Source organism: Micromonospora sp. NPDC049891 (genome assembly GCF_040660295.1).
Lineage (GTDB): Bacteria > Actinomycetota > Actinomycetes > Mycobacteriales > Micromonosporaceae > Micromonospora.
Genome location: NZ_JBFAML010000007.1, coordinates 111480 through 226822 on the forward strand (window position 1 = coordinate 111480; position 115343 = coordinate 226822).

The 115343-nt window shown below is 71.2% G+C and carries 103 protein-coding genes, 2 tRNA genes, 1 other RNA gene, 3 pseudogenes and 1 riboswitch (2 of these 110 cut by a window edge); of the genes and pseudogenes, 38 read left to right on the forward strand and 71 right to left on the reverse strand.

Annotation, left to right across the window (positions count from 1 at the left end; genetic code table 11):
• The 7 genes from AB0I71_RS11840 to AB0I71_RS11870 form a co-directional block, all read left to right on the forward strand.
• Positions 1 to 597: the 3' portion of a hypothetical protein gene (locus AB0I71_RS11840; RefSeq protein WP_357583582.1), read on the forward strand. 18 nt of this gene lie to the left of the window's left edge; the window shows 597 of its 615 coding nt (coding positions 19–615); its start codon lies beyond the left edge, outside the window; the stop codon is at positions 595 to 597.
• 2 nt (positions 598 to 599) lie between these two features.
• An RNA gene (locus AB0I71_RS11845) (hammerhead ribozyme type II) lies at positions 600 to 676 on the forward strand.
• Positions 677 to 698: 22 nt separating this feature from the next.
• Positions 699 to 1127 carry a hypothetical protein gene (locus AB0I71_RS11850; protein ID WP_357583584.1) on the forward strand — a complete coding sequence of 143 codons (429 nt, stop codon included), beginning with the start codon at positions 699 to 701 and terminating at the stop codon, positions 1125 to 1127.
• Between the two features lie 83 nt (positions 1128 to 1210).
• Positions 1211 to 1390 carry a hypothetical protein gene (locus AB0I71_RS11855; protein ID WP_357583586.1) on the forward strand — a complete coding sequence of 60 codons (180 nt, stop codon included), beginning with the start codon at positions 1211 to 1213 and terminating at the stop codon, positions 1388 to 1390.
• Positions 1387 to 1611 (forward strand): hypothetical protein, encoded by a 225-nt coding sequence (locus tag AB0I71_RS11860; RefSeq protein ID WP_357583588.1) that lies wholly within the window; start codon positions 1387 to 1389, stop codon positions 1609 to 1611. Before AB0I71_RS11855 ends, AB0I71_RS11860 begins: the two co-directional genes overlap by 4 nt.
• Complete coding sequence (locus tag AB0I71_RS11865; RefSeq protein ID WP_357583590.1) at positions 1608 to 2294, forward strand: DUF2637 domain-containing protein; 687 nt, start codon at positions 1608 to 1610, stop codon at positions 2292 to 2294. The genes AB0I71_RS11860 and AB0I71_RS11865 overlap by 4 nt, the downstream gene beginning before the upstream one ends.
• Before the next feature lie 11 nt (positions 2295 to 2305).
• The gene (locus tag AB0I71_RS11870; protein ID WP_357583592.1) at positions 2306 to 2806 is read left to right on the forward strand and encodes a helix-turn-helix domain-containing protein; all 501 of its coding nucleotides are present in this window, start codon (positions 2306 to 2308) and stop codon (positions 2804 to 2806) included.
• Between the two features lie 66 nt (positions 2807 to 2872).
• On the opposite strand, the gene AB0I71_RS11875 is transcribed toward AB0I71_RS11870, so the two are convergent.
• From AB0I71_RS11875 to AB0I71_RS11895, 5 genes are all read right to left on the reverse strand, one after another.
• A tRNA-Ile gene (locus AB0I71_RS11875) sits at positions 2873 to 2946 on the reverse strand.
• 151 nt (positions 2947 to 3097) lie between these two features.
• On the reverse strand, positions 3098 to 4795 hold the full coding sequence (locus AB0I71_RS11880) for an insulinase family protein (protein ID WP_357583594.1): 1698 nt from the start codon (positions 4793 to 4795) through the stop codon (positions 3098 to 3100).
• Complete coding sequence (locus tag AB0I71_RS11885; RefSeq protein WP_357583596.1) at positions 4792 to 5742, reverse strand: hypothetical protein; 951 nt, start codon at positions 5740 to 5742, stop codon at positions 4792 to 4794. Before AB0I71_RS11885 ends, AB0I71_RS11880 begins: the two co-directional genes overlap by 4 nt.
• 46 nt (positions 5743 to 5788) lie before the next feature.
• On the reverse strand, positions 5789 to 7024 hold the full coding sequence (locus tag AB0I71_RS11890; protein ID WP_357583832.1) for an NAD(P)/FAD-dependent oxidoreductase: 1236 nt from the start codon (positions 7022 to 7024) through the stop codon (positions 5789 to 5791).
• 297 nt (positions 7025 to 7321) lie between these two features.
• Positions 7322 to 7394 (reverse strand) — tRNA-Asn (locus tag AB0I71_RS11895).
• Between the two features lie 276 nt (positions 7395 to 7670).
• Here AB0I71_RS11895 and AB0I71_RS11900 point away from each other — a divergent pair.
• Both AB0I71_RS11900 and AB0I71_RS11905 read left to right on the forward strand, forming a co-directional pair.
• Entirely contained in the window at positions 7671 to 8054 is a 384-nt protein-coding gene (locus AB0I71_RS11900) for a hypothetical protein (protein WP_357583598.1), read from the forward strand.
• A gap of 176 nt (positions 8055 to 8230) precedes the next feature.
• Positions 8231 to 9409 carry an ROK family transcriptional regulator gene (locus AB0I71_RS11905; RefSeq protein WP_357583600.1) on the forward strand — a complete coding sequence of 393 codons (1179 nt, stop codon included), beginning with the start codon at positions 8231 to 8233 and terminating at the stop codon, positions 9407 to 9409.
• Positions 9410 to 9550: 141 nt separating this feature from the next.
• Here AB0I71_RS11905 and AB0I71_RS11910 read toward each other — a convergent pair whose 3' ends face one another.
• The 3 genes from AB0I71_RS11910 to AB0I71_RS11920 form a co-directional block, all read right to left on the reverse strand.
• Entirely contained in the window at positions 9551 to 10558 is a 1008-nt protein-coding gene (locus tag AB0I71_RS11910; protein ID WP_357583602.1) for a sugar phosphate isomerase/epimerase family protein, read from the reverse strand.
• A gap of 247 nt (positions 10559 to 10805) precedes the next feature.
• The gene (locus tag AB0I71_RS11915) at positions 10806 to 12527 is read right to left on the reverse strand and encodes a ThuA domain-containing protein (RefSeq protein ID WP_357583604.1); all 1722 of its coding nucleotides are present in this window, start codon (positions 12525 to 12527) and stop codon (positions 10806 to 10808) included.
• 75 nt (positions 12528 to 12602) lie between these two features.
• Complete coding sequence (locus tag AB0I71_RS11920) at positions 12603 to 15443, reverse strand: carbohydrate-binding protein (protein ID WP_357583834.1); 2841 nt, start codon at positions 15441 to 15443, stop codon at positions 12603 to 12605.
• Positions 15444 to 15842: 399 nt separating this feature from the next.
• On the opposite strand from AB0I71_RS11920, the gene AB0I71_RS11925 reads away from it, so the two are divergent.
• The gene (locus tag AB0I71_RS11925; protein ID WP_357583606.1) at positions 15843 to 16358 is read left to right on the forward strand and encodes a hypothetical protein; all 516 of its coding nucleotides are present in this window, start codon (positions 15843 to 15845) and stop codon (positions 16356 to 16358) included.
• 256 nt (positions 16359 to 16614) lie between these two features.
• Positions 16615 to 20598: a hypothetical protein gene (locus tag AB0I71_RS11930; RefSeq protein WP_357583608.1), complete on the forward strand. Its 3984-nt coding sequence runs from the start codon at positions 16615 to 16617 to the stop codon at positions 20596 to 20598.
• A gap of 162 nt (positions 20599 to 20760) precedes the next feature.
• On the opposite strand, the gene AB0I71_RS11935 is transcribed toward AB0I71_RS11930, so the two are convergent.
• The 14 genes from AB0I71_RS11935 to AB0I71_RS12000 all read right to left on the reverse strand — a co-directional run bounded on the left by AB0I71_RS11935 (position 20761) and on the right by AB0I71_RS12000 (position 37302).
• Positions 20761 to 21828, reverse strand: coding sequence for a polyprenyl synthetase family protein (locus AB0I71_RS11935; RefSeq protein WP_357583610.1), 1068 nt, complete (start codon positions 21826 to 21828; stop codon positions 20761 to 20763).
• Positions 21825 to 23213 (reverse strand): nucleotide pyrophosphatase/phosphodiesterase family protein, encoded by a 1389-nt coding sequence (locus AB0I71_RS11940; protein ID WP_357583612.1) that lies wholly within the window; start codon positions 23211 to 23213, stop codon positions 21825 to 21827. Before AB0I71_RS11940 ends, AB0I71_RS11935 begins: the two co-directional genes overlap by 4 nt.
• A 58-nt stretch (positions 23214 to 23271) precedes the next feature.
• Positions 23272 to 24519 (reverse strand): metabolite traffic protein EboE, encoded by a 1248-nt coding sequence (gene eboE, locus AB0I71_RS11945; RefSeq protein WP_357583614.1) that lies wholly within the window; start codon positions 24517 to 24519, stop codon positions 23272 to 23274.
• Positions 24519 to 25370, reverse strand: coding sequence for a TatD family hydrolase (locus AB0I71_RS11950; RefSeq protein ID WP_357583616.1), 852 nt, complete (start codon positions 25368 to 25370; stop codon positions 24519 to 24521). Before AB0I71_RS11950 ends, eboE begins: the two co-directional genes overlap by 1 nt.
• Positions 25370 to 25987, reverse strand: coding sequence for an EboA domain-containing protein (locus AB0I71_RS11955; protein ID WP_357583619.1), 618 nt, complete (start codon positions 25985 to 25987; stop codon positions 25370 to 25372). Before AB0I71_RS11955 ends, AB0I71_RS11950 begins: the two co-directional genes overlap by 1 nt.
• Positions 25988 to 26057: 70 nt before the next feature.
• Positions 26058 to 27119 (reverse strand): sugar phosphate isomerase/epimerase family protein, encoded by a 1062-nt coding sequence (locus tag AB0I71_RS11960; protein WP_357583621.1) that lies wholly within the window; start codon positions 27117 to 27119, stop codon positions 26058 to 26060.
• Complete coding sequence (locus AB0I71_RS11965; RefSeq protein ID WP_357583623.1) at positions 27116 to 28069, reverse strand: SCO3242 family prenyltransferase; 954 nt, start codon at positions 28067 to 28069, stop codon at positions 27116 to 27118. Before AB0I71_RS11965 ends, AB0I71_RS11960 begins: the two co-directional genes overlap by 4 nt.
• Entirely contained in the window at positions 28053 to 29213 is a 1161-nt protein-coding gene (locus AB0I71_RS11970) for an inositol-3-phosphate synthase (RefSeq protein ID WP_357583625.1), read from the reverse strand. Before AB0I71_RS11970 ends, AB0I71_RS11965 begins: the two co-directional genes overlap by 17 nt.
• Before the next feature lie 502 nt (positions 29214 to 29715).
• A complete protein-coding gene (locus tag AB0I71_RS11975; protein ID WP_357583627.1) occupies positions 29716 to 30924 on the reverse strand; it encodes a Gfo/Idh/MocA family oxidoreductase in 1209 nt (402 codons plus the stop codon).
• A gap of 21 nt (positions 30925 to 30945) precedes the next feature.
• Positions 30946 to 31998: a substrate-binding domain-containing protein gene (locus AB0I71_RS11980; RefSeq protein ID WP_357583629.1), complete on the reverse strand. Its 1053-nt coding sequence runs from the start codon at positions 31996 to 31998 to the stop codon at positions 30946 to 30948.
• A 93-nt stretch (positions 31999 to 32091) separates the two neighbouring features.
• Positions 32092 to 33213 (reverse strand): ABC transporter permease, encoded by a 1122-nt coding sequence (locus AB0I71_RS11985; protein WP_357583631.1) that lies wholly within the window; start codon positions 33211 to 33213, stop codon positions 32092 to 32094.
• Complete coding sequence (locus AB0I71_RS11990) at positions 33210 to 34817, reverse strand: sugar ABC transporter ATP-binding protein (protein WP_357583633.1); 1608 nt, start codon at positions 34815 to 34817, stop codon at positions 33210 to 33212. The genes AB0I71_RS11985 and AB0I71_RS11990 overlap by 4 nt, the downstream gene beginning before the upstream one ends.
• Positions 34814 to 35992 carry an ROK family transcriptional regulator gene (locus AB0I71_RS11995; RefSeq protein ID WP_357583635.1) on the reverse strand — a complete coding sequence of 393 codons (1179 nt, stop codon included), beginning with the start codon at positions 35990 to 35992 and terminating at the stop codon, positions 34814 to 34816. Before AB0I71_RS11995 ends, AB0I71_RS11990 begins: the two co-directional genes overlap by 4 nt.
• A gap of 182 nt (positions 35993 to 36174) precedes the next feature.
• On the reverse strand, positions 36175 to 37302 hold the full coding sequence (locus AB0I71_RS12000; protein WP_357583637.1) for a YihY/virulence factor BrkB family protein: 1128 nt from the start codon (positions 37300 to 37302) through the stop codon (positions 36175 to 36177).
• Positions 37303 to 38074: 772 nt separating this feature from the next.
• Between AB0I71_RS12000 and AB0I71_RS12005 the strand changes: the two genes are divergently transcribed.
• The 5 genes from AB0I71_RS12005 to AB0I71_RS12025 all read left to right on the forward strand — a co-directional run bounded on the left by AB0I71_RS12005 (position 38075) and on the right by AB0I71_RS12025 (position 45077).
• A complete protein-coding gene (locus AB0I71_RS12005; protein WP_357583836.1) occupies positions 38075 to 40159 on the forward strand; it encodes a TRAP transporter fused permease subunit in 2085 nt (694 codons plus the stop codon).
• 17 nt (positions 40160 to 40176) lie between these two features.
• Positions 40177 to 41196, forward strand: a complete 1020-nt coding sequence (locus AB0I71_RS12010; protein ID WP_357583639.1) for a TAXI family TRAP transporter solute-binding subunit — start codon at positions 40177 to 40179, stop codon at positions 41194 to 41196.
• A 63-nt stretch (positions 41197 to 41259) separates the two neighbouring features.
• Entirely contained in the window at positions 41260 to 43686 is a 2427-nt protein-coding gene (locus AB0I71_RS12015; RefSeq protein ID WP_357583641.1) for a nitrate- and nitrite sensing domain-containing protein, read from the forward strand.
• Positions 43687 to 44112: a roadblock/LC7 domain-containing protein gene (locus AB0I71_RS12020; protein ID WP_357583643.1), complete on the forward strand. Its 426-nt coding sequence runs from the start codon at positions 43687 to 43689 to the stop codon at positions 44110 to 44112.
• Positions 44109 to 45077: a TAXI family TRAP transporter solute-binding subunit gene (locus AB0I71_RS12025; RefSeq protein ID WP_357583645.1), complete on the forward strand. Its 969-nt coding sequence runs from the start codon at positions 44109 to 44111 to the stop codon at positions 45075 to 45077. The genes AB0I71_RS12020 and AB0I71_RS12025 overlap by 4 nt, the downstream gene beginning before the upstream one ends.
• Before the next feature lie 150 nt (positions 45078 to 45227).
• On the opposite strand, the gene AB0I71_RS12030 is transcribed toward AB0I71_RS12025, so the two are convergent.
• The 9 genes from AB0I71_RS12030 to AB0I71_RS12070 form a co-directional block, all read right to left on the reverse strand.
• Positions 45228 to 46037, reverse strand: coding sequence for an ABC transporter permease (locus AB0I71_RS12030; RefSeq protein ID WP_357583647.1), 810 nt, complete (start codon positions 46035 to 46037; stop codon positions 45228 to 45230).
• A 9-nt stretch (positions 46038 to 46046) separates the two neighbouring features.
• Positions 46047 to 46841, reverse strand: a complete 795-nt coding sequence (locus AB0I71_RS12035) for an ABC transporter permease (RefSeq protein ID WP_357583649.1) — start codon at positions 46839 to 46841, stop codon at positions 46047 to 46049.
• A gap of 24 nt (positions 46842 to 46865) precedes the next feature.
• Positions 46866 to 47798 (reverse strand): ABC transporter ATP-binding protein, encoded by a 933-nt coding sequence (locus AB0I71_RS12040; protein WP_357583651.1) that lies wholly within the window; start codon positions 47796 to 47798, stop codon positions 46866 to 46868.
• Between the two features lie 143 nt (positions 47799 to 47941).
• The gene (locus tag AB0I71_RS12045; protein ID WP_357583653.1) at positions 47942 to 48478 is read right to left on the reverse strand and encodes a hypothetical protein; all 537 of its coding nucleotides are present in this window, start codon (positions 48476 to 48478) and stop codon (positions 47942 to 47944) included.
• Positions 48479 to 48480: 2 nt separating this feature from the next.
• Complete coding sequence (gene dnaG, locus AB0I71_RS12050) at positions 48481 to 50346, reverse strand: DNA primase (protein WP_357583655.1); 1866 nt, start codon at positions 50344 to 50346, stop codon at positions 48481 to 48483.
• A gap of 142 nt (positions 50347 to 50488) precedes the next feature.
• A complete protein-coding gene (locus AB0I71_RS12055; protein WP_357583657.1) occupies positions 50489 to 52138 on the reverse strand; it encodes a BCCT family transporter in 1650 nt (549 codons plus the stop codon).
• Positions 52139 to 52271: 133 nt separating this feature from the next.
• On the reverse strand, positions 52272 to 53117 hold the full coding sequence (locus AB0I71_RS12060; protein ID WP_357583660.1) for a siderophore-interacting protein: 846 nt from the start codon (positions 53115 to 53117) through the stop codon (positions 52272 to 52274).
• A 52-nt stretch (positions 53118 to 53169) separates the two neighbouring features.
• Entirely contained in the window at positions 53170 to 54411 is a 1242-nt protein-coding gene (locus AB0I71_RS12065) for a deoxyguanosinetriphosphate triphosphohydrolase (protein WP_357583662.1), read from the reverse strand.
• Entirely contained in the window at positions 54408 to 54761 is a 354-nt protein-coding gene (locus AB0I71_RS12070) for a VOC family protein (protein WP_357583664.1), read from the reverse strand. Before AB0I71_RS12070 ends, AB0I71_RS12065 begins: the two co-directional genes overlap by 4 nt.
• Positions 54762 to 55051: 290 nt before the next feature.
• On the opposite strand from AB0I71_RS12070, the gene AB0I71_RS12075 reads away from it, so the two are divergent.
• Positions 55052 to 55552: a roadblock/LC7 domain-containing protein gene (locus AB0I71_RS12075; RefSeq protein WP_204005693.1), complete on the forward strand. Its 501-nt coding sequence runs from the start codon at positions 55052 to 55054 to the stop codon at positions 55550 to 55552.
• 192 nt (positions 55553 to 55744) lie between these two features.
• Here the strand turns inward: AB0I71_RS12075 and ppdK are convergent, their stop codons facing one another.
• Positions 55745 to 58480: a pyruvate, phosphate dikinase gene (gene ppdK, locus AB0I71_RS12080; RefSeq protein WP_357583667.1), complete on the reverse strand. Its 2736-nt coding sequence runs from the start codon at positions 58478 to 58480 to the stop codon at positions 55745 to 55747.
• Positions 58481 to 58792: 312 nt separating this feature from the next.
• Here ppdK and AB0I71_RS12085 point away from each other — a divergent pair, with 312 nt between their 5' ends.
• The gene (locus AB0I71_RS12085; protein WP_357583669.1) at positions 58793 to 60613 is read left to right on the forward strand and encodes a beta-N-acetylhexosaminidase; all 1821 of its coding nucleotides are present in this window, start codon (positions 58793 to 58795) and stop codon (positions 60611 to 60613) included.
• On the opposite strand, the gene AB0I71_RS12090 is transcribed toward AB0I71_RS12085, so the two are convergent.
• Entirely contained in the window at positions 60558 to 61262 is a 705-nt protein-coding gene (locus AB0I71_RS12090; protein WP_357583671.1) for a TetR/AcrR family transcriptional regulator, read from the reverse strand. The genes AB0I71_RS12085 and AB0I71_RS12090 overlap by 56 nt on opposite strands.
• A gap of 115 nt (positions 61263 to 61377) precedes the next feature.
• On the opposite strand from AB0I71_RS12090, the gene AB0I71_RS12095 reads away from it, so the two are divergent.
• Both AB0I71_RS12095 and AB0I71_RS12100 read left to right on the forward strand, forming a co-directional pair.
• Complete coding sequence (locus AB0I71_RS12095) at positions 61378 to 62166, forward strand: DUF998 domain-containing protein (RefSeq protein WP_357583673.1); 789 nt, start codon at positions 61378 to 61380, stop codon at positions 62164 to 62166.
• 543 nt (positions 62167 to 62709) lie between these two features.
• Entirely contained in the window at positions 62710 to 63366 is a 657-nt protein-coding gene (locus AB0I71_RS12100) for a C39 family peptidase (protein WP_357583675.1), read from the forward strand.
• Positions 63367 to 63621: 255 nt separating this feature from the next.
• Here AB0I71_RS12100 and dusB read toward each other — a convergent pair whose 3' ends face one another.
• From dusB to AB0I71_RS12125, 5 genes are all read right to left on the reverse strand, one after another.
• The gene (gene dusB / locus AB0I71_RS12105) at positions 63622 to 64770 is read right to left on the reverse strand and encodes a tRNA dihydrouridine synthase DusB (protein ID WP_357583838.1); all 1149 of its coding nucleotides are present in this window, start codon (positions 64768 to 64770) and stop codon (positions 63622 to 63624) included.
• A gap of 54 nt (positions 64771 to 64824) precedes the next feature.
• Positions 64825 to 65676, reverse strand: a complete 852-nt coding sequence (locus AB0I71_RS12110; RefSeq protein ID WP_357583677.1) for a hypothetical protein — start codon at positions 65674 to 65676, stop codon at positions 64825 to 64827.
• A 136-nt stretch (positions 65677 to 65812) separates the two neighbouring features.
• Positions 65813 to 67192 carry a glycine--tRNA ligase gene (locus AB0I71_RS12115; protein ID WP_357583679.1) on the reverse strand — a complete coding sequence of 460 codons (1380 nt, stop codon included), beginning with the start codon at positions 67190 to 67192 and terminating at the stop codon, positions 65813 to 65815.
• A 112-nt stretch (positions 67193 to 67304) separates the two neighbouring features.
• The gene (locus AB0I71_RS12120) at positions 67305 to 67817 is read right to left on the reverse strand and encodes a hypothetical protein (RefSeq protein WP_357583840.1); all 513 of its coding nucleotides are present in this window, start codon (positions 67815 to 67817) and stop codon (positions 67305 to 67307) included.
• A 220-nt stretch (positions 67818 to 68037) separates the two neighbouring features.
• Positions 68038 to 68379, reverse strand: a complete 342-nt coding sequence (locus AB0I71_RS12125) for an antibiotic biosynthesis monooxygenase (protein ID WP_099850506.1) — start codon at positions 68377 to 68379, stop codon at positions 68038 to 68040.
• A gap of 29 nt (positions 68380 to 68408) precedes the next feature.
• On the opposite strand from AB0I71_RS12125, the gene AB0I71_RS12130 reads away from it, so the two are divergent.
• From AB0I71_RS12130 to AB0I71_RS12160, 7 genes are all read left to right on the forward strand, one after another.
• Positions 68409 to 68666: a hypothetical protein gene (locus AB0I71_RS12130; protein ID WP_357583682.1), complete on the forward strand. Its 258-nt coding sequence runs from the start codon at positions 68409 to 68411 to the stop codon at positions 68664 to 68666.
• A gap of 54 nt (positions 68667 to 68720) precedes the next feature.
• The gene (locus AB0I71_RS12135) at positions 68721 to 69725 is read left to right on the forward strand and encodes a metal ABC transporter substrate-binding protein (protein WP_357583684.1); all 1005 of its coding nucleotides are present in this window, start codon (positions 68721 to 68723) and stop codon (positions 69723 to 69725) included.
• Positions 69722 to 70486, forward strand: a complete 765-nt coding sequence (locus AB0I71_RS12140; protein WP_357583686.1) for an ABC transporter ATP-binding protein — start codon at positions 69722 to 69724, stop codon at positions 70484 to 70486. Before AB0I71_RS12135 ends, AB0I71_RS12140 begins: the two co-directional genes overlap by 4 nt.
• Positions 70483 to 71352: a metal ABC transporter permease gene (locus tag AB0I71_RS12145; protein WP_357583688.1), complete on the forward strand. Its 870-nt coding sequence runs from the start codon at positions 70483 to 70485 to the stop codon at positions 71350 to 71352. The genes AB0I71_RS12140 and AB0I71_RS12145 overlap by 4 nt, the downstream gene beginning before the upstream one ends.
• A 37-nt stretch (positions 71353 to 71389) precedes the next feature.
• A complete protein-coding gene (locus tag AB0I71_RS12150) occupies positions 71390 to 71689 on the forward strand; it encodes a metalloregulator ArsR/SmtB family transcription factor (RefSeq protein ID WP_093407467.1) in 300 nt (99 codons plus the stop codon).
• Between the two features lie 148 nt (positions 71690 to 71837).
• Complete coding sequence (locus AB0I71_RS12155; RefSeq protein WP_357583690.1) at positions 71838 to 72236, forward strand: transcriptional repressor; 399 nt, start codon at positions 71838 to 71840, stop codon at positions 72234 to 72236.
• A 156-nt stretch (positions 72237 to 72392) separates the two neighbouring features.
• Positions 72393 to 73004, forward strand: a complete 612-nt coding sequence (locus AB0I71_RS12160; protein ID WP_357583692.1) for a hypothetical protein — start codon at positions 72393 to 72395, stop codon at positions 73002 to 73004.
• 105 nt (positions 73005 to 73109) lie between these two features.
• Here AB0I71_RS12160 and AB0I71_RS12165 read toward each other — a convergent pair whose 3' ends face one another.
• The 8 genes from AB0I71_RS12165 to AB0I71_RS12200 form a co-directional block, all read right to left on the reverse strand.
• Positions 73110 to 75023: an acyl-CoA dehydrogenase family protein gene (locus tag AB0I71_RS12165; protein WP_357583842.1), complete on the reverse strand. Its 1914-nt coding sequence runs from the start codon at positions 75021 to 75023 to the stop codon at positions 73110 to 73112.
• A 213-nt stretch (positions 75024 to 75236) separates the two neighbouring features.
• Positions 75237 to 75737: a DUF6328 family protein gene (locus tag AB0I71_RS12170; protein WP_357583694.1), complete on the reverse strand. Its 501-nt coding sequence runs from the start codon at positions 75735 to 75737 to the stop codon at positions 75237 to 75239.
• Between the two features lie 161 nt (positions 75738 to 75898).
• Complete coding sequence (locus AB0I71_RS12175; RefSeq protein WP_357583696.1) at positions 75899 to 76729, reverse strand: alpha/beta fold hydrolase; 831 nt, start codon at positions 76727 to 76729, stop codon at positions 75899 to 75901.
• Between the two features lie 57 nt (positions 76730 to 76786).
• On the reverse strand, positions 76787 to 77566 hold the full coding sequence (locus AB0I71_RS12180; RefSeq protein ID WP_357583698.1) for a MerR family transcriptional regulator: 780 nt from the start codon (positions 77564 to 77566) through the stop codon (positions 76787 to 76789).
• A gap of 44 nt (positions 77567 to 77610) precedes the next feature.
• Positions 77611 to 78372, reverse strand: a complete 762-nt coding sequence (locus AB0I71_RS12185) for an ABC transporter permease (RefSeq protein ID WP_357583700.1) — start codon at positions 78370 to 78372, stop codon at positions 77611 to 77613.
• Positions 78369 to 79166, reverse strand: a complete 798-nt coding sequence (locus AB0I71_RS12190) for an ATP-binding cassette domain-containing protein (protein ID WP_357583703.1) — start codon at positions 79164 to 79166, stop codon at positions 78369 to 78371. The genes AB0I71_RS12185 and AB0I71_RS12190 overlap by 4 nt, the downstream gene beginning before the upstream one ends.
• Positions 79167 to 79268: 102 nt before the next feature.
• On the reverse strand, positions 79269 to 80135 hold the full coding sequence (locus tag AB0I71_RS12195; RefSeq protein ID WP_357583705.1) for a TIGR03943 family protein: 867 nt from the start codon (positions 80133 to 80135) through the stop codon (positions 79269 to 79271).
• On the reverse strand, positions 80132 to 81073 hold the full coding sequence (locus AB0I71_RS12200) for a permease (protein ID WP_357583844.1): 942 nt from the start codon (positions 81071 to 81073) through the stop codon (positions 80132 to 80134). Before AB0I71_RS12200 ends, AB0I71_RS12195 begins: the two co-directional genes overlap by 4 nt.
• Positions 81074 to 81451: 378 nt before the next feature.
• Positions 81452 to 81557: riboswitch (TPP riboswitch) on the forward strand.
• Between the two features lie 72 nt (positions 81558 to 81629).
• On the opposite strand from AB0I71_RS12200, the gene AB0I71_RS12205 reads away from it, so the two are divergent.
• The 5 genes from AB0I71_RS12205 to AB0I71_RS12225 all read left to right on the forward strand — a co-directional run bounded on the left by AB0I71_RS12205 (position 81630) and on the right by AB0I71_RS12225 (position 86935).
• On the forward strand, positions 81630 to 82220 hold the full coding sequence (locus AB0I71_RS12205) for an ECF transporter S component (RefSeq protein WP_357583707.1): 591 nt from the start codon (positions 81630 to 81632) through the stop codon (positions 82218 to 82220).
• Positions 82221 to 82320: 100 nt separating this feature from the next.
• Positions 82321 to 83757, forward strand: coding sequence for an ABC transporter ATP-binding protein (locus tag AB0I71_RS12210; protein ID WP_357583846.1), 1437 nt, complete (start codon positions 82321 to 82323; stop codon positions 83755 to 83757).
• Positions 83754 to 84554, forward strand: coding sequence for an energy-coupling factor transporter transmembrane component T (locus AB0I71_RS12215; protein ID WP_357583708.1), 801 nt, complete (start codon positions 83754 to 83756; stop codon positions 84552 to 84554). The genes AB0I71_RS12210 and AB0I71_RS12215 overlap by 4 nt, the downstream gene beginning before the upstream one ends.
• A gap of 168 nt (positions 84555 to 84722) precedes the next feature.
• On the forward strand, positions 84723 to 86432 hold the full coding sequence (locus AB0I71_RS12220) for a PHP domain-containing protein (RefSeq protein WP_357583709.1): 1710 nt from the start codon (positions 84723 to 84725) through the stop codon (positions 86430 to 86432).
• Positions 86393 to 86935, forward strand: a complete 543-nt coding sequence (locus tag AB0I71_RS12225) for a hypothetical protein (protein WP_357583711.1) — start codon at positions 86393 to 86395, stop codon at positions 86933 to 86935. Before AB0I71_RS12220 ends, AB0I71_RS12225 begins: the two co-directional genes overlap by 40 nt.
• Before the next feature lie 100 nt (positions 86936 to 87035).
• On the opposite strand, the gene AB0I71_RS12230 is transcribed toward AB0I71_RS12225, so the two are convergent.
• The gene (locus tag AB0I71_RS12230; protein WP_357583713.1) at positions 87036 to 87263 is read right to left on the reverse strand and encodes a hypothetical protein; all 228 of its coding nucleotides are present in this window, start codon (positions 87261 to 87263) and stop codon (positions 87036 to 87038) included.
• A gap of 399 nt (positions 87264 to 87662) precedes the next feature.
• On the opposite strand from AB0I71_RS12230, the gene gndA reads away from it, so the two are divergent.
• Positions 87663 to 89108, forward strand: a complete 1446-nt coding sequence (gene gndA / locus AB0I71_RS12235; protein ID WP_357583715.1) for an NADP-dependent phosphogluconate dehydrogenase — start codon at positions 87663 to 87665, stop codon at positions 89106 to 89108.
• A gap of 115 nt (positions 89109 to 89223) precedes the next feature.
• Here the strand turns inward: gndA and AB0I71_RS12240 are convergent, their stop codons facing one another.
• The 3 genes from AB0I71_RS12240 to recO all read right to left on the reverse strand — a co-directional run bounded on the left by AB0I71_RS12240 (position 89224) and on the right by recO (position 91219).
• Positions 89224 to 89409 (reverse strand): hypothetical protein, encoded by a 186-nt coding sequence (locus tag AB0I71_RS12240; protein ID WP_093407489.1) that lies wholly within the window; start codon positions 89407 to 89409, stop codon positions 89224 to 89226.
• 89 nt (positions 89410 to 89498) lie between these two features.
• Positions 89499 to 90275 carry an isoprenyl transferase gene (locus AB0I71_RS12245; RefSeq protein ID WP_204006151.1) on the reverse strand — a complete coding sequence of 259 codons (777 nt, stop codon included), beginning with the start codon at positions 90273 to 90275 and terminating at the stop codon, positions 89499 to 89501.
• A gap of 32 nt (positions 90276 to 90307) precedes the next feature.
• Positions 90308 to 91219: a DNA repair protein RecO gene (gene recO, locus AB0I71_RS12250; protein WP_357583718.1), complete on the reverse strand. Its 912-nt coding sequence runs from the start codon at positions 91217 to 91219 to the stop codon at positions 90308 to 90310.
• A 126-nt stretch (positions 91220 to 91345) separates the two neighbouring features.
• Here recO and AB0I71_RS12255 point away from each other — a divergent pair, with 126 nt between their 5' ends.
• Positions 91346 to 92209 carry a DUF4097 family beta strand repeat-containing protein gene (locus AB0I71_RS12255; RefSeq protein ID WP_357583720.1) on the forward strand — a complete coding sequence of 288 codons (864 nt, stop codon included), beginning with the start codon at positions 91346 to 91348 and terminating at the stop codon, positions 92207 to 92209.
• On the opposite strand, the gene AB0I71_RS12260 is transcribed toward AB0I71_RS12255, so the two are convergent.
• The 13 genes and pseudogenes from AB0I71_RS12260 to hrcA form a co-directional block, all read right to left on the reverse strand.
• The gene (locus AB0I71_RS12260; RefSeq protein WP_357583722.1) at positions 92196 to 93428 is read right to left on the reverse strand and encodes an acyltransferase; all 1233 of its coding nucleotides are present in this window, start codon (positions 93426 to 93428) and stop codon (positions 92196 to 92198) included. The genes AB0I71_RS12255 and AB0I71_RS12260 overlap by 14 nt on opposite strands.
• A gap of 171 nt (positions 93429 to 93599) precedes the next feature.
• On the reverse strand, positions 93600 to 94487 hold the full coding sequence (era, locus tag AB0I71_RS12265; protein WP_357583725.1) for a GTPase Era: 888 nt from the start codon (positions 94485 to 94487) through the stop codon (positions 93600 to 93602).
• Positions 94488 to 94542: 55 nt separating this feature from the next.
• On the reverse strand, positions 94543 to 94920 hold the full coding sequence (locus AB0I71_RS12270) for a cytidine deaminase (RefSeq protein WP_357583727.1): 378 nt from the start codon (positions 94918 to 94920) through the stop codon (positions 94543 to 94545).
• Positions 94913 to 96319, reverse strand: coding sequence for a hemolysin family protein (locus AB0I71_RS12275; protein ID WP_357583849.1), 1407 nt, complete (start codon positions 96317 to 96319; stop codon positions 94913 to 94915). Before AB0I71_RS12275 ends, AB0I71_RS12270 begins: the two co-directional genes overlap by 8 nt.
• Positions 96295 to 96768: an rRNA maturation RNase YbeY gene (gene ybeY / locus AB0I71_RS12280; RefSeq protein ID WP_357583729.1), complete on the reverse strand. Its 474-nt coding sequence runs from the start codon at positions 96766 to 96768 to the stop codon at positions 96295 to 96297. The genes AB0I71_RS12275 and ybeY overlap by 25 nt, the downstream gene beginning before the upstream one ends.
• 15 nt (positions 96769 to 96783) lie before the next feature.
• Positions 96784 to 97140 (reverse strand): annotated as a pseudogene (locus AB0I71_RS12285) (PhoH family protein); the annotation flags it as partial.
• A gap of 261 nt (positions 97141 to 97401) precedes the next feature.
• Positions 97402 to 98223, reverse strand: a pseudogene (locus AB0I71_RS12290) (LAGLIDADG family homing endonuclease); the annotation flags it as partial.
• Positions 98212 to 98907 (reverse strand): annotated as a pseudogene (locus tag AB0I71_RS12295) (PhoH family protein); the annotation flags it as partial. The pseudogenes AB0I71_RS12290 and AB0I71_RS12295, both read right to left, overlap by 12 nt.
• 169 nt (positions 98908 to 99076) lie before the next feature.
• The gene (locus AB0I71_RS12300; protein WP_357583731.1) at positions 99077 to 100465 is read right to left on the reverse strand and encodes a serine hydrolase domain-containing protein; all 1389 of its coding nucleotides are present in this window, start codon (positions 100463 to 100465) and stop codon (positions 99077 to 99079) included.
• The gene (locus AB0I71_RS12305; RefSeq protein ID WP_357583733.1) at positions 100462 to 100821 is read right to left on the reverse strand and encodes a histidine triad nucleotide-binding protein; all 360 of its coding nucleotides are present in this window, start codon (positions 100819 to 100821) and stop codon (positions 100462 to 100464) included. Before AB0I71_RS12305 ends, AB0I71_RS12300 begins: the two co-directional genes overlap by 4 nt.
• A gap of 45 nt (positions 100822 to 100866) precedes the next feature.
• Complete coding sequence (locus tag AB0I71_RS12310) at positions 100867 to 101601, reverse strand: 16S rRNA (uracil(1498)-N(3))-methyltransferase (protein ID WP_357583735.1); 735 nt, start codon at positions 101599 to 101601, stop codon at positions 100867 to 100869.
• Position 101602: 1 nt separating this feature from the next.
• Positions 101603 to 102748: a molecular chaperone DnaJ gene (dnaJ, locus tag AB0I71_RS12315; RefSeq protein ID WP_357583737.1), complete on the reverse strand. Its 1146-nt coding sequence runs from the start codon at positions 102746 to 102748 to the stop codon at positions 101603 to 101605.
• A 73-nt stretch (positions 102749 to 102821) separates the two neighbouring features.
• Positions 102822 to 103844, reverse strand: coding sequence for a heat-inducible transcriptional repressor HrcA (gene hrcA / locus AB0I71_RS12320; protein ID WP_204005598.1), 1023 nt, complete (start codon positions 103842 to 103844; stop codon positions 102822 to 102824).
• A 210-nt stretch (positions 103845 to 104054) separates the two neighbouring features.
• On the opposite strand from hrcA, the gene AB0I71_RS12325 reads away from it, so the two are divergent.
• Entirely contained in the window at positions 104055 to 104648 is a 594-nt protein-coding gene (locus AB0I71_RS12325) for a DUF4870 domain-containing protein (protein WP_357583739.1), read from the forward strand.
• Between the two features lie 26 nt (positions 104649 to 104674).
• Here AB0I71_RS12325 and hemW read toward each other — a convergent pair whose 3' ends face one another.
• Complete coding sequence (gene hemW, locus AB0I71_RS12330; RefSeq protein ID WP_357583741.1) at positions 104675 to 105898, reverse strand: radical SAM family heme chaperone HemW; 1224 nt, start codon at positions 105896 to 105898, stop codon at positions 104675 to 104677.
• Positions 105899 to 105918: 20 nt separating this feature from the next.
• Between hemW and AB0I71_RS12335 the strand changes: the two genes are divergently transcribed.
• The 3 genes from AB0I71_RS12335 to AB0I71_RS12345 all read left to right on the forward strand — a co-directional run bounded on the left by AB0I71_RS12335 (position 105919) and on the right by AB0I71_RS12345 (position 108910).
• Positions 105919 to 106707 carry an enoyl-CoA hydratase-related protein gene (locus tag AB0I71_RS12335; RefSeq protein WP_357583743.1) on the forward strand — a complete coding sequence of 263 codons (789 nt, stop codon included), beginning with the start codon at positions 105919 to 105921 and terminating at the stop codon, positions 106705 to 106707.
• Between the two features lie 119 nt (positions 106708 to 106826).
• Positions 106827 to 107786: a hypothetical protein gene (locus tag AB0I71_RS12340; protein ID WP_357583851.1), complete on the forward strand. Its 960-nt coding sequence runs from the start codon at positions 106827 to 106829 to the stop codon at positions 107784 to 107786.
• Between the two features lie 218 nt (positions 107787 to 108004).
• Positions 108005 to 108910: a phytanoyl-CoA dioxygenase family protein gene (locus AB0I71_RS12345; RefSeq protein WP_357583745.1), complete on the forward strand. Its 906-nt coding sequence runs from the start codon at positions 108005 to 108007 to the stop codon at positions 108908 to 108910.
• 98 nt (positions 108911 to 109008) lie between these two features.
• Here the strand turns inward: AB0I71_RS12345 and AB0I71_RS12350 are convergent, their stop codons facing one another.
• The 7 genes from AB0I71_RS12350 to lepA all read right to left on the reverse strand — a co-directional run.
• Positions 109009 to 109653 carry an MOSC domain-containing protein gene (locus tag AB0I71_RS12350; protein ID WP_357583747.1) on the reverse strand — a complete coding sequence of 215 codons (645 nt, stop codon included), beginning with the start codon at positions 109651 to 109653 and terminating at the stop codon, positions 109009 to 109011.
• 34 nt (positions 109654 to 109687) lie between these two features.
• Positions 109688 to 110518: a carbohydrate ABC transporter permease gene (locus AB0I71_RS12355; RefSeq protein ID WP_357583853.1), complete on the reverse strand. Its 831-nt coding sequence runs from the start codon at positions 110516 to 110518 to the stop codon at positions 109688 to 109690.
• A 38-nt stretch (positions 110519 to 110556) separates the two neighbouring features.
• On the reverse strand, positions 110557 to 111543 hold the full coding sequence (locus tag AB0I71_RS12360) for a sugar ABC transporter permease (protein ID WP_357583749.1): 987 nt from the start codon (positions 111541 to 111543) through the stop codon (positions 110557 to 110559).
• A complete protein-coding gene (locus tag AB0I71_RS12365; protein WP_357583751.1) occupies positions 111540 to 112826 on the reverse strand; it encodes a sugar ABC transporter substrate-binding protein in 1287 nt (428 codons plus the stop codon). Before AB0I71_RS12365 ends, AB0I71_RS12360 begins: the two co-directional genes overlap by 4 nt.
• A 193-nt stretch (positions 112827 to 113019) precedes the next feature.
• A complete protein-coding gene (locus tag AB0I71_RS12370) occupies positions 113020 to 113307 on the reverse strand; it encodes a GlsB/YeaQ/YmgE family stress response membrane protein (RefSeq protein ID WP_357583753.1) in 288 nt (95 codons plus the stop codon).
• Between the two features lie 194 nt (positions 113308 to 113501).
• Positions 113502 to 113792, reverse strand: coding sequence for a GlsB/YeaQ/YmgE family stress response membrane protein (locus AB0I71_RS12375; RefSeq protein ID WP_155220781.1), 291 nt, complete (start codon positions 113790 to 113792; stop codon positions 113502 to 113504).
• 159 nt (positions 113793 to 113951) lie between these two features.
• Positions 113952 to 115343, reverse strand: the 3' portion of a protein-coding gene (gene lepA / locus AB0I71_RS12380) for a translation elongation factor 4 (RefSeq protein ID WP_357583756.1). Its footprint extends 483 nt past the window's final position; the window shows 1392 of its 1875 coding nt (coding positions 484–1875); its start codon lies off the right edge, out of view — the gene reads right to left on this strand; it ends in the stop codon at positions 113952 to 113954.

Below are 115343 nucleotides of genomic sequence, written 5' to 3' on the forward strand. Positions count from 1 at the left end.
ACGGACCCCCGCGAGCGTCTGGCCGAGATCGGCCTGGACCTGGACACGATCGTCGACAACATCCTGACCGTCTGGAAGCGGGCGACCCCGTCCGACATCGTGGCCGGTGAGCGGTGGTACGGGAACGCCGGGCAGCTCTGCTCCGACCTGGCAGCCGAGACCCCGTACAGCCGGGAGACCTGCGCGGCGGCCATCTCCCACCTGTCCCCCCGCACGTCCTGGACCCGCAACGTGGCCGGTGCGGTCTCTCTACTGCACGGCGGCGACGCTGCCGGTTGCCTCGGCGAGAACGTCAAGCGGGCGCGGCGTGCCATGGCCAGCACCACCCCGCTCGACACGTTCGGGGAGACCGCTCCCAAGACCACCCGCTTCGCCCGCAACATCCTCGGCGACCGCGAGCAGGTGACCGTCGATGTGTGGGCCGCCCGGATCGCGTTCGGTCCTGACTTCACCGGCGACGCTGAGGCCACCCTCGACCGGAAGAACGTCTACGCCGCAGTCGAGCACGCCTACCGGCTCGCCGCCGGCCGCGCTGGGGTCGACCCCACCACCATGCAGGCCACCACCTGGGTGGTCATCCGAGGCAAGGCCGACTGACCCGCCGAAACGGGGGGTCGGGCGACCGGCTCCCCCGTCCGGTCCGGGTTGTGCCGGGCCGCTGATGAGGCAGCTACCTCGATCGATCCCAGGAGGATCCCGTGACCGTCTACGCCGCGCCCACGTCGCGATTCCTGACCACGCTGAACGGCACCCTGGAGGGCATCCCGGCCGCATGGCGGGTGGAGCGCCAGTACCTGCCCGCTACCACCTGGAACCCCGCCGAGACCGTCTACGCCCTCTACGTCGCCACCGATGCCCCGGCATGGGAGGGACTGGCCGACGTGGTGACCAGCCTGGAGGCCGCGGCCGAGTACCTGGTCGACGTCGCGCAGGCGTTCACCACCTGCGACTGGTGCTGTGAGCAGGCCACCCACCGGGTGATCGACAGCACCGATGAGCTGATCTGCACCGGCTGTCTGGCCGACCACCGGGGCGGCACCCCGGCCCGCGAGTACGCCCGGAAGCTGACCCGCAACCAGCGCGTGGCCGTCCTGCTCGCCGACCTGATCGCGCGGGACGCCGACTGACACCGGAGGTGGGGGCGGCACGCCGTCGCCCCCCACACCCCGGACCTGACATCCCCTTCATCGTCCAGAGAGGACGCCTTGACATGACCACCCTGTCGCCGGCTGTCGCCCGCGCCGTCCGTTCCCTGCTCGCCTTCGGCCCGATGTGGCGTGACCAGGCCGCCGGGCTGCTGTCCGCCTACGTCAACCGGTGGGAGCTGACCGCCGCTGACGTGGCCCTGATCCTCGACGCGTACCCGGTCCGCCCGGCGGTGGACCAGTGAGCGCGTTCAGTCACTCGCGCGGTGACCACCGGGACCTGATCCGGGACCTGGTCCGCAGCGGGTGGATCTACACGCCCGGCCGGAAGGGCAACCACGGCAAGCTCCGCAGCCCGCAAGGGCGGCTCGTGGTCATCGCGAACAGCGCCTCGGATCACCGGGCGCTCAAGAACACCGTCTCGATCATCCGCCGCATTCAGCGCATCGAAGGGAACGACCAGTGAACACCTCGACCATCAGCCGGATCACCACCGGGATGGTTGCCCTGATCGCCGGGGCCGCGAGCTACACCCACGTCTACGAGGTGGCCGTGACCGCCGGGGAGCACCCCTACGTCGCGGCTGCCCTGCCCCTGGCCGTGGACGGGCCGGTGGTGGTCGGCACCCTGGCCATCCTGGCCGATCGACGCGAGGGACGCCGGCCACGGTTCGCGGCTCGCCTGGCTATCGCGTTCGGGGTGGTCGCCACCCTGGCCTGCAACATCGGCTCGGCAGAGCCCACCCTGACCGCTCGACTGGTCGCGGCGGTGGCACCGCTCGCGTTCCTGATCAGCGTTGAGGTGCTGGTCCGGCGCGGCAAGCTGATCGCCGACGACCAGCCGGTGACGGTGCCGCAGTCGGTGCCGGCGATCCCGCCGCAGCCGGTCGCGGTGACGGTGCCGACGCCTCGGGTGGAGCCCACCCCGCAGCCGGTCGCCAAGCCGGTCGCGACGGCGAAGCGGGCGACCAGCCGCAAGCCGAGCACCGGTCGCATCGGACGCGAAGAGATCGTGTCGCGCCTGGTGGCCGCGTACCGGGAACTGGGGGAGGGTGCGACCAACGCGGCCGTGGCCGCCAAGGCTGGCGTGGGAGTCACCTCGGTCAAGGCGTACAAGGGTCAGGCACTGGCTCTGGCTGGTGCCCAGTGAGCGTGCGCTGCATGTCCTGGGTGTGGGACCACTCGCCGGTCGGCGGCACCGATCGGCTGGTCCTGCTCGCCATCGCCGACTGCGCTGCCGACGACGGCACCGACGCGTGGCCGAGCATCGCCACCCTGGCCCGGAAGACCCGCGTGGACACCCGGACCGTGCAGCGGGTGATCCGTCGCCTGGTCGAGGGTGGGCACCTGATGGTCGACACCACGGCGGGCGGCCGGAAGTCCAACACGTACACCGTCGTGATGAGCGAGTCGGACCCCCGGCAGAATGCCACCCCTGGCAGTACGCCACCCCCGGCAGAGAGCCAGGGCACCCCCGGTGCCACGCCACCGCAGCCCCGGCGCAGCTATGCCACCCGAACGTCCTTTAACCGTCCTGTACCCACCCAGCGGGGTGCGGCTCTGCCGGTATCAAGCAAGGCACCTGATCGGTGCCCGAACCATCCCGGCCAGTACGCCCGCTGGTGCGGGCCCTGCCGCAGCGAGGCCGTCGGCTCCGCGTAGGTGGGGAGTATGTGGGGAGCGAGCCTGATCGCATCCCCGGCACACCGGACCTGACCTGCACTAACGTGGGGCGGGCGGGACTCGAACCCGCGACCGAGGGATTATGAGTCCCCTGCTCTAACCGGCTGAGCTACCGCCCCGGTACCGGCCGGATCTTATCCCGCCCAGTCGATCACCGGCCAATGAACCTTCCCGACCTTCCGTTGCGGTCCGACGGACCGCCGGGTCGGACACGGTACGCGAGCGCCGTGCGGTGCACGTCGAAAGGAACTCCGTGCCGACGGCCTCTCCTTACCGGCGTCGCCCTCGGGCCAGCAGCACGATGGGCAACGCGAGGATAACAGTGAGCAGCCAGCCGATCACGACCGCACCCCACAGGACGGTGACGTCCTCCTCGGCGGTGGGGCTGATCAGCATGCCGATGGTCAGCAGCAGCGTGAACCCGCCCACCACCAGGGTGGCGAGGCCGCAGAGCACCATCAGCAGGACCTCCCACCCGGCCCGCTTCGGCCGGGCCAGGTGCTGGCGGGCCTCGCGGAGGGCACATGGTTGCGGGATGTGCTCCGGGTCGCGCGGGGGCATCCGGATCTGCCGGTCGACGGGTACTCCGCTGTCGATGACGTGCATCGCAGCCGGGTGCGTGTCGAACAGGGTCGGCTCGATGTGCAGCACGATCGCGTCGTGACCGATGAGCTGTCGGGCGCCGTCCGGCCAGGCGAGCATCGCGGCGCAGTCGGCGTACGTGACGGTGACGATGCCGCCGGCACCGAGGTGGCTGACCCCCTCGGTGCCGACGAGCAGTCGACTGTCGTCGTCGCGGGAGCGGTAGGTGGTGCCCGACACGGTCGACTCCGACGAGGTGGGTGCGGCGGTGAAGCCGGCCCAGTCGGCGCTGGTCCCGTCCGGCACCATCAGCAGCGCCGAGGCGTACGCCTCCTGGGCGACCTCGTGCAGGTCGGCGAGGGTGACCGCCTTCAGTTGCGCGAGTTGCTCGTCGGTCGTGTGATTCGACTCGCCGGTGAGCAGGTTGAAGGCGTACGCGGGTAGCCGCGCGGCGTCGAACTCCGCGGTCGCGTACATGTCGACCCGCTTGGCCACCGCGGCGTCCAGGTCGCTCTGCTCGATCCGCCCGACCCGCAGCTTGGCCAGCACGTCGATGAAGCCACCGACGACGGCGTCCTGCTTCTCGGCGAGGGCGTCGGCGAGGGCACGCAGGTGGGCCTGGCCGTCGCCGCGCGGTTCGTACCCGGTGCTGATGGTGTAGGACAGGCCGGCGTCCTGGCGCAGCGCCCGGAACAGCTCGCGCTCCAGCACCTCGGCGAAGACGGGTGCGGCGGCCCGACGCCGCACCACCGCGTCGAGCACCACGGCCCGGGCGCCGTGCACGAAGTACGCGGGCGTCGTGGGCAGCGCCGACGAGGCGGTCGGTACCGGCTGCCGGGTGCCGGTGGGCAGGTCCAGTCGCAGTCCTTCGGGCACCCGGTCACCGGCGATCCACAGCACCGCGTTCTCCCGGGTGAACCAGCGTGCGGCCCACTGGCGCAGCTCTTCGGCGGTGAGCCTGCTCAGCCCCCACTCCGGGTAGCTGCTGAGCCCGTGGTCCCGGGCACCGTGGCGCCACAACGGGATGTCGTCGATGGCCGCGCTTCCCCGGCTGCTCCACTCGGTGCGCAGGATGTCCTTCTCCACCTCCAGCCGTCCGGTCGGCAGGTCGGTGAGGTTGGCGCAGACGGAGGTGAGGAAGGTGGCGATGTCTGGCGCCGAGCCCTGCATGTGGAAGGTGGTGAAGACCGGTCCGGTGGCGCCGTTGAAGTGGTAGTCGGCGCTGCCCAGCGGTGCGAGGACGAGGTGTTCGAGCAGGTGGGTGATGCCGTGGCGGGCCAGCGTCTCGTCGGCGGTGCCGACCCGGAAGGTCAGCCCGGCGCGCATCGGCCCGCCGGTGGGGGCGAGCAGGGTCGGCACCCCGTCGGTTTCCAGGTGTTGGATCACGGCCGGCCGCCCTTCGCGTACGCCTTCTCGCGGAACCGCTGGAACTGCGCCACCGCGTCGCCGAAGTAGCCGAACATCGACTCGTCACCGAGGTGCCCGAGGGCGGCGAACTGCTGCGCCGCCGGTGTCCACTCCTGCATGAGGCAGAAGGCGAGGGCGAAGGTGCTGCGTACCTGGACCCAGCCCCAGCCGTGGCGGAACTCGGGGTGCCAGATGGAGCGCTGGGCCGCGTCGTGGATGGCGGCGCGCACCTGCTGGCCGCGCAGGAATGCCCGCGCGGCGGACAGGGTGCCGTGGTCGAAGGCCTGCTCCAGGTGCACCTCGACGACGAGGACGGCGTTGGGCGCGCCGGCCGGTGCGGCGTCGGTGCATTCCCGGGCGAAGTCGTACGCCTTCTCCCAGCTGCCGCTCCATTTCGGACAGAACTGCTGCAACAGGGAGCCCTGCGCCGGCAGGTGGTGCGGGTGCCCGGCGGCGAGGCGGTCGTAGCGGCGGCGCGCCTCGGCCTGGCCGAGTTGCAGGCCGCGGGCGCTGGTGACCCGCTGGGTCCAGGCTGCCGCGTCCTGCGGGTGGCGGGCGGTGGCCTCGATGAGGATCTGCTCGGCGCGGCGCAGATGGTCGAAGAACTGGACGAACTGTTCCCGGCTGACGTCCTGCGCCTGCCGGGCCGTCCGGATCCGCCATCCGGCGCGGATCAGGTGTGCCCCCAGCATGGCCGCGGCCACCGGGTCGTCCGGTTGCTCGGCGAGTGCCTTCCGGAGGAGCGGCTCGGCGTCCGGCGTGCCACCGACCTCGCCGACGAGGACCGTCCGACCGTGGGCGTCCTGGGCGTCGACGAGGGCACGCAACGCCGGCCAGTCACCGGCGGCCAGCGCGCCACGAGCGGCGGCCACCTGGGGGTACGCCACCGCGGCGTCGAAGACCGGCGGCGCGAGGGGTGCGGGCATGGCGAGGATCATAAGTGATCATCTTTGGGCCGGTGACCCCGAATTCTCAGTGCTGACGCAGGTACCGCAGGGTGGCTCCGGCGGTGCGCCAGCCGCTGGCGAGTGCCCCCTGGATGGACGGGCTGTCGCGGTGGTCACCGGCGACGAACAGCCCGTTTCCCAGCGCCACCGGCTTACGGAGCCGGCCCTGTGGTGGCGGCGCGGCGGGCAGCGCGGCAGGGATCGTGACAGTGGTCAGGTGCTCCCAGTCGGCGGTGGGCCGCCCGTACAGCCGGGTCAGTTCCAGCCGCACGGCTGGCTCGGGCGGTACCGACGGCCCGACCACGGAGGTGGCGATCAGGTGCCGGTCGGGCGGCGCGTAGCCGGGGACGGCCCGGCTGACCACGACGGTGTTGGCGACCATCTCGCGGCGGTCTCCGTCGACGAGCAGGATCGGTTCGTCCAACGGCGGCACGGCGGACGCGTGGTAGTAGGTGGTGTAGCTGTGCATGCGTACCGGCGGCAGGTCCAGCAGCCGGGTGGCGGCGGGCGGGTCGACGGCGACGACGACGGCCCGGCAACGTAGCTCACCGATTGTGGTTCGGACCCGGCCCGGGGCCACCTCGGAGACTGTGGTGTTCAGGTCGAGCAGCCCGGCCGGCAGCGGCGCCGCGACGGCCCGCGGCAACGCCGCCATGCCCTCGGCGGGCAGACCGACCCGGCCCCGGGCGAACGAGCGCAGCACCATCGCCAGGACGTGGCTGGAGGTGGCCAGTTCCCGGTCGAGCAGTACGCCGGACAGGAAGGGGCGCAGCAGGTCCTCGATGATCGCGTGGGACAGGCCCGCGCGGCGCAGCGCCGCCTCAGCGGTGGTCTCGGGGCTGGCGAGCAGACGCGCGGCGGGCAATGTGGCGTAGCTCGCGGCGAGGGCGGCGAAGCGCAGCCGGTCGGGCAGCGACCCGACGCGGGCCAGGGCGGTACCTGGCCCGCCGGCGGGCTCGCGCAGCGGGTTGACCAGTCGCAGCAGCTGGCCGCCTTTGCGTACCAGCACTCCCGGGACGAAAAAGCCGAGGTCGAGATCGTCCACGTCGAGCAACGCGCCGACCCGGGGGTACGCGGTGTTGAGGACCTGGAATCCACGGTCGAGCAGGTAGCCGTCGACGGCGTCGGTGGCGACCCGGCCGCCGAGCCGGTCGGCGGCCTCCACCAAGCGCCAGGACACCCCGGCGCGGTGCAGGCGGCGAGCCGCGGCCAGGCCGGCGAGGCCGCCGCCCACGATCACGACGTCGGTGTCAGCGGGCATCGGGTACGCCGTGCCCTGGTCGTGCCGACGTGGGCCGGCGGTGGGCGTGCGGCTCATCCACGACGTTGCGCACGGGCGACGTGGGCGCCTCGGGCGGTCGCGGCCCGACCGAGCCGATCTTGAAGTTTCCGGACATCCCACCCACCGGCTGTCGTCGCAGGATCGACGCGCACCAGCGTAGACCGGTTGGCCCGGTACCGCCGCCGAAGCCCGGCGTCACGCCGGTCGGCACGATCCGGCGGGGAACCACCGACGCCCACCGGATCCGACCGGTGGGCGTCAGGGTGAGGAAGTAAGCTCCCCCGTTTGGACTCGAACCAAAAACCTGCCGGTTAACAGCCGGCTGCTCTGCCAATTGAGCTACGGGGGACCGCAACAACGCCCGGAGCGGATCGCTCCGCACCGCGCGCCGGGCACAAGAGTACAGGACGGCGGGGGGTGTTGGTCCAGGGGGTTCATTGACCACCACCGGGCGGCGGGGCGGCCGTTTAGCAGACAAATCGTCATCCCGGCACAAGGAGGTATGAGCGGAGAGCAGGATGGGTAGTTAGCTGCCGACGACAGGACGCAGGCGCGAATCGGTCAGTCCCGCCACCCGGGCTTCCGGGAGCGGGACGACGGCGCGTCAGGTACGAAAGGAGCCGCCATGCGCGGAAAGATCATGTTCCTTGGCGGGCTGGCTGCAGGGTTCGTCCTGGGCGCCCGTGCCGGCCGGGAGAAGTACGAGGAGCTGGTGGTTCGGGGCCGCAAGGTGCTCGACCACCCGACCGTCCAGGAGGCGGCCGGGGTCGCACAGGCCCAGGCGAACCGTCTCTACCACGAGGGCAAGGACAAGCTCGGCAACTCCAAGCTGGGCGAGAAGCTGGGCACCAACGGCAAGGAGGGGCTCACCCCCGCCGACGACACGTTCGCTGGCACGCCGGCCACGGCCGGCACCAAGTCGGGTTCCGGCTCGTCGAGCTCCGCTTCGACGTCTGCCACCCCCCGGAGCAAGCCGTCCGGCACTGGAGCCAACGGCAGCACGCTCTGAGCACCGCCGGACGGGCCCGGCCACCGATGTCGGTGGCCGGGCCCGTCCGTACGCCCGCACGGCAGCAGCCCTAGGCGTGCCGACGCAGCAACACCATCAGCCGTTGACAGTTGCGGCTCCGGCCGGCCACCGGTCTGAAACACCGCCGTGGAAGACTCCGCACGGAGGTGGTGGCGATGGCCCTGGTCCGGCCGGAGAATCCGCAGCAGGCACGGCTGGTCCGGTTGCTGCGGGACGAGGGTCCCCGCTCCCGGGTGGAACTGGGTGACCTGCTGGGTCTGTCCCGGACGGCCCTCACCACCGAACTGGACCGGCTCGTCGCCCGAGGTCTGGTCGAGACCGCCGGCCCGGCGGCCTCCCGGGGCGGGCGCCGCTCGTCGTTGCTCCGCCTCTCCGGTGGGGTGCGCTTCGCCAGCGTGGTGGTCGCCACCGACCGGATCACCGTCGCGGTCACCGACGGCGAGCTGAACGTGCTGGCCGAGACCAGCGAGGCGGCGGACGTACGCGACGGTCCGGAGCCGGCAATCAGTCGGGCCGTCGAGCTTGTCGACAAGCTCCGCGCCGAGCTGGGCGTCGCCGAACTCACCGGGGTCGGCGTCGCCCTTCCCGGGCCGGTCGACGGCGGCACCTCCACCGCACCGGCCGTCCTGCCCCGTTGGCAGCGCTTTCCGGTCCGGGACGCCTTCGCCGCCGAACTGGGCTGCCCGGTCCTGATCGACAACGACGCGAACGTGCTCGCCCTGGGCGAACGGCACGCCGGTATCGGCCGTACCGTCGAGGACTTCCTCTACCTGAAGCTCGGTACGGCGATCGGCTGCGGGCTGGTGCTCGGCGGGTCGCTCTACCGGGGTGCGACAAGCAGCGCCGGCGACATCGCCCACCTACCGCTCGGCGAGGAGGGGCCGCCCTGCGCCTGCGGTGAGGCCGGTTGCCTTGAGGCGTACTGCGGGGATGCCGGACTGGTCCGGGCGGCGTTGACCGTCGCCCGGTCGGACCGCTCCCCGGTGCTGGCCGCGCGGCTCGCCGAGGCGGGCACGCTCACCGTCGCGGACGTGGTCGCGGCCGCCACCGCCGGTGACCCGGCCACCCAGGTGCTGGTCCGCGACGCCGCCCGCCGCCTCGGTCGGGTACTTGTCGGCCTGGTCAGCTTCTTCAACCCCGGCATCGTCGTGATCGGCGGGGCCCCCGACGGGCTCGGGCACGTCCTGCTCTCCGAGATCCGTGGTGTGGTCTACCGGCGGTCGGCGCCGCTGGCCACCGGCACCATGCCGATTGTCCTCTCCGACCTGGCGGACCGGGCCGCTGTGGTGGGCGCGGCCCACCTGGCCAGCGAACACGTCTTCAGCGCCGGCTGACCAGGTCTTCCGCCCCGTTCATGAGGCCCGCCCGGCTGCACCGGTGCCAGGCGTCGGCCCCGACCGGTGGACAGGTCCGGCGGCCGCCCGGGACGGGCGTCCGGGGGCCGGCTGCGGGCCGACCCCCGGAGGCCGTCCGGTTCAGTCCTTGCTGCTGAACGCCGCGTCGAAGGCGGCGGACGGTGCGTCGAAGGCGAGCCGGCGGACGAACTGGAGCGCCTCCGGGGTGCCGACCAGCCGGTCCATCCCGGCGTCCTCCCACTCGATGGAGATCGGCCCGGAGTAGCCGATCGCGTTCAGCGCCCGGAAGCAGTCCTCCCAGGGCACGTCACCGTGGCCGGTCGAGACGAAGTCCCAGCCCCGGCGCAGATCCGCCCAGGGCAGGTGCGAGGCCAGTCGGCCGCGGCGGCCGTCACCGGTACGCACCTTGGCGTCCTTGCAGTCGACGTGGTAGATCCGGTCGGCGAAGTCGAAGATGAAGTTGACCGGGTCGAGCTCCTGCCAGACGAAGTGCGACGGGTCCCAGTTCAGCCCGAACGCGGGCCGGTTCCCGATCGCCTCCAGGGTCCGCTTCGTCGTCCAGTAGTCGTACGCGATCTCGCTGGGGTGCACCTCGTGGGCGAAGCGCACCCCGACCTCGTCGAAGACGTCGAGGATCGGGTTCCACCGGTCGGCGAAGTCCTGGTAGCCGCGTTCGATCATGGCTGGCGGCACCGGCGGGAACATCGCCAGGGTGTGCCAGATCGACGAGCCGGTGAATCCGACGACGGTGTCCACGCCGAGCTTCGCCGCCGCGCGGGCGGTGTCCTTGATCTCCTCGGCGGCCCGCTGGCGCACCCCTTCGGGCTCGCCGTCGCCCCAGATCCGGGCGGGCAGGATGCCCTGGTGCCGCTCGTCGATCGGGTGGTCGCAGACCGCCTGGCCGACCAGGTGGTTGGAGATCGTGAAGACCTGGAGGTTGTGCTTGGCGAGCGTCTCCCGCTTGCGTTCGATGTACGACTCGTCGGCCAGGGCCTTGTCGACCTCGAAGTGGTCGCCCCAGCAGGCGATCTCCAGGCCGTCGTAGCCCCATTCGGCGGCGAGCCGGCACACCTCCTCGAACGGAAGGTCGGCCCACTGGCCGGTGAACAGCGTGATCGGTCGCGCCATGTGTCCATTTCCCCTGTCGTGTTGGGGATTCCGTTACCTGCGGGACCGGGGCGAGGGATGACCGGATGTGGACGGCCCCGACGGTGTACCGGTGGACGCGTCGCGCCTGGGGCCGACGGGTTGCGCCTCCCGTCGACTCACCGGCCACCTCGCGGTCGCCGTCCCTCACTCTAGGCGGGCGGCACGCGGTACGAAAGAGCCCCGGTGCGACGGGTGACCGTCGCACCGGGGCGGTACGGCTACTCGGTTACGGCAGCACCCAGCGCTGGTTGGCGTTGTTGTGGCAGGTCCACAGGTGCACGGCCTGCCCGTCGGCGGAGCTGTTGTTCGACACGTCCAGGCACTTGCCCGAGTTCGGGTTGCGCAACGTGCCGTTGGACTGCGCCGACCAGTTCTGTGCGCCGCCACCGTTGCAGGTCCAGAGCTGGATCTTCGTACCGTCGGCGGAGCCGGCGCCGTTGACGTCCAGGCACTTGCCCAGGGCCCGGATCGTCGAGTTCGGCGTCACCGTCCAGGTCTGCGCCGCGCCACCGTTGCAGGTCCAGATCTGGATCTGCGTGCCATCGGCCGACGAGCCGTTACGGACGTCCAGGCACTTACCGGCCAGGCCGGTGATCCGGCCGGTGCGGACGTCACCGCCCGGGGGCGGGTTCGTGCCGCCGAGTTCCCTGATCCGGATGTTGCGGAACGACACGTTGTCACCCGTGCCGTGGTTCTGGATGCCGATGTGCCCGGGGAGCGAGCGGACCGGGTCGGTGTTGGTGAAGTCGTTGATCTTCGTGCCGTTCAGGAACACCTGGAGGCGCTCCCCCTCCACCAACAGCTCGTAGGTGTTCCACTCCCCCGGCGGGTTGAGCGCGGCGTCCCGGGCGGCGAGGTCGGCGGCCTTGAAACCGTAGACCGCGCCGGTGGTCTTGTCCGCGGTGTCGGTGGCGTCGATCTGCACCTCGTAGCCGTTGTTGATCGCCGAGTTCGGGTCACTCGACGGGGGGAAGCCGATGAACACGCCGGAGTTGTGGTCCCCGGCCATCCGCCAGTCCAGCTTCAGCGAGTAGTTGGTGAACTGCTTCGCGCTGTACCAGTACAGGCCCATCCCGCCGACCGAGGTCAGGGTGGCGTCGGAGTTGCTGAAGCTGCCCGGCCCGGCCTGCGACCAGCCGGTGGTCGAGCCGTTGTAGAGGGTGGTGTAGCCGCTCTCCGGCCGGCAGTCGGCCTTGGCACGGCCGGCCGCGTACCTGATGCCGCCAAGCAGGTGCGCCCGGAAGGCCGGCTCGGAGTACGACGCCTGGGTGTGGCCGCCGCCGGTGTAGAAGGACCTACCGCCGTTGTACGTCTTGCACCAGGCGATCGGGTGGTCGGCGCCCATCACACCGCCGGAGTACGTCGACTCGTTGAGGTTCGCCAGCACCCGCGCGTTGGCGCGGGGGTTGCTCTGGAAGTCGTACCACTCGTCGGTGCGTACCCAGTTCTGCGGCAGGTGGGCGGTGGCCGGATGGGCCCGGTTCTCCACCCGGACGGTGGCCTGCTGGATGGCCGGGTGGGAGCGGAAGTACGCCCCGACCAGGTTGCCGTAGAAGGACCAGCCGTACTCGGTGTCGGCGGCGGAGTGCACGCCGACGTAGCCGCCGCCGGAGCCGATGTACGACTCGAAGGCGGTCTGCTGGCTGGCGTTGAGCACGTCGCCCGTGGTGTTGAGGAAGATCACTGCCTCGTACTGGGCGAGGTTGCCGGTGGTGAAGACGTTTGCGTCCTCGGTGGCGGTGACGGTGAAGCTGTTCGCCGCGCCCAGGTCGCGGATGGTCTGCGTGCCCACCGCGATGGAGTCGTGCCGGAAGCCCGCGGTCTTGGAGAAGACCAGCACGTCGTACGGGGCGTCGGCGGCGCTCGCCGGGGTGGCCGGGGTGGTGCAGGCGAGGACGGCGAGGACGGCGGTGGCCAGGCCGACTGTGCTTCGGAGGAGTTTACGCATATCGCTCTCCCAACGGTCGTGGTGTCGGGAGGGGCCCGCTACAACACTAGGCGTTGACGAGGGCCCCTCCCTGGATCAGGGCAGAACCCAGCGCTGGTTGGCATTGGTGTGGCAGGTCCACAGGTGCACGACCTGCCCGTCGGCCGAACTGTTGTTCGACACGTCCAGGCACTTGCCCGAGTTCGGGTTGCGCAACGTGCCGTTCGACTGCGCCGACCAGTTCTGCGCGCCGCCACCGTTGCAGGTCCAGAGCTGGATCTTCGTACCGTCCGCGGAGCCGGCACCGTTGACGTCCAGGCACTTGCCCAACGCCCGGATCGTCGAGTTCGGCGTCACCGTCCAGGTCTGCGCCGCCGTGCCGTTACAGGTGTAGATCTGGATCTGTGCGCCATCGGCAGTGGACGCGTCGCGCACGTCCAGACACTTGCCTCCCAGGCCGGTGATCGGACCGGTCCTGGTCGTACCACCGCTGCCGGTGGTGAAGGCGAACGAGTCCAGGTCGTAGAGGTGGCCGGTGCCCGAGCCGGCGAAGGTCAGGTACAGCGTGGTGGTGCCGGTGGGCGGGTTGGTGATGCTGCCGGTGACGGTGGTGAAGGTGTCCCAGCCGCCGGTGACCGGGACGGTCGCCGAACCGAGCACCGTGCCGGTGGCCGAGCCGGCACGCACCTGGAGGGTGCCGCCGGCACCGGCCGAGGAGACCCGGGCGCTGAACGAGGTGGCGTTGCCGATCCGGTACGGCTCGAAGGCGATCCAGTCACCGTTGTTGATGTTGCCGACGGTCCGGCCGCCCTCGGCGGCCGCCTTGTCGAAGGGGTCGACGCCGGAGGAGGTCTTGTAGTGCTCCGCCTGCCGCTTGCGCGGCTGGAGGGTGTGCTGGGTGTGGGTGGTCAGGCCGCCGGCATCGGTGTACTCGGCGTCGAAGATGCCGAAGATGTTCGCGGCGTCGTCGTGCTCGCCGTCGACCGGCACGGCGATCGAGCCGGAGCAGCCGTTCTGCGAGGTGATCTGGTGACCGTGGTTGTCGTGGCCCAGCACGTACGTCATCTTGACCTTGGAGCAGTCGATGGTGCCGTCCTCCGGGTCGGTCACCGTGATGCTGAACGGCACGGTGTCGCCGAAGCTGAACAGTTGGCCGTTGCCGGGGCTGTTGATGGTGACCGTCGGGGCGGTGTTGCCGACCCCGATCCGGACGCTCGCCGTGCCGGTCGCGCCCTGCGGGTCGCGTACGGTCAGGGTGGCGGTGTAGCTGCCGTTGGCGGTGTACGTCTTGGTCGGGTTCGCCGCCGTCGAGGTGGTGCCGTCGCCGAACGCCCACGAGTAGGTGAGCGCCCCACCCTCCGGGTCCGACGACCCGGCCGAGGAGAAGTTCACAGTCAACGGGGCTACGCCCGAGGTCCGGTTGGCCGAGGCCACCGCCGTCGGTGCCCGGTTGCCGCCGCCGACGTAGTCGTAGCGGTACAGGGCCGAGTTGGCGTCGCCGTTGTAGAAGCCGGTGCCGTAGTCCAGCACGTAGAGCGCCCCGTCCGGACCGAACGCCATGTCCATCACCTGCTTGCCGTTCCACGGGAAGGAGGCGTCGATGCTGGCGATGGAGCCGTTCGCGTTCATGTGGATCGGCTTGATCCAGCCCCGGCCGAACTCACCGGCGAAGAACAGCCCGTCGAAGCTCTGCGGCCACTTGGTGGCCGAGTTCAGCGAGGCGTCGTACCGGTAGACCGGGCCAGCCATCGGCGACTCGGAGCCGCTGCCGAACTCCGGCGGGCTGCCGGCGTCACCGGCGTAGCGGATCCAGGACGGCTTGGCGGCCGGCAGGGTGGCCAGGCCGGTGTTACGGAACGAGTTGTTCGTCGCGCCGCCGTTGCAGTTGTACTTCGGTCCGGCGCTGTTGCTGGCGAAGTCCCACTCGGCGTACGTCTCGTTGCTGGTGTTGGTGCCGGTGCAGTACGGCCAGCCGTAGAAGCCGGGACCGGTGATCCGGTTGAACTCCACCTGCCCACTGGGACCACGGGAGGAGGTGGAGCCCGAGTCGGGCCCGTAGTCGCCGACGTAGACCACACCCGTGGCCTTGTCGACACTCATCCGGAACGGGTTGCGCAGACCCATCGCGTAGATCTCGGGTCGGGTGCGGGCGGTGCCCGGGGCGAACATGTTGCCGGCCGGGATCGAGTACGACCCGTTGGCGTTGACCTTGATCCGGAGGATCTTGCCGCGCAGGTCGTTGGTGTTGGCCGCGCTGCGCTGCGCGTCGTACGCCGGGTTGCGGTTGGTCCGCTCGTCGATCGGCGAGTAGCCACCGGAGTCGAAGGGGTTCGTGTCGTCGCCGGTGGACAGGTACAGGTTGCCCGCGGCGTCGAAGTCGATGTCGCCACCGGCATGGCAGCACATGCCCCGGTCGGCGGCGACGTCGAGAATGTCGACCTTGCTGGACTGGTTGACCGTGAAGTCGGAGTTCAGGGTGAACCGGGACAGCCGGTTGACGCCCTGCCATGAGGACCAGTTGGTGCCGGTGGCCGGGGCGTCGCCGCTGGGGGTGGAGAGCGGCGGGGCGTAGTAGAGGTAGATGTGCCGGTTGGTGGCGAAGTTCGGGTCGACCCCGACGCCCTGCAACCCGTCCTCGTCGTGCGTGTAGACCGGGATGTTGGCGATCACCGAGGTGTTGCCGACCGCGTCGGTGCGGCGCAGCGTGCCGTTGCGCGCGGTGTGCAGGACCGAGCGGTCCGGCAGCACCGCGATGCTCATCGGTTCACCTACCTCGGCCACCCCCTTGGCGAGGGTGACCTGCTGGAAGTCGCTGGCGACGATCGGATGGGCGAGAGCCGGAGCCGGGGCGGCGATGGCCACGGTTCCGGCTGTGACGACGAGGAGCAGCGCTGAGGCGCTGGTGAACCACCGTGCGGGGTGGTGGGTGGTGCGCATGGTGGACATCGCTGTGCTGTCCCTTCCTGACGAGTGCTCTGCCAGGGCGGGGCGCGCGCCGTCGCGCCGGATGCCGTAGCGGGGGTGCCGAGGGGGGTCCCGCGCCGCCGGTTCACCTCGACGAAACATTTCGGTGCTGGCGAACACGCTAGGCGACAGGACGTCACATGTCTACAACTTTCGATGAGATGGCATCGACTTTCGTTTGACCCACTCAAAGTTCGGCAGGCGAGGGCCTTCCATGTGACGGCATCGATCAATTGACACACCCCTCTGTATCGGTAAGATCTCTGCCAGTTGGGTAGGCCGTCCACGACTACTACGGGGGTAGTGAACTGTGACGCTCCACAGCAGAGAAACCGTGCCGTCGCGTGCTGGGACCGAGACGCCGACGCCGACGTGATTCACCCGCGCCGGCGGCGTAACGCCCGCCGGCACGCAACGGCAGCGCTGCTGACCGCGATCCTCCTGATGACAAGTGGCTGTGTCGATTCTGCCCACGATGACGCGCGGGACAGCGTCACGGCCCACATCGAGCAGGTCGCGATCGACGCCACCGAATGGGCCCAACAGGACCAGGCATCGGGCAGCCCGTCAGGCACCCGGGACGTCCTGGACCGCGTCGTCGCCACCGTGCACGCCAACGCCCGCGAACTGAGCTCAGACGTACGTAACTCCGACCCCGAGGGCACCGGTTCGCTCGGCGAGGTACGCCTGGTCCTGGAGGGCACCGGCTCAGGCTGGCTCTGGTCCCAGGCAGAGGCCCTTTACATCTTCTGCGCCCGATTCGAGCTGACCCGGTCGCCGGGTCAGCCGCGGATCGTCTCGGCGGAGCTCTTCGATTGCCCACCGGGTGCCGTGCCGTCCGGCTGGCGGCCGACAGCGCCGACCACCCCCGTAGCCACCCCGTCCTGATCTCGCTCTGACCTGCTGCTCGGCGTCTCGGCACAGCCGCGACGACCGGCCGGTCCACCCTGCCCGGAACAGCCGTACGCCGGTCAAGCCTCGAATGGTGCACCCGCACTTCCCCATCGCAAGTCCGCCCTGCCATCGACTCCGCGTCGGCTTCGGCGCGGTCCACCCACAGCAGAAAGAGGAGCGAATGCGCACACGAAGGCCCCACCGGGCCGGGCTCGCCGTCGGCGGACCCACCCGCCGCAGGCTGGCCTCAGTGACTGCGGCGCTGTTGGCTGCCGCCGGACTCAGCGCGGTGACCGCCGGTCCTGCCGAGGCCACACCGGCACCGACCCCCGCGACACAGGCCTCACCACCGGCCACCGTCGACCCGGCCCCGCAGCCCGCCGCCGAAGTCGCCGAGGTTCCCGCCGAGGACCGCGACAAGGTGTTGCCGGACGGCTGGCGTTCGTCGGCCGACCTGGCGTGGACCACATCTGGTGACAGCAGAGGATTCCACTTGTTGGTGGCCGCGGAGCGGACCGGCTACACGTGGCGGACCGTGGCGACGCTGAACGAGCCGACGATCAGCAGCGAGCAGTGGATCGGAAACGCCTGCCTGACCGCCTCCGGCCAACGGGCGGTCGTCGTGTACCAGCCCCGGCACTTCACCAACCGCAGCCACCTGTTCGACAGGGGTGCTTTCTCCGCCGTGGTCGACATGACCACCGGCGAGGTGACCAAACTCGGTTTGAACGTCAGCATCGCGTACTACAACCCGGGCTGCGGCAACGGGGAAACCGCGACCCTCACCCAGGGCGGCGCCACCGACCTCGGCAAGACCCGGGTGCACCTGATCGACACCGTCCGGGGCACGGTCATCCGACGGCAGCAGCTCAACGGCCAGATAACTTCGGCCATTCCGTACGGTGACAACATGGCCGCAGCGGAGGGCGGCCGGATCTTCCGGCTGGACCGGAACGGTTCCCGACACACTCTCGCCCGGACCAAGGGCTACGGTGCGTATCTGCGTCCAGACTCGGCCGGTGGGATCAACTGGTTGGAGGCCGCCGACGAGGAGACCACCGTGGCCCGCCGGGTGCACGGCGGTCAGGTACGTGAGCTTGCCCGCGGACCGTTGACCCGGCTGGGTCTCGCCCGCGGCACAGCCGGCCGGGTCTTCCTGACGGGCAAGCCCACCTCCACCAGTCAACTGCCCACAGTGGTCGAACGGGTGGACGTGTTGCCGTCGACCGAGTTGTCCACCCGCGGCCGCCTCGCGCTGCGCCGTGCCCCGGTCAGCAACGGAACGGCAGCCCCGACACCGCCGACCAGCGAGGCGTCCGGTCTGCCGGTCAGCCTCACCGCAGAGGTGCTACCGACCGGCGAGCAGGTCGACTTCCGGGTTTTCATCGGTTCTCGACCGAGCCGGCGGGCAAGCAGCGGTCAGCAGAGCAACCCGCAGTTGAAGAAGGCACAACAGGCAGACGGCGAGCTGCGAGCCCAGGCGAACGCATCGCCGACCGACCCCGTCGAGCCCGACCGTTACTGCTCGGTGCCGCGCAACGATGTAGGTACTCAGGTTGAGCAGCCGCACTGGCGGCAGGTGGAGTGGGCGGTGAACCAGGCGGTGCGGGGTGGCCTGACCGTCCAGCGCCCGGCGAACTTCCGGCAGTCCGGCCTACCGGCCTGGTCGCCGCAGGGCATGTTGCCACCGCTCCCGCTCGCCGGTGGCGGCCGGGTGCCCGCCCAGGTCATGCTCGGCATCCTGGCTCAGGAGTCGAACCTGTGGCAGGCCAGTTGGCGCGCTCTCGAAGGCGTGCCCGGCAATCCGCTGATCGGCAACTATTACGGGAACCCGAGCGAGAGAGGCTGGCTCATCGACTGGTCTGCGGCGGACTGCGGATACGGGGTCGGCCAGGTTACCGACGGGATGCGGATGGCCGGTCGGGGCAAGCCGGGTGAGGTGATCCGCCCGGTGAATGAGCAGCGCGCGATCGCCATCGACTACGCGACGAACATCGCCGCCGGCCTGCGCATCCTTCAGGAGAAGTGGAACCAGACCTACAACCTGAACATCCGGATGAACGACGCCGACCCAGCGAACCCGGAGAACTGGTGGGCAGCGGTGTGGGCCTACAACACGGGACTCAACCCGCAGGCCATCACCGGCGGGACGGGGTGCTCGCCGGGGCCGAACTGCACCGACGACCGAGGAAACTGGGGCCTTGGTTGGTCGCAGAACATCGCCAACCCGGAGTATCCCTTCACCCGGACGCCTTTCCTGGACGGCGACAACGGCAACGGGTCGCCAGCTGACGCGGCCAAACCCAGCCAGTGGTCCTACCCGGAGAAGGTGATGGGCTGGGCCGCGTACCCGATCGTCAAGTACGACTTTCGGACGCCCAACGAGTACCAGGCCGGCTATCTCCAGGCCTGGTGGGTTGATCCGCTGCACCGCACCCAGTCGATCAAGCCGCCGCTGGGTACCTTCTGCACCACCGCGAACAACTGCTCGGTGACATCCACCTCGACCAGGTGCGGCTACAGTGACTACCACTGCTGGTGGCACTGGCCGGTGGATTGGAAGGCCGGCTGCCAGGTGGCGTGCGGATACGAGAATCTTCGGTACAGCCTCGGAGCAGCCGAGCCCGCGCGGGGAACACATTATGCACCCACGTGCAGGATCAGCGGCCTGCCGGCCGGGGCGCTGATCGTTGACGACCAGCCGAACTCGGTGGGGATCGTTCGCTCCGATCTATGTCCCGATCCGGTGACCAACAGCGGCACCTTCAACCTGCAGTTCAGTGGCAACAGCTCCGGCCAGTATCCGTCGAAGATCGACTTCCACCAGATCGGTAGCGGCCTTAACGGGCACTTCTGGTTCGCGCACGAACAGAACTCCGTCACGGAAGCGGACGACCGGGTCAAGGTGACCGGGACCTGGCGTCTCGGTCGCAGCCTCAACCAGTGGGCACGAGTGTACGTACACATGCCGGCTGTTGGTGCGCACAGTCAACAGGCGCACTATACGGTTGACCGCGGCGCGAACATCACCAGTAAACGGTACAAAACCCGGGTGGTGGGTCAGCGTCAGGGCACCAACCGGTGGGTGCCACTGGGTACTTTCCAATTCAACGGAGTTCCTCAGGTGTCGCTGAGCAACGTCATCCGGGATTCCAACGTCGGTATCGAGGCTGTGGCTTGGGACGCTATCGCGATCGTGCCGCTGTCGCAGAAGCCACGCAACTTCGTGGTCGCGCTTGGGGACTCGTTCTCTTCTGGCGAGGGAGCAGCAACCGACGCATCGCTTGACTACTACCACGACTCCAACCACAACGGCGGCGGCAGCCTTGACCACCGTAACGGCTGTCACCGCTCGCAGCATGCCTGGTCGCGGCAGGCGTGGTTGCGGGACGACCCACAACAACGCTCAATCGGAACTCGATCAGACACCTTCGATCCAACGATGGACTACCACCTCATCGCCTGCTCGGGGGCGCTCACCCACAATATGCTGCCCAGCGTGTCGAATCCGATCAGCGGGGTGGAGGTCTTCGATCCCGCGACAGGTGAACCCTTCGTAACGGCCTGGGGCACCACGGCCAGACAGCAGCGTCGCGAAGTCGCCCAACTCGACAAGGGTTTCTTGGACGAAAACACCACGCTCGTCACCCTCTCGATCGGTGGCAACGACATAAAATGGGGGGACGCCGTAAAGAACTGTCTTATCATGCCGGGTCCCGCACCCTGTTGGGAATGGGACATCGATGGCCAGCGGGCCGCCGATTACCTGCCACGATTGATGGATCGGGAGGGTCGTCAATCGGTCGCCACGGTTCTCCGCGCTGTCCGGTTGATGGCCCCCAACGCCCAGATCATGCTCATGGGATACCCGCAGCTTTTTTCGAACGGGGCCGACTGCCTCAGACTGCTCGGCTATGGGGTCCAGACCGATGAGGCCAACTGGATGAATCAGATGGCGATCGAATTGTCGGACATCCTGCGCGAGGTCGCGGCCGCGGCGAACAGCAGTCTCGGCCGAGTCCACTTCGTCGACCCGATTCTGAACGGCGACTTCGATGGTCAAGGGGTCTGCGGGAACCCGGAGACCATCCACGGCATTGTGCTCGCCAAAACGGCGGGCGAAAACCACTCAGAGATTCAGAACCCGTCTCAGCAAACACTCCACCCTAAAGTCAGCGGTGCGGCGAACTACGCTCGGGCATTGAACCGCGAGTTCCGGAACATCGGGCTATGACCGGATGGGTGGGCCCGCCAAAGCGGGCCCACCCATCGCGACTTTTATTCGGTTTGAGTCTGATCGTTTCGGAGAGGTCGATACGAATGCAAAACAGGTAGGCCGCCAACCTGCCGATGAAGGCAGGGCCCGGCAAAGACGAATGCAAAGCGGGTAATCAGCTCACCGCTGGCGGTCGATCGCCTGAGCCGCGAGCGCGGCCAGCGCCGTGCGGCTCTCCTCGGCCAGCTCGATCCCGCGCAGCGCGGTGAGAGCGGTGTCGGCCCGGACCTGGATCATCTGCTCGATCTCCGCCCGCGCCCCGGTGTCCTCGATGATCTTTCGCATCTCGGCGGCGCCCTCCGCGTTCAGGTCGGGATTGCCGAACAACTCGCGTAGCCGGGCACCCTGTGCCCGGTCGGCGGCATCGCGGGCCAGCGCCATCATCACCGTCGGCTTGCCCTCGCGGAGGTCGTCCAGCACGGACTTGCCGGTGACCGCCGGGTCACCGAAGACCCCCAGCACGTCGTCGCGGAGCTGGAAGGCGTCCCCGAGCGGGTCACCGAACTCGGCAAGCGCGTCCAGCAGCTCGGTGGGTGCGCCGGCCAGCGCGGCGCCGATCTGCAACGGTCGGGTGACCGTGTAGCGGGCCGCCTTCATCCGGATCACCGTGAGCGCGCTGGCCACCGAGCCGTCACCGACCCCGGACACCAGGTCGAGATACTCCCCCGCGATCACCTCGGTACGCATCAAGGCGAACACCGCGTACCCCTGGTGCACCTGCTCGGGGCTCAGCCCGCACTCGTGGAACATCTGGTCCGACCAGGCGGCGCAGAGGTCACCGCAGAGCAGGGCGGTGTTGCGCCCGTACGCCTCGGGGTCACCCCGCCAGGACGAACGGGCATGCAGGTCGGCGAAGATCCGGTGCACCGAGGGCTCGCCCCGGCGACGGTCACTGCCGTCCAGGATGTCGTCGTGGATCAGCGCGAAGGCGTGGAACAGCTCCAGCGCGGCGGCGGCGACCACGATCGGCGTGCCGTCCGGGCCGCCCGCGCCCCGCCAGCCCCAGTAACAGAAGAGTGGTCGCAGGCGCTTGCCGCCGGCCAGCACGAACCGGTGCAGCGTGGTGAAGACGCCCCGCGGTGCGCCGTCCGGCCAGTCGGGATCCTGCCGGTCGAGAAACGTGGTCAGCTCGGCGTCGAAGCGGGCCCGCAGCCCGGCGAAGTCGACAGGTGCCTCGGCAAGGGTCACCGCCCCTCCAACCCGGCCAGCTCCAGCAGCAGCCCCTTCACCTCCGTGGCCGCTATCCGGTCCCGGGCCACCGACGCGTCGGAGCAGAGCAGCACCGGCCCGTCGGCCGGATCGGCGGGCAGCCGTCCGTGGGAGCCCCGCACCGCCCGTGCCCCGGCATCCAGGCCGACCACGCTCATCAGATACCGCATGCCGAGCTTCTTGCGGGCCAGCGCGACACCGGCGCGGCGCTTCGCCGCGCCCGGCGCGGCCGGGTCGAAGAACAGCTCCGCCGGGTCGTACCCGGGCTTGCGGTGGATCTCCACCAGCCGGGCGAAGTCCGGCGCCCGCGCATCGTCGAGCCAGTAGTAGTACGTGAACCAGGCGTCCGGCTCGGCCACCAGCACCAGCTCACCGGCGCGCTCGTGGTCCAACCCGTGTGCCGCCTTGCCGTCCGCGTCGAGTACCTCGGCCACCCCGGGCAGGCCGGCGCAGAGCTTCGCCACCGCCGGCACGTCCGCCGGGTCGCGCACGTACACGTGGGCGACCTGGTGGTCGGCGACCGCGAACGCCCGCGAGGTCCACGGGTCCAGGTACTCCATGCCCGCCTGGGTGTGCACCCGCAGCAGCCCCTCGGCGCGTAGCAGCCGGTTGACGTCCACCGGCCGGGACACCTCGGTGATGCCGTACTCCGACAGCACCACCACCGTCACGTCGCGGGACTGCGCGGCGTCCAGCAGCGGAGCGAGCACACCGTCCAGCGCGGCCGCCGCGGCGGCGGCCTGAGGTGATGACGGGCCGAAGCGTTGCAGGTCGTAGTCGAGATGCGGAACGTAGACCAGGGTCAGGTCCGGCGACTGCTCCGCGAGGATCTGCTCGGCCGCCCGGCAGATCCAGCGCGACGACGGCAGGCCCGCACCCGGCCCCCAGTAGGTGAAGAGCGGGAAGGTGCCGAGCCGGTCGGTGAGCGCGTCGTGCAGCTGCGGCGGGTCGGTGTAGCAGTCCGGCTCCTTGCGACCGTCGGCGTGGTAGACCGGTCGCGGGGTGACCGTCCAGTTCACGTCCGCGCCCATCGCGTACCACCAGCAGACGTTCGCCACCGTGTAGCCGGGCCGGGCCCGGCGCGCGGCCTCCCACAGTTTCTCCCCACCGACAAGCGCGTTGTGCTGCCGCCAGAGCAGCACCTCGCCGAGATCCCGGAAGTACCAACCGTTGCCGACAATGCCGTGCTCGGCGGGCAGGGCACCGGTGAGGAAGGTCGACTGCACCGAGCAGGTCACCGCCGGCAGCACGGTGCCTAACTCGGCGCGGAACCCGGTGTCGGCGACCGCGCGCAGCCGGGGCATGTGCGCCAGCAACCGGGGGGTCAGCCCCACCACATCCAGCACCACCAGCTGTCTGCTCATGCTCTGACCGCCTTCGTTCGCGACAGCAGGACTCGCATGGTCGGCTCACTTCGCGCGCTCACGCGAACACCTCGCGTGGTAGCGGGGTCAGCCCGAGGGCGACAAGTTCGTCCCGGGTGAAGGCCAGCTCGGCGGCGATCCCGGCGGCCAGCTCCGCGTCGGTGCTCGGCCGTCGTGCCGCCGGCAGCACCCCCCAGGTGTACGTCTCGACGTCCAGGTGGTCGCAGCCAGCGTCGGCACCGGCGAAGAGCGCGGCCAGCGCGGCACGCAGCACCGGCAGGGTCGAGCCCAATGGTGCTTCGGGCGGAGCGTGCAGTGGCACGTGGTAGTGCACCCGCCACGGCCCGGGCAGCGCGGCGTCGAGGGCGGCGTCGAGGTCGTCCGCCGCCCAGCTCGGATCGGCTGGATCGGCGCCCCCCGGTCCGGCGGTGGGCGAAGTGCCGGCGCCGGCGGTCGGTGCGGCACCGGTCGCGCGGGCGCACTCGGCGGTACGGGTCTGGTGCAGGAAACGCGGCTCGACCCAACGGCGCAGCGCGGCGGCGTCACCGGCCGGATCGACCGCCTCCAGCGCGGCGGAGACCTGCACCTTCACCACCGGAAGTCCGGCGCCGGCCAGCCGGTCCAGGGCGGCGGCGGGCTCCTCCCAGGCACAGGCGAGGTGGGCCAGATCCAGGCAGATCCCGAGACGGTCCGTGTCCATCCCGGACAGCGCGGTGACTGCCTGCGGGGTGCTCTCCACCACGCAGCCGGGTTCCGGTTCGAAGCCGACCCGCACCGGCCGGCCGGTGTCCCGCTCGACGGCGGCGAGTCCGGCGGCAAGCCTGTCGAGCTGGCGACGGGCCGCGTCCGCACGGGCCTGGTCCCAGGGCGCGCGCCAGGCCAGCGGCAGGGTGGAGACCGAGCCGCGGACGGCGTCGTCGGGCAGCAGGTCGGCCAGGACCCGGGCCAGGTCGAGGGTGTACCCGAGCCGGTCGTTAGTGGTCCAGTCCGGCCGGTACACCGCCCCCTTGACCACCGGTGCCTGGAACGCCGCGTACGGGAAGCCGTTGAGGGTGACCACCTCCAACCCGCGTACGGTCAGCTCGGAGCGCAACCGGCGACGGGCCGCCGGGTCGGCGGCCAACTCGGCGGCGACCGGGGCGGCCAGCCACAGGCCCAGCCCGAGCAGGTCGACGCCGAGCCGCTCGCGGACCGGCACCGCGTAGGTGTCCAGTTGGGCGACGATGCCGGCGAGGTCCTCGGCGGGGTGCACGTTCGTGCAGTACCCCAGGTGGACGGTGCGCCCGCCGGCGTGCCGTAGCCGCATCAGCTGCCGCCGCGCAGGATCGAGTTGCCGGCGAAGGTCGGCTCGGCGAGGTCGTCGTCGGTCAGGTCGAGCCGCCCGGACTGCCCGTAGAACTCGACCGGGTTACGCCAGAGCACCCGGTCGACGTCGTCGTCGGTGAAGCCGGCGAGCAGCATCGCCTCGCCGGTCGCCCGGGTCAGCAGCGGGTCGGAGCGCCCCCAGTCGGCGGCCGAGTTGACAAGCATCCGGTCGGTCCCGTACGCCTTGAGCAGCTCGACCATGCGCGGCGGTGACATCTTGGTGTCCGGATAGATGGAGAAGCCGAGCCAGCAGCCGGTGTCGCGGACCAGTTTCACGGTCATCTCGTTGAGGTGGTCGAGCACCACCCGCTCGGGCGCGATGCCGGACTCGGCGACCACGGCCAGGCTGCGCTCGACACCCCGGGCCTTGTCCCGGTGCGGGGTGTGCACCATCGCCGGCAGGTCGTGCGCCACGGCCAGGGCGAGCTGTGCGGCGAAGACGTCGTCCTCCTCGGGCGTCATCGAGTCGTACCCGATTTCGCCGACCGCCACCACACCGTCCTTCTCCAGGTAGCGGGGCAGCTCGTCGAGCACCGGCCGGCAACGCCTGTCGTTGGCCTCCTTCGGGTTCAGCGCGATCGTCGCGTGGTGGCGGATCCCGAACTGCCCGGCCCGGAAGGGCTCCCACCCGACCAGCGAGTCGAAGTAGTCGGTGAACGAGCCGACGCTCGTGCGCGGCTGCCCCAGCCAGAACGCCGGTTCCACCACCGCCCGGACGCCGGCGGCGGCCATCCGCTCGTAGTCGTCGGTGGTGCGCGACGTCATGTGGATGTGCGGGTCGAAGATCCGCATCACACCTCCCTGGGCTCGGGCCGGCTGGCGGCGGTGAGCCGATCCAGCAGTTCGGTGGCGTCGGCGGGCATGCTCCGGCCGGCGGCCCGACGCTCGGCGGCCAACGCGGCGAGCATCGCCGCCAGTTCCCCGTCCGCGCGGGCGTCGAGGTCGGCCACCGCCGCCAGTGGCACGCCGGTGAAGACGCACTTGAGCACCGCCTGCCGCCAGGCCGGCGGGTCGAGCTGGCGGGCGTACGGGCCGAGGGCCGCGGCGACCAGCCGGGTGTCGTTGGTGCGGATCGCGTCGTGCAGCAGCGGGACCCCGGCCGCGCCGATCGGCAGCAGCGGCAGTGCCTTGAGCACCGCCCGCTTCTCGGCGGCGTCCCCGGTGCGGTAGAGCGCGTCGGCCTGCCCGGCGTGATCGGTGCGCAGCGTGGCGAGCAACAGTGCGCGGGCCGCCTCGTCGGCTGTCCAACCGGGTAGGTCGGGCAGGTCGTGACGGCCGCAGCGGCGACCGGCCGCCGGGAAGAACCGCGCGATGGCTGTGGGTTCGGCCGCGACGCGGTCCAGGGCCGTCGCCAACCAGTCCGGATCGGGTACGCCCCGCAGGGCCACCCGTAGCTCGTCCACTGTCATCGCGTCTCCTCCCTCGTCCGCCGTCGTCGACGACCGTGGCGGTGGTACCGCGTGTGTCCTTTGCTCTGCTTCACTCCACGCGTCGGTCGTTGTCCGGATAGCGGACGCCTGGTGGTGCGTCCGTTGAAGCAGAGCAAAGGACGTGCCTCGAGGTATCGGCCGGCACGTCCGCACCGCCGGTCGCCGCACCGCCGGCAACCGCACCGCCGGCAACCGCACCCTCCGTCGCCGCACCGTCGGGCGGCGCGGTGGTGGTGGGCCCAGGTGCGGCGGCGCGTTCGGCGGCGCGGAGAAAGTCCAGCGAGCGGGCGGCGATGGTGGGGGCGGCGTGTGAGTGCCGGGGCAGCTCGACCGCCACCAGGCCCCGGTAGCCGATCTCGCGCAGCGCGGCCAGCACCGGCGGAAAGTCGATCTCGCCGACGCCGAACTCCAGGTGTTCGTGCACGCCCCGCCGCATGTCGTCGATCTGCACGTTCACCAGGTGCGCGGCGACGTCACGGACACAGTCGGGTACCGGCTGCGACTCCAGGCAACGGCAGTGTCCGATGTCGAGGGTGATGCCGAGGCGGGCCGGTGAGCCGAGGGCGGCGTGCAGCCGGCGCCAGTCGGCGATGTTCTCGACGAGCATCCCCGGCTCCGGTTCGAATCCGAGCGTCGCCCCGACGGTCTCGGCCGCCTCGACCACTGTGGCGCAGCCGGCGACCAGGCGGTCCCAGGCCACTGCCGGCGTGACCGAGTCCGGCCGGACACCGGCCCAGAACGAGACCGCCTCGGCGCCGAGGTCCGCGCCGATCGCCACCGCCCGGCGCAGGAACTCGATCCGGAGCGTGGGGTCGTCGTGCAGCAGCGTCGGGGCGTGCTTGTGCCAGGGGTCCAGCAGGAACCGTGCGCCGGTCTCGATCACCAGGCCGAGGCCGAGTTCGGCGAGCCGGCCAGCGACGGCGTCGACCCGCCCCGCCAATCCCGGCGCGAACGGGTCGAGGTGATCGTGGTCCAGGGTCAGCGCGACACCGGCATAGCCGAGGTCGGCGATGACCGCGAGCGCGTCGTCGAGGCGGTGGTTGGCGAAGCCGTTGGTGCCGTACCCGAACCGCAGTCCGTCGACGCGCGTGGCGGTGTCGGCGGCCGTCATGTCGGCGAGACCTTCCGGGCCAGACGCCGGCCCAGCGGCGCGGCCGCCGCCACCGCCAGGCCGAGCAGGCCGGACCCGGCGCGGGCGGTGAGCGCTCCCTGCAGGGCGGGCAGGCCGGTGATGCCGGCGCCGACCGCCGAGCGGACCCGCGCGGCGGTCGGTTCGGCCGCCACCCGCGCCTGCGCGGTGCCGTAGCGGGCGGCGTACCAGGCGGCGAGGACGGCTGGCAGCGACACCGCCACGGCACCGAGGACACGCCGGCCGGGCGCCGGGGCCCGCCCGGCGGGCTCCGGCAGGGCACCCGCCGGAGCACCGGTCCGGGTGATCCTCCCGGTGAGCTGTCGACCGGGCGGGCGCGCGGCGCTGGCCGCGACCAGGGCGGTGCCGGCGAGGGTACGCAGCGGCAGGGCGCGGTCGGCGCCGCTGACCTCCCGCCGGGACAGCGCGGTGACCGTCCAGGTGTGCGCGGCGACGGTGACCGCCGCCGGCAGCGCCCGGGCCGGCCGGCCCCCGGCGGCACCGAGCAGCACGTCAAGCCCTCGGCAGGTGGCCATCACGGCGGGGCCGGCGGCGGTGTTCTTGGCCGCGAGGTCGTAGCCCCAGACCGCGGCGGCCAGCGGCACCGCCACGGCGGCGGCCCGCCGGCCGCCAGCGGCGGCGGCGAGCCCGACACCGGCTGCGGTGAGCCCGGCGGCCAGGCCGACCGCGAGACCGGGGCTGACCCGGCCGCTCGGTATCGGCCGCTCGGGGCGTTCCACCGCGTCCAGCTCGCGGTCGGCCCAGTCGTTGGCGGCCATGCCGGCCCAGTACAGCAGCACCGACGCGGCGGCGAGGGCGGGGGTACGCCGACCGAGCGCGCCCGCCGCGGCGGCACCGGCGACCACGTCACCGGGTACCGAGAGCGCGGCCGGCGCGCGGACCAGTTCGGCCAGGTCAGCCATGCGCGGCATCGGTGCCTCCGGGGTCCAGGCTGCCGGCGAAGGCGCACAACCGGGTCCACTGGTCGGCCAGCGAGTGGCTCGCGGTGCCGAGCGGATCCTTGAAGAAGAAGGCGAGGTCGTCCAGCGGCCCGGTGCGGCCGGCGGCGTGCGCGGCGGCGGCGAGCCGGGCCAGGTCGAGCACGAGTGGAGCGGCCAGCGCCGAGTCGCAGCCGTGCCAGGTGAACTCCAGCCGCATCCCGGTGCCCAGGAACCCGGCGAAGGTGATCAGATCCCAGGCGGTCTTGAAGTCACCGAGGTCCTCGACGTACCCGATCCGGGTGTCGCCCTGCGGCAGGTAGCCGAGCGTCTCGCCGAGCACCCGTTGCTTGCTGCGCACCTTGGCGGCGTTGGCGTCCGGGTCGGCCAGGGTGGCACCGTCGCCGCCGCCGAGCAGGTTGAGCCCGGACCAGGACCGCACGGTGAGGTGACGCATCGCGAACATCGGGGCGAGCACCGACTTGAGCAGGGTCTCCCCGGTCTTGCCGTCGTGGCCGGCGTACGGCACGCGGCGACTGTCGGCAAGCGCGGTCAGCGCCGGCAGCCGCAGACCTGTCGACGGGGTGAAGTCGACGTACGCGCAGTCCGCCAGGACCGCCGCGTACGCGTACAGCGAGCTGGGTGGCAGCACCTCGTCGGGACCGGCGAGGGCGGCCCGCAGCGCTTCCGGGTCGGCGTGTCCGGGATGCGGGCGGGGGGCCGGTTCGGTTGCGGCGACGTTCACCACCACCACGTGGGCCAGCCCGTGCCGCTGGCGGAAGGCGGTGAGATCGCGAACGATCGCGGCGGCCCGGTCGGCCTGGGCCCCGGCGGTGGGCGCGGGACGCAGCTCCCGTTCCACGGCGGCGAGTTCCTCGGGTAGTGCGGCCACCAGGCGGGCCGGCAGCACACCGGCGTCGGCGAGCGCCTCGGCGCGCTTGGCGATCGGGGTGGCGACCACGTCGTGGCCGCCGAAGACCAGGTCGGCGAAGGCCGGCAGGGCAGAACTGCTGACCCCGGGCAGTTCGGTGACGCAGCCGGTCGGCCCGGTCAGCCCGGCGCGCAGCGCGAGAGCCCCGACGATGCTGGTGGTCGCGACCGAACCGCGCGCCCCCACCAGCCAGACACCTGTACGCATAGCGCTCCTTCCGGTGTCCAGAAACCGACATGCATCGATTGAATCTTGATATCAGGAAAAAGCTGAAAAAGATACGGGTTAGGCCGATGCGCCCCGTCCGCCACCCGTTCCGGTGGATACTCGCCGGCCGACGCCGAGGTCGGCGGCGACGACGTCGGCCCGGCGTACCGGATCGGTCGGACGGACGGGGCTGGCAGGCAGGGGCAGTCGGCGTCTCGCCCCTGCCTCCCCCGCATCCGGCCCGCTCGGGACGACTGTGTCCCGATCGGACGACTCGTCGGACGCGGTCCGCCTGGCGGCGGGAGTCTCCAGGTGGACGGTCAGTGGACTGGTCGGTGGGCGGCGGCCCTCCGGTGCTGCCGGGGAATCCCGGTCCGGCCGCACCGGAGGAACCGCATTGCTCGTGCCGCCGGTCGCCCGGGGGCACGACCTCCGGACCCGACCCGTACCGGCCACGGGGCGCAACCGTGGCCGGCCCTCGCCGGTCGACTCCGGAGGTGGTTCAGGCGGCGACCGACGCCAGCGACGGCTCCACCTCGGTCCAGGAGGAACCCAGGTCGGCCGAGCGGGTCACCGCGTCCAGCACCAACTGCACCTGCAACGCCTCGGCGAAGGAGGGCGACGGGTCGACGCCTGTCGCCACCGCCTCGATGAAGTCGCGCATCTGGTGGGTGAAGGAGTGCTCGTACCCGATGATGTGCCCCGGCGGCCACCAGGCCGACAGGTACGGGTGCTCGGCCTCGGTCACCAGGATCCGGTTGAAGCCCTGCTCGGCGGAGGGCCGGGTCGCGTCGAGGAACTCCAGTTCGTTGAGCCGTTCCAGGTCGAAGGCGACACTGCCCAACGATCCGTTGATCTCCACACGGAGCGCGTTCTTGCGCCCGGTGGCGAACCGGGTCGCCTCGTACGTGGCAAGTGCCCCGCCGTCGAGACGGGCCACGAAGATCGCCGCATCGTCGACGGTGACCTGACCGGTGGCGGCACCGGCCCCGTCGGCCTGCGCCGCCAACCCGCTCGACTCGGCCGGCAACGGCCGCTCCTTGACGAAGGTCTCGGTCACCGCGCTGACACCGCTGATCCGCTGTCCGGTGACGTACTGGGTCAGATCGATGATGTGCGCACCGATGTCACCCAGCGCGCCGGAGCCCGACACCTCCTTACGGAGCCGCCAGACCAGGGGGAACTGCGGGTCCACGATCCAGTCCTGCAGGTAGGTGGCCCGGACGTGCCGGATCTCGCCGAGCCGCCCGTCGGCGATCAGCTGGCGCATCAGCGCCACCGCGGGCACCCGCCGGTAGTTGAAACCACACATCGACCGCGCCCCGCCGGCCTGGGCGGTGGCCGCCGCGGCGGCCATCTCCCGGGCCTCGGCGACCGTGTTGGCCAACGGCTTCTCGCACAGCACGTGCTTGCCCGCGGCCAGCGCGGCCAGCGCGATCTCGGCGTGGCTGTCACCCGGTGTGCAGATGTCGACCACGTCGATGTCCGGGCGGTTGACAAGTTCCCGCCAGTCCGTGGTGTGCCCCTCCCAGCCGAGCCGGTCGGCGGCGTCGGCCACCTTCCCGGAATCCCGGCCGCAGACGAGCACCATCCGGGCCCGTGCCGGCAGGTCGTAGACCCGGTTCACGGTCCGCCACGCCTGCGAGTGCGCGGCCCCCATGAACGCGTAGCCGACCATGCCGACCCGCAGTTCGTTGTTTGTCGTGGACAAGGTGGGTCTCCCCCCGTTGTGTCAGAACCCGAGCTTGAGGTAGTCGCTCGCGTTCTCCTTGGTGATCGTTTCGGAGGCGAGGACGATCTCCTTGGGAACCTGGAGTTCCACCAGATCGGACATGCCCCTGCTCTGGCCGATGAGGCGGGCCAGCGAGATCGCCGAGGACGCCATCGACGGGCTGTAGGTCACCGTGGCCTTCAGCACCGTGTTGTCGGCCTGGATGTCCTCCATCGCCTTCTTCGAGCCGGCGCCGCCGACCATGAAGAACTCGCTGCGGTTGGCCTGGCTGATCGCGGCCAGCACACCGATGCCCTGGTCGTCGTCGTGGTTCCAGATCGCGTCGATCTTCGGCAGGGCCTGCAGGAGCTGGCTCGCCTCCTGCTGGCCGGAGTCCGCGGTGAACCGCGCCGCCCGACGGTTCTGCACCTTCAGACCGTGCTGGGCCAGGGTGTCGTTGAAGCCCTGCGTACGCTCCTGGGTCAGCTCCAACTCGTCCATCCCCGCGATCTCGGCGATCACCGGGTTGCTCACGCCCTTGGCCTTGAGCTGCTCGGCGATGAAGGTGGCGGCGGAGACGCCCATGCCGTAGTTGTCGCCCTTGATCTGCAGGCGGTACGCCTTGGCGTCCGGGAAGGCCCGGTCCAGGTTGACCACCGGGATGCCGGCCTGCATCGCCTCCAGCCCGAACGAGTTCAGCTCCTTGCCGTCGTGCGGCAGCAGCACGATCACGTCGGGCTTCTGCGAGATCAGCGTGGACAGCGCCGCCCGCTGGGCCGCCGCGTCCGCGCCCGCCTCGACCGTCTTGAACTCCACGTCGGAGTACGCCGCGGCCTGCGCCTTGGCGTTGTTGGTGATCGCGGCGATCCAGCCGTGGTCGGCGGCCGGCGCGGAGAAGCCGATTGTCACCTGCTTGCCGGGCTCGGCGTTGGCGTTGCCGTCGGCCGCCTTGGTCTGCGCCTCGGTCGGCGTCTGCTCGTTGCTTGTGCAACCGGCGAGCAGTACGCCGGCTCCGACGGCCGCCCCGCCGAAGAGCAGCCGGCGCCGCGACATGTCGCGACTGTGCTGGGTCATGACGACCTCCTGGTTATTCATCAGTGGTGGGGATTTTGGGTGTACGAGGCCCGGCCACCGTCGGTTGCTCGGGTGGCCCGGTTGGCGCGGTGGTCAGCTCGTGGTGAGCCGGTTACGACGGAAGAACTGGGAGAGACTGCCGAACTGGATCTGCTGGATCAGGACGGCGGCGACGATGATGCCGCCCTTGACCATGTTCTGTGCCTCGGTGGAGAGGCCGTTGATGGCGAAGAGGTTGGTGATGGTGGCGAAGATGATCACACCGAGCAGGGAGCCGACGATGGTGCCCCGCCCGCCGCTGAGCAGCGTGCCACCGATGATCACGGCGGCGATCGCGTCCAGCTCGTAGAGGTTCGCCATCGCCGCTTGGGCCGAGGTGGCCTGCGCGGTGAGCATGATGGCGGCGATGCCGCAGCACAGGCCGGAGAGCGCGTACAGCAGCAGGGTGTGCAGCTTGACGTTGATGCCGGCCAGTCGGGCCGCCTCCGGATTGCCGCCGACGGCGACGGTGCGTCGCCCGAAGGTGGTGCGGTTGAGCAGCACCCAGCCCGCGGCGACCACGGCGGCCAGGATGTAGACAAGCAGCGGAATGCCGAGCAGATCGGTGCTGGCGATGCCGTTGATCGTGCTGTTCTGCGAGATCTGGGTCTGCTTCTGAGAGATCTCAGCGGCCAACCCTCGCGCGGCGACAAGCATGGCAAGCGTCGCGATGAACGGCACCAGCCGCCCGTATGCGATGAGCGTTCCGTTGACCAGGCCGACCGCCACTCCGACGATGATCGCGGTGAAGATCATCCCGCCGGCGCCGAAGCTCTGGGTCGCCACAGTGGTGCACCAGACCCCGGCCAGCGCCACGATCGCGCCGACCGAGAGGTCGATACCACCCCCGATGATCACAAAAGTCATCCCGACGGTGACCACGCCGACCACCGAGGCGAGCTTGAGGATGCTGAGCATGTTCGCCCAGACCCAGTCCGGGTTGGAGTACAGGTCCGATCGGGTGGCCGCACCGATCACGAAGAGGGCCAGCAGCACCCCGATCAGGGCCAGGTTGCGCTTGGCGCCCTCGCCGCCGTCGCCGTGCCACCAGGAGAGCCGGCCGGCGGAGGGCGGCGTGGGGCTCGGCGTCCGGTGCCCGGCCGCCTCGGTCTCGGCCGGGTCCACCGGCGGCGACTGCGCCGGTAGCTGCGTGGCGGTGGGCGGACGCTCGCTCATGCCGGTGCGCCTTCCATCAGGGACCCCGCCATGACGAGGTCGAGCACGGTGTTCTCGTCGAGTTCGCCGGCCGGGGCGGTGCGGACGACCCGCCCTTCCCGCATCACCAGCACCCGGTCGGCCAGGCCGAGCACCTCGGGCACCTCGCTGGAGACCAGCAGCACCCCGACTCCCTGGGCCGCGAGCTGCCGGATCACCTGGTACAGCTCGGCCCGGGCGCCGACGTCCACCCCCCGCGTGGGTTCGTCGAGCAGCAGCAGCTTCGTGTCGCCGAGCAGCCAGCGACCGACCACCACCTTCTGCTGGTTGCCGCCGGAGAGGGTGCGGACCGCCCGGCGGACGTCGCGCGGGCGCATCTCCAGGTTCTCCGCGATCCGGTCGGCCTCGGCCCGTTCCCGGGTCACGTCGGTGAAACCGAAGCGGGCGTAGCGGCTGAAGGTGGCCAGGGTGACGTTGCGGTAGATCGGCTCACCGAGCAGCAACGCCTGGCTCTTGCGCTCCTCGGGGGCCATGCCCATGCCGGCCTTCACCGCCGCGCCGACGCTGCCCGGCCGCAGCGCCCGGCCGGCCATCCGTACCGAGCCGGCCTCGGCCGTCCGCGCGCCGTAGATCGTCTCCAGCACTTCGGAGCGGCCGGAGCCCACCAGGCCCGCGATGCCGACGATCTCTCCGGCCCGGACGGTGAGCGAGACGTCGGCGAACTCGCCGGCGCGGGTCAACCCGTCGACCTGGAGCAGTTCGTCGCCGACCACGGTGTCCACAGGACGGTCCGGGAAGACGTACTCGATGGTCCGGCCGGTCATCCGGGAGACCAGGTCCCTGGTCGGGGTCTCGCGGGCCGGCAGGTTCGCCGCGGTGGTCCGGCCGTCCTTGAGGACGGTCACCCGGTCGCCGATCTCGCGGATCTCCTCCAACCGGTGCGAGATGTAGATGACCGCGATGCCCTGGGCGGTCAGTTCGCGGATGATCCGGAAGAGGTTCTCCACCTCGTCGTGGGCGAGCACCGCACTCGGCTCGTCCATGACGATCAGCCGGGCCTCGTGGGACAACGCCCGCGCCATGCTGACCACCTGCTTGCCGGCCGCCGGCAGCGCCCGCACCATCCGGCCCGGTGGAATCTCGGCGTGGCCGAGCCGGCCGAGGATCTCGCGGGTCCGCCCGGCCATGTAGCCCCGGCGGATGAACCCGAAGCGGCGCGGCTCGTGCCCCAGGAAGGCGTTCTCCGCCACGGACAGGTCCTCGACCAGGTCGAGTTCCTGGTAGATGGTGGCGATCCCGGCGCGCATGGCGGCCTGCGGGTTGGCGAAGGTGGCCGGCTCGCCGCGCCACTCGACCAGCCCCGAGTCGGGCCGGTGCACCCCGGCGAGCACCTTGATCAGCGTGGACTTGCCGGCGCCGTTCTGCCCCAGCAGGCAGTGCACCTCGCCCGCGCGGACCTCCAGTTGCACGCCGTCAAGGGCGCGTACGCCCGGGAAGGTCTTGACCACGTCGGTCAGGCGCAGCACCACCTCGCCGGCGACGGTGTCGGCCGGCGCCTCGACCAGCGGAGTGCCCTCCCCGCTCCCGGCGTCAAGGCCGGCCGGGGTGACAGGGTGCCCGGTCATGCCGCCTCCCCGAAGGCCAGGTCGCTGGCGAGCACTGCGGCACCGGCCACACCGGCACGCGGGCCGAGTTCGGAGAGCACCACCGGCAGGTTGCCGGTCGCCAGCGGCAGCGAGCGGCGGTACACGACGCTGCGGATCTCGGCGAGCAGGACGTGCCCGAGTTGGGCGAGCCCTCCGCCGATCACGATCATCGAGGGGTTGGTGAAGCTGACCAGTCCGGCGAGCACGCCGCCGACCCGCCGTCCCCCCTCGCGGATGAGCTGGATGCAGGTCACGTCCCCTTCGAGGGCACCGGCGGCGACGTCGAGGGCGGTGACCGCGCCGTTGAGCTCCAGCCGCTCGGCCAGGGAAGGTGAGGTGCCGGCCCGCGCGGCGGAGGTGGCGTCCTTGGCCAGTGCCGCCCCGCTGAAGAGTGCCTCCAGGCAGCCGGCGTTACCGCAGGAGCAGACCGGCCCGTGCGGATCGACCTGGATGTGGCCGATGTCGCCGGCACACCCGTCGGTGCCCCGGTAGACGTCGCCGCTGAGGTAGATGCCGCAGCCGATACCGGTGCCGATCTTGACGAAGAGGAAGTCGTCGACCGAGTGGGCCACCCCGCCGTGCCGCTCGCCGATGGCCATGATGTTCACGTCGTTGTCGACCACCGCCGGGCAGCCGTGCTCCCGGGTGAGCAGTTCACGGACGGGGAAGCGGTCCCAGCCGGGCATGATCGGCGGCGAGACCGGCACTCCGTCGCGGAAGCTGACCGGACCGGGCACCCCGATACCGACGGCGTCGAGTCGCTCGTAGACGCCATCGACCCGGGCCTTGTGCAGCAGCTCGTTGACGCGCTGGAGGGTCGCCTTCGGGCCGGACCGGATGTCCGCCGGCTCCGCGTACGCCGCCACCGGCTCCAGCCTGCCGTTGACCACCTCGACGTCGATCGAGCTGGCGCCGAGATCGACGGCCGCGAAGCGCAGTTCCGGGCTCAACTCGACAAGCGTCGAGCGGCGCCCGCCCCGCGAGGCCGCCTTGCCCGCCTCCGCCACGTAGCCCAGGGCGACCAGCCGCTCCAGCTCGGCGAGCAGGCGGGGCCGGGGCATCTCCAGCCGGTCGGCGAGCTCGGCCCGCGACAGCGCTCCCTCGTCGCGTAACAACCGCAACAGCCGGACGTGCAGGGGGTCGGCGTTGTGCACGGCTCACCTCTCCCACCGGGGGTGTTCACATCGACGAAATGCCGACGTGTGGTGCCCGACACAGTAGGAGGCTTCGACCTGCGCTGTCCAGACCTTAGAGCGGTTTGGCGGCAACTTTTGCCTGATCTAGCAAAAGTTTCGGCGCAAGACCGCAGCTAGTAGGTGTAGATGCGTCCGGAAGGTCACTGGGAAGGCGATTCGGCACCCTTCGAGCGCAGCTTGCGGTCGTCGCGCAACTCAACGTAGGGCTCCCGATCGACCGGCCGCAGCCCCCCACTTATCGCCCGGGCCCGCGCCAACTCGGCATCGAGCTCCGCACCGAACAGGATCGCGATGTTGCTCAGCCAGAGCCAGACCAGGAAGATGATCACCCCGGCCAGCGCCCCGTAGGTCTTGTTGTAGGAGCCGAAGTTGCCGACGTAGAACGCGAACAGGCCGGAGATCAGCAACCAGATCAGCACCGCCAGCACCCCACCGGGACTGACCCAGCGGAAGCCGCCCTGCCGTGCGTTCGGCGACGCCCAGTAGAGGATCGCGAACATCAGGCTGACCAGGACCAGCAGCACCGGCCACTTGGCGATGTCCCACACCGTCACGGCCGTGCGCCCCACCCCCAGCGCGGCGCCGACCTCCTCGGCGAGACGGCCGGTGAAGACCACGATCACCGCACTGGCCAGCAGCATCACCCCGATCACCGCGGTGACGCCCACCCGGATCGGCAGGGTCTTCCAGATCGGCCGCCCCTCCGGCACGTCGTAGATCGCGTTGGAGGCACGCATGAAGGCGGCCACGTAACCGGATGCCGACCAGAAGGCGGCGAGCAGACCGATGATCGCGGCGATGCCGGCCAACCCGCCGTTCTGCTGGGCCTGCTCGATCGCGGCGTCGAGGATCTGGCGGATGTTCTGCTCGGGAACCGACTCGGCGACGGTGTCACGCACCGTCCGGGTGGCCGCCGGGCCGAGCAGGCCGAGCAGCGAGACCAGCACCAGCAGGCCCGGGAAGATGGAGAGCACCCCGTAGTAGGTGAGCGCCGCAGCCCAGTCGGTCAGGCTGTCGTCGCCGAACTCACGCACCGTCCGGCGCATCGCCGCCACCCACTCGCCGCGTGACAGCCTGCCCGGATGAGCTGGCGTGTCGCGGTCCGCGTCCGGTTCTTCCCGCTGCCCCGGCGTGTCGCGCTCGGCACCCGACTCGTCCCGTTGCCCCGGCGTGTCGCGGTCGGCACCCGACTCGTTCCGTCGCGCCTCGGGGGTGGTGTCGGGCCCCGGGTCACGCCGGTCCGGACGGGAAGACTCCTCGGAGGCCATCGCCACTCCCCTCAGTTCCGCTCGCGGTGATCGTCCAGCACACATGCCCAGCCAGGGACGTCGAGTAACCCATTGGTGGACCGCTGGACCTGGACGCGGGTCACCGCAGCCCAAGCCGTTCGCCCGAGCACCCGCGATCCGCCGCCCAGGCACCCGCGGCACGGCACCGGTCGCCGCGACGGCCCGTTTTCCCGCTCGCGGGAAATGCGCCAACCCGGGTTCCCGTCGGACGGTTGCCGGCCGAATGCGATCACTACCGTAATGGTCGGGGAACGCCGATCAAGGCTGCGGAACGGCCGGCGGTGCGCGCCGGAACCGGCCGAGCGGCCGCGCCAACGACCGTCCGGCCATCGCAACCCAGATGATCCATGCCGACACACATCGTAGTTTTGGATACGGAGAGTAATCGCATCAATGGATTTTTGCTCACCGCCGGGTGGCATCAAGGCTGCCTTTAATGTGGCAAAACGGACAGTGCCCGTTCGGCCCTCCGATCGCCTCACCCCGCCCCCATCGGCGCGTTCAGCCCGATCGTGAACGCTATTCTTAATTATTGCCGCAACGAGCGACTTGAAAGAATGTAAAGTCACGCAGCGAAGCGATGTTCGACAATGTCCCCAACGCGGAGTCAATTCGCGTATCGTCCCCCCTCGTGTCGGCTATCCGATTCACCGATGATTCCGGACCTGAGCGCCACGGCGGACACGGCCGAGTGGCGGAGGCGGAGGCACCCGCCGCCCGGATCGATCCGACCGGGACCGATCCGACCCGGATCGATCCGACCCGGATCGATCCGACCGAACTCGCCGGCCGGTTCGAGGACGAGAAGCCCGGCCGGGTGCTGACCGGACCGGTCGCCCTCGTCCTGACCGCCGCCACGCTGGCGATCGGACTGTTCGCACTCTGGCAGGTGTTCCGGCCGCTGGCGCAGGGCAGCAAGTACTACCTGATCTTCTTCCTGGCCGGCGTACTCCCGTTGGTGTTTCTCGCCTACCCGGCCGACCTGCGGCTGCCTGGCCGCCTGCGGGCGGTGCTCGCAGGCCGGGCCCCGGCGACGCCGACCCGCGACGCGGCCGGAGCCGGCCGGACCGGCCCCGGCCGCGCCGACTGGCTGCTCGCCGCCGCGGCGCTGGCCGGTTGCCTGTACCCGGTGCTGCCGATCGCCCTGGCCGGCGGTGGCGGCGGCTACGACGCGTTCCTCGACCGGCAGGGACTGCTTGTCGGGATGGACGTGGCGATGGGCACCGTCCTGCTGCTCCTGCTGCTGGAGGGGTGCCGGCGGACCACCGGATGGATCCTGCCCGCCGTCTGTCTGGTCTTCCTCGGCTACGGCTACTACGGCGGGCTGCTGCCGCAGACCTGGGCGGTGGCCCATGCCGGGCTGGACTTCGGGCAGTTGGTCGACGCCTTCTACAACTCCGACAGCGGCTTCTACGGCACCCCGCTGGACGTGGCCGCCACGTACATCGTGCTGTTCACCATCTACGGGGCGGTACTCGACCTCTCCGGCGCCGGCCGGTTCTTCGTGAACCTGTCCGCTGCGGCGTTCCGGCGCTCGCGTACCGCAGCCGGTCGTACGGCTGTGGCCTCCGGCTTCCTGCTCGGCACCGTCTCCGGCTCCGGAGCGGCCACCACCGTCAGCATCGGTGCGGTGACCTGGCCGATTCTGCGCCGGGCCGGGTACCCGGCGGAACGGGCCGGCGGAATGCTCGCCGCAGCCGGCGTGGGTGCCATCCTGTCCCCACCGACGCTCGGCGCGGCAGCCTTCATCATCGCCGAGTACCTCGGCGTGTCCTACCTGCAGGTACTCGGCTGGGCGATGGTGCCGACGGTCCTGTACTACCTCGGCATCGTGCTCTCGGTGGAGATCGACGCACGGCGCTCCGGGGTACGCCCGGCGGCCCTTGAGGCCGGTTCCGTCTGGCGGCTGCTGGCCCGTTCCGGTTACTACTTCGCCTCCCTGTTCGCCATCGTCGGGCTGCTCGCCGTCGGGCTGTCGGCGACCCGTGCCGTGGTGCTGGCGACCCTGCTCGCGGTCGCCCTGTCCTTCCTGGACCGGACGCACCGGCTCACCCCGCCCCGACTGGTCGCCGCGCTCTCCACAGGCGTACGCGGCGTCCTCGCGGTCACCGTCGTCTGCGCGGCGGCCGGCATCATCACCGCCACCACCACCAAGACCGGCCTCGGTCCGCAGGCGGCGGCGCTCCTGGTCGGCGCCGCGAGCGCGGTCAGCTCCGAGCCGGCCGTGGTGCTCGCCCTGACCGCGCTGCTCGCCGCCGTCGCGCTCAGCCTGCTCGGCCTGGCCATCCCGGTGACGGCGTCGTTCGTGATCGGCTGGGTGATCATCGGGCCGGCCCTGCTCGACCTCGGCGTCAGCGCTCCCGCCGCCGCCATGTTCGTCTTCTACTTCGCGGCGCTGTCCGAGGTGTCACCACCGACAGCACTCGCCGCCGTCGCCGCCGCCGCGGTCACCGGCGGGCGGTTGGTGCCAACGATGTGGCACACCCTGCGGTACGCGCTGCCGGCGTACCTGATCCCGCTGGCCTTCGTGATCACCCCGACCGGACTCGGTCTGCTCGGCATCGGTGGTCCACGACGCATCCTCGTCGCCACCGCGGTCACCGCTCTCGGTGTCGCGGTGCTGGCCGTCGCGGCCGGCGGTTGGCTGCCCGGCGTCGGGCCGGCCGGCGTGCCGGAACGTCTGGTCGGTGTCGCCGCCGGCCTGACGCTGCTCTGGCTGCAACCCGTACCCGTCGCGATCGGCGCCGTGCTGGCCGGCGTCATGGCGGTGGGCGTGTTCGTACGACGCGGATCCGCCGGCCCCTCCGGCGGGACGCGAGCCGGATCACCGGCATGAACCAGGAAGGAGACAGCGTGGGACGGATCAACGTGCGGCTCGTGGCCGGGGTGGGAGCCCTCACCCTCGTCGCCGCCGGCGCCGCCGGTTGCGGAGGCCGCCAGGGCGCCGCGGCCACGGACGACACCGCGAGTGCCGTCACCTGTGAGGTGGCCGAGAACACCCGGGTGGGCATCGCCACCGGTAACGCCACCGGCGTCTACTACGTGGTCGGCAACGCCCTGGCCGGCCAGCTCTCGGACAGCACCGGCGGTCGGCTGACCGGCACGGCGGCCGAGACCGGAGCGTCGGTCCAGAACATCGAACAGCTCGTCGGCGGCCAGTACGACGTGGCCTTCTCGCTGTTCGACACCGCCGTGAACGCGGTGGAGGGCAAGGACAGCTTCAACGCCCCCCAGCCGGTGGAGGCGCTGGCCCGAATCTACGACAACTACACCCAGGTGGTCGTCCGAGCCGACTCGGGGATCAACTCGGTGGCCGACATGCGCGGCAAGAAGATCTCGACGGGCTCCCCCAAGTCCGGCACCGAGGTCATCGCGAACCGGCTGCTGGAAGCCGCCGGCCTGAACCCGGCCGCGGACATCCAGGCCCAGCGGCTCGACCTCGTCAAGACAGTGGAGGGTGTCAAGGACGGCACCGTCGACGGCTTCTTCTGGTCCGGCGGCCTGCCCACCGGCGGTGTCACCGACCTTTTCACCACCGCTGGTGACAAGGTGAAATTCATCGACATCACGCCGCTGCTGCCTAAGCTGAGCGAACTGAACCCCGCGTACCAGGCCGGCACGATCGGCCGGGACGTCTACTCCACGGCGGCGGACACCCCGACCATCGTGGTCCCGAACGTGCTGCTCGTCCGCAAGGATCTCGACGCCAACGTGGCCTGCGCCATCACTCGGACCGTGTTCGAGAAGAAGGACGCGCTGGCTCAGGCCAACCCCGCTGCCAAGGGCATCGCGCTGGACACCGCCCGCAAGACCGACCCGGTCGGTCTGCACCGAGGCGCGGCCAAGGCGTTGCAGGACCTCGGCGCGAGCTGACCGACGGCGGCCGGGCCGGGTGCGTGACACCCGACCCGGCCGCCCCGACCTCGGGAGACCCCCGTGCCGCTGTCCTCGCTGGCCCGCGTACGCCGGCACAACCGCCCGTCCGGCCACACCGGCCGGCTGTGGTCCGTGCGCACCCAACTGCTCGCACCGATCCTGATCGCCACCGCCGGCCTGCTCGTGCTGGGTGCCATCCAGACCGGTGAGGCCCTGGCCGCCTCCGCCGACGCCGAACGGGCCCGGGTGCTGGCCGGCACCGCCACCACCACCGTCTCGCTGGTGCACGAGCTGGAACGGGAACTCGGCGAGACGGCTGCGCTACGCCAGCGCGGCGGGACCTCCGGCCGGCAGCTGGTCGACGCCCAGCGACGCCGGGTCGACGAGGCCAGCGAGCGCTACCAGACCGCCAGCTCCGACGCCCGCCGCACCGCGCCGGACCTCGGCCGCGCCCTCGACGGCGTGACCGAGCACCTGGACCAGCTCGACGAGGCCCGGATCGCCGCGCTCACCGCCGACACCGCCGACGGTGTCTACGTGGCACTTGTGGAGTCGTTGCTCGCCGTCGCCGACGCGCTGCCCGCCCAGCTACGCGACCCCGAGTTGGCCAACCGCGCCCGTGAGGTGGCCGCGGTCGCGGCCCAGGAACACCTGGCGTCGCTGGAACGTGATCTGCTGCGAGCCATCTTCGTCCGGGGTGAGCTGGCCAAGGGCGAACTCGCCCGACTGGGCCGGCTGCGCGGAGCGCAGGAACAGCGGCAGGCCGAGTTCTCCCGGATCGCCGGGGAACGCGCCACCGACGCGTACACCCGGCTGCTCGCCGGAGGCGACGTGTCCACCGCCCGGCGGATGCGCGACAGCGCGTTGAACGCCGACAGCGAGCCGTCCGCGCTCGCCGCCGACGGCGACGCCTGGTACGTCGCCCAGAGCGGTGCCATCCGCCGGTTCAACCTGCTCGGCCGGGAACTCTCCGACGAACTCGACAGGCGCGCCGCCGAGCTGGCCTCCGACGCACGTCAACGGGCACTGGTCACCGGTGGTTCCACCGCCACGCTGGCGCTTGTCTCGTTGGTCACCGCCGCAATGCTGGCGGTACGCACCAGCCGCCGGCTACGCCGGCTGCGGGTGGCGGCGCTGACCATGGCCCACCGGGAGCTGCCCGAACGGATCACCGCCATCGCGGCCGGGGACAGTGGTCCGGCCGAGGGCTCGGCCTCGCAGCTCACCGCGGGAATCAGCCGTGGACGCGACGAGATCGCCCAGGTGGCCGAGGCGTTCGACACCGTCAACCGGGCCGCGCTGCGGCTCGCCGGCGCGCAGGCCGAGCTGCGGATGGACGTGACCCGGATGGTCGAGGCGCTGGCCCGCCGGATCCGTACGCTGATCACCCGGCAGCTACGGCTGCTCGATGAGTTCGAACGCGAGGAGACGGATCCGGACGCGTTGGCCCGGCTCTTCGCTCTCGACCACCTCGCCGCCCGGATGCGGCGCAACGGGGAGAACCTGCTGGTCCTCGCCGGGGGCGAGCCCGGACGGTCGCAGGACGGGCCGCACCTGGTGGCCGACGTCGTACGCGGTGCCGCCTCCGAGATCGAGGAGTACGCCCGGGTCGAGATCGACGTACCCACCGCCGGTGTGCACGGCTCGGCGGTGGGCAACCTGGTGCACCTGCTGGCCGAGTTGCTGGAGAACGCCACCTCGTACTCCCCGCCGCACACTCCGGTGCATGTGGACGGTCGACGGACCGTCGACGGGTTGACCCTGCGCGTACACGACCAGGGCATCGGCATCGGCGAGAGCCGCCTGGCCGAGATCAATGAGCGGTTGCGTGCCCCGGCCGCGCTGTCCAGCGCGGCCGCCGGCAGCATGGGCCTGCACGTGGTGGCGCACCTGGCGGCCCGGCACGGCATCCAGGTGCGGCTGCACAGCGCCGGTGCCGGGACGGTGGCCCAGGTGGACGTGCCGGAGGCGGTGCTGACCCGGATGGAGCAGCTCACCAGCCGTCCGACCGGGGTCGGACGGCCGGCTTCCCCGGCCGTCGGAGCCTGGTTCCGACACCGGGGCGGGCAGGCCGCTCCGGCGGCGGTCGGTGCCGCAGCGGACCGCTTCGACGTGCACCGGGCCCCGACGATGACGTTGCCGGTGGTGGGCAACGGCGCATCGGCCTGGTCACCCGCGCAGCCCGGTCAACCGCACTCCCGGCCGCCTACGCAGCCCGTCGGTGTCGCGCCGAACGGGCCGCCCGCGCCGGCCAACGGTGCGTCGGCCTGGCGGTCGGGCACCGCCCGTCCCGAGGAGGCCACCGCTGTCGGTCTGCCCCGGCGGGTACGCGGCGGTGGCCTTCAGTCCGAACTGCACGACGTGCCGCCGCCGCAGGCCGCGCCGGACCTGCTCGACCCCGAGGTGGTACGAGCCCGGCTGTCCGCTCTCTCCGCCGGGGTGGCCCACGCGATGCGACGTAACCAGCAGACGAACGGGAGACCCTAGATGATGCCCAACGGCAGCCCCGGCCTCGACTGGCTCCTGGCGAACTTCGCCGAGCAGGTACCGGACGTGTCGCACGCCCTCGCCGTTTCCGGGGACGGGCTGCGGCTGGCGGCCTCGCCGCACCTCTCGACCGACCAGGCGGACCAGCTCGCCGCCGTGATCAGCGGCCTGGCCAGCCTGACCGTCGGCGCTGCCCGGCTGATGTCCGCCGGCCGGGTCCGACAGCAGATCGTCGACATGGACGGCGGCGTACTACTCGTGATGGCGGTCGGTGACCGCGCCCTGCTCGGCGTGCTGGCCGCCGCCGGATGCGACCTGGGTCAGATCGGTTACGAGACGGCGACGCTGGTCCAGCGGGTCGCCGAGGCGCTCGAACCGGCGGCTCGGACCTGGGCGGACCACCAGCCCGGCGGGGTGCCCGCATGAGCCGGGGCCGGCGGTTTGCGGCGGCGCTGCTGGCCGTCGCGGTCGTCGCGGGCTGCGCGGCCGAGAGCAGCCCGGAGCCGCGTCCCTGGCACGACGGGCGGATCTTCCTCGCCACCGGCAACACCACAGGGGTCTACTACCAGCTGGGCGGCGGGTACGCCGACGTCATCAGCCGCCACCTGCCCGGCTACGAGGCTCGGGCCGAACCCACAGGCGCCTCCGGTGAGAACATCACCCGGCTGGTCGACGGCGACATGGAGATCGCTTTCAGCCTCGCCGACACGGCAGCGGACGCCAGCGCCGGTCGCGGTGCCTTCAACGGTCGCCCACAACCGGTCCGGGCGCTGGCCCGGGTCTACAGCAACTACACCCACGTGATCGTCCGGGCCGACGCGCAGATCGCCGACCTCGCGGGACTGCGCGGCAAGCGGGTCTCCACCGGCTCACCGAAGTCCGGCACCGACGTCATCGCCGGTCGGCTGCTCGCCGCCGCCGGGCTCGACCCGGAGCGGGACGTACGCCGGGCGCGGCTGTCGCTGCCGGAGACGGTTTCCCGGATGCGCAGCGGCACCCTCGACGCGATGTTCTTCTCCGGCGGGCTACCCACGCCGGGCATCGCCGACCTGCTCACCGGCGCGCCGGACCGGTTCCGGCTACTGCCGCTCGCCGACCTGATCGAACCGCTGACCGCGACACACGGCTCGGTCTACACCACCGCCGAGCTGCCCCGCGACGCCTACGACACCCCATCGGGCACCCCGACGGTGACGGTCGCCAACGTGATCCTGGTCAGCGCGGAGATGCCCGACGACCTGGCGTACGACCTGACCCGGCTGCTCTTCACCTACCAGGCCGACCTGGCCGTGGCGCACCCCGAGGCGCGCAACTTCGACCGTGAATCCGCCGCCACCACCGACCCCATCCCCCTGCACCCCGGCGCCGCCCGCTACTACCAGGGCGGCTGACCCCACCACCACGCTTCCCACGGTGGCGACTACCGCGCGACGCTGATCAGTGGCACTCCTGATACTCGACACGCCGGTCTGAGGACACCTGGAGTGCCACACATCGCCGCCCCCGGTGCCGCCCGCGAGGCCCCGGGGGCAGGGCGCGGGCTACTTGTAGAGCAGGCGGCCCATGCGGCGGGACGCGATCAGCAGGCCCACTGCCAGTACGACGAGCAGGTAGAGCAGGTCGAGCAGCCAACTCCAGCCAGCCGTGTCGACGGTCAGCGCACGGATCAGGTGCACCGCCCGGTAGAGCGGAGTCACCTCGACCAGCCACCGCAGCACCACCGGGTACGTCTCGGCGGGCACGAAGGTGCCGGAGAACAGGAACAGCACGAACTGCGCCGAGCTCATCAGGTCGAAATCCTGCCAGCTACGCATGAACGTGGAGATCGCCATGCCGAGTGCGCCGAACGCGAAGCCGACAAGCACCGCCGCCGGGAACGCGGCGAGTGCGCGCACGGGTGTGGTCAGGTCCATCACCACCATCACCACGAGGAACGCGGCCGAGTACGCGCTGCCCCGCAGCATCGCCCAGGCCAGCTCGCCGAGGGCGATCTCGAACGGCTGCACCGGGGTGGCGATCACCCCGTCGTACAGCTTCATGTACTTCATCTTCCCGAAGAAGTTGAATGTGGTCTCCGCCAGCGCCCCGGTCATCGCCGACGAGGCGAGCATGGCCGGAGCGACGAAGGCCGCGTACGTGACGACCGTGCCGCCGGGCAGTGTCAGGTCGCCGATCAGGGCACCCACCCCGACGCCGATGGACAACAGGTAGAGCAGCGGCTCGACGAAACCGGAGACGAGCAGCAGCCAGTAGACGGACCTCAGGGCCGCGACGTTCCGCTCGGTGACCGACGCGGACCGCCGCGACGCGGCCGAGACGTCGACCAGCCGGGGCAGCACCAGAGTGACCATGACCCTCTCCTAGACGACGAGCCGGCGAGCGAAGACGCGGCGTGCGAGCAGCCAGCCCCCGGCCGCCCAGGCGGCCAGGTAGCACAGGTGGCCGGCGACCGACCAGTACGGGGCGACGCCGAGCACCGCTGCCCGGCACAGGTCCACGGCGTGCCAGAGCGGCGTGACGTACGCGAGCCAGCGCAACACCAGCGGCAGCGACTCGACCGGGAAGAACACCCCGGCGAACAGGGTCATCGGGATCACCGCGAAGCGGAACAGCATGGCGAGCCAGCTGTCCGAGTCGACAGATGCCGCGTACGCGAAGGTGGGTGCGGCGACGGCCAGCGCGAGCAGCGCCACCACCGGCACCGCCAGCACCGCCCACGGCGACCGCAGCGCCCCCAGCGCGCCGGTCACCAGGAGGAACGCGATGACCGAGGTCAGTACCCGGAACAGCACGAACGCCAGGTGGCCGGCGACGATGTCGCCGACCCGCAGCGGCGACGAGCGTTGCCCGAAGTAGATCTTCTGCCACTGGAGGTTGCCGAAGACCGGCCACGTCGACTCGGCGATCGCCACCTGCAACGCCGTCGACGCCAGCAGCCCACCGACGATCCACTCCAGGTACGAGACGCCACCGACACCCCGGTCGATGTACGCGCCGACACCCACCCCGAACCCGAGCACGGTAAGTGTGGGCAGCAGGAAGGACGAGAAGGCACCGGCCCGCCAGGTGCGTCGGTAGCCCACCAGGTGGTATTCGAGCACCCTCAGCGCCGGCACCCGCGGCAGGGCGGGTCGGTCCCGGGTCAGTTGTGCCATGGCAGCCCCCTTCGGTGTGCTGGCTCAGTCGACGAGGGTGCGGCCGGTGAGGTGCAGAAAGACGTCCTCCAGGCTGCTGCGCCGGACCAGCACGTTCGTCGGGTGCAGCCCGAGCGCGGCGACCTCGGCCACCGTCGCGTCGCCGTCGGGCACGTAGACCAGGATCCGGTCGGGCAGCACCTCGACCCGCTCCCCCAGGGCGTCCAGCTTCCCGGCGAACGCCTCCTGTGATTCGGCGGCGAACCGTAGCTCGACCACCTCACGGGTGGCATGTTGCTCGATGAGCGCGCGCGGCGACCCCTCGGCGACGATCCGACCGCCGTCCATCACGACCAACCGGTCGCAGAGCTGCTCGGCCTCGTCCATGTAGTGCGTGGTGAGCACAAGCGTGACGCCCTGCTGCTTGAGCCGGAACAGCCGTTCCCAGACCAGGTGCCGGGCCTGCGGGTCGAGACCTGTGGTCGGCTCGTCGAGCAGCACGATGTCGGGCTCGTTGACAAGTGCGCGGGCGATGGTGAGCCGGCGCTTCATGCCGCCGGAGAGCGGCTCGACCTTGCTGTCCGCCCGGTCGCTGAGCTGCACGAAGTCGAGCAACTCGGCGGCCCGTGCCCGGGCCACCCGGCGTGGAATGCCGAAGTAGCGCGCGTACGTCGTCAGGTTTTCCCGGACGGTCAGCTCGGGGTCGAGGTTGTCCAACTGTGGACACACGCCGAGCCGAGCCCGGATCGCTGGCCCGTCCCGCACCGGATCCATGCCCAGGATGCGCAGTTCCCCGCCGCTGGGGGGCGAGGTGCAGCCGACCATCCGCATGGTGGACGACTTGCCGGCACCGTTGGGCCCCAGGAAGCCGAACGCCTCACCGGCGCGGACCTCCACGTCGATGCCGTCGACGGCGGTGAAGTCGCCGAACCGCTTCACCAGCCCCCGTGCCTGGATGAGTGGTTGCCCCGTATTCACCCCCGAACCCTAAACACCCGGCCCGACACTCCCCACCGGATTACGCGCCGATCATGGAGTTGTGGCACCTAACGAAGGGAACAATTCAGCCTATTTCCGGTGCCACAAGTGCATGATCGACGCGCAGAAGGGCGGGCGCGTGGTTAGAGGTCGGCAGGGGTGGTGGCGGCGCGGGCGGCGGCGACGAGGCGGTCGGTCTCGGCGAGGACGTCCGGGTCGTCGGTGGGGGTGCCGGGGTCGTAGTGGACCATCCAGGTCAGACCGTCGCTACCGGAAACCCGCCGACCGACGACGCGGCCGGATCCGCCGGGCACGGCGTGGTGCTGGGTGTACGCGACGGACCGGGTGACCCGGGTGCGTACCTGGTGCGGCAGGTCACCCGGATCGAGCAGCAGGTACCGCTCGGCCGGCAGGTCGGCGACCACCAGGTAGCCGTCCCGCTCGGCGACCCGCTCGCCCGGCGTCACGGTCAGCTCCCGGCCCGACCAGACCGCCTTGACCACGTCGTGCCAGCCGATCCGGTGGCCCCGGCCGGGCAGCCAGAGCCCGAGGTTGGTGGCCACCACCACCCCGTCGCCCTCGCCGTTGCCGACAGCGGCCCAGGCCAACACCCGTTCGTCGCGCTCCAGCGGCGGCCGGTCGGCCGGTGGCAGCTTCGGCCGGCGGCGGAACAGTGGCATCCCTACAACCCTCCCGCCGCCTGCTCGCGCAGAGCACGGGCGTGCTGCTCCAGCGAGAGCAGCTCACCGAAGGCGGCGAAGTACTCGTCCTTGTTGTTCACCGGATTGATCCGCTGGATCCGTGACTTCAGCTCCCGGATGCGTGCGGTGACCGACCCCCACTGCAACCGGGCCATGGTGATCGAGACGTAGCGCGGGTCCGGCTCGCCGTCGATCCGCAACGGTTCCACGGCCAGCTCGCCGACCAGGGCCTGCGCGGCGAGGTCCGTGCAGGCGTCCCGTACCGCTTCGATCCACACCGCACCGCCGGCCGCCGAGGCGACTCCGCCGGCCGCGGCGACCGCCGCCCGCACGGCCACGTGCACCGGATGCCGGTAGTCGGTCGCCTCGACCGCGTCGAACATCGGACCGGCAAGCACCGGCTCCTGGAGCGCCAGCTTCAGCGCCTCCCGCTCGACCATCGACTGTGGGCTGTCCACGCTCGGTTCGGTCCGGGCGGCTCGTGCGGCCGGGCCGTCCGCCGGTCGTCCCGAGGCGGCGGTCAGCACCGCCCGCTGCACCGGTTCGATCTCCATGCCGAGGTCACCGGCGAGCTTACGGACGTACTCCGGGCGCTTCTCCCGGTCCTTGAGCTTCGCCACCAGGGGCGCGGCACGCCGCATCGCCTCGACCCGACCGTCGACGGTGTCCAGGTCGTACCTGCTGATCACATGGCGCAGCGCGAAGTCGACGAGCGGCTCGCGGCGGGCGACCAGGTCACGCACGGCCAGGTCGCCCTTTGCCAGGCGCAGCTCGCACGGATCCATGTTGTCCGGGCTGACCGCGATGAAGGTACGCCCGACGAAGCGCTGGTCGTCGTCGAAGGCGCGCAGCGCGGCCTTCTGCCCGGCCGCGTCACCGTCGAAGGTGAAGATGATCTCGCCAGCGACCGCGTCGGTGTCCAGCAGCAGCCGGCGCAGCACACCGATGTGGTCGGCGCCGAACGCGGTGCCGCAGGTCGCCACGGCTGTCGGTACGCCGGCCAGGTGGCAGGCCATCACGTCGGTGTAGCCCTCGACCAGGACCACCCGGCCCTGCTTGGCGATCTCCCGTTTGGCCTGGTCGATGCCGTAGAGCAGATGGGACTTCTTGTAGATCGGCGTCTCGGGGGTGTTCAGGTACTTCGGGCCGTCGTCGTCGGCGAAGAGCTTGCGGGCGCCGAAGCCGATCACGTCGCCGGTGAGGTCCCGGATCGGCCAGAGCAGCCGACGGCGGAACCTGTCGATCAGGCTGCCCGAGCGGGCCGGGCGGGACAGCCCGGCGGTTACCAGTTCGTCATGGCTGAAGCCACGCTGACGCAGATGCTTGGTGAGCAGGTCCCACCCGTCGGGAGCGAAGCCACAGTCGTACCGCTGCGCGGCGGCCCGGTCGAAGCCGCGCTCGGCCAGGAACTCCCGGGCGGGACGCGCACCGGCCGTGGCCAACTGCGCGGTGTAGAACTCGACGGCGGCGGCGTGCGCGGCGACCAGCCGCTGCTTCTGCCCCTGCTGCGGGCGGTTCGGTCGAGGCGCCGACCTGTCGTCCTCCACGTACCGCAGTTGCAGGCCGGCGCGGGCGGCGAGCCGCTCCACCGCCTCGACGAAGCTGAGGTGCTCGGCGTCCATCAGGAACTTGATCGCGTCGCCGCCGGCACCGCAGCCGAAGCAGTACCAGACGTTCCGGGCGGGCGAGACGTTGAACGACGGGCTCTTCTCGTCGTGGAAGGGGCAGAGCCCCTTGAGGTTGCCGCCGCCGGCCGACCTGAGCGTCACCGTGTCGGAGATGATCTCGGCGATGGACGTGCGCTCGCGGACCAGCGCGATGTCCTCGTCCCGGATCCGCCCCGCCATCCCGCCACCTCCTCGGCCTACATCCTGCCCTGCCCGCCCCGGGCTCAAGGAGGGGCCCCTCGGTGGCCCGCACCATCCGCCCGCGCCGTGCCGGCGAGCCAGCCGGCACGGCGCGGGAGCGCAGGGCCACCCGAGGTGGCGGTCAGCGGGGGCGGCGGCGCAGGTAACGGCGTACCGGCGGCGGATCCTCCTCCTCGTACGATCGGGCGGCCCGTACCGCATCGGCCAGGCCGTGCGGGCGGGTGCGCGTGGGCGCGGCCAGCAGTGGATCGCGGGCCATGTCCTTGACCAGGGCGACGGCCAGTCCGAGCATCACCACCACGAACGGCAACGCCACCATGATGGTGGCCTGTTGCAGCGCGTCCAGCCCGCCGACGAGCAGCAGCACCGCGGCGACCGCGCCGATCAGGATTCCCCAGCTGACCACGACCACCCGGTGCGGACGCAGCGCGCCCCGGGAGGTCAGCGAGCCGAGCACCAGCGAGGCGGAGTCGGCGCTGGTGACGAAGTACAGCGCGATGAGCACCATGGCCAGCACGCTCGTCAACGCCGCCAGCGGCAGCGCGTCGAGCAGACCGAACAGCGCCTGTTCACTGCTGGTGGAGGCGTCCGCCACCAGGTCACGTACCCCGGTGGCCTGCACCCGCAGCGCGCTGCCGCCCATGATCGCGAACCAGACGGCGCTGGCACCGCTGGGCACCAGGAGCACACCGATCAGGAACTGCCGGACGCTGCGGCCCCGGGAGATGCGGGCGATGAAGGTGCCGACGAACGGCGCCCAGGAGATCCACCACGCCCAGTAGAAGATCGTCCAGCCGCCCAGCCAGGCCGGGTCGGAGAAGGCCCCGGTGCGGGTGGACATGTAGACGAGGTTGCTGAGGTAGTCACCGATGGAGGCGGGCAGCACCTCAAGGGTGTAGATGGTCGGCCCGACCACGAAGACGAAGAGCATCAGCACGACGGCGAGTACCACGTTCGTGGTGGAGAGCCACTTGATGCCACGGTGCAGGCCGGTGAAGGCGGAGATGACGAAGGCCAGCGTGAGCGCCCCGATCACCACAAGTTCCACAGCGGTGCTGTCCGGTACCCCGGCGACCAGGTCCAGGCCGGCGGCGACCTGGAGGGCGCCGAGCCCGAGGCTGGTGGCGGAGCCGAAGACGGTGGCGAAGACGGCCAGCAGGTCGATGACCTGGCCGACGGGGCCGTCGGCGCGGTCGCCGATGAGCGGCCGGAACGCCGCCGAGATCCGGTTCTGCCGGCCCCGACGGAACGTCGAGTACGCCAAGGCCAGCGCCACCACCGCGTAGATCGCCCACGGGTGCAGCGTCCAGTGGAAGAGGGTGAACTGCATGGCCGCCGACGCCGCCTGCCCGGTCTGCGGCTCGACGCCGGCCGCCGGTGGCGGCGTGGCGTAGTGCTGGATGGGCTCGGCGACGGCGAAGAAGACCAGGCCGATGCCCATGCCGGCGCTGAACATCATGGCGATCCAGGCCAGCGTGGTGAACTCCGGCTGCTCCTCGTCCTTGCCGAGCCGGATACGGCCGAACCGGGACAGCGCCAGCACCACCGCCAGCACCAGGAAGGCGTTGGCCGCCACCACGAAGAACCAGCCGAACGTGTCGATCACCCAGGCCAGACCCGATTCGCCGACACTCGCCAGCGAGTCACGGGCCAGCACTCCCCAGAGCACCACGGCGAGCACGCCGCCGACGCCCAGGCCGAGCACGATCGGGTCGATCCTGCCGCCTGTACCGCCGGAGTCGGCGGTCTTCTCGTCTACCTGCTCGCTCATGGTCACCCCTGACCATCCTCCCGTTCCGCTACCGTGTTGCTCCCGAAGTTCCGGCGAATCACACCCGGAGAACCGACTTTTGGCCGTTCACGGGCGTGTTGGGGTGCCACCTTGCCGGTTATCGGTTCGACGGTCAACCGAGCGGTACGGGAACGCGCCCCTCTTCGTCGGCCTCGACCTGGCGGTTCCAGTCGGGCTTGGTGGCCCGCCAGCCCTCGTCGTCCAGGCCCCTGCGCCAGTAGCCGGAGATGGACAGCCACTCGCGGGGAACCGACCGCTCCACCCGCAGCAACCGGCGCAACTGGCGGACGAAGGACGCCTCGCCGTGCACGAAGGCATGCACCGTGCCGGCCGGGAAATCCAGCCCACGCACCGCGGCCACCAGCGCCTCACCCACCGGGCGTGCGCCCCGGTGCAGCCAGGTCAGCCGCACCGCACCCGGGCTGGGCAGCGGCTGCTCGTCGGCCGGGCCGTCGACCTCGACGAAAACGTACGCGGGCGCGTCGGCGGGGAGCCGGGCCAGGGAGGCGGCGATCGCCGGCAGGGCGCTCTCGTCACCGACCAGCAGGTGCCAGTCGGCCGCTGGGTTCGGCGCGTACGCCCCGCCCGGGCCGACGAACAGCACCTCGTCGCCGGGCCGCAACGCGGCCGCCCACGGGCCGGCCAGTCCCTCGTCGCCGTGATGCACCACGTCGACTGTCAGGTCCCCGGCCGCCGCGTCCCAGGCACGTACCGTGTACGCGCGCAACCGGGGCCACTGCTCACGCGGCAGGTCCCGGCGGATGGCGGCGAGATCGATCGGGCGCGGGTGGTCAACCCCGGCGACCGGAAAAACAATCTTGATGTAGTGGTCGGTGAACTCGCCGACCGGCAGGTCGGCCAGTTCCTCCCCGCCGAGCACCAGCCGGACCACGTGCGGGGTGGGCCGCCAGGTGCGCAGGACCCGGGCGGAGGTGACCTTCTTCGAGCGATCCGTCATTCGGTTAGGCTAACCTCACTCGCGGCTCGCCGTCCGACCCCGGTATCCGGTGTCAGCTTCTGATCAGACGATCATGCCAGGCCAGGGCGGCCGGGTCGGTCAATGAGGCCACCTGGTCGATCACCACCCGCAGCCGGGCGTGGTCGTCGGACGCGTCCCGCCACAGCGGGGCGAAAACCGGGTCGAGCGCTTCCGGTGCCCGCGCGGCCAGGGTCTCCACCAGCCCGGCGACGATCTCCCGCTGCCGCTGGTACCGGCCCTGCGCACCGGGCCGACGCATCACGTAACGCAGGGCGATGCCCTTGAGCAGCGCACACCGGGCGCGCAACGGTCGGGGCACGATCAGGTCGGCCGCGTACCGTCGGTGTGGTCCCGGGCCGAACCGTTCGGTGGTGGCGGCGACGGCGGTCGCCACGAACCGACCCGTCAGCACGCTCGTGGTGGCCTTGAGCGCGGCCTGGGCCCGATGACTGCCGTCGTAGCCGGCCAGCGGGGCGAGCACCGGGTCGGCGAGCAGTTCGGCAAGCGCCCGGTCGAGGTAGTCGGAGGACTCGGTCGAGTAGACGGCGGCGACGTCGGCGCAGAGCGCCGCCCGCTCGTCGGAGTCGGCCAGCAACGGCTCCAGCGTGAGGTACCCGCCGTGGATGCCGTCCTCGACGTCGTGCACGGAGTACGCCACGTCGTCGGCCCAGTCCATCACCTGCGCCTCCAGGCAGCGCCGCTCACCGGCCGGGGCGCCCTGCCGAAGCCAGGTGAAGGCGGACAGGTCGTCGGCGTACACCCCGAACTTGCGCCGGCCGGGTTGGCGGGTCCACGGGTACTTGCCGACCGCGTCGAGCGAGGCGCGGGTCAGGTTCAGCCCGGCGGACGTCCCGTCCGGGCCGTACGCCTTGGCTTCCAGCCGGGTCAGCACGCGCAGCGTCTGGGCGTTGCCCTCGAACCCGCCGCAGTCGGCGGCCAGCTCGTCGAGCGCGCCCTCGCCGTTGTGGCCGAACGGCGGGTGACCGAGGTCGTGGGCCAGCCCGGCGGTGTCCACCACGTCCGGATCGCAGCCCAGCCGGGCACCCATCTCCCGGGCGATCTGGGCCACCTCCAACGAGTGGGTCAGCCGGGTACGCAGGAAGTCGTCGGTGCCGGCCGTGTGCACCTGGGTCTTCGCGGCCAGCCGGCGGAACGCCGCCGAGTGCAGCACCCGGGCCCGGTCCCGCTCGTACGGGGACCGGCCGTGCTCCGGGTCCTTGACCGGCTCCGCCACCCGACGCGCCGCGTCCGACTCACCGGACGCAGCACTCAATCCCCACGCTGCCGCAGCACGCAGAACTCGTTGCCCTCCGGGTCGGCCAGCACCGTCCAGTCGTCGCCGTCCTGGCCGATGTCGACGTGCCGGGCGCCCATGTCGACAAGCCGTTCCACCTCGGCCTCCCGGTCGGTCGGGCGCAGGTCGAGGTGCAGCCGGTTCTTGCCCTCCTTGACGCCGGTCACGGGCACGAAGACGATGCCGGGCAGCCGGTCCGCGCTCTGCCGGATCTCCACCTCGTCCGGCCGTTCCTCGACCACCTGGTAGCCGAGCGCCTCGGCCCACCAGCGGGCCAGCCGGCCAGGGTCCCGGGCGTCGACGGTCAGGCTCTCCCACACACTTGTCATGCGGGCACCGCCACCGCGGCACCGACAGCCTCCGACAACTCGGCACGCGATCTCATCCGGCCACCCCTTCGCGAACGACGGTCCATGGGCGAAGTCAGGTTACGCCCGGGGGTCCCGTTCGGCGCGCCGGCGACGTGCCCCCGGCGGGTCCACATCCCCCGATCAGACGAGAGTTGTCGCCCGATCGCCGACGGTGACGGGATCGCACTCATCGACGTCCACGGGTAGCGTCGCCATCGCGGAACGTCACTTGTCGAGGCGGAGACACGACCGGTGGGAGAGACACGCTCGTGAACGCGGAAACGATGATGGGTACCGAGCTACGGGGGCTGCGCCGACGCCGTCCCGAGGTCGCCGGCACGGTCCTCGCCGGCACGGACGGCCTGCTCATCTCCAGCGACCTGCCCACGACCGACGCCACCCACCTGGCGGCGCTGGCGGCGGCCAGCTTCGGCCTCGGGCACCGGATGGCGGCCACCGTACGGCAGGGAGAGTTCCACGAGTCGGTGGTGCACACCGCAGCAGGTTGTGTGGTCACCTACCCGGCCGGTCGGGACGCCCTGCTGACCCTGGTCGCCGAGCCGGGAGCCGATCTGGCGGCGCTGCGGGAGGAGGCCCGTGGGGTGGTCCGCCGCACCGGCCCGGCCCTCGCCGCCTGTCGCCGCCCGACGCTGCTGCCCCACCAGGCGGATCCGCACGCCCCGCTGGCGGTACGCACGCCCATGGCCTCGATGCCGAACCAACGTCCCCGCCGCGACCCGTCGATCACCTGGCGTCGCCCCCCGATCTGACCGCCCCACTCGGGCGCGAAGCGCACCCGCACACCGGCGTGCCCCGTACGCCCTCTCGCGCCCGTGGACCACGCGACAACTTCGGGGATGTTGCTGCCTCCCGGTGGATCGACACAGCAACATCCCCGAAGTTGCTGCTTGAAGGGGGCTCGGAGCGGGCGGCTCGCCCTCGGACGAGGGCGAGCCGCGCGGTCAGCGGCTGTCCGAGCCGGTGGTGATCACTGCGGCCCGGCCGGCCTCCAACCGTGCCACCGGCACTCGGAACGGCGAACAGGAGACGTAGTCCAGCCCGACGGCGTGGAAGAAGTGCACCGAGTCGGGGTCACCACCGTGTTCGCCGCAAACCCCGAGCTTGAGCCCCGGGCGGGCCGCCCGGCCCTCCTCGGCGGCGATGCGTACCAGCCGGCCGATGCCGTCGGCGTCGATGGACTCGAACGGTGAGATGCCGAAGATGCCCAGCTCCAGGTAGCGCCAGAAGAACGCCCCCTCCACGTCGTCGCGGGAGAAGCCCCAACCCATCTGGGTCAGGTCGTTGGTGCCGAAGGAGAAGAACTCGGCGGCCTCGGCGATCTGTCCGGCGGTCAGCGCCGCCCGGGGCACCTCGATCATCGTGCCGATCAGCACGTTGACGTCGCTGCCGCCGACCACCTCGGCGATGATCCGCTCGGCCTCGGTGCGTACCGTCTCCAGTTCCTGGACCGCACCGACAAGCGGGACCATGATCTCCGGGTAGGACCGGATCCCCTGGCGGGTGCACTCCACGGCGGCCTCGGTGATCGCCCGGACCTGCATCGCGAAGAGTCCGGGGATGACCAGGCCGAGCCGTACGCCGCGCAGCCCGAGCATCGGGTTCTCCTCGTGCATCCGGCGTACGGCCGCGAGCAGCGCCTCCTCCTTGGCGACGTCCTCGCCGCGTTCCTGAGCGACAGCCACGTTCACCGCGAGCTGCTCCAGCGGCGGCAGGAACTCGTGCAGCGGCGGGTCGATCAACCGGACGGTGACCGGCTGCCCGTCCATCTCCCGGAAGATCTCCACGAAGTCCGCCCGCTGCAACGGCAGCAGCGCGGCCAGCGCGTCCTCCCGCTCGGCCGGGTCGCGGGCCAGGATCAGCCGTTCCACCAGCTCACGCCGGTCACCGAGGAACATGTGCTCGGTACGGCACAGTCCGATTCCCTCGGCGCCGAACCGCCGGGCCCGGGCCGCGTCGGCACCGGTGTCGGCGTTGGTACGTACCGCCAGGCGGCGACTCGCGTCGGCGTGCGACATGATCCGGTGTACGGCCTTGACCAGCGCGTCGTCGCTGGTGTCCGGATCGACCTCGCCCTCGAAGTAGCGCACCACCTCCGACGGGCTGACCGGCACCTCACCCAGGTAGACCTTGCCGGTGGTGCCGTCGATGGAGACGACGTCGCCCTCGGTGACCGTGTGTCCGGCCACGGCGAACCGCCGCTTCGGTACGTCGATGTTCAGTCCGTCGGCGCCGGAGACGCAGGTCTTGCCCATTCCCCGGGCCACCACCGCGGCGTGGCTGGTCTTGCCGCCCCGCGAGGTGAGGATGCCCTGGGCGGCGATCATGCCGTTCAGGTCGTCCGGGTTGGTCTCCCGGCGCACCAGGATGACGGCCTCACCCTCGGCGGCCAGCTCGACCGCGCGGGCCGAGGTGAAGACCACCTTGCCGACCGCCGCGCCCGGCGACGCCCCGATGCCGGTGGCGACCGGCTCGAACTCGTGGTCGAGCTGGAAGCGCGGGAACATCAGCTGGGCCAGTTGCGCGCCGTTGACCCGGTGCAGCGCCTCGTCGAGGTCGATAAGGCCCTCGTCGACCAACTGGCCGGCGATGACGAACGCGGCGGCAGCGGTGCGCTTGCCGACCCGCGTCTGGAGCATCCACAGCTTGCCGCGCTCGATGGTGAACTCGATGTCGCACAGGTCCCGGTAGTGCCGCTCCAGCCGGGCCATGTAGTCGAGCAGTTCGTCGTAGGAGTCCTTGTCGATCCGCTCCAGCTCCTGCAAGGGCACGGTGTTGCGGATGCCGGCGACGACGTCCTCGCCCTGCGCGTTGGCCAGGTAATCGCCGTAGATGCCCTGGGCGCCGCTGGCCGGGTCGCGGGTGAAGGCGACGCCGGTGCCGGAGTCGGCACCGAGGTTGCCGAAGACCATCGCCACCACGTTGACGGCGGTACCGAGATCGGCCGGGATGCGCTCCTGCCGGCGGTAGACCACCGCCCGCTCGGCGTTCCACGAGTCGAACACCGCGCGTACCGCGAGGTCGAGCTGCTCGCGCGGTTCCTGCGGGAACTCCCGTCCAGTGTGCTTACTGAAGATCTTCTTGTACGTGTCGACGAGCCCGCGCAGGTCGTCCGCGTCCAGGTCCAGGTCGAGGTCGGTGCCCTTGGCGCGCTTGACCTCGTCGAGCGCGTGTTCGAACTCCTCGCCCGGAACGTCGCAGACCGTCTTGCCGAACATCTGGATCAGGCGCCGGTAGGAGTCCCAGGCGAACCTGTCCGCGCCGCCGGAGGCGCCCTGGTCGGTGGCGGCACCGGCCTGTCGGGCCAGCCCCTCGACGCTGCGGTCGTTGAGACCGACGTTGAGCACGGTCTCCATCATTCCGGGCATCGAGAACTTCGCCCCGGAGCGTACGGAGACCAGCAGCGGGTCGTCCGGGTCGCCGAGGCGCCGGCCCATCTCGCGCTCCAGCGCCGCCAGGTGAGCGGCGATCTGGTCGGCAAGCCCGGCCGGTTCCGCGCCCGTGTCGAGGTACGCCTTGCACGCCTCGGTGGTGATGGTGAAGCCGGGCGGCACCGGCAGGCCGAGATTGGTCATCTCGGCCAGGTTCGCTCCCTTGCCGCCGAGGAGGTCCTTGAGATCCTTGTTGCCCTCGGCGAAGTCGTAGACGTACTTGTGCTCAACCGTCTCTTGCGCTGTCACCAGAGCCTCCCACGCGCCCGGATTGACACTTAACGAAGGTTCAGTTTTCTGATACCCCGGATCCATCGGCTGGTAATCCGGGGAGTCGTGCCGATCGGTGGGCGAAGGCTAAGCGAACAACACGCAGCCCGGGAGCGGTCGGTGACAATAGGCACAGCAATCACGACTGTCCGGGTTCAGGACAGTTTTTGGGAACGGTTCCATGCGCACATTCACGCAATTGCCGGCCTCCCCGTACGCTTGACGGCACGCTGTGTGACCACCTCGCACCATTGCCACAACCGCCGCGAATACACCCCCTCGGGAGTCCCCGTGTCCGCCGCACCCAGCACCACACCGGAACCACTCGACCCGTCCCGCCCCGGCGACGTCGCCGCGCCGCCCGAGTCGGCACCCGCCGCAGCAGCAGCCGGGATCACCGGGCAGGCGGACACCACGGCAGGGGCGGAAACCGCCGCGCAGGCGGACGACGCAACCCAGGCCGCCGGGCGTACCGCCGGGGAACTGGCCAGGGCGGCGGAGCGAACGGCGGCGGCGCTGCTCGGACCGCCGGCACGGACCCGGCTGGGCGATGTGGTGCCCGCCCCGGAACGGGTCGAACCGGACGCGACGGCCAACTACCTCCTGACCGCCGATACGGTGATCCGAGCCAGCGCCGACCCGGCCGCCGTGGCCGTCGCCGGGCAACTCGCCGCACTGCTGCGCCCGGCCACCGGATACCCGCTGCCGGTGACCGATACCGCCACACCCGTCCCGGCCGGTGGCATCGCCCTCGACCTGACCGGCGAGGCCGCACTGGGCGCGGAGGGCTACCGGTTCGACATCACCACCGACGGCGTACGCATCGCCGCCGGCACCGCCGCCGGCCTTCATCACGGGATACAGACGCTGCGGCAGCTGCTGCCGGCCGCCGTCGAGAACGCCAGCCCGGTCGCCGAACGCTGGATACTGCCCGGTGGGTCGATCCTCGACCGCCCCCGCTACCCGCACCGGGGCGCGATGCTCGACGTGGCCCGGCACTTCTTCGGCGTCACCGACGTGCTGCGGGTGATCGACCACCTGGCCCGCTACAAGCTCAACCGGCTGCACCTGCACCTCACCGACGACCAGGGCTGGCGCATCGCGATCGACTCCTGGCCCCGGCTGGCCACCGTCGGCGGGGCCGGCGCGGTCGGCGACGCTTCCGGCGGGTACTACACCCAGGCCGACTACAGACGGATCGTGGCGTACGCCGCCGACCGGCACATCGCCGTGATCCCCGAGATCGACCTGCCCGGTCACACCCACGCCGCGCTGACCGCGTACGGCGAGCTGGCACCCGACGGGATCGCACCGCCGCCGTACACCGGCACCGACGTCGGCTTCAGCTACGTCGACCCGGCCAACGAGCGCACGTACGACTTCGTCGCCGACGTGCTCGGCGAGATCGCCGCGCTCACCCCCGGCCGGTGGCTGCACATCGGTGGCGACGAGGCGTTCAAGGTGCCCGCCGAGGTGTACGCCGGCTTCGTCGAACGGGTGCAGCACATCGTCGCCGGCCTGGATCGGGACGTGATCGGCTGGCACCAGATCGCCCCCGCCGCCCACGCCGACCGGCGGATCCTCCAGTGGTGGGGCACGACCGGCGAGGACCCGGTGACCGCCGAGGCGGTACGACGGGGAGCCCGGTTGATCCTCTCCCCCGGCAACCACGCGTACCTCGACATGAAGTACGCCCCGGACACCCCGATCGGGCACGATTGGGCCGGCCTGATCGACGTACGCCGGGCGTACGACTGGGATCCGGCCAGCCACCTGGCCGGCGTACCGGCCGAGGCGGTGCTCGGCGTCGAGGCGCCGCTGTGGACCGAGTCGGTGACCACCCTCGCCGAGATCGAATTCATGCTGTTCCCCCGGCTGCCCGCCATCGCCGAGCTGGGCTGGTCACCCCGGTCGACGCACGACTGGGACTCGTTCCGCGAGCGGCTGGCGGGGCACGGCCCGCGCTGGGCCACCGCCGGCATCGCGTACCACCGCTCTCCCGAGCTGCCCTGGCCACAGCCGGCGACGCCGATTCCCGCCCCGCGTAGCCCGGCGGTCAACCACTCCGGTGAGCCGCCAGTCCGTCCAGGAGCAACTCCAGGCCGAGGGTGAAGCGGTCCACCGGTCCGGCGGCGAACAGTGCGTCGCGCAACGCGACGGTGTGCGGAAAACGGTCCGCGGGCAGGTCGCGGTAGTACTGCGCGACCTCAGCCCAGCGCCGCCGTACGGCCTCCGAGCCACCGGATCCCGCCACCCGCTGCCGGGCGGTGTCCAGGGCGTCCGCGGTGACGTAGAGCGAGAGCCGGTCGACCGCCCACGCGCAGACCTCGTCCGGGAATCCGGCAGTACGCAGGATCGCCAGCAGCGCCTCGGCGATGCGGGCCAGGTTGTCACCGACAGGTGGACCCGACATCGCCACCGCGGCGATGTCGTTGTGCGCCAGCAGGACCTGTCGCACCTCGCGGGCCAGCGCGACGAGCGACCCGCGCCAGTCCCGCGGATCGGCCGTTGGCACGCGGACCCCCGCGAGCACCCGGTCGAGGACGAGTTCGAGGAGTTCGTCCTTGCCGGTGACGTGGCGGTAGATCGAGGCCGGTCCGGTGCCGAGCGCGTCGGCGACACTGCGCATGGTCACCGCGTCCACGCCGGCCTGGTCGACCAGGTCGAGTGCGACAGCGACGATCGCCTGCCGGGTCAGTGCGGGCTTCGTCCGGGCGGAACGGCGCCGCCGAGCCGGGATCTCCGCGCCTTTGTCGATCATCCGGCTCCTCCGCAGCTCCGGTAGCCGCCCCGACCCGGCGGAACGGCCACAGAGTAGTCGAGGCCCCGAGGGACCATCTTGCGAACGGCGTTCGCACCATGCGAACATCGTTCGCATGGTGCCCGACCTCATGCCCCGTACCGCCCGGGCCGCCGCCATCCTCGCGCCGGCGATGTTGATCGGCCTGGACCTCGCCGACGGGGCGACCCGCCCCGGCTATCAGCTCACCCGGCACTGGGTCAGTCACCTGTCGCTGGGTGATCGAGGTTGGCTCGGCACCGTCAAGCTCGTCACCGTCGGGCTACTTGTCGTCGCCAGCGCGATCGGGCTGCGGGGCCAGGCGAGGGCGGCCGGCGCGACGCCCCGCCGGGCGACCTGGAGATCGGTGATGCTCGCCGGGCTGGCCCTGATGGCCGCAGCCGTGTTTCCCATCGATCCCGGCCTCAACTACCCGCCGGGTGCGGCTGCGGTGCAAACCTGGCAGGGCGGACTCCACGACATCGCGGGACTGGTCGTCGTCGCCGCGCTCTCGGTGACCGCCTGGCGGCTGGGCCGGGATCTCGATCTGGTCCGCGCCCACCGAGGTCAGCAGGCAGACAACACCGACAAGCGCACCACCGGTGAGCGTGCGGACACCCCTGGCAGGCTCGCCGGCGAGCAGGCAGGCCCCGCTCGGGACCCCGCCGTCTGGCGGCACCTCGGACGCGGCGTGGCGACGATTGTGGTGACCGCCTTCCTGACCTGCGCCACGCTCGTCACCCTCGACCATGCCGGGCTGAGCCCCGGTGCGCCGGGTGGGCTTTTCGAGCGGATCGCGGTGTATGCCGGGATCACCTGGCTCGGCGTGGCCGGCGCTCGACTCATGGCCCACCGCCGACGCCCTCAGCCGGCAGCCCGGCACTGATCGCACGGTCGCCCACTGGCCCGCCGCCGACGCCCTCAGGCAGCAGCCCGGCGCTGATCGGGTGGCCGACCCCTGAAAGTCGGCTCCGGGCAGACCGCCGCCTCCGTCGGTCCCGCAGCCCTGCGCCGATGGCACGGCCGGCACCGCCCGCGCGGAACACCGGTGGGGACGATCGTGCCCGGCGTGGCCGGATGTCCGATTCGGCGGTGACCGGGGCCACGCCGGCGGCGGAATCGCGGGCCCGGCCCGGTGGTTATACATGGCGTAACCGCGAGCGCCCCCAGCGCCGCCCCCGGCCCGGTCGGAATGACCCCCGACCCCCGGGCGTTACACCCCCCGGCACACCGCCGAAGCCATCCGCCTCCCCCGCGAGGCCCCCCGGAATGGCCCCGGCCCACCCGGCGTTACACCCTCCCGGACATCACGTCCCGAGCACCACACGCCGGATTCAGCGCGTAGCACGTCTCCCCTTTCCCGCGAGGCCCCACCCGCATCCCCCGCGGGCCGGAGCCACGCGCACCCCCGACCGAAAGGTGCGAAATCATGGCTACCACCATCCTGCGCAAGACCGCCCTGACCATCGCCGCTGCCGCCGCCACCGCCGGTGGCATCGCCGGCCCCGCCATCGCCGCCCAGGCCACCCCGGGCGTCCAGGCCAGCGCCGTGGTGCAGGACCGCAAGCCCGGTGGCGAGCGCGAACTCGGCGTCCGCTACGAGGCCCAGCCCAACTTCTACTACTGCGGCCCCGCCGCCGCCCGCAACGCCCTGAGCGTGCAGGGCAAGAACATCGACGTCGACACCATGGCCAAGGAAATGCGCACCACCGAGGCCGGCACCAACTCCATCAACGACATCACCCCGGTGCTGAACAAGGAGACCGGCAAGGACGTCTACCGGTCCGTCGAGATCGCCGGCGCCAAGGCCGACGACAAGCAGACCGACAAGCTGCGCGACGACGTGGTCCGCACCATCGACGACGGCCGCGCCGTGGTCGCCAACATCGCCGGCACCGCCACCGACACCGACGGCACCGCCCACAGCTTCGAAGGTGGCCACTACATCAGCGTCGTCGGCTACCGCGACGGCGGGAACACCGTCACCATCGCCGACTCCGCGAACCCCGCCCAGGCCTCCTACCGGATGAGCATCGACACGCTCGCCGACTGGATCGCCACCCGCGGCTACAGCGCCACCTCCTGACCAACCAAACACCACGAAGGGCCGGCCCCACCGGGGCCGGCCCTTCGTCGTCCCCACCCCACCCCCACCCCGTCCCACCGGGGGATCCGACGACTTCGGGGATGTTGCTGCCTCCGGTCGGGGCGCCACCCCCGCGCGGTGCCGGTGACGGGTCAGGCCACCGGACTCAGGAACTCTCCCGAAGTTGCAGGCGGCACTGCCCGCCCGGCAGACGGCATTGCGGCCCGGCGGACATCACGGAGGGCCGGCTGCGGGTCAGCCGCCGGAGTCGTCCAGCTCGGCGCCCTCGGGGACGGTGTCGTCGTCGCGGCTGGCCAGCCAACCGTCGGGCAGGAAGACCTTGCCCGGTGAGTTGGTGCGGCCACGCGGCTGGCCCAACGTCTCGACCGGGAACGGCACCGCCGGGTCGAGCTTGCCGAGCAGGTCGTCGAGCTGGGCCAGACTGTCGATCATCGCCAGGGAACGGCGCAGCTCGCTGCCGATCGGGAAGCCCTTGAGGTACCAGGCGACGTGCTTGCGGAAGTCGGTGCAGCCGTCCCGTTCACCACGGGCCGGGTTGCGGGCACCGGCGGTGAACTGCTCGACAAGCAGCTCGGCGTGCCGGCGCATGGTCACCGCCACCTCGCCGAGCGAGGGCAGCCGACGTTGCGGCGAGCCGTTGAACGCCGCCTCCAGGTCGGCGAAGAGCCAGGGCCGGCCCAGGCAGCCGCGGCCGATGACCACGCCGTCGACCCCGGTGTGCGCCACCATCCGCAGCGCGTCGTCGGCCTCCCAGATGTCGCCGTTGCCGAGCACCGGCACGTCTAGTGCCTGCTTGAGGGTGGCGACGGCGTCCCAGTCCGCCGTGCCCGAGTACCGCTGAGCGGCCGTACGCCCGTGCAGGGCGACCGAGGCGACGCCGGCCTCCTGGGCGGCGAGCCCCGCCTCGACGTACGTCAGGTGGTCGTCGTCGATGCCCTTGCGCATCTTGACCGTGACCGGCACCCCGGCGGGTGACGCGGCGTCCACCGCGGCCCGCACCAGGCGAGCGAAGAGCCGCCGCCGCCAGGGCAGCGCGGCGCCGCCACCGCGCCGGGTCACCTTCGGCACCGGGCAGCCGAAGTTGAGGTCGATGTGGTCGGCGAGGTCCCGCTCGACCACGATCCGGACGGCTGCGGCGGTGGTCTCCGGGTCGGTGCCGTAGAGCTGGAGGCTACGAGGGCGCTCGTCGGCCCCGAACGCGATCATCCGCAGCGTCTTCGGGTTCCGCTCGACCAGGGCGACCGTCGTGATCATCTCGCAGACGTAGATGCCGCCGCCCTGTTCCCGGCAGAGCTGCCGGAAGCCGACGTTTGTGATGCCGGCCATCGGGGCGAGCACCACCGGCGGCCACACCTGGTGCGGTCCGATGCGCAGCGGCGGCAGGTCGGCCGCGGGATGGAGGGCGGTTTCCACAGTTCAAGGGTACGGGGGCCGCGGTCAGCGTCGCCGCCACGGCCACCGGCGACCCCCGCCGCCGGAACCGGAGGCTCCCCGGATCAGCTCCGCCGTCGCCCGCAGCTTCTGCCGGATCTCCATCCCGGCCGCGCCCAGCAGGTCGGTCAGCTGGATGCCGTGGTCAACCACCAACCGGGCACGCTCGACGTCACCGGTCGCCAGCAGCGCCTGCGCGTAGACCGAGTACGTGTTGCCCAGCTCCCACAGCGTGATCGGCCGGTGCGGGTCGAGGGCCTTCAGGCGCAGCTCCGTGGCCCGGGAGCCGGCCAGCGTCGCCTCCTGGGCGTCGGTCGTGGCGCCCTGCTGCTGGTGTCGGTGCAGCAGGGCGTTGGCGAAGTTGTGGTAGGCGGTGGCCATCGCCTCGCGGGTGCGCGGCCCCGCGCCGGGCGGCGGGCCGGCGGTGTGCAGCCCGATCCCGAGCGCCTTGTCCAGCAGGTCCAGCCGAACGTCGGGGCTGCCGGCCAGGAACGCCGACTCGCCGCAGTCCACCATCGCGGTGATCAGCTCGCCCAACGCCTCGTCCCGGCGTGCCTGGGTCGGCTCCGGATGCTCTGCCGCCACCGCCTGATGGATCTCCGTGAACAGCACGACGGCTTCATGACCCGACTCCGTCGCCCGGTCGTGGCGGCCCAGTGCGGTCAACAACATGCCGTGCCGCCACAGCGCCCGGGCGAGCTGGCGTTGATCGTTCCGGTCGACCCGGCCGCCCGCGACGGCCTGCCGGTACGCCTCGACGACCCGCGCCCAGAGCACGTCCGCCTGCTCCCAGCGCGCCGGTTGGGTCGAGTACTCCCGTGCCCGCTCGAAGATCTCCTCGCGTGCTTCCGGCTCCACGTCGTCGGCCCTTCGTCGTCTCCGTGCGGATGCGCCCGCCCCTGGAGACATCATTGGCCATGGATGCCAGTCACCTCGCCCATCGCGCCTGGCCCGGGCTGCCGGGTCAACCGGCACGCCCGGGCGGCGTCGGCGGTCAGCAGCCGGGAAGGTGGTCGATCAGGTAGCGCTCGACCTGGTCCAGGCCGATCCGTTCCTGGGTCATGGTGTCCCGGTTCCGCACCGTCACCGCGTTGTCGTCGAGGGTGTCGAAGTCGACGGTGACGCAGAACGGGGTGCCGATCTCGTCCTGCCGGCGGTAACGGCGACCGATCGCCTGCGAGTCGTCGAACTCGACCACCCAACGCTTGCGGAGGTCGGCGGCGAGCTGCTTCGCCTTCGGGGAGAGCGCCTCGTTACGGGACAGCGGCAGCACCGCCACCTTGACCGGGGCCAGCCGAGGGTCGAAGCGCATCACGGTGCGCTTGTCGACGCCGCCCTTGGTGTTCGGTGCCTCGTCCTCGTCGTACGCCTCCAGCAGGAAGGCCAGCACCGCGCGGGTGAGGCCGGCGGCCGGCTCGATGACGTACGGGATCCACCGCTCGCCCTTGGTCTGGTCGAAGTACGACAGGTCGACGCCGGAGTGCTTGCTGTGCGTGGACAGGTCGAAGTCGGTGCGGTTGGCGATGCCCTCCAACTCGGCGAACTCGGTGCCGCCGAACTGGAACCGGTACTCGATGTCGACGGTGCGCTTCGAGTAGTGGGAGAGCTTCTCCTTGGGGTGCTCGTAGAAGCGCAGGTTGTTCTCGGCGAGACCGAGGTCGAGGTACCAGTTCCAGCGCTCGGCGAGCCAGTACTCGTGCCACTGCTCGTCGGTGCCGGGCTCGACGAAGAACTCCATCTCCATCTGCTCGAACTCGCGCGTACGGAAGATGAAGTTGCCGGGGGTGATCTCGTTGCGGAACGACTTGCCGGTCTGCGCGATGCCGAACGGCGGCTTCTTACGGGCCACCGTCTCCACGTTGCGGTAGTTGACGAAGATGCCCTGGGCGGTCTCCGGCCGCAGGTAGTGCATACCCTCGTCGCTCTCCACCGGGCCGAGGTAGGTCTTCATCAGGCCGTTGAACATCCGCGGCTCGGTGAAGGTGCCCTTGTTGCCGCAGTTGGGGCAGTTCAGCTCGGCCAGCGAGGTCGGCGGGCGGCCGTGCTTGGCCTCGTACGCCTCCTCAAGATGGTCGGCGCGGAACCGCTTGTGGCAGGACTGGCACTCGGTCAGCGGGTCGACGAAGGCCTCCAGGTGCCCCGAGGCGGCCCACACGTCCCGGGCGAGGATCACCGCGGAGTCCAGGCCCACCACGTCGTCGCGCTGCTGGACCATTGTCTTCCACCACTGCCGGCGGACGTTCTCCTTGAGTTCCACGCCGAGCGGACCGTAGTCCCACGCCGACCGGGTGCCCCCGTAGATCTCGCTGGAGGGAAAGACGAAGCCTCGGCGCTTGGCGAGGCTGACGACGGCGTCGATACGGTCGGCTGGCATTTTTCCTCCTACGCCGACTGGCGGTCGGCGGGGACGTCACGGTCGGCGGGGACGGTTCGGGACCACGGTACGACCGGCTCGGTCCCGAACCCAGCACATTACCTGCGGCCGGTCAGTTGACTCCGCAGACCTCCATGCCACCGGTCTGCGGATCCTGTGCGAGCACGACCTGTTGGCGCTCCTGACCGCCACCGCTGTAGGTCACCTCCACCGGCACGGTGAGCGTGGTGGTGTCCACCTCGCCGACCCGGTAGGAGGAGATCTGCGGCTCAGCGGCGGAGCGGCGTTCGAACTCCTGCCGGGACTCGCGCCGCCGGGCGTCCTCACAGAGCTGGTCGTACGCCCGGCCGTAGTCGCCGTCGGAGAGAGCGCGGTAGTAGTCGCCGGAGACCGTGCGGCCCTGCTCCTCGATCGCCTGCACTCCGCTGACCAGCAGGCCGACGACTGCCGTACCGCCGCCACCGCAACAGAGCAGCAGGGCCAGCGCCCCCGCGCCGAGACCGAGCCAGAGTCGGGACCGTCCGCCCTCGGTCGGCGGCGCCGCGAACGGCGGCGCCACCCCGGGCCCGGGCGGCGGCACCGGCGCTCCCGACTCCGGGCCGGGCGGCGTCGACGTGGGCGGCAGTTGACCCCCGGCCGGTGAGGTCGGGCCGGTGGGCGGTGGTCCGGCGGAGCCGAAGGCGGGCGTCGGGCCGGTGCCGTCGTTGAGTGGCGGTCCGGATGCGGCCGGCGGCGCGCCGCTTTCGCCGGGGACCTGAGGTCCCTGCTGGCCGGGCAGCGAGGGGTCTGGTGGTGAGGCTGCCGGTCCGGGAGCGGTCATAGGAACCAGCGTAGTGCCCGGCGACTCAGCGGTAAGGACCCGCAGCCCGGTCGCTGGCGACCGTGACCACGTCCCCGCCCGGCGCGGCGGTCGCCAACGGCTCGTACGCGGACGGCTCGTCGAGGCTCTCGGCGAGCAGTGGCACCGCGGTGATCTTCACGTCGAACCCGCCGAGGGCCCGGCGGTAGGTGCCCACCGACTCCCACTCGGTGACCAGGCACCAGTGACGGGGGTCGTCAAGCGCCCGGACCAACTGTCCGCGCTGGTAGCCGGGCCGGGCAGCGAGCGCGGCGAGGGCCGCGTGGGCCCGGGCGGTGAACGCCTCGGCGACGTCTTCGTCGACCACGAACCGGTTGGTCACCAGCACCGGCTTCTCCTCCTCGTAGAGTCTGTGGGATGCAGCGTACGCAGCCTGGCATCGCCGCCCGACTGGCCCGGACCAACCCGACGACGGTGTTCCTGGTCACCCTTCTGCTCGCGCTCGTCGCGTTCTTCGCCCCGGGCGTGATCGGCGGGCTGCTGACGCTGTTGCTGGCCGGTGCGCTGGCGACCCTGCTGGTGACCACCTGGTCGGTACAAACACCGCAGACCCGAGCGATCCGGCTCATCGTGCTGACGCTGCTGGTCACCGCCGCCCTGGTGAAGCTGCTCTGACATGCAATCATGCGTTTTTGACAATCATTGTCGTTGTCGCGGAGAGTCGTGGTCATGACCTTCCGCCCCGCCCCGCGCGCCCTGGCCACCGCCACGGCCGCCCTGCTCGCCCTGACCGGCGTCACCGCCTGCTCGAACGACGACAGCCCGGCCGGTGCCGACCCGCAGCGGGTCGACGTGGTGGCCGGTTTCTACCCGTTGCAGTTCCTCGCCGAGCGGATCGGCGGCGACGCCGTGGCCGTGACGAACCTGGCCCGCCCCGGTGCCGAACCGCACGACCTGGAGCTGAACCCGGGTCAGGTCGGCCAGATCAGCGAGGCGGAGCTGGTCCTCTACCTGCACGGCTTCCAGCCCGCCGTGGACGAGGCGGTCGAACAGAACGCCGGTGACCGCGCCTTCGACGTGGCGACCGTGGAACCCCTGCTGGACGCCACCGCAGGCGGCCACGACCACGGCCACGAAGGCGAGGAGGACGGGCACGGCCACGAGGACGAGGAGCACGCCGAGGAGGAGCAGCACGCCGAGGAGGCGGCCGACGGTGCCAAGGACCCGCACGTCTGGCTCGACCCGACCCGGCTGGCCACCATCGGCGACAAGCTCGCCGAGCGGCTCGGCGCTGTCGACCCGGACCGGGCCGGCGGGTACACCCAGCGCGCCGCCACCCTGCGTACCGAGCTGGAGCAGCTGGACACGGAGTTCGCCGAGGGGCTGAAGACCTGCCAGCGCCGGGAGATCGTGGTCAGCCACACCGCGTTCGGCTACCTGACGCAGAAGTACAAGCTGGAGCAGATCGGCATCAGCGGGCTCACCCCGGAGGACGAGCCGTCCCCGCAGCGACTGGCGGCGGTGGCCGAGGAGGCCCGGGAGCACCAGGCCACCACGATCTTCTTCGAGACGCTTGTCAGCCCGAAGGTGGCCGAGACCATCGCCCGGGAGGTCGGCGCCCAGACCGCGGTGCTGGATCCCATCGAGGGCCTGTCAGCCGAGGGCGGCGGGGACTACCTTTCGGTGATGCGTACCAACCTGCAGACCCTGAGGACGGCGTTGAGCTGCTCGTGACACCTGACGTCATCACCGTCACGCACGGGGTGGTCGGCTACGACGGCCGCCCCGTGCTTCGTGACGTCTCGCTTACCGTGACCGCCGGAGAGGTGGTCGCGGTCCTCGGTGCCAACGGCTCCGGAAAGTCCACCCTGATCCGCGCCATCCTCGGGCTGGTCCCGCTGAGCGCCGGCACCGTGACCCTCTTCGGCCGACCGGTACGCCGGTTCCGACAGTGGCACCGCGTCGGGTACGTCCCGCAGCGCCTCGGTGCCGGCAGCGGCGTACCGGCCACCGTCGCCGAGGTGGTCGCCGCCGGGCGGCTGGCCCGCCGGGGAATCCTGCGCCCGCCGGGGCGCACCGACCGGGACGCCGTCGCCGAGGCGTTGCACGCCGTCGGCCTGGCCGACCGGGCCAAGGACCCGGTCACCACCCTCTCCGGTGGGCAGCAGCAGCGCACGCTCATCGCCCGCGCCCTGGCCGGACGTCCCGAGCTGCTGATCCTCGACGAGCCGACAGCCGGCGTGGACGCGGCCAGCCAGGAGGCCTTCGCCGGGGCGTTGCGCGACTTCACCGTCGGCGGGGGCACCGTGCTGCTCGTCGCCCACGAGCTGGGTCCGCTGCGCCCGCTGATCAGCCGGGCGATCGTCGTACACCAGGGGTTCGTGGCGCACGACGGCGCCGTACCGGAGCCGGCCGGGCACCACGCGGCCCCGGACCACGACCACGTGCATCCGCACGGTCCCGAGGAGCCCGCCGGGCTGTGGAGCGCACGATGAGTCTCTTTCAGTACGACTTCATGCTGCGCGCCCTGATCGGCGCGTTGATCATTGGTCTGGCCGCCCCGGCGCTCGGCATCTACCTGGTGCAGCGGCGGCTGGCGCTGATCGGGGACGGCATCGGGCACGTCGCGCTGACCGGGGTCGGTGCCGGCCTGCTCTTCCAGACCTCCCCCGTGATCATGGCGGTGATCGCGGCCACCATCGGCGCGATCGCCATCGAGCTGATCCGCGAACGCGGCCGTACCTCCGGTGACCTGGCCCTCGCCCTGCTCTTCTACGGCGGCATCGCGGGCGGGGTGGTGCTTGTCGGGCTCTCCGACAGCACCAGCTCCAATCTCAACGCGTACCTGTTCGGGGCTCTCACCACCACCTCCCGCGAGGACCTGCTCACCATCGCCGTGCTCGGCGTCGCCGTGCTGGTCACGATGATCGCGTTGCGGCCGGCGCTCTTCGCGGTCTGTCACGACGAGGAGTACGCCCGGGTCTCCGGCCTGCCGGTCCGCGCGCTCAACCTGCTGCTCGCGATCACCACCGCGATCACCGTGACGATCGCCATGCGCGCGGTCGGCGTACTGCTGATCAGCGCGCTGATGGTCGTGCCGGTGGCCACCGCGCAGCAGGTCACCCGGGGGTTCCGCAGCACGATGGCGGCGGCGATGGCGCTGGGCCTGTTCGCCGCCGGGGCGGGCATCTGGATGGCGGCGCTCGCCGACACCGCGCCCGGCGCCTCGGTGGTGGTGCTCGCGATCGCCTCGTTCATGGTGATCACCCTGCTGGCCGCCGGTTGGCGCCGGGTCCGCCGCGCTCGACCCCAGCCCGCGCCGGCTCCAGAGCCACACGAGGTGGTGCTCGGCGGGTCCTGATCACGAGCTTCGCGCCGGTATTGGTTACCGTTGCAGGGTGACCAGCGGATCCGGCTATGACGCGTACGAGGGCGCCAGCGAGTTGCTGCGCGCCCTCTCGGCACCGATCCGGCTGGCCATCGTCAGTGAGCTGGCCGGTGGTGAGCGCTGCGTACACGAGCTGGTGGACAAGCTCGGCGTGGCCCAGCCGCTGGTCTCCCAGCACCTGCGAGTGCTCCGCGGGGCGGGCGTGGTCCGGGGTTCCCGGCGGGGGCGGGAGATCGCGTACACCCTGGTCGACGAGCACGTCGCGCACATCGTGGCCGACGCGGTCAGCCACGCCGGGGAGGGATCATGAGCGAGCGGATCATCGGGCTCAGCGCGGGCCGCGCCTCAGGGCGGCACGCAGCGAAGCGGAGTGGCGTCATGAGCGAGCGTAGCGAGCGAATCATCAGGCCGGGTGCGGATGTGCCTCATGACGGCACGCAGCGAAGCGGAGTGGCGTCATGAGCGACAGTGGTACGGCGGTTCGCAACACCCGTCAGCGTTCGGCGGTGAGCGCGCTGCTCGCCGAGGTGGAAGGCTTCCACAGCGCCCAGGAACTGCACGCGATGCTGCGCGATCGCGGCGAGCGGGTCGGGTTGACCACTGTCTACCGGACGTTGCAGGGTCTGGCCGACGCGGGCGAGATCGACGTGATGCGCCCACCGGGCGGCGAGCACCTGTACCGCCGGTGCAGCGAGGGACACCACCATCACCTGGTCTGCCGGGCCTGCGGCCGTACTGTCGAGGTCGCCGGCCCGACCGTGGAAACCTGGGCCGACCGGGTCGCCGCGCAGCACGGCTTCACCGATGTCAGCCACACCCTGGAGATCTTCGGCACCTGCCCCACCTGCGCCCGCTGACCCGACCCGCTGCCCACCGCTCGCCGATCTTGCGCTTTTCGTCGGGACGGATGCTGTCAGAGCGGGCAGATCAGCGACCACAAGTGCATGATCGGCGAGGTCTGCCGGCCCGCTGTCGGGGTGCCGGTGGACAGGGTCCGTGGCAGGCTGTCCGGCGTGAAAATCTACGCTGATCGTTTCCCGACCGCGCTGCGACAGCTGCTCACCGATCTGCTCGTCATCGCCTGGGTGTACGCGACGATCCGGGGCGCGCTGTGGCTGCACGACCTGGTGCAGAAGCTGGCCGTACCCGGGCAGAAGCTGGAGGGGGCGGGCGGCGGGCTGGCCGACAACCTCGCCGAGGCCGGCGGCAAGGTCGGCCGGGTGCCGTTGGTCGGCGACGAGCTGACCGCGCCCTTCGAACGGGCGGCCGGCGCTGCCCGCTCGCTGGCCGAGGCAGGCCGCGACCAGCAGGAGCTGGTCGACCAGTTGGCCCTGGCACTGGCCGTCGGACTGCTGATCGTGCCGCTCGGACTGGTGCTGTTCGGCTGGCTGCCGTTGCGGGTGCGCTGGATGCGTCGGGCCGGCTCGGCGGCGACACTTGCCGCCGCGCCCGCCGGCCGGGATCTGCTGGCCCTGCGCGCCCTGGCCGGCCAGCCGCTGCGCAAGCTCACCCGGATCGCCCCCGACGTGGCCGAGGCGTGGCGCCGAGGCGACGACACGACGGTCAACGCCTTGGCCGCCCTGGAACTCCGCCGCCTGGGCCTCCGCGACCCCCACCACCCGTAACCACCCCACCCACGCCCCCGGCCGCTGTCCCACCCCGCCAACCCAGGCCGTTGATCATGACGTTGTTGTCGTCGATATCGGCGTGTCGCGACAACAACCTCATGATCAACGCGGGCTAGGGGGTGGGGGGAGGCGGCGGCGGGCGTCGGAGGTGACGGTGGAGGGGCCGGGGGTCCAGGGGGCCACCCAGGGCAGCTCGGTGGGTGGGGTGATGACGCCGTCCTCCAGCGCCGAGTAGCGGCCGGCGAGGATGCGCTTGGCGGCCGTCACGTCGATCGAGTCGGTGTTCTCCCACAGGGCGGTGAACAACGCGTCGACCCGGACCCGGGCCTGCCGGCAGAACAGGTCGGCCAGTTCGACGTTCTCCGGCCGGGTGTCGCGCTCGGCGTGGGCGCGTACGCAGACCGCGCTCATCGCGAACAGCTCCGCGCCGATGTCCACGACGCGACCCAGGAACGCCTGCTTGCGCTCCATCTTTCCCTGCCAGCGGGACATCGCGTAGAAGGTGGACCGGGCCAGCTTCCGGCTGGCGCGCTCCACCTGACGCAGATGCCCGGCCAGCGGACCGAACTCGCCGTAGCCGGTGGGCTGCTGCCCCTTGCCGACCGCGAGGGTCGGCAGCCACCGCGCGTAGAAGGCGCCAGCCCTCGCCCCGGCCTTCGCCTTGCGGGCGAGCCCGGCATCGGGGTCGATGATGTCGCCGGCCACCGACAGGTGCGCGTCCACCGCCTCGCGGGCGATGAGCAGGTGCATGATCTCCGTGGAGCCCTCGAAGATCCGGTTGATCCGCAGGTCGCGGAGCATCTGCTCGACCGCGGCGGGACGTTCACCCCGGGCGGCGAGCGAGTCGGCCGTCTCGTACCCCCGGCCACCACGGATCTGAACCAGCTCGTCGGCGATCCGCCAGGCCATCTCGCTGGCGTAGAGCTTCACCAGGGCCGCCTCGATCCGGATGTCGTTGCGGTCGTCGTCGGCGAGCAGGCAGCAGAGGTCGAGCATGGTCTCCATGCCGTACGTGGTCGCGGCGATGAAGGAGAGCTTCTGGGCGACCGCCTCGTGCTCACCCACCGGCCGGCCCCACTGGACCCGCTCCGCCGACCACTCGCGGGCCACGTTCAACGCCCACTTGCCGGCGCCGACGCACATCGCCGGCAGCGACAACCGGCCCGTGGTCAGCGTGCTCAGGGCGATCCGCAGTCCCTTGCCTTCGCCACCGATGACGTTCTCCTTCGGTACGAAGACGTCGTGGAAGCGGGTGAGGCTGTTCTCCAGGCCACGCAGGCCGACGAAGGCGTTGCGCCGCTCGACCGTGATGCCCTCGGCGTCGCCGTCGACCACGAAGGCGGTGATGCCGCCGCGACGCCCCTCGGTTTTCGGTACCCGGGCCATCACCACGAGTTGGGTCGCCACGGTGCCGTTGGTGGCCCACAGCTTGACGCCGTTGATCCGGTAACCGCTGCCGTCGGGCGTCGGTTCGGCGGTGGTCGCCAGGCGGGCCGGGTCGGAGCCCACGTCCGGCTCGGTGAGCAGGAACGCGGACACCTCGCCGGCGGCCAGCCGAGGCAGGAACCGACGCTTCTGCTCCTCGCTGCCGAACATCTTCAACGGCTGCGGTACACCGATCGACTGGTGCGCCGACAGCAGCGCGCCGAGCGCCGGGCTGACCGAGCCGGCCAGCATCAACGCCCGGCAGTAGTGCAGGTTGCTCAGGCCCAGCCCGCCGTACTCCCGACCGATCTTCATCCCGAAGGCGCCCAGCCGGCCCAGACCCTGGAACACCTCGTCGGGGATCCGCGCGTCGCGTTCGATCGCCGCACCGTCCACCTCGGAGGCGACGTAGTCGCGGAGCCGGCCGAGGAACTCCTCGGCGCGGGCCTGTTCCTCCGGATCCGGTCGCGGCCACGGATCGATCAGGTCGAGCCGCAGCCGGCCCAGGAAGAGTTCCTTGCCGAAGCTGGGCCGGTCCCAGGTGGTCTGCCGGGCCGCCTCGGCGACCTGACGCGCCTCCCTCTCGGACACCTGACCCGCCGCGTCCGGCTCGGACGCCTGGCCGGCGGTGTCCGGCGCGGCGCCGGCGTTGCGGCTGTCGGTGGCTGACGGACGGTGGTTCTCGGCGATGGCCACGGCAAACCCCCGGGCTCGATCCGGACAGTCGGACTGTTCCGCCTGCTCAGCAGGCTACCCGTGTTCGTTACCCAAAGGTAGCCACGGATATCCGCAGCCGAGGTCGGCTCAGTCCTGGGTCAGGCCGCTGGGGTCCTCGTCGTCGTCGATGTCGTCCTCACCCCAGCTGCGGCGGGAGAACGGCAGGATCATCCAGAAGGTCAGGAACCACAGACCGGTGACCCCGCTGAGCAGGAACGCGATCGGTCGGGCGAGCACGAAGTCGGTGATCAGCAGCACCGAACTCACCATCGCGATCAGCATGAAGGCGAGGCCGCCGCTGGCCATCCGGTGAGCGAAGCGCACCAGCTCCGGCTTACGTCCCTGCCGGAACAGCGCCCGGTGGAAGGCCACCGGCGAGATGATCATCGCGGTGGCGCCGGCCGCGGCCAGCAGCGCGACGATGTAGACGTCCCGCTGGAACGGAGTGGTCTCGCCGAAACCGGCGCTGAACGGCAGGGTCAGCAGGAAGGCGAAGAGGATCTGCACGCCGGTCTGCGCGACCCGCAATTCCTGCAGCAGGTCGGCGAAGTTGCGCTGCCACCGCTGCTTTTCGGTTTCCTTTGACACCGCGGACCTCCGGGGGCTCCGCCGGCGTTGCCGCCGGCGGCAACGCTGATGCCCCAACGGGTTCCACCCGAAACCCGCTCGGAATCTCCGAGGGATCCGTCCGCCGAAACGGGCTGCCAGGGGTCCGGGCCGGGCAGCGCCACCGGTACGTTTCGGCCCGCTCAGGCCGGCGGGCGGACCCGGGCCACGATCGCCTCGGCAAGCGGCGTCGGCGTCTCGTCCGGGATCCAGTGGGTCACCCCGGACAGTTCGACGAATCGGAAGTCCCCGGTCACGTGGGCGGCACACGCCTGCGCGGCGACCCGGCCGATGGCGACGTCACCGTCGCTCCAGACGAACGTGGTCGGCACCGCCACCGGACCGATCGCCGCCAGGTCTGCCTTCGACATCGCCCGGTACCAGTTCAACGCGGCGGTCAACGCGCCCGGCTCACGCATCGGATCGGCGTACGCGGCCACCCGGGCGCCGTCGCCGACTCCGCGCAGCAGCCGGCGCAACCCGGCGGCACCCAGCGCCAGCAGCGTCTTCTCGGCCACCCCGGGCTGCCGGAACAACAGCATGTACGCCGAGCGGGCCTTCTGCTGCGGGTCGTGTGTCAGCGCGTACGCCATGGCGGCCGGGTGCGGCACGGAGACCGCGGTCAGGGTTCGTACCCGGTCCGGGTGGGTGGCGGCCAGCGCCCACCCGACGACCGCGCCCCAGTCGTGTCCGACGACGTGCGCGGCGGGCACCCCGAGGGCGTCGAGCACCGCCGCCGCGTCGGCGACCAGCTCACCCAGCCGGTACGCCTCGACCTCGGCGGGCCGGGCCTGCGGCGAGTAGCCCCGCTGGTTCAGCGCGTAGCTGCGCAGGCCTGCGGCGTGCAGGGTCGGCAGTACGCCGTCCCACTCACCCGAGTGCTGCGGGAAGCCGTGCAGCAGCAGCACCGGATCGCCCTGCTCCGGACCGCCGGTGGCGACGTCGAACCGCAGACCTCGGGCCTCGATACGCATCCCGGCAGCCTACCGACAACCCGACGCGGGCTCAGAAAGGTGATAACCGGTCGCAGGTCAACAGGGCGGCTCGGGCAGCCGCTCAATCCGGTTCCAACCGGTCCAGCCGCGCTCGCGTAGCAGCTCCCGCAGCCGTTGTATCCGGGGGTCGGACTCGACGGCGAGCGCGTCCAGCAGGTCGTGCGGCATCTCGTCGTAAGACTCATTTGTGACGTTGAGCTCGCCGGCGGCGTACGCCTGCTCGGCCAGGCAGGCCATGATGTCGGCGGCTTCCGCCAGTCGCGGATCGTCGTCGACGTCGCCGTCGAAGATCTCGGACAGCACCCGGTAGAGCCGGACGACCTGCGGGTCCTCGAGCTGCGCGAGTTTGCCGGGCATGAACTCGCGGACGCTGTCGGGCCAACGGGCGGCGACCAGGATCCAGCCGTCCCGCTCACCCGCCACCACCCGCTCGGACGCACCGATCTCCCGAAGCCGATCGAGGTAGGCGGTCACCTCCGGGGGGAGCGTCAGGCCGTCCCCGGCCGCGAGCTGCGCGATCTGCCTACGGCTGGTCTGAAGCCGTTCGATCTCATCCCGGAGGTGACTGTCGATCCTGCGGATCGCCTCCGTGAAGGTCTCCGCATCGGCTTCGAGTAGCTGATCGATCCGGGACAGCGGCACCCCGGCGTTGGCGAGAGTGCGGATCTTGATCAGCGACACGGCCGCTGTCGCGCCGTACCGCCGGTAACCCGAGGCATCCCGCTCCGGCTCGGGCAGCAGCCCGATCTGGTGATAGTGCCGCACCGTCCGCACCGTGACACCGGCGTACGCCGCCAGTTGACCGATCGTCAGCATGTCCCGATCCTGCCCTCACCACACCCGGCCCGGTCGGCGCCGACTCATGCGATCCTCCGCCGGTAGGCGATGGTGGCGGCGAGGTAGGTGACGACGAGGATGCCGACGCACCAGGCGAGTGCGGTCCAGATGTCGGAGCCTACCGGCTGCTGGGCGAACAGGTCCCGGATCGCGTTGACGATTGCGGTCACCGGTTGGTGCTCGGCGAAGGCCCGCACCGGGCCGGGCATGGTGTCGGTGGGCACGAAGGCCGAGCTGACGAACGGCAGGAAGATGAGCGGGTAGGAAAACGCGCCAGCGCCGTCCACCGACTTCGCGGTGAGGCCCGGGATCACGGCGAGCCAGGTCAGCGCCAGGGTGAGCAGGGCCAGCATGCCTGCCACCGCGAGCCAACCAAGCACATCCGCCCCTGAGCGGAAGCCCATGAGCAGGGCGACGCCGACGACGACCACGAGTGAGATCAGGTTGGCGACCAGCGAGGTCAGGACATGCGCCCACAACACGGAGGTTCGTGCGATCGGCATGGACTGGAACCGCGCGAAGATGCCGCCCTGCATGTCCTGAAAGAGCCGGAACGCGGTGTAGGAGATACCCGAGGCGATCGTGATGACCAGGATGCCCGGCAGCAGGTAGTTCACATACGAGTCGGACCCGGTCTCGATCGCGCCGCCGAAGACGTAGACGAACATCAGCAGTAGGGCGATCGGCATGATCGCGGTCGTGATGATGGTGTCCGGGCTGCGGGAGATGTGGCGCAGGGACCGTCCCAGGAGCACTGCGGTGTCGCCGAGGAAGTGCTTGTTCATGGCTGTTCCTTGTCCGTGCCGGCACCGACGAGGGTGAGGAAGATGTCTTCGAGACTCGGCTGTTTCTCGACGTACTCGACCTCGGCGGGTGGCAGGATCCGCCGCAGCTCGTCGAGGGTGCCGTGCACGATGATCCGGCCCTCGTGGAGGATCGCGATCCGGTCCGCGAGGTTTTCCGCCTCGTCGAGGTACTGGGTGGTGAGCAGCACGGTCGTGCCGCCCTGAGCGAGTTCATTGACGGCCTGCCACACCTCGAGGCGCGCCTGTGGGTCCAGCCCGGTCGTCGGCTCGTCGAGGAAGACGACAGGCGGGTTCCCGATGAGACTCATCGCGATGTCCAGCCGGCGGCGCATGCCACCGGAGTACGTCGCCACCCGCCGCCCGCCCGCCTCGGTCAACCCGAAGCGCCTCAGCAGGTCGTCCGCGATCACGTCGGGAGCCTTGAGGTGACGGAGCCGGGCGACCAGGACGAGGTTCTCCCGCCCGGTGAGGATCTCGTCGACGGCCGCGAACTGCCCGGTGAGGCTGATGGACTCGCGTACGTCGGCCGCCTGGGCCGCGACGTCGAAGCCGTTGACGTGCGCGGTGCCCGCGTCGGCCTTGAGCAGCGTGGAAAGGATCTTCACCACCGTGGTCTTGCCCGCCCCGTTCGAGCCGAGCAGGGCGAAGATGCTCCCCCGCGCCACATCGAGATCCACGCCGCGCAGCACACGCAGCTGCTTGTACGACTTCTCCAGGCCCCGGACACGAATCGCAGGCTCCTGGAGTTGACTGGTTGTCGCAGGGACGTTCATGCCCGTCAGCATGGAGGGTTGACGCAGCGTCATGGTCAAGCCCGCAGCGACGCCGATTCCCGCTGGCGTCGTGCGAGACCGAACCCGGCCAGCTAGGTCGTCCTAGTCGTACGGGCGCTTGGGCGCGGGCACCTGCCGCCAGGACTCGACCTCAAGGTAGGGGATCTCGGCATCGTTCACCGGATCCCGGCCGAGCCGGTCGCTGTAGCGGCCGGTCACCTCCACCCAGGTGTCGTCGGGCAGCCCGGCCGGTACGTCGCCGGTCAACCCGAGCTTGACCGGGCGGCCGTCGGCGGCGCAGCAGGACAGCACCATCCGGGCCAGGATCGGCTCGCCGTCTCCGCCGGTGGCGATGAAGCCGGTGAGCTGCACCCGCCGGTCGCCGATCGACGCGCCCCGGTCGAACAGTGCCCGGGAGGCGTAGTCCAGGACACTCACCTGCACCGGGTCGCCCTCCGGCAGCGGCGGGTAGTCCGACTGCTGCTGGCTGCTCAGCGCGGTGCCGGCCTGACCCGCCGCGTACGAGCCGAGGGCCGGCGGGGCGACCAGCAGCAGGCCGAGCACCGGCAGGATGAGCAGCCATCCGACCCGGGGCTCGTGGTGGGCGTGCCCGTGCCCGTCGTGATCGTCGTGCCCGGCGCCCGACCCGCCAGCCGGGACGCCAACGCTGCCGAACGGAGCGCCGCCGCTGCCGGCCGGGACGCCAGTGTCGCCACCGGCCGGCGCGGCACCGTCGCCACCGGCGGGAGGGCCGCCGGGACCGCCGGCCGGGGCCAGCGCACGGGGAGCCGCCGGGCGCAGCTCGTACCAGAGCGTCATGATCGCGGCTGCGACCAGCAGCAGACCGGCGGCGATCAGGAACGGGCGCAGCCCTTCCTTGACGTACCGCAGGTAGAGGTCGGTGACGCTGGCCCGGATCACCGCACCGCCGAGCAGCAGCAGGATCACCGCCTGCGCCTGCCGGTTCACAGCAGCACCGCCCCGGCGCCGACGGCGACCAGCAGGGCCACCACGAATGTGGTCGGCGCGAACCGGAAGGCGAACCGGCGACCGAACACACCGGCCTGCATCGAGATCAGCTTGAGATCGACCATCGGCCCCACCACCAGGAAGACCAGTCGGGACGTGAGAGAGAACTGGGACAGCGAGGCCGCCACGAAGGCATCGGCCTCCGAGCAGAGCGAGAGCAGTACGGCGAGCAGCGCCAGCGCCAGGATCGACAACCACGCGTTGTCGGCGAGGGTCTGCAACCACCGCTCCGGCACCAGCACGTTGATGCTGGCGGCGGCCATCGCGCCGAGCACCAGGAACCCGCCGGCATGGGTCACGTCGTGGCGGACCGCGGCCCAGAAGGCGCGTCCCCGGGACGCGTCGTCGAGTTCCGGCCGACGCGGCATCCTGATCCACTCGGTGCGTCCGAGCCGCAACCAGAGCCACCCCATGATCATGGCGACGATCAGGCTCGCGACGCCCCGGGCGAGCACCATCTCGGGATTGTTCGGGAAGGCGACAGCGGTGGCGGTGAGGACGATCGGGTTGACCGCCGGGGCGGCGAGCAGGAACGCCAGCGCGGCTGCTGGCGTGACGCCCCGCCGGATCAGGGACCCGGCGATCGGCACCGAGCCGCACTCGCAGCCCGGCAGCACCACCCCGGCCGCGCTGGCCGCCGGGACCGCCAACGCCGGGTGCCGGGGCAGCGCCTTCGCCCAGAAGGACCGGGGTACGAAGACCGCGATCACCGCGGAGAGCAGCACTCCGAAGACCAGGAACGGCACCGCCTGCACCATGATCGAGACGAAGACGGTGGTCCAGGTCTGGATGCGGGGATCGTCCAGGGCGGCGGCGATCGGATCCCGAAAGATGATCAGGATGATCAGCAGCGCCGCCAGGACCTCCACCGAGCCGATCCGGTCGCCGAGCCAGCGTCGGGGCGGTTCGCCACCACCGGGCTCCGGGGGGCGTGTTCCGGTGTCGACGCCCCCACCGGAGGGCCGGCCCTCAGGTTCGCCGGCCGGCACGGCCCGGTCAGTGTCTGTGGTCACCCGTCACCCTTCGGCCGTGGCGGATCGGCGGACTGAGATTACCGTCCGGCGTGGATGACGTCGATGGATGTCACAGATTTGGCTCGACCCGCCGCTCCCCCACCCGACCTGGCTCGCACTCCCCGCGCCACCGGCTCACGTTTCTCGTCCCCCCGGATCACCTGAGGTAGGCACCCGTCGTGACCTGCGAAGATCACATTGCCGGTGGATCTTCAGTGGTGTTAGCGTCGGCGGGACAGACAACACCTCCGACAGGGGAGCGCACAGCGCTGAGAGTGCGGGTTCGCCCGCAGACCCTCCGTACCTGATCTGGGTAATGCCAGCGCAGGGAGTTCGGTCCACCTCCAGCCCGCCACCGTTCGGCGCCGCCGGACGGGGCGTGCGTCTTGCCTGGTTCGCATCTGGACTGGGAGCAATCATCGTGAATACCACCGACAGCAACCGCTGGCGCACCATCGACATCGTGGTGGCCTCGGTCATCGCCGTCGCCTTCGGCGTCATTTTCTGGGCCTGGGGCGTGGTGTGGAGTGCCACCGAGGGCGCCTTCAGCTTCTTCCCGCCGGCACAGACCCTCATCTACGGTGTCTGGCTGGTGCCGGCCGTGCTCGGCGGCCTGGTCATCCGCAAGCCGGGCGCCGCCCTGTACTGCGAACTGCTGGCGGCGATCATCTCGGCCCTGCTCGGTAGCCAGTGGGGCACCATCGTCCTGTTGCAGGGGCTGATGCAGGGTCTCGGCGCCGAGCTGGCCTTCGCCGCCTTCCGGTACCGCTCGTACCGGCTGCCGGTCGCCCTGCTGGCCGGTGCGCTCACCGGTCTGAGCGCGGCGATCTTCGACTTCGTCTACTGGAACGCCGAACGCGACATCGCCACCTACCGCCTGCCCTACGCCGCGCTCACCATCGTCAGCGCCACGCTGATCGCGGGCGCCGGCGCGTACGCCCTCACCCGCGCCCTGGCCCGCACCGGCGTCCTCGACCGCTTCCCCGCCGCCCGCGACCGCACCCCCATCTGACCCCCAGCCCACCCGCGTTGATCATGAGGTTGGCGGCAATTTCGATCTCCAGATCAACCGTCAACCTCATGATCAACGGAGAGAAGGGAGGGTGGGAATGGTGAGCGGGGTGCGGGTGCGGGGGTTCGGGTGGCGGCACGCCGGGCGGCGGGCCTGGGCGGTACGCGGGGTTGAGCTGCGGGTGGAGCGCGGCGAGAAGGTGCTGCTGTTGGGGGCGTCGGGGGCCGGGAAGAGCACGTTGCTGGCGGCGCTGGCCGGGTTGCTGCCCGAGGACTCCGGGGAACACGAGGGCAGCATCGAGATCGACGGCCGGCCGGTCGGCGAGGCACGCGACCGGGTAGGCATCGTCTTCCAGGACCCGCAGTCCCAGCTCGTCATGGCCCGCAGCGGCGACGACGTGGCGTTCGGGCTGGAGAACCGGGGTGTCGCCGCCGGGCAGATCTGGCCGCGGGTGGACGAGGCACTGCACCGGGTGGGCTTCCCGTACCACCGGGACCGGCCCACCGCGGCGCTGTCCGGCGGAGAACAGCAGCGCCTCGCCCTGGCCGGCGTGCTGGCGCTGCGTCCCGGTCTGCTGCTGCTTGACGAACCCACAGCCAATCTCGACCCGCCGGGTGCCGCCCTGATCCGCTCGGCACTGGCCCGGGCGGTGGACGCCGACACCACCCTGATCCTGGTCGAGCACCGGGTCGCCGAGGCGCTGCCCCTGGTCGACCGAGTGGTGGTGCTCGAACCCGGCGGCGGCGTCCGCGCCGACGGCCCGCCGGACACGGTCTTCGCCGCGCACGGCGACGCCCTCGCCGCCGAGGGGGTCTGGGTGCCCGGTCGGGAGATCCCGCCACGCCGCGCCGCCGGCCCGGCCGGCGAGGTGCTGCTCACCGCCGAGCGGCTCGGCCAACCACCCCGGCTGGCCGCCACCGACCTGACCGTACGCGCCGGTGAGGCGCTCGCCGTGCTCGGGCCGAACGGTGCCGGGAAATCCACCCTGGCACTGCTGCTCGGTGGGCTGCTCCGGCCGGGCACCGGGCGGCTGACGGCGAGCCCGGAACTGGCCGGGGCCGACTCGCGTACCGCACCGCACCGTTGGCGGGCACCGGCGCTGACCCGCCGGATCGGCTCGGTCTTCCAGAATCCCGAGCACCAGTTCGTCACGGGCACGGTCTTCGACGAACTGGCCCTGGGGCCGAGGCGGACCGGGGTCGCCGAGTCGGCGGTCCACGACCGCGTGACGGAGCTGTTGAGCCGGCTGCGGCTGGACCGGCTCGCCGCCGCCAACCCGTTCACCCTCTCCGGTGGCGAGGCGCGTCGGCTGAGCGTCGCGACCGCCCTGGCCACCGCGCCCCGCCTGCTGATCTGCGACGAACCCACATTCGGCCAGGACCGGCGCACCTGGCACGAGCTGGTGGACCTCCTCGGCGACCTGCGCGACGCCGGCCACGGCCTGGTCACGGTCACCCACGACGCCGAGTTCGTGGCCGCGTTGGCCGACCGCACGCTGGCCCTCACTCCGTCCGACGCCGGGCCGGTACGGCGATGATCACCCTGGAGCCGATCGCCCGGCCGGACGCGCCGCTGGCCCGGCGCAACCCGGTGGCCAAGCTGGCCGCGGCGATGCTGTTCGCGTTTCCGCTGATGGCCACGCTGGACCCGGTGGCCCCGGCCATCGCGATCGCCGTGGAACTGGCGGTGCTGCCGCTGTTCGGAGTGCACCCCGGCCTGCTGGCCCGACGGGCCTGGCCGCTGCTGGCCGCCGGCGGCGGCATCCTGGTCACGCTTGTGCTCTTCGCGGCCGACCGGTCGGGCCGCGTGCTGCTCGACGCCGGGCCGATCGTGGTGACCTCGGGTGTGCTGATCACCGCACTCGGTCTGGTGCTGCGGCTGTTCGCGGTGGCGCTGCCCGGAGTGATCGTCTTCGCCACCACCGACCCGACGGACCTGGCCGACGCGCTGATCCAGAACGCGAAGGCACCCGCCCGGTTCGCCATCGGCGCGCTGGCGGCGTTCCGGTTGGTGCCCCTGCTCGGCCAGGAGTGGCAGATGATCACGATGGCGCGCCGGGCGCGCGGAGTCGAGTCGGGACGTAGTCCGGTGGCCCGGCTGCGACTGTTCGTCTCGACGGCGTTCACGCTGTTGGTCGGGGCGATCCGGCGAGGCACCCGGCTCGCCGTGGCGATGGACGCCCGGGGCTTCGACAGCGGGGTGCCGCGCACCTTCGCCCGCCGGCAGCGTTTCGTCGCGGCCGACTGGCTGCTCGTCGTCGGCGCGACGGCGATCGCCGGGGCCGCGCTGGCCGTCAGCGTGGCGCTCGGCACCTTCCGGCCCCTGATCGGCTGACCCCGCCGGTGTGCGTCGAGACGGCACCTGGCTGAGCCGCGTACCCGGTCGGCACCACACATGGCCGGGATCGCATGTTCGCATGTTCGCCGCCAAGGCGACACTCGGCGTTCCTCCGCTGCGACCAGATTGGCCTGCGACGACTCCTCGATCAAACTGGAGCAGCAGATGGGCCACGGCCACGCGCACCATCACGAGCACGACGCCGCCACCGGCACCGACGTTCCCCCGGCGCTCGACCTGTCCATCCCCGACGGCGAACTGCCGCCGGCCGACCTGAACCGGCGTGGTTTCCTGCGCAACGCCGGCCTGCTCGGTGCCGGGGCGGCCACCACCGTGCTGGCCGCCGGCACACCGGCGGTGGCCGGTGGCCACGACCACGGTCACGGTCACGGGCCCGGCGGTGACCACGGCAGGACCGGCGGGTTCCGCTGGCTCGCCGGCGACCACCACATCCACACCCAGTACAGCTCCGACGCCATGTACCGGGTGATCGACCAGGCCCGGCACGCCCGGGCGTACGGACTGGACTGGATGGTCGTCACCGACCACGGCAGCGCGACGCACGCGAAGATCGGCGTGGAGAAGGTCAACCCGGACATCGTCGCCGCCCGCTCCCGACTCAAGGACCTGCTGATCTACCAGGGCCTGGAGTGGAACATCCCGGCGGCCGAGCACGCCACCGTCTTCGTCCACCCCGGCCGCAACGAGGTCGCCGTGCTCAAGGAGTTCGAAAACTCCTTCGACGGCAGCGTGCGCAACGCCGGCGACAACACCCCGGCCAACGAGGCGCTGGCCATCGCCGGCATCAAGTTCCTCGGCGAGGCGGTCCGCAAGCGTCGGGTCGAAGGCGCGCTCTTCCTGGCCAACCACCCGGCCCGTCGCGGCATCGACTCCCCGCACGAGATCCGGGCCTGGCGGGACGCCGACCCGAGCGTCGCCATCGGGATGGAAGGCGCCCCCGGTCACCAGGCCGCCGGCCTGCCCCGGGCCAGCGGCGGCCGGGCCCGCGGCTACTACGACAACAACCCGTCGGCCAACTCGTTCCCCGGCTACCCGTTGGAGAGCTACCGCACCTGGGGCGGCTACGACTGGATGACCTCGACGGTCGGCGGGCTCTGGGACAGTCTGCTCGCCGAGGGCCGGGCCTGGTGGATCAGCGCCAACTCCGACTCGCACGTCAACTACCTGGACACCTCCCAGCGGGGCCCGGGCAGCGACTTCAACCTCAACGGTAGATACAACGACCCGGTCTACGGCCCGCTGATCACCGACGCCGGTGACTACTGGCCGGGGCAGTACAGCCGCACCCACGTCGGGGCGAGCAGCCTCAGCTACCGGGCCGTGATGGACGGTCTGCGCGCCGGCCGGGTCTGGGTCGACCACGGCGGTCTGATCAAGGGCCTGGACGTCCGCGCCCGCGTCGCCGGTGACCGGCGGGCCAACTCCGGCACACCGCTCGGCGGAGTGCTGCGGGTCCGGCGCGGCACCTCCGTCGAGGTGACGATCGACGTCGACCTGGCCGACATCCCGAACTGGTCGCAGTTCGTGCCGGTACTCGCCCGCGTCGACGTGATCGCCGGTCGGGTGACCGGCCCGGTCGCCGACCAGGACACCTTCACCGCCCCGGACACCCGGGTGGTGAAGTCCTTCGAGGTCACCAGGAAGACCGGTCGGGTGTCGTTCAGCTACTCCTTCGGCCGGGTGGACCAGCCGTTCTACCTGCGGATCCGGGGTACGGACGGCAAGCGCAGCCAGCCCGGTCTGATGGGCCCGGCGGTCGACCCGTCCGGTCCGGCGCTGGACGTCGCCGGTGCCGCCGACCCCTGGGAGGACCTGTGGTTCTACGCGAACCCGATCTGGGTGCTGCCGCAGTGATCGTCGGCCTCAGCCTGGGGCACCGCACCCTGCGGGAAGCCGACCACTGGCTCGACGAGCAGGTGGCGATGCTCGGGCCGGACCTGGTCGCCTGCACCCACCTGGTCGCCGGGCCGTACCCGCACGTGGCGCTCAGTATGGCCGGGGCGGCGGCGGAGCGGCTCGCGGAGCTGGCGGTCACCCCGCCCGAGCTGCGGGCCGCGGCAGCCCGGGCAGCGGGCGAACACGCCGCCCGCCGGTCCGGCCGGGCGGTGCGCTACCCGGGCGCGGAACGGATGGTCGGCACCCTCACCGTCGGCGACCTGCTCGCCGCCGGAGCGATCGATCGGGTGGTGGCACTGGGTGGGACGCCGGTGTCCCCGGACACCCCGGTGCACACCAGGGACTTCGTCCGGCCACAGTGGCAGGCCGGCGAGTTGGTCCTGGTCACCATGCCGCACCACGCGGGCGGCCTGGCCCCGTTCGAGGTGCCCGATCCGACGCCCTGCTGCGCCGATCACTGAACCCTGTTGATCCTCCGACCGTGGCGCCTGGCACCGGCGCGACGCGGGAGGCAGGGGGCCGGGTGCGGGTACCGACGCCGCACCCGACCCCCGCGGACCGTCAGCTACGCCGGAAGGCGTAGCGGCGGACCTGGCCGGTCCGCTGACCGCGTCCGACGCCGGAGGCGCCGGCGGCCGGCGGACCGGCCTTCGGCGCGGTCGGCCGCACGGCCGGCAGGGTGGGCACCGGCATGATCGCGACGTCGTCCAGGTTCGCCGGTGTGACGGCGGCGAGTTCGGCCGAGTTACGGTCGGGACGGGACTTCCGGGAGCTGCGCTTGGCGGGCATCTGTGCCTCCTCGCTCGGCCGGCGACCGGCGGACGGTCGGTCGACCGCGTCGTGAGGACCGCCTCCAGGGCGGTCGGGGACGGATGGGCTGCTGCCCCGGGACCGACCACGGAAGACACCACCGCCGACTGCGGGTGGAGACGCGGACGCCCGGGAGCACACGGGTCGCGGCACGACGGCGGCGGACCCGGCTCGGAAAAGGGGCGTCAGTAGCGCATGCCCGCACGTTACCGGCCCGGGCGAGCCGGGCGCATCCGAATTAACGCCGCCGGTCCGCGCGGCGGTCGTGGTGCGCTACGCGACCACCTGATGACCAGCGGTGGGGGGACGGCGCGCGACGACCCGGTGCCGCGATACCGTCGCAGCACTACAGGTAGACGGCGGAAGGTGGCGACGAGGATGGCGGATCGGGCTACGGCGCAGATCGGTGTGACGGGGCTGGCGGTGATGGGCCGCAACCTGGCCCGGAACCTGGCCCGCAACGGGTTCACCGTGGCGTTGCACAACCGCTCGCCGGAGCGGACCCGGTCGCTGGTGGCGGAGCACGGCGACGAGGGCACCTTCGTCCCGACGGAGTCCCTGGCAGACTTCGTCGCCGCGCTGGAGCGCCCCCGCGCGGTGATCATCATGGTCAAGGCGGGCGGTCCCACCGACGCGGTGATCGACGAGTTGGTGCCGCTGTTGGAGGAAGGCGACATCATCATCGACTGCGGCAACGCGCACTTCGCCGACACGCGTCGCCGGGAGGAGACGCTGCGGACCAAGGGCCTGCACTTCGTCGGCACCGGTGTCTCCGGTGGCGAGGAGGGCGCACTGTGGGGGCCGAGCATCATGCCGGGTGGCTCGGCCGAGTCGTACCGCAAGCTCGGACCGATCTTCGAGAAGATCGCCGCGCAGGTGGAGGGCGAGCCGTGCTGCCAGCACGTCGGGCCGGACGGCGCCGGGCACTTCGTCAAGATGGTCCACAACGGCATCGAGTACGCCGACATGCAGCTCATCGCCGAGGCGTACGACCTGCTGCGGGCCGGGCTGGGCGCGGAGCCGGCGGAGATCGCGCAGATCTTCCGGGAGTGGAACTCCGGGGAACTGGAGTCGTTCCTGATCGAGATCACCGCCGATGTGCTGGCGCACACCGACGCCGCCACCGGACGGGCCTTCGTGGACGTGGTGCAGGACCGGGCCGAGCAGAAGGGCACCGGCCGGTGGACCGTCCAGATCGCCCTCGACCTGGGCATCCCGATCACCGGCATCGCCGAGGCCACCTTCGCCCGGTCGTTGTCGGGGCACGTCGGTCAGCGCGAGGCCGCGGTGCGGGCCTTCCCCGAGGCCGGCGAGAAGTGGCAGGTCAGTGACCGCGAGGCGTTCATCGAGGACGTACGCCGGGCGCTGCTGGCCTCGAAGATCGTCGCGTACGCCCAGGGCTTCGACCAGATCCGCGCCGGCAGCGCCGAGTACGACTGGGACATCGACCTGGGCGGCACGGCGACGATCTGGCGCGGCGGCTGCATCATCCGGGCCCGGTTCCTGGACCGCATCAAGCAGGCGTACGACGAGCAGCCGGAGCTGCCCACCCTGCTGGTGGCACCGTGGTTCGCCGACACCGTGCGCGACGGCGTGCCGAGCTGGCGACGGGTGGTGGCCGACGCGGCCCGGGCGGGGGTGCCGGCCCCGGCGTTCGCCTCGTCGCTTGCGTACTTCGACGCGCTGCGTGCGGACCGGCTGCCGGCCGCACTGATCCAGGGCCTGCGCGACAACTTCGGCGCGCACACCTACCGCCGGGTCGACCGGGACGGCTCGTTCCACACCCTCTGGGCCACGCCGGACCGGGCCGAGGTCGAGGCCTGAGCCACCCACCCACCGCATGAACAGCCAGCGGTATCCCCGTGACGGGGATACCGCTGGCTGTTCATTCCGGAGCCGGACAGGGCCGGCACAGGCCCCGGCCGGGCAACCGGTCGCGTCAGAAGAAGCGGCGGCGCTTGGCCTGCTGCGGGCGGATCAGGTCGGCGCCCTTGTTGAGCAGGCGGGTGGCCCGGTTGGGGCCACGACGGGACTCCAGCGTGTGGCTCAGTTTCCGGGCTCCGGCGGCGGCGACCGGCACCGCGATGGCCATCACCGCCCACTGCCCGATGCGCTTGCGGATCATATGGGTTCACCTCCGTCAGTTGCTGCTGTCAGCGGTGATACCCAGCGTGGCCGCCGGCTAAGCGCTCAGGTGGCCGGAACCACTGATGCTCAGGTCGCCGGAGCCACCGGATTGGGCAGCGCGCCACCGAACCGGCGGTCACGCTTGGCGTACAACTCGCAGGCGTACCACAGGTGGCGGCGGTCGAAGTCGGGCCAGAGCGTGTCCAGGAAGATCAGCTCGGCGTAGGCGCTCTGCCAGAGCAGGAAGTTCGAGGTCCGCTGCTCGCCGGAGGGCCGCAGGAACAGGTCCACCTCGGGCACCTCGGGGTGGTAGAGGTACCGCCCGACCGTCTTCTCGGTGACCTTGGCCGGATCGAGCCGACCGGCGGCCACGTCCCGGGCGATCGCGGCGGCAGCGTCCGCGATCTCCGCCTGCCCGCCGTAGTTCACGCAGAACTGCAGGGTCAGCGTCGAGTTGCCGCGGGACATCTCCTCGGCGGTCTGCAACTCGCTGATGACGCTCTTCCACAACCGCCCGGCCCGGCCGGACCAGACCACCCGCACCCCGAGGTCGACAAGCTGGTCCCGGCGGCGGCGGATGACGTCCCGGTTGAAACCCATCAGGAACCGCACCTCGTCCGGCGAGCGCCGCCAGTTCTCCGTCGAGAAGGCGTACGCGGACAGGTACGGAATGCCCAGCTCGATGGCGCCCTCGACGGTGTCGAAGAGGGAGAACTCCCCCGCCTCGTGGCCCTTGGTGCGGGGCAGGCCACGCTCCTTGGCCCACCGGCCGTTGCCGTCCATCACCACTGCGACGTGGCGGGGTACCGCACCCGGTGGCAGCGCCGGCGGTCGGGCTCCCGACGGGTGTGGTGTCGGCGGCACCGGCTCGCGCCGGCCGGCCCTGGACGATCGGATCACTCGGTACTCTCCCTGCTCACGTCCTGTGACGCCCGGTCGGGCGGCAACGCTGCACCGGCCGGACCCACGGTGCCGGCGTCACCTACCGGTCGTCTCGCGCCGGCATCGCCGGCCGGTCGTCTCGCGCCGGGTGCCGACGGCACGCCACCCCGGTCGACCAGCGGCAGCGAGCGTAGCGCGCGTTCCAGGTGCCACTGCAGGTGCGCCGCGACCAGGCCGCTGCATTCCCGGCGAACCCCGTTCTCGGTGGCGTCGGCGACCCGCCAGTCGCCGACGGTCAGCGCCGACATCAGGTCGATGGTGGCCGGGGCGGGGTGGGCCGCCCCCGGTGGCCGGCAGTCCGGGCAGACCGCGCCGCCGGCCGGTACCGAGAAGGCCCGGTGCCGGCCGGGGGTGCCGCAGACCGCGCAGGCGGTCAACGCCGGTGCCCAGCCCGCCTGCGCCATCCCGCGCAGCAGGTACGCGTCGAGCACCAACGTGGTGGCGTGCTCGCCCTCGGCGAGGGCGCGCAGCGCGCCCAGGGTGAGCTGGAACAGCCGCAACGACGGTTCCCGCTCGACCGGGGTGAGGCGCTCGGCGGTCTCGGCGATCGCGCTGGCGGCGGTGTAGCGGGGATAGTCGCCGAGGAACCGCTTGCCGTAGAGGTCGATCCCCTCGACCTGGCTGACGCTGTGCAGCGAGCTGCCGTGCTCCCCCTTGGGGTCGCCGGCCAGTTGCAGATCCACGTGCCCGAAGGGCTCCAGCCGGGCACCGAACTTCGAGGTGGTGCGACGCACCCCCCGAGCCACCGCCCGCAGCCGCCCGTGCCGGCGGGTGAGCAGGGTGATGATCCGGTCGGACTCGCCGAGTTTCTGCACACGCAGCACCACCGCGTCGTCGCGGTAGAGCTGTCGGCGGTACCCGGCCATCGCGCCATTCTCCCCTCCGGCCGGAAATCAGGTCCGACCCCGGGTCGGAATTCAGGGTCCGCTCGGGGTCACCGTGCCGGCGAACCCGGATGCGCGCCCGGTGGGGCCGGTCGTAGCGTGCTCGGCATGGCTTCGCACCGGACCATCGCCGTCCCCCGGCCCACCGCCGCAGATCGGCCCACCACCACGCGCCGAACCACCGCGCCACGAGGGAGCGCCGCGCGCCGGACCGGCATGGCGGTCGCCGCCACGGCCGCCCTCATCGTCCTGGTCGGGTGTGACAACCTGTCGTACCGGCAGCTGGACTTCGACACCACCGAGTCCGCCCGGATCACCGCTATCCAGGTGTTGCCCGGTTCCGGCGACGTGGTGGTCCGGGCCGACGGCGGAGCGGACGGGGTACGCGTCAAGCGCGTGGTGCGCTACCAGGGCGACCAGCCGGAGGCGACGTACGAGATCAAGGGCACGGAACTGGTGCTGGACACCTCCTGCGGCAGCCGGTGCACCGTCTCCTACGAGGTGACGGTCGGCGCGGGCGTGGGCGTACGCGGCGAGACCGGCTCCGGGGACGTCGATCTCAGCCGCGTCGGCCGGGTGGACCTCAAGGTCGGCTCCGGCAACGTGCGGGTCGCCGCGGCGACCGACACGGTGCGGGTGGAAACCGGCTCGGGCGACATCGAGGTGTACGACATCGCCAAGCCTGTCGTGCTGCGGGCCTCCTCCGGGAACGTGACGGGAAGCCGGCTCGGCGGCGAGGTGGACGCGGAAACCAAGTCCGGCGACGTCACCCTCGACCTGGACAAGCCCGTCTCCGCGCGGGCACACGCGTCGAGTGGCAACGTCGCGCTGACCGTGCCCGGCGGGGCGTACCAGGTCCGGCCGAGGGCCGACTCCGGCGAGATCGACCTGGGGGTGCCGGATGACCCCTCCGCCACGTCCGTGCTCGACCTGCGTACCGGCAGCGGCGACATCACCGTCACCTCGCGATGACCCCACCGCCCCGGTCACGCTGCTCCGGGACCGTCTCCGCCCGGCGCTCGCCCGGCCGGGCGACAGGTGCCCCGGCGGACCGGTCGGCCCCGATCGGGCCCTGACCCTCGTCGTCCCCCGGGGCCTGCGGTGCGCCGACCGGGGCCACACCACCGCTCGGTCCGTGGTCGTCGCCAGCGTACGACTCCGCGTGCGGGCGGGTGGGGCGCGGCGCCGGGCGGCGGCCACCGGGGATCAGCTCGGGCGGACGCTGCGCCGCCACGTCCTCGACCCAGCCCACCATCGCGGTCACCAGGCCCACCAGCAGGAAGACCAGGACCACCCGGATCGCCAGCCCCAGCAGATCCTGATGCGACCAGCCGACCACGTCGACGAGCGGGGTGAGTGCGACCACGAACGCCATGTGCCACAGGTAGACCGTCAACGCCCGCCGGTTCAGCACGGTGACCGCCCGGGCGAACAACGCGTTACGGTCCACCCACGCCGCGGTCGCCGGGGCCCGCCCCAGCGCCACCAGGATGAACGCGGCCGACCAGAGCGCGTTACCGAGCGGAATGTCGTTCAGGTCGTAGCCACGCGGACCCTGGTGGGTCAGGATCCAGGCGCCGCCCACCGCCGCGAGCGCGACCGCGGTCGGCAGCAGAATCCAGGCGTTCAGGCGACGCAACATCCCGCTCTGGTGGGCGAATCCCAGCAGCCACGCGCCGAAGTAGAGGCCGAACTCGCGCAGCACCACCGGCGGATCCTGGTAGATACCCACCTCGATGACCAGCAACAGGCAGTACGGGGCGAGCAGGGTGGGCAGCGGAAAGCGGCGGAACAGCCACAGCGCGACCGGAGAGGCGAGCACGAACCAGAGGTAGTCACGCAGGTACCAGATCGGGCTCATCGCCAGCGCGCCCCAGTAGTTCGCCGGCGGATCGGCCACCGGGAAGAGCCAGAGCAGCACTTTCGGGGTGAGCGGCAGCCCGGTGAGCACCATCGCCGGCACGAAGATCGCAGCGACCACCCACAGCGACGGCAACAACCGCCGTAGTCGCCGGCCGACCGCGGTCGGCCCGGACCGCGACAGAGACGCGGCCATCAGCGAGCCGGCGAGCGCGAACATCACCGACATCGCCGGGAACAGCAGCGTCAGTGAGGCCCAGCCGGTGACGTGGTAGACGACGACCCGCACGATGGCAAGGGCGCGCAGCAGGTCCAGGTATCGGTTTCGCATCAGCCTGCATCTATGTCGGGGGCGCGAAGGCTCTTGCCTCCCTACCCTCCGTTGCCCGCCCACGAAACGGCCAGAGACCCACTGCGATAGTGAAACTTCCCATATGCCTGACCGGTCCCGATCAGTCGATCCGATGGCGGTCGTCCGATTCGACCGACCCGCCCGATCGGCTCAGAAGCCGAGCTTGCGTAGCTGCTTCGGGTCGCGCTGCCAGTCCTTGGCGACCCGCACGTGCAGATCGAGGTAGACCTTCGTACCCAGCAGCTCCTCGATCTGCCGCCGCGCGGCGGTGCCGACCCCCTTGAGCCGAGCGCCCCGGTGCCCGATGACGATCGCCTTCTGACTGGGCCGCTCCACGTACACGTCGGCGTAGATCTTCGTCAGCCGGCCCTCCGGAATCATCTCCTCCACCACGACCGCGATGGAGTGCGGCAACTCGTCCCGGACGCCCTCCAGCGCCGCCTCCCGGATCAGCTCCGCCACCAGCACCTGCTCCGGATCGTCGGTGAGCATGTCGTCCGGGTACAACTGCGGCGACTCGGGAAGATACCGCGTCATCACGTCGACAAGCGTGTCCACCTGGTGCCCGGAGACCGCGCTGACCGGGACGATCTCGGCGAACTCCCCCAGCTCGCTGACGGCGAGCAACTGCTCGGCCAGCCGCTTGCGATCGACCAGGTCGGTCTTGGTGACCACCGCCAGCACCGTCGCCTTCAGCTCGGCCAGCTCCCCGGTGATGAACCGGTCACCTCGGCCGATCGGCTCGTCGGCCGGGATGCAGAGGCCGATCACGTCGACCTCGCTCCAGGTCTGCCGAACCAGATCGTTGAGCCGCTCACCCAGCAGGGTACGGGGCCGGTGCAACCCCGGAGTGTCGACAAGCACGAGCTGCGACTCCGGCCGGTGCAGCACCGCCCGGATGACATGCCGGGTGGTCTGCGGCTTGTTCGACGTGATCGCGATCTTCTGCCCGACGATGGCGTTGGTCAGCGTGGACTTGCCAGCGTTCGGCCGCCCCACGAAACACGCGAAACCCGCCCGATAGGCCCGCTCGCTCACGCCGCCGCTCCGGTACGCTCCGCGCCGCCACGAGGCACCCTGACGATCCCCTCGCTCATTCGGTCACCGTGCCGAGCACCGTGCCGTCCGGCCCGGCCACATGCACCGGCGCGTCAGCAGCCAGATCACGCACGGCCGCGTACCCGGCACCGTCCAGCGTGGACGCCTCGGTCACCACCACCGCGGCCTCCAGCCGGGTGGCACCCGCGGCAGCCGCCGAAGCGACAGCCAGTTGCAGCGCGGTGATGGTCAGCGAGGGCAGCGACACGCTGGCGGCCGCGTAGGTCCGGCCGTCCTGGTCCCGGACCGCAGCCCCCTCCACGGCACCCACCCGTCCCCGGGCACCACGGGCGAGGATGACCAGCTTGCCGTCCTCGGCGCTCAGTTCGGAGCCGGTGGGCCGGGCGGTCGGTACGGCGGGTGACTCAGGCATCGGCGGGCTGCCTCTCCTCGGATCGGTCGTTGTCGGAACGGGACGCGGTCGGCGGGCCGCCCGGGTCGTCAGGCGTGTCTGTCGGCTCCACCCGGCGCACCAGCACCGTGTCGATCCGGTTGCGGCGACCGGTGGTGCCCTCGGCGACCAGTCGCAGACCGGCCACCTCGACCTGCGCACCCGGGATCGGCACCCGCCCCAGGGTCTGCGCGAGCAGACCACCCACGGTCTCCACCTCGTCGTGCGGCAGCTCGGTGTCGAACAGCTCGCCGAGATCCTCGACCGGCAGCCGGGCGGTGACCCGCACCGCACCGTCGGGCAACTGCTCGACCGGCGGACGCTCGACGTCGTACTCGTCGGTGATCTCCCCGACGATCTCCTCGAGAATGTCCTCGATGGTGACCAGGCCACCGGTGCCGCCGTACTCGTCCACCACGATGACCAGGTGATTGCGGGCGGCCTGCATCTCCGACAGCAGATCGTCGACGGGCTTGGACTCGGGCACGAACGTCGCCGGCCGCATCAGCTCGGCCACCGGCAGCTGATGGTCCTCCGCGGCCCCGCCCTGGGTACGGCGGATCAGGTCCTTGAGATAAAGGATGCCGAGCACGTCGTCGACACTCTCGCCGATCACCGGAATCCGGGAGAAGCCGGAACGCAGGAACAGCACGAGCGCCTGGGACAGGTTCTTGCCCGACTCGATCCACACCATCTCGGTACGCGGCACCATCACCTCGCGGGCGATCGTGTCACCGAGGGCGAAGACCGAATGGATCATCTGCCGTTCGCCGTGCTCCACCACGCCCCGCTGCTCGGCGAGGTCGACCAGTTCCCGCAGCTCGACCTGGGTGGCGAACGGGCCCTCCCGGAAACCACGACCCGGGGTGACCGCGTTACCGATCAGGATCAGCAGGGAGGCCAGCGGGTTGAGCACCCGACCCAGCCAGCGCACCAGCGGGGCGGCCGAACGGCCCACCGCGTACGCGTGCTGCCGGCCCAGGGTGCGCGGACCGACGCCGACCACGACGAAGCTGACCACGGTCATCGCCCCGGCGGTGACCAGCGCCGCACGCCAGCCCGCGCCGAAGGTGTCCACCGCCACCAGCGCCACAAGCGTGGTAGCGGTCAGCTCGGCGAGCAGCCGGAGCAGAAGCAGGAGATTGAGGTGCCGGACCACGTCACCGGCGACCGCCTGGAGGGTCCGGGCTCCCCGGACCTCCTCGCGGGCCAGTTCGGCCGCCCGGGCCGGGGAGACCGCGGCCAGCGCGGCCTCGGTCATCGCGATCAGGCCGGCGAGCACCACCAGCCCGGCAGCGAAGACGAGCAGTTGCAGGTCGGGTAGGCCGGTGGCGGCCGCGGCCAACGGAGTGTCCATCACCGGGAGCGGGCCGACCGCCAGCTCGCCAGCAACCGGGCCTGGAGCCCGAACATCTCCCGCTCCTCCTCCGGCTCCGCGTGGTCGTAGCCGAGCAGGTGCAGGACACCGTGCACGGTGAGCAGGTGCAACTCGTCGGCGGTGCTGTGCCCGGCGGTCGCGGCCTGCTTCGCCGCCACCTCCGGGCAGAGCACGATGTCGCCGAGCAGCGCCGGCTCACCAGCCGCGGCGGCGGTCTCACCCGGCCCGTGGTCGACGCTGCCCTCGTCCATGGGGAAGGCAAGCACGTCGGTCGGGCCGTCGCCGCCCATCCAACGATGGTTCAGCTCGGTCATGTAGTCGACGTCGACAAGCAACACGGAGAGTTCGGCGAGCGGGTTGACCCCCATCTCGTCGAGCGCGTGCCGGGCCACGGCGAGCACGGCGTCGGTGTCGACCTCGGCACCGGACTCGTTGGCGATCTCGATGGACAACTGTCTTCCCTCGGTCTAGCGGCGCCGGCCGCCGCGGTTGCCCTGGGCACTACGCCCGGACACCGCGTGCACGCCCTGCGCCTGCTGGTTCTCGGCGTCCCACCGCGCGTACGCGTCGACGATCTCCCCGACCAACCGGTGGCGTACCACGTCGGCGCTGGACAGCTGCGCGAAGTGCACATCCTCGACGCCGTCCAGGATGTCCCGCACGATGCGCAGCCCGCTTGTCGTCCCGCCGGGCAGGTCGACCTGGGTGACGTCGCCGGTGACCACGATCTTGGAGCCGAAGCCGAGCCGGGTGAGGAACATCTTCATCTGCTCGGGCGTGGTGTTCTGCGCCTCGTCGAGAATGATGAACGCGTCGTTGAGCGTGTTGTGCGTGACCAGGAAGTCATCGGTGACGTACAGCGAATCCTCCGCCGCCACCTGGATGCACATCGTCTCCTGGACACCTGCGGGAACGATCGAGTCAATGAAACGCATCGGCCGGCCGCCGCCGCACTCCTCGTACCGCTGGCGCTTACGCGACAACCGGAACGGCGCTACGCCCTCCGGCAAGCGGATCTCCACGACATATGCGTCCGACCGGTACGCGACCGGTCGACCGTTGGCCAGGCCCGGCTTGCGGCCTTCGGCCGCCCGAACACGCCACGTCGCCACGCCACCGAGTGACTGGACCAGGTGGACGACGTCGTCACGCAGTCGGGGAGAGGTGGTCGAGTACTGCACCCGGCAGGTACGTCCCGCCTGAACGACCGGCCCGCCGTCGGTGTCCAGCAGCCCTTGCAGGACGGCCAGCCGGACATCGGCGCTGTTCCGGAGATATGCGGACGGCACGAACTTGGTGCCCGACTTCGTGCCGGCCAGACCCAGCTCGCGGAGCGCGACAGTCACCGGGTTGGCGACGATCACACCGCCGCGGTGACCCTTGGTGTGCCGGAGCACATAGTCGTATTCGCTCTTGCGGTGCAGCTCGATGTCGACGAGGTTGTCCTCGATCGCCCGGGCGAGTTCAGGGTCCGCCGTGGTGAACCCCGGCGTCGTGCGGCACGAGATCGACCCGTCACCGAGCAGCAGGCCGAGGACGTACGGATCGAGCGGAACGTCCTGCGGCTCCAGCTGGACCGGAGCCACCACCGGCAGTTCGTAACGGCGGATGTATCCCCGCCGCTCCTGCCCGATCATCTCCTGGGTCTCCAGCGTGCGTCGGCGACCACGCCGCTTGTCCTCGGGGGTGGCGACCGTCCAGAGGTGCTCACCGCAGCACAGGGTGGAGGCCCCGTCCTGCGTGGTCACCCGGTAGACCTGCTTGGGCCCCTGCGGGTAGATCCCGATCACCGGGGTCGGCATGCCGTTCGAGCCGATCACCAGATCGCCGACCTGGAGTGAGCCGAACCGCTTGAAGCCTTCCGGCGTCAGAACGCGGGCGTCGTACGGCTGCGCCCGACCCCTCATATATGCCAGCGGGGCGACCTCGATCGTCCCGGCCGCCATCAGCTTCGGGATGGTCTCCGGGTCGAGCATGTCGTGCAGCGCGTCGTAGAGCGGACGCAGGTAGGGGTCGATCTTCTCGTTGAGCGTGCCGGGCAGGAAGCCCAGTCGCTCACCCGCCTCGACCGCCGGCCGGGTCAGGATGATCCGGTTGATCTGCTTGGCCTGCAACGCCTGCACCGCCTTGGCCATGGCGAGGTAGGTCTTACCGGTACCCGCAGGGCCGATGCCGAAGACGATCGTGTGCCCGTCGATCGCGTCGACGTAGCGCTTCTGCCCGAGCGTCTTGGGACGGATGGTGCGCCCGCGCCGGGAGAGGATGTTGAGGGTCAGCACCTCGGCGGGTCGCTCCGTACCACCCTGTTCGAGCATGCCGACGGTACGCCGGACAGCATCTGTGGTCAGGGTCTCGCCTTTCTCGATGAGTTCGAGCAGCTCGCTGAAGAGCCGCTCGGCGAGGGCGTTGTCGGCGGGAGCGCCGGTGATGGTGATCTCGTTGCCACGCACGTGCACGTCACTGTTCACCGAGCGCTCGACCAGTCGCAGGATCTCGTCACCCGCGCCGAGCAGGTTGACCATGATCTTCGAGTCGGGGACCGTGATCCTGGTCTGCACCCGGGGCGGGCCGGGAGGTGGGGTGCCGGTCATAGGTCGGGCCCGAGGGCCCTGCGCCACCTGCTCTCGATCTCGGTGCCGGCCCATGGCTCGGCGCGCGGACGTTGCATCCATGGTATCGGGTCAACGGCGCGGACACGCTGCCCATTTCCGCCGCCGTGGCGTCCCGGCACCACCGGACAGAACAGGCATTCCGCCCAGGTCAAGCGCGGAAGTCGAAGCCCTCGAAGGTCTCCTGACGGCGGGTGAACCGGTACGTCGCCCAGTGCATCCGGACCACCACGCCGGCGGAGTCCCGGGTCAGCCGGAGCAGCTCACCGTTCTCCCGGCCGGAGACGGTACGGAACACGTCCGGTCGCTGCGGCACCGGGGCGAACACCGCGGGCGGCTTCCCCGGGGGGTCACCGGCGCCACGGGCCCGCAGCGCCCCCTCGTGCCACGAGAAGACGTACTCGAAGCCCTCGCCCCACCAGCGGCCGAGCAGCCCGCGCAGCTCCGGCGGCGCCGGATCACCGGGACGCCACGGATCGATGTCGGCCGGGTCGTGCTCGACCGCCTCGGCGAGCAGCCGGTGCGGCAGCTCCAGCAGCTCGGTGGCGGTGCCGGAGGAGCCCAGCACGGCAGCGCCGAAAGCGGCGGGGGTGCCCTCGCCGCCCCGCCGGCCGTACACCCCGGCGAGGAAGCCGGGCATCGCCCCGTCGTGCCCCACGTGCACCACCCGCTCCCCCTGCGGCACCAGGATCAGGCCGAGACCGAACCCGCCGGCCCACACGGCCTCGTCGGTGACCGTCACCGGCCAGCGCATCTCGTCCAGGGTGGCCGGAGTGAGCACCCGGCCCGCCGCGTCCACCGCCGCCGGGTCGGCCAGGAAGGCGGCCCACCGGGCCATGTCGGTAGCCGTGCTCCACAGTTGCGCGGCCGGCCCCACCGCGCCGAAGTCGGTGGGTGGTTCCGGATGGGCCTCGTCGGAGTACGCGTCGACCAGGAATCCGGTCGCGGCGCGCGGCCCCGGGGTGACACTGGTGGCGGTCAGCCCGAGCGGGGTCAGCACCCGCTCGGTGAGCACCTCCGCCCAGGTGCCGCCGCGTACCTGCCCGACCAGGCGGCCGAGCAGCGCCATGCCCAGGTTCGAGTAGTGGTAGCGGCGCCCGCTCGGCAGCACCCGCTCGGCCCGGGCCAGTTCGGCGATCAGTTGGTCGGCGTCCGGTGCGCGCAGCGTGTCCCAGACGTCGCCGTACGGCTCCCGTTGCAGGCCGGCGGTGTGCGACAGCAACCGGCGTACGGTCAGCTCGCCGTGCGCCGGCAGGTCGAGGTGGCGCCGCAACGGGTCGTCGAGGTCGAGCAGCCCGGCGTCGCGGCACTGCATGACGAGGACGGCGGTGAAGGTCTTGGTCACCGAGCCGATCCGGAACCGGGTCTGCTCGTCCAGCGCCGTGTCGTTGCCGGTGCCGCCAGCGGTGCACGTCCACAGCGGCCGGTCGGCCCGGTGCACCGCCGCCGAGACCGCCGGCACCCGGGCCTGCGCCTGGACCTGCCGGACCATCCGTTCCAGGCGACCGGCGGCGGAGGTGCGGCCGGCGGCGGAGGTCATCCGATACTCCGGGCCAGCATCGGGCCGAGTGGTGCGCCGCCAAGCACGTGGGCGTGCACGTGGAAGACCTCCTGACCGCCGTACGCGCCGGTGTTGAACATCAGCCGGAACCCGTCGCCGAGCAGTCCCTCGTCCTCGGCCACCGCGGCGGCCGTGGCCAGGACCTCGCCGGCCAGCGCCGGATCACCCTGGCCGAGCGTGGCCACGTCCGCGTAGTGCTCCTTCGGCACGACCAGCACGTGTACCGGCGCCTTCGGGTCGATGTCGCGGAAGGCGAGCGTGGTGGGCGTCTCACGGACCACGGTGGCCGGAATCTCTCCGGCGACGATGCGGCAGAACAGACAGTCGCTTCCCATCCGGGCAGTGTAAGGAAGTGATCCTCGGCGACGTTCGCGCGACGCTCACCAACGCAGCAGGCGGGTGGCGAGGACCGCCAGGGCGGCCACGCCCGCGGTGGAGGTGCGCAGCACCGAGGTGCCGAGCCGTACCGGTCGCGCGCCGGCTTCCTGGAAGGTCGACAGCTCGTCCGGGGTGATGCCGCCCTCGGGCCCCACCACCAGCACGATCTCGCCGTGATCGGGCAGCTCGACGGTGGTCAGCCGGTCGGTCGCCTCCTCGTGCAGCACGTACCCGGCCGCCGCCCCGGCGATCCGGCGCGCCACCGAGGCGGTGGCCTCGTCGGGTGCTCCGGCCATCACCGGCAGCCACGCCCGTCGGGCCTGCTTCGTCGCCTCGCGGGTGGTGGCGACCCACCTGCCGCGGGCCCGTACGCCCCGGTCACCGCGCCACTGCACCACCGAGCGACTCGCCGCCCAGGGGACTATCTCGTCCACGCCGGCCTCGGTCATCGCCTGCACGGCCAGCTCGCCCCGGTCGCCCTTGGCGATGCCCTGGACCACCACCAGCCGGGGGTTCGCCGCGTCGACGTACCCCCGGTCGGTCACGTCGAGGTCGAGGGTGCCCCGGCCGACGGCGGTGACCACGGCGGTGGCCGTGCCGCCCCGGCCGTCGGCGAGCAGCACCTGCTCGCCGACCCGCAGCCGTTGCACGGTGGCGGCGTGGTGGCCCTCGGGGCCGTCCAACACCATCGACGCGGCGGTCGGCAGCGACTCGACCAGAAACAGCGGGGCGGACACGTCAGGCGTGGCCGTTGAAGGCGTCGCGCATCCGGGAGAAGAAGCCGCCCTGCTTGGTCAGCTCGGCGACCTCCTCACCGCGGGTCTTGGCGAACTCGCGCAGCATCCGCTCCTGCTCGGCGTCGAGCTTGGTGGGGGTGCGCACGTCCAGGTGGACGTAGAGGTCGCCCCGCCCGGCTCCGCGCAGGTGCGGTACGCCACGGGCCCGCAGCCGCAGGGTGCTGCCCGGCTGGGTGCCCGGCTTGACGTCCACCGGTTCCTCGCTGTCGAGCGTCTTGATGGTCAGCCGAGTGCCGAGCGCGGCGGCGGTCATCGGCACGGTGACCCGGCAGTGCAGGTCGTCGCCCTTGCGGGAGAAGACGTCGTGTGGCCGTTCGTGGATCTCCACGTAGAGGTCACCGGCGGTGCCGCCGCCCGGGCCGACCTCGCCCTGCTGGGCGAGGCGGATGCGCATGCCGTCCTCCACCCCGGCGGGGATCTTGACGGTCAGCGACCGACGGGTGCGCACCCGGCCGTCACCGGCGCAGGTCGGGCAGGGGTGCGGGATGGTGGTGCCGTAACCCTGGCAGACCGTGCACGGCCGGGCGGAGACCACCTGGCCGAGGAAGGTGCGCTGCACCGACTGCACCTCGCCCCGACCGCCACACGCCTCGCAGGTGGCCAGGTGGGTGCCGGCGGCGGTGCCGGCACCGGAGCAGGTGGTGCAGAGCACCGCCGTGTCGACGGTGATCGGCGCCTCGACGCCGAAGGCGGTCTCCTGAAGGTCCAGTTCCAGGCGCAGGATCGCGTCGGCACCGGGGCGGGTACGCGGTCGCGGGCCTCGTCCGGCGCCGGTGGCGCCGCCAAAGAACGCGTCCATGATGTCCTGGAAGCCGACGAAGGGTCCGGCCCCGCCGGGGCCGCCCGGACCGCCGGGCCCACCCCCGCCCGGTGCCAGCGGGTCCCCGCCCAGGTCGACGATCTGCCGTTTCCGATCGTCCGAGAGGACCTCGTACGCGGCGTTGATGTCCTTGAACTTCTCCTGTGCCTCCGGGTCCGGGTTCACGTCCGGATGGAACTGGCGCGCCAGCTTGCGGTAGGCGCGCTTGATCTCGTCATCGGAGGCACCCTTGCTCACGCCGAGAATGCCGTAGTAGTCCCTGGCCACTGCGTTCCGTGTCCTCGTGTTCGTCTCGAGTTACGCCGTTCGGCGGCGGCAGCCTGCCGTCGGCCCTGACTTGTCAGTTCTGGGCCAGCAGCTCGCCCACGTAGCGTGCCACGGCCCTCACCGTGGCGATGGTTCCGGGGTAGTCCATCCGGGTCGGTCCCAGCACGCCCATCCCCCCGACGATGGTCGCGCCCGGGCCGTACCCGGTGCTGACCACGGAAGCCGCCCGCAGGTTGTCGTACTCGTTCTCGTCGCCGATGCGTACCCGCAGGGTGCTCGGCTCCACCTCACCGATGAGCTTGAGCAGCACGACCTCCTCCTCAAGAGCTTCGAGGATGGGGCGCAACGAGCCCTGGAAGTCGAGCAGGCCGCCCCGGGCGAGGTTCGCGGTGCCGGCCAGGGCGAGCCGTTCCTCGTGCCGTTCGACGAGGGTCTCCAGCAGCACGGTGGACAGGGTCGTCATGGCCGGGCGCAGGTGCGGCGCACAGTCGTCGATCAGGGCCTGCACCAGCGGCGGGGTCTCCGACAGGCGGACTCCGACGAGTTTCTCGTTGACCAACCGGCGCAGGTCCAGGACGTCGTCGGCGAGGACCGGTGCGGGCAGCTCGACAAGCCGCTGCTCGACCCGGCCGGTGTCGGCGATCATCACGAGCATCAGCCGGGTGGTGGAGATCGGCACCAGTTCCAGGTGACGCACCCGGGACCGGGCCAGGCTCGGGTACTGCACGACGGCGACCTGACGGGTCAGCTGCGCCAGCAGCCGCACCGTGCGGTGCACCACGTCGTCGAGGTCGACGGCGCCGGCCAGGAAGCGCTCGATCGCCCGGCGTTCGGCCGGGCTGAGCGGCTTGACCCGGCTCAGCCGGTCGACGAAGAGTCGGTAGCCACGATCGGTGGGCACCCGCCCCGCGCTGGTGTGCGGTTGGCGGATGTAGCCCTCCTCCTCCAGCACGGCCATGTCGTTACGGACCGTGGCCGGTGAGACACCCAGCTGGTGTCGCTCGACGAGCGACTTGCTGCCGACCGGCTCCTGGGTGGCGACGTAGTCCTCGACGATCGCCCGGAGCACGGCGAGCTTGCGGTCGTCCAGACCCATCATTCCCACCTCCTGTCGCAGGTCAGCCCTCAGCGTCACAGCCACCGCAGGAACACTCTGGCACTCGACTGTAGCGAGTGCCAGTCTACGTCGGGGTCCCCGTCGACGCGATGATCAAGTCAGCACGTCCATCATCGAACCGATCGGCGGGTTGACACTCGCCGGTGTCGCTCTGGTGCGCCGTTGCCGGTGACACCTACCGTGACCCCCATGACTGAACCACCTCGTCCCCCGGACTCCGGCGACGAACCCACGACACCACTGTCCGGCTCGCCTGGCCAGAGCGACTATCCCCCGCCCGGCGGCTATCCACCCCCCACCGGCGACCAGCCGCCGCCGGCCGGCTATCCCCCACCCGGCGGGTACCCGCCCGGCGGCTACCCGCCGCCGCCGGGAGCCCCCGGTGTCGGCTACCCGACCGGCGGTTACGGCGCACCGGGTGGCGGCTACGCCAACAACGAGGACAAGACCTGGGTCCTGATCGCCCACTTCGGTGGCCCGCTCGGCGTGGTCGTCGGCGGCGGGCTCTTCGGCTGGGTGGCGCCGCTGATCGCGATGATGACCCGGGGGCAGCAGTCCCCGATCGCCCGGGCACACTCGGTGGCCGCGCTGAACTTCCAGCTCACCTGGGCCATTGTCGGCGTGCTGAGCTGGGTGCTCGCCACGATCACCTGCGGCATCCTGTTCTTCGCGCCGATCATCGCGGGGATCGTGCCGGTGATCTTCGGCATCATCGGCGGGGTCAAGGCCAACGAAGGGGTGCTCTACCAGTATCCGATGAGCTACTCGTTCGTGAAGCGCTGACCGGTCGGGCCGCCTGGTGACGGGGATCAGGGAAGCAGGTCGCGGACCACGGCGTCGGCGAGCAGCCGGCCGCGCAGGGTGAGCACGGCGCGGCCGGCGGCGTGGGCGGGCTCAGCGAGCAGGCCCTCGGCCAGTGCCCGCGCCGCGCCGGCTCGCCCGGCGTCGGTCAGCACGTTCAGCGGCAGGCCGGCGGCCAGCCGCAACCGGAGCATGACCTCCTCCATGTGCGCCTCGTCGCCGGTGAGCACCTCCCGGGCCTGCCCGGGTGACTCCCCGGTGGCGAGGCGTTTCGCGTACGCCCCGGGATGCTTGACGTTCCACCAGCGCACTCCGCCGACGTGGCTGTGCGCCCCCGGCCCGAGGCCCCACCAGTCCCCGCCGGTCCAGTAGAGCAGGTTGTGCCGGCAGCGCGCCTGCGGCGTGCGGGCCCAGTTGGAGACCTCGTACCAGGAGAAACCGGCCGCGTCGAGGGCGGACTCGGCGGCCAGGTACCGGTCGGCGGCCACGTCCTCGTCCGGGTACGGCAACTCGCCCCGGCGCATCCGGGTGGCCAGCCGGGTGCCGTCCTCGACGATCAGGGCGTACGCGCTGACGTGGTCCACGCCCGCGGCCACCACCTGGTCCAACGAGGCGGCGAAGTCCTCGGCCCGCTCCCCCGGCGTCCCGTAGATCAGGTCGAGGTTGACGTGCTCGAACCCGGCGTCGCGGGCCTCCAGCGCGGCGGCGGTGGCCCGGCCGGCGCTGTGCCGGCGGTCGAGCACGGCGAGCACCCCGGGCGCGGCCGACTGCATGCCCAGTGAGATCCGGGTGTACCCGGCCGCGCGCAGCTCCTTCAGCGAGGTGGTCGTCACCGACTCCGGGTTGGCCTCGGTGGTCACCTCCGCGTCGGCGGCCAGCCCCCAGGTCCGGTCGATCGCGTCGAGGATCCGGGCCAGGTCGTCGGCGGGCAGCAGGGTGGGGGTGCCGCCGCCGACGAAGACCGTGTCCACCCGGGTGGGCGGAGTCTCGCCCAGCACCCGGGCGGCGAGCGTCAGCTCCGCCAGCACGGCGTCGGCGTAGCCCTCCCGACTCGCGCCACCGCCCAGCTCGTCGGCGGTGTACGTGTTGAAGTCGCAGTAGCCGCAGCGGCTCGCGCAGAAGGGCACGTGCACGTACACCCCGAAACCCCGGGCGCCGACGGACGCTCGGGCGGGTGCGGGCAGCGACCCGTCGGCTGGGACGGGCTCGCCTGCTGGAAGGACGCCGGGCATGGCCACTAGTGTGCCCTCACATGACCTCTCCCGACGCGCTCGTGCGGGTCGCCACGGCCCACGGGGTGACCACGCTCACCCTGGACAGTCCGCACAACCGCAACGCGCTCTCCACGCCGCTGATGACCGAACTGCTGGCCGGGCTCGCGGTCGCGGTCGCCGACGACGCGGTCCGGGTGATCGTGCTCGACCACACCGGGCCGGTCTTCTGCTCCGGAGCCGACCTGAAGGAGACCGCGGCGGCGTACGCCAGCGGCACGGTGCCCGCCGGGATGCTGGGTGACGTGCTCGCGGCGGTCCGGGAGTGCCCGAAGCCGGTGCTGGCGAAGGTCGCCGGCCCGGCCCGGGCCGGCGGCCTGGGTCTGATCGCGGCGGCCGACCTGGCGGTCTGCGCGGCGGAGGCAACGTTCGCCTTCACCGAGGTACGGATCGGGGTGATCCCCGCGGTGATCTCCGCGACGGTGCTGCCTCGACTGTCTTCCCGGGCGGCGGCCGAGCTGTACCTGACCGGCGACACCTTCGACGGGCGGCGGGCGGCCGAGATCGGCCTGGTCACCGCCGCGGTGCCGGCGGAGGAGTTGTCCGCCGTGGTGCACCGGTACTGCGATTCGCTGGTGCGGGGTGCTCCGGCGGCGTTGGCCGGGGTGAAGCAACTGCTGCGCCGGCCGGCCCCCGTCGACCTGCGCGCCGAGCTGACCGAGCTGGCGGAGTTGTCCACCGGGTACTTCCTGTCGGCGGACGGCATCGAGGGCGTCACCGCGTTTCGGGAGAAGCGGCCGGCTCGTTGGGTGGCGGAACTCGGCAGGTGATCCACGGCCGGGACGGGGAACCTCAGGTCGGCGCACGGACGGCGCGCGGGGGTGGAACCGGTCGGACGACCCGGACTGGTCGATGAGGGACGTACGCTTGGCGGACCTTGACACAGGAGGTGCGGGTGCGAACTCGGGCTGTCGCGACGGGCTTCGTGGTCCTCGTCCTGATCGCCGCGATCGGGTTGATCGTGGTGCTGAGGCAGGCTGGTGAGGGGCTACGGCTGCCGCTGGCCGGCCGGGCCTGCACGGTGCAGGCCGACGGCGAGGTGACTCTGGACTCGCAGCAGATGGCGAACGCGGCGACGATCGCGGCGATCGGCGTGCAGCGCGAGATGCCCGAGCGGGCGGTGGTGGTGGCGCTGGCCACCGCGTACCAGGAGTCCGGGCTGCGCAACCTGGCTGGCGGTGACCGCGATTCCGTGGGGCTGTTCCAGCAGCGGCCGAGTCAGGGTTGGGGCACGCCGACCCAGATCCGCGACCCCCGGTACGCGGCCGGGAAGTTCTACGCGGCGTTGAAGAAGGTGCGCGGCTGGGAGGACATGCGGGTCACCGACGCCGCGCAGAAGGTGCAGCGCTCGGCCTTCCCGGAGGCGTACGAGAAGTGGGCCGACGAGTCGCAGGTACTCACCCGGGCGCTGCTCGGTAACGCCACCACGGCGGTCACCTGCACGGTGGGCGGCGATCCGGTGATGCGCGGCGCCGCAGCCATCGCCGCGCTGGCCAAGGGGTTGACGCTCGACTGGGGTCTGACCGAATTCTCACCGGCCGAGGACTCCGGACCGGGCTCGGACTACTTCGCCACCGAGGTGGACCGCGAGGTCGGCCTGGCGAGCCTGACGGTGGGCATCCGCGCCGCCGCGACCCGCTCGGCCGACGCCCCGCAGACGATCCCCGAGGGGGAGCGGGCCGGCTGGCGGTACGCGCACTGGCTGGTCTCCCATGCGAAGGAGCACGGGGTGAAGCGGGTCGCCTTCGACGGCCGGGAGTGGACCGCCAAGCGCGGCACCTGGAAGCGTCTGCCGGAGAGCGAACGCAGCAGCGGACAGGTCCAGGCCGAGGTCCACGCGGACGTCTGAGCAGCCTCGATCTCCTTACCCGCAGTCACCGCAAAATCGGGCTATTCGCTATATAAGCACTCGTCCCACCACGTTGCGTAACTTGCGGTAGTCGGACAAGCGCCATCAGTCGTCATGCCCGCGGAAAGCTCACGGGGTGCCCCCCGGGCGGTCTCCGCGCGCGTTACGATCGGCGGCCTGTGCCAGAAATGGTTTCACCTCTTGGGGAGGGGTACGACGTGGCGTTCGACTACGGCGACCGGACCGGCTATGAACCGATCAGTGACGTCGACCGCAAGGAGTTTCACGAGCAGGGCTTTCTCCTGCTGCGGAACGTCCTGACCGAGGATCACCGGGCCGCTCTGGAGGCCGCGGTCGACCGGGTGTACGAGGAGGAGAAGGCCAAGGGCACCACCACCAAGGACGGCACCCTGCACCTGCTGGGCTTCCTTGAGCGGGACGAGCTCTTCGGCGAGCTGCTCACCCACCCGATCGCCTTCCCCTACATGTGGGGGCTGGCGGGCTGGAACATCTACACCCACCACAACCACCTCGACGTCACGCCGCCGGCGTTGGAGCCCGAGAAGCCGTACTGGGGTTGGCACCAGGACGGGTACCGGCAGAACTCCGACCCGGAGACGATGGACCCGAACCTGCCGCGGCCGATGTTCTCGCTGAAGGTCGCCTACGTGCTCTCCGACCTGTCGGAGAAGGGTCGGGGCGCGACGAAGGTGATCCCGGGCAGCCACCTGTGGAACTCGCTGCCCCGCCCGACGGACCTGAGCGTGCACAACCCGGATCCGGAGGGCACGGTCGAGATCACCGCCAACCCGGGTGACGCCTTCATCTTCGACCGCCGCCAGTGGCACTCCCGGTCGACGAACCTGTCGAACATCACCCGCAAGATGCTGTTCGTCGGCTACACCTACCGGTGGATCCGTCCGCTCGACGAGCTGCACCCCGACAAGGACGGCGAGTGGTACCGCAACCGCACGCCGGTGCAGCGTCAGCTGCTCGGTGAGGGCACCCACACGGCCAACTACTGGGGCATCAACTGGGACGGCTACATCGACGACGAGATCCCGCTGCGCAAGGAGCTCAAGCAGCGCGGTCTGCTCAACCGCAACATCCCCTGGCTCCGCTGACCGGACCGTGACGAAAAGGTCCCGCCTGCCACGACCAGTCGTGGCAGGCGGGACCTTTCGCGTCATCTCGGACGTGGCCGGGGCTGGCCCGCCGGTCGTCAGCCGGCCGGTGCGCCGAGGCGGCGACGCGCCTTCTCCCGGATCGGCTCGGGCAGATCGTCGGCCGCCAGCAACCGGGGCAGCAGCGCCGGCTCCAGGGTGAGCGCCCGGAACACCTCGCCGACGGTCACCCCGTGCGCCGGCCGGTGCACGATCTCGATCGGGTCGCCGGCACCCACCGCGCCCTCGCGCACCACCCGCAGGTACGCGCCAGGGGTCGCCCGCACGGTGAACCGCTTGATCAGATCCGGTACGCCCCAGAAGCCGGCGAAGGTGGCGCACGGGGTACGGGGCATGGTCACCTGGAGCAGCACCTCACCGGCGGCCCACTGCTCGCCGATCACGGCGCCGGTCACGTCGACCGCGTACGTGGTGAGGTTCTCACCGAAGCCGCCGGGGTCGATGGTGCGCCCGAGGTCCGCCTCCCACCAGGCCGCGTCCTCCCCCGCGTACGCGTAGACAGCCTTGTCCGGACCACCGTGGTGGGCCCGTTCACCGATGAAGTCACCGGCCACCCCGTCGGTACGGAAGAGCACCGGAGCGTCGGCCGGCCGCTTGTCGATGCCGCTGCGCCCGCTCGCGTCACCGGCCCACGCCGCCTCGGTCACGATGCCGACGTTCACCGATGCCACCCTGCCCGTCATGATCCGCATCCTACGGGAGCGGCCCGGTCGCCCCTCAGCCCTTGACGGCCCCGGTGACCAGGCCGGCGACCATCCGCCGCTGCACCAACAGGAAGAAGACGATGACCGGCAGGGTGAACAGCGTGGAGGCGGCCATCACCGGCCCCCAGGCGGTGTCGTCGCGGCCGAAGAAGAAGGTCATCGCCACCGGCAGCGTGTACCGGTCCTGGCGGTTGATGAAGGTCAACGCGAAGATCAGCTCGTTCCAGGCGGTGATGAAGGAGAAGATGCTCGTCGCCACGAGGCCCGGTGCCACCAGCGGGAACAGGATCCGGCGGAAAATCTGCGCCCGGCTGGCCCCGTCGATGGCGGCGGCCTCCTCCAGTTCCCGGGGGACCGCCGCGACGAAGCCGCGCAGCATCCAGATCGCGAACGGCAGCGAGAAGCCGAGGTAGGTCAGGATCAGGCTGGGCAGGGTGTTGTACAACCCGATCCGCTGGATCATCAGGAACAGCGGGATGACCAGCGCCTCCAGCGGGATCATCTGCACCACCAGCAGCATGATCAGGAAGCTGGTCCGCAGGGTGAACCGGAACCGGGCCACGGCGGTGGCGGCCAGCAGAGCGACAAGCGCGCTCAGCAGCACGGTGGCCACCGCCACCAGGGCGCTGTTGAGAAGGAAGTCGGTGAACCTCACCCCGGGGATGAGATTCCCGGTGAGGATCTGCCGGTAGTGATCCAGCGTCGGCTCGGCGGGCAGCGGGCGCGGGGAACTGGCGAAGATCTCGCCGCTCGGCTTCACCGACGTGGTGATCATCCAGTAGACCGGGAAGGCGGCGAAGAGCGCCACCAGCAGTCCGGCACCGTTGAGCGCCAGGCGCCGCAGCGTACGAGCGTGCCCTCCACCACCCGACCGGCCGGCCGTCACGCCTCGTCCTCCTGCCGGAGCACCAACCGCACGTACACGCCCGTGACGACCAACAGGATGACGGTGAGGATCACCGCGATCGCGGCGCCGAGACCGTACCGGGGCGGGGGTGAGAACGCCTCGGCGTACGAGTAGACCGAGAGCATGAACGTCGGCCGGTCATGGGTGCCACCGGCGAGCACGTAGTACTGGGTGAAGACCTTGAAATCCCAGATGGTGGAGAGCACCACCAGGATGCCGAAGACCGGCCGCAGCAGCGGGACGGTGACCCGCCAGAACACCCGCCACGGCCCGGCACCGTCCACCCGGGCCGCCTCGTGCAGCTCGCCCGGCACGCTCTTGAGCCCGGCCAGCACACTTACCGCCACGAACGGGAACGAGTGCCAGACCACCACCAGGGTGAGAATCGCGAAGAACAGCAGCGGCGAGTTGAACCAGCCGTAGCCGGTCCAGTCGTCGCGCCCGAACAGCGCCCGCGAGAGCCCGTCCGGCAGGGTGTTGAAGGCCCAGGTGACCAGGCCACTGGTGTCGTCGAAGATCCACCTCCAGACGATGGTGCCGGTCAGCGCGGGGGTGGCCCAGGCGAGCATCACGCAGCCGGCCACGAACGCCGCCATCCTCCGGCCCAGGCGGTTGAGCAGCAGCCCCACCAGGGTGCCGAGGATCATCGTCAGCGCCACGTTGGCCGCGGCGAACAGCACGGTGTTGCGCAGCACCGTCCAGAAGAACGGGTCGCTGAGAATCCCTGCGTAGTTGTCCAGCCCGACCCAGGGCCACGCCCGGTCACCGCGCAGCTGACGGACGTTGTCCAGCCGGTGGAAGGACATCACCACCACCTGGCCCAACGGCCAGAGCAGCAGGCCCCCGATGACCACCAGGCAGGGCAGCAACAGCAGGTACGGCAGTCGGTCCACCCGGCGACGCCGCCGCGCGGGGTTCTCCTGCGCGGCGGCCGCCTCCGGCACCTCGGTCAGCGCGGTCACCTGGCGTTGAGGATGCTTTCCATCTCCGCGGCCGCGTCGGCGGTGGCCTGTTCGACCGTCTTCTGACCCTTCATGACCGAGCTGTTCATCGCCTGGGTCACCGTTCTGGTCCGGCTGACCTCCACCCACTTCGGGGTGAGCGGCGTGAGTCTGGTGTTCTGCATGGTGGTCGCGAACGCCGCCATGATCTTGTCATCCGCGTACGTGCTGCCGGCGACGAGGTCGGCGTAGACGGGGAAGAAGCCGAGACTGTCGGCGAACTGCTGGGCGTGCTTCTTGTTCAGCAGCACGGTGAGGTAGTCCCAGGCCAGATCCTGGCGCTGGCTGTCGCGCCAGATGGCGACGTCGGAGCCGCCAGCGAAGGCGGGTGCCGGACGGCCGTCGGGGCCGGGGATGGGGAAGGTGCCCCAGACCTTTTCGATCTCCGGATTGTCCTTGGCGATGGCTCCCTGCTGCCAGCTGCCCGCGAAGGCCATCGCCGCCTTGCCGGTGGCGAACTGGGTACGCGCGTCGATCTCGTTCCAGCCGGCGGCGGCGGGCGGCGCGACCTTGTGCACGGTCACCAGGTCGGTCCAGAAGGTGACCGCCTGACGGGCCTGCGGCGAGGTCAGGCCGGATTTCCAGGCGTCGCCGTCCCGGGTGGCGATCTCGCCCCCGGCGGCCCAGAGGAAGGAGTAGAAGGGCAGCTCCGAATTGCCCGGCACGGCCACGCCGTACGTTCCGGGCCTGGTCGCCTGCACCGCCTTCGCTGCCGCCACCAGGTCGTCCCAGGTCTTCGGGGGCTGCACGCCCGCCTCGGCGAACCAGTCGGTGCGGTAGTACACACCCCGGACACCGGCGTACCACGGCACCCCGTACTGCCGCCCGTCCAGCTGAGCGTTGCGGACCAGATCGGGCAGGATGTCCCGGCTGTCGGCCCAACCGGCCATCCGATCGGTGACGTCGGCGAGCGCCTCCTGCGCGGCCCAGCCCTGGGTTTCGGTGTTACCCAGCTCGGTGACATCAGGTCCCTCGCCGCCGGCCAGCGCGGCCTGGAACTTCTTCGGCGCCTCCAGCCAGGGGACGTACTGCACGATCACGTCGGTGTCGGGGTGCGTGAGCCGGAACTCGGTCTCCACCTCGTCGAGGAACGCGGTCTGCTCGGCACCGCCCTCGCCCATCATCCAGACCGTCAGCCTGCTGGCGTCGGCCGCGTCATCCCCGGAGCCACCGCAGCCCACCAGCACCATCCCGGTCGCGGCCACGACGGCGGTGACCCGGGCCAGCCGTTTCCACAGGTTCACGCCGCTTCCCCTCCCACCGTGCCTGGCATTAACCTTCTGCACCGCACCCTAGTACGAAGATTTCCTTTACAACAGTGGTCGATGGCCGTCCGTACCGCCGGAGGGGTCGCGTCGGTTGCGGGCAGGAAGCTGGGCGTACCCACGCGAAAGGCGCCCGACCTCGACGGTCGGGCGCCTTTCGATGGTTCAGCTGTTACCGGTGGGTGACTCCCCGGCGGTTGCGGCCCACACCGGCGACCAGCGCGACCGCGACGGCGGCCAGCAGCACCTGGAGCATCAGCTCCCGCCAGTCGATACCAGCGGTCTCGGCGAAGCCGGAGGCGCGGGCGATCACCGTGCCGAGCAGCGCGGCGCCGACACCGATGAGCATGTGCAGCCAGATCGGCATGTTCTGACGGCCGGGCACCACCAGGCGACCCAGCGCGCCGATGATCAGACCGACGATCAGCGCGGTGATGATGCCCCAGACGGTGAGCTCCATGGTCGCTCTCCTTCACAAAAGACGTTCCACGTTTGTGGTGTTCCTGTCGTGACCGCCTAATGCCCGACCCGTGAAGATCCCAAACCGGCTTTTCTGGCCGAGAAGTCGCGACGACCCCGATAGCTCACGCGCACCGGCCCACACGCGGACGGGCGCCCGGCCTGATGGCCGGGCGCCCGTCGAGGCGGATGCGGTTACCGGTGGGTGACACCGCGACGGCGACTACCCACGCCGGCCACCAGGGCGACCGCGATCGCGGCCAGGGCAACCTGGATGGCCAGCTCGGCCCAGTCGATGCCGGCGGTCACCGTGGCGATGCCCATCGCCCGGGCGAGCACGGTGCCGAGCAGCGCCGCACCGACACCGATGATCATGTGCAGCCAGATCGGCATGTCCTGCCGGCCGGGCACCACCAGGCGGCCCAGCGCGCCGATGATCAGACCCACGAACAGCGCGGTGATAATGCCCCAGACGGTCAGCTCCATGGCGGCTCTCCTTACCCAGAAGATGTCATTCGGGGATTCCTGTCGTGCCGATCAGATTCCCTCGACGCCGAATCCCCAAACCGCCCAGAGCGCCATCAGCGGACGCCACCGGTCATGCCGCCCGTCAATGCCGATTGTGCGCCGCGACGGGCGGGTCGATCACTTCTTTCCGGAGGCCTTGCCGTCGGAGTCGGAGGAGAGCGCGGCGATGAACGCCTCCTGTGGGACCTCCACCCGGCCCACCATCTTCATCCGCTTCTTGCCCTCCTTCTGCTTCTCCAGCAGCTTGCGCTTACGGCTGATGTCACCGCCGTAGCACTTGGCGAGCACGTCCTTGCGGATGGCGCGGATGGTCTCCCGAGCGATCACCCGGCTGCCGATGGCCGCCTGGATCGGCACCTCGAACTGTTGGCGCGGGATGAGGTTGCGCAGCTTCGCGGCGATCGTGGTGCCGTACGCGTACGCCTTGTCCTTGTGCACGATCGCGCTGAACGCGTCCACCGGCTCGCCGTGCAGCAGGATGTCGACCTTCACCAGGTCGGACGCCTGCTCGTCGGTGGGCTCGTAGTCCAGCGAGGCGTAACCCTTGGTGCGGCTCTTGAGCTGGTCGAAGAAGTCGAAGATGATCTCGGCCAGGGGCAGCGTGTAGCGCAGCTCCACCCGGTCGGCGGAGAGGTACTCCATGCCGAGCAGGTTGCCCCGGCGGCCCTGGCAGAGCTCCATCACCGCACCGACGTAGTCGTTCGGGGTCAGCACGCTGGCCCGCACCGTCGGCTCGTACACCTCGGCGATCTTGCCGGTCGGGTACTCGCTCGGGTTGGTGACCACCACCTCCTGGCCATCCTCCTGGATCGCCCGGTAGACCACGTTCGGCGCGGTCGAGATCAGGTCCAGGTTGAACTCCCGCTCCAGCCGCTCCCCGATGATCTCCAGGTGCAGCAGGCCGAGGAAGCCGCAGCGGAACCCGAAGCCGAGCGCACCCGACGTCTCCGGCTCGTAGGTGAGCGCGGCGTCGTTGAGCTTGAGCTTGTCCAGCGCGTCGCGCAGGGCCGGGTAGTCCGATCCGTCGATCGGGTAGAGACCCGAGTAGACCATCGGCTTCGGATCCTTGTAGCCACCTAGTGGTTCGGTGGCCGGCCGGTTGTTGATGGTGACGGTGTCACCGACCCGGGACTGCCGGACGTCCTTCACCCCGGTGATCAGGTAACCGACCTCACCGACGCCGAGCGCCTCCGCCTTCACCATCTCCGGCGAGATGACCCCGATCTCCAGCAGTTCGTGCACCGCGCCGGTGGACATCATCTTGATCCGGTCCCGGGCGCTGATCTGACCGTCGATCACCCGGACGTAGGTGACCACACCCCGGTAGACGTCGTACACCGAGTCGAAGATCATGGCGCGGGCCGGAGCGTCGGCGTCGCCCACCGGCGGGGTGAACTGCCGGACGATCTCGTCGAGCAGGTACGGCACCCCCTCACCGGTCTTGCCGGAGACCCTTATGCAGTCCGCCGGGTCGCCGCCGATCAGGTGGGCCAGCTCCTCGGCGTACTT

Bases quoted from the DNA above. Each gene is read 5' to 3' on its own strand.
- AB0I71_RS11910 (WP_357583602.1), bottom strand. From the start codon at position 10,558: ATGGCGCGACCGATCACGCTGTTCACCGGCCAGTGGGCCGACCTTCCG.
- AB0I71_RS12190 (WP_357583703.1), bottom strand. From the start codon at position 79,166: ATGAACGTCCCTGCGACAACCAGTCAACTCCAGGAGCCTGCGATTCGT.
- AB0I71_RS12035 (WP_357583649.1), bottom strand. From the start codon at position 46,841: ATGGCACAACTGACCCGGGACCGACCCGCCCTGCCGCGGGTGCCGGCG.
- AB0I71_RS12270 (WP_357583727.1), bottom strand. From the start codon at position 94,920: ATGCCTGAGTCACCCGCCGTACCGACCGCCCGGCCCACCGGCTCCGAA.
- AB0I71_RS11940 (WP_357583612.1), bottom strand. From the start codon at position 23,213: ATGAGCAGACAGCTGGTGGTGCTGGATGTGGTGGGGCTGACCCCCCGG.
- AB0I71_RS11955 (WP_357583619.1), bottom strand. From the start codon at position 25,987: ATGACAGTGGACGAGCTACGGGTGGCCCTGCGGGGCGTACCCGATCCG.
- AB0I71_RS11900 (WP_357583598.1), top strand. From the start codon at position 7,671: ATGCGCGGAAAGATCATGTTCCTTGGCGGGCTGGCTGCAGGGTTCGTC.
- AB0I71_RS12060 (WP_357583660.1), bottom strand. From the start codon at position 53,117: ATGACGGATCGCTCGAAGAAGGTCACCTCCGCCCGGGTCCTGCGCACC.
- AB0I71_RS11855 (WP_357583586.1), top strand. From the start codon at position 1,211: ATGACCACCCTGTCGCCGGCTGTCGCCCGCGCCGTCCGTTCCCTGCTC.
- AB0I71_RS12095 (WP_357583673.1), top strand. From the start codon at position 61,378: ATGGTGCCCGACCTCATGCCCCGTACCGCCCGGGCCGCCGCCATCCTC.
- eboE (WP_357583614.1), bottom strand. From the start codon at position 24,519: ATGCGGCTACGGCACGCCGGCGGGCGCACCGTCCACCTGGGGTACTGC.
- dnaG (WP_357583655.1), bottom strand. From the start codon at position 50,346: ATGGCGGGGCGGATCCGGGACGAGGACATCGCGCTGGTCCGCGAGCGC.
- AB0I71_RS12375 (WP_155220781.1), bottom strand. From the start codon at position 113,792: ATGGAGCTGACCGTCTGGGGCATTATCACCGCGCTGTTCGTGGGTCTG.
- AB0I71_RS12215 (WP_357583708.1), top strand. From the start codon at position 83,754: ATGATCACCCTGGAGCCGATCGCCCGGCCGGACGCGCCGCTGGCCCGG.
- AB0I71_RS12305 (WP_357583733.1), bottom strand. From the start codon at position 100,821: ATGGGAAGCGACTGTCTGTTCTGCCGCATCGTCGCCGGAGAGATTCCG.
- AB0I71_RS12335 (WP_357583743.1), top strand. From the start codon at position 105,919: ATGACCTCTCCCGACGCGCTCGTGCGGGTCGCCACGGCCCACGGGGTG.
- AB0I71_RS11890 (WP_357583832.1), bottom strand. From the start codon at position 7,024: ATGCCCGCTGACACCGACGTCGTGATCGTGGGCGGCGGCCTCGCCGGC.
- AB0I71_RS12145 (WP_357583688.1), top strand. From the start codon at position 70,483: ATGAGTCTCTTTCAGTACGACTTCATGCTGCGCGCCCTGATCGGCGCG.
- AB0I71_RS12185 (WP_357583700.1), bottom strand. From the start codon at position 78,372: ATGAACAAGCACTTCCTCGGCGACACCGCAGTGCTCCTGGGACGGTCC.
- AB0I71_RS12100 (WP_357583675.1), top strand. From the start codon at position 62,710: ATGGCTACCACCATCCTGCGCAAGACCGCCCTGACCATCGCCGCTGCC.
- hrcA (WP_204005598.1), bottom strand. From the start codon at position 103,844: ATGGGTCTGGACGACCGCAAGCTCGCCGTGCTCCGGGCGATCGTCGAG.
- AB0I71_RS12090 (WP_357583671.1), bottom strand. From the start codon at position 61,262: ATGATCGACAAAGGCGCGGAGATCCCGGCTCGGCGGCGCCGTTCCGCC.
- AB0I71_RS12175 (WP_357583696.1), bottom strand. From the start codon at position 76,729: ATGCGTATCGAGGCCCGAGGTCTGCGGTTCGACGTCGCCACCGGCGGT.
- AB0I71_RS12020 (WP_357583643.1), top strand. From the start codon at position 43,687: ATGATGCCCAACGGCAGCCCCGGCCTCGACTGGCTCCTGGCGAACTTC.
- AB0I71_RS12000 (WP_357583637.1), bottom strand. From the start codon at position 37,302: ATGGCCTCCGAGGAGTCTTCCCGTCCGGACCGGCGTGACCCGGGGCCC.
- AB0I71_RS12350 (WP_357583747.1), bottom strand. From the start codon at position 109,653: ATGACGGGCAGGGTGGCATCGGTGAACGTCGGCATCGTGACCGAGGCG.
- AB0I71_RS12130 (WP_357583682.1), top strand. From the start codon at position 68,409: ATGCAGCGTACGCAGCCTGGCATCGCCGCCCGACTGGCCCGGACCAAC.
- AB0I71_RS12180 (WP_357583698.1), bottom strand. From the start codon at position 77,566: ATGCTGACGATCGGTCAACTGGCGGCGTACGCCGGTGTCACGGTGCGG.
- AB0I71_RS11970 (WP_357583625.1), bottom strand. From the start codon at position 29,213: ATGCGTACAGGTGTCTGGCTGGTGGGGGCGCGCGGTTCGGTCGCGACC.
- AB0I71_RS12300 (WP_357583731.1), bottom strand. From the start codon at position 100,465: ATGACCTCCGCCGCCGGCCGCACCTCCGCCGCCGGTCGCCTGGAACGG.
- AB0I71_RS11920 (WP_357583834.1), bottom strand. From the start codon at position 15,443: ATGCGCACCACCCACCACCCCGCACGGTGGTTCACCAGCGCCTCAGCG.
- AB0I71_RS11980 (WP_357583629.1), bottom strand. From the start codon at position 31,998: ATGACCCAGCACAGTCGCGACATGTCGCGGCGCCGGCTGCTCTTCGGC.
- gndA (WP_357583715.1), top strand. From the start codon at position 87,663: ATGGCGGATCGGGCTACGGCGCAGATCGGTGTGACGGGGCTGGCGGTG.
- AB0I71_RS11950 (WP_357583616.1), bottom strand. From the start codon at position 25,370: ATGCGGATCTTCGACCCGCACATCCACATGACGTCGCGCACCACCGAC.
- recO (WP_357583718.1), bottom strand. From the start codon at position 91,219: ATGGCCGGGTACCGCCGACAGCTCTACCGCGACGACGCGGTGGTGCTG.
- AB0I71_RS12240 (WP_093407489.1), bottom strand. From the start codon at position 89,409: ATGATCCGCAAGCGCATCGGGCAGTGGGCGGTGATGGCCATCGCGGTG.
- AB0I71_RS11915 (WP_357583604.1), bottom strand. From the start codon at position 12,527: ATGCGTAAACTCCTCCGAAGCACAGTCGGCCTGGCCACCGCCGTCCTC.
- AB0I71_RS12070 (WP_357583664.1), bottom strand. From the start codon at position 54,761: ATGACAAGTGTGTGGGAGAGCCTGACCGTCGACGCCCGGGACCCTGGC.
- AB0I71_RS12325 (WP_357583739.1), top strand. From the start codon at position 104,055: ATGACTGAACCACCTCGTCCCCCGGACTCCGGCGACGAACCCACGACA.
- AB0I71_RS12030 (WP_357583647.1), bottom strand. From the start codon at position 46,037: ATGGTCACTCTGGTGCTGCCCCGGCTGGTCGACGTCTCGGCCGCGTCG.
- AB0I71_RS12045 (WP_357583653.1), bottom strand. From the start codon at position 48,478: ATGCCACTGTTCCGCCGCCGGCCGAAGCTGCCACCGGCCGACCGGCCG.
- AB0I71_RS11960 (WP_357583621.1), bottom strand. From the start codon at position 27,119: ATGACGGCCGCCGACACCGCCACGCGCGTCGACGGACTGCGGTTCGGG.
- AB0I71_RS12025 (WP_357583645.1), top strand. From the start codon at position 44,109: ATGAGCCGGGGCCGGCGGTTTGCGGCGGCGCTGCTGGCCGTCGCGGTC.
- AB0I71_RS12260 (WP_357583722.1), bottom strand. From the start codon at position 93,428: ATGCGAAACCGATACCTGGACCTGCTGCGCGCCCTTGCCATCGTGCGG.
- AB0I71_RS11885 (WP_357583596.1), bottom strand. From the start codon at position 5,742: ATGCCCGCACCCCTCGCGCCGCCGGTCTTCGACGCCGCGGTGGCGTAC.
- AB0I71_RS12135 (WP_357583684.1), top strand. From the start codon at position 68,721: ATGACCTTCCGCCCCGCCCCGCGCGCCCTGGCCACCGCCACGGCCGCC.
- AB0I71_RS12255 (WP_357583720.1), top strand. From the start codon at position 91,346: ATGGCTTCGCACCGGACCATCGCCGTCCCCCGGCCCACCGCCGCAGAT.
- AB0I71_RS11905 (WP_357583600.1), top strand. From the start codon at position 8,231: ATGGCCCTGGTCCGGCCGGAGAATCCGCAGCAGGCACGGCTGGTCCGG.
- AB0I71_RS11990 (WP_357583633.1), bottom strand. From the start codon at position 34,817: ATGACCGGGCACCCTGTCACCCCGGCCGGCCTTGACGCCGGGAGCGGG.
- AB0I71_RS11965 (WP_357583623.1), bottom strand. From the start codon at position 28,069: ATGCCGCGCATGGCTGACCTGGCCGAACTGGTCCGCGCGCCGGCCGCG.
- AB0I71_RS12230 (WP_357583713.1), bottom strand. From the start codon at position 87,263: ATGCCCGCCAAGCGCAGCTCCCGGAAGTCCCGTCCCGACCGTAACTCG.
- AB0I71_RS12155 (WP_357583690.1), top strand. From the start codon at position 71,838: ATGAGCGACAGTGGTACGGCGGTTCGCAACACCCGTCAGCGTTCGGCG.
- AB0I71_RS12220 (WP_357583709.1), top strand. From the start codon at position 84,723: ATGGGCCACGGCCACGCGCACCATCACGAGCACGACGCCGCCACCGGC.
- AB0I71_RS12370 (WP_357583753.1), bottom strand. From the start codon at position 113,307: ATGGAGCTCACCGTCTGGGGCATCATCACCGCGCTGATCGTCGGTCTG.
- AB0I71_RS11985 (WP_357583631.1), bottom strand. From the start codon at position 33,213: ATGAGCGAGCGTCCGCCCACCGCCACGCAGCTACCGGCGCAGTCGCCG.
- AB0I71_RS12115 (WP_357583679.1), bottom strand. From the start codon at position 67,192: ATGCCAGCCGACCGTATCGACGCCGTCGTCAGCCTCGCCAAGCGCCGA.
- AB0I71_RS12055 (WP_357583657.1), bottom strand. From the start codon at position 52,138: ATGAGCGAGCAGGTAGACGAGAAGACCGCCGACTCCGGCGGTACAGGC.
- AB0I71_RS11870 (WP_357583592.1), top strand. From the start codon at position 2,306: ATGTCCTGGGTGTGGGACCACTCGCCGGTCGGCGGCACCGATCGGCTG.
- hemW (WP_357583741.1), bottom strand. From the start codon at position 105,898: ATGCCCGGCGTCCTTCCAGCAGGCGAGCCCGTCCCAGCCGACGGGTCG.